At 61.2% G+C, this 115343-nt stretch carries 90 protein-coding genes and 1 tRNA gene (1 of these 91 running past the window's edge); 44 read left to right on the forward strand and 47 right to left on the reverse strand.

Translation table 11 applies throughout. The features are described from left to right. Nucleotides 1-812: 812 nt before the first annotated feature. On the forward strand, nucleotides 813-2417 hold the full coding sequence (locus tag ACOQOT_RS13860; RefSeq protein WP_420559782.1) for a peptidoglycan DD-metalloendopeptidase family protein: 1605 nt from the start codon (nucleotides 813-815) through the stop codon (nucleotides 2415-2417). Nucleotides 2418-2534: 117 nt separating this feature from the next. Here ACOQOT_RS13860 and clpB read toward each other — a convergent pair whose 3' ends face one another. The 8 genes from clpB to ACOQOT_RS13900 form a co-directional block, all read right to left on the reverse strand. Beyond that, nucleotides 2535-5141 carry an ATP-dependent chaperone ClpB gene (gene clpB, locus ACOQOT_RS13865; protein ID WP_420559783.1) on the reverse strand — a complete coding sequence of 869 codons (2607 nt, stop codon included), beginning with the start codon at nucleotides 5139-5141 and terminating at the stop codon, nucleotides 2535-2537. A gap of 229 nt (nucleotides 5142-5370) precedes the next feature. Next, nucleotides 5371-5946 carry a DUF4167 domain-containing protein gene (locus ACOQOT_RS13870; RefSeq protein WP_420559784.1) on the reverse strand — a complete coding sequence of 192 codons (576 nt, stop codon included), beginning with the start codon at nucleotides 5944-5946 and terminating at the stop codon, nucleotides 5371-5373. A 505-nt stretch (nucleotides 5947-6451) separates the two neighbouring features. Then, nucleotides 6452-7330 (reverse strand): peptide chain release factor N(5)-glutamine methyltransferase, encoded by an 879-nt coding sequence (gene prmC / locus ACOQOT_RS13875; RefSeq protein WP_420559785.1) that lies wholly within the window; start codon nucleotides 7328-7330, stop codon nucleotides 6452-6454. Continuing rightward, nucleotides 7327-8394, reverse strand: coding sequence for a peptide chain release factor 1 (gene prfA, locus ACOQOT_RS13880; RefSeq protein WP_420559786.1), 1068 nt, complete (start codon nucleotides 8392-8394; stop codon nucleotides 7327-7329). Before prfA ends, prmC begins: the two co-directional genes overlap by 4 nt. A 45-nt stretch (nucleotides 8395-8439) precedes the next feature. After that, nucleotides 8440-9591 (reverse strand): flavodoxin-dependent (E)-4-hydroxy-3-methylbut-2-enyl-diphosphate synthase, encoded by a 1152-nt coding sequence (gene ispG / locus ACOQOT_RS13885; protein ID WP_420559787.1) that lies wholly within the window; start codon nucleotides 9589-9591, stop codon nucleotides 8440-8442. Nucleotides 9592-9759: 168 nt separating this feature from the next. Beyond that, on the reverse strand, nucleotides 9760-10962 hold the full coding sequence (locus ACOQOT_RS13890) for a helix-turn-helix domain-containing protein (RefSeq protein ID WP_420559788.1): 1203 nt from the start codon (nucleotides 10960-10962) through the stop codon (nucleotides 9760-9762). Nucleotides 10963-11328: 366 nt separating this feature from the next. Beyond that, entirely contained in the window at nucleotides 11329-13596 is a 2268-nt protein-coding gene (gene ptsP / locus ACOQOT_RS13895; RefSeq protein ID WP_420559789.1) for a phosphoenolpyruvate--protein phosphotransferase, read from the reverse strand. A 78-nt stretch (nucleotides 13597-13674) separates the two neighbouring features. After that, nucleotides 13675-14937 (reverse strand): aspartate kinase, encoded by a 1263-nt coding sequence (locus ACOQOT_RS13900; RefSeq protein WP_045446595.1) that lies wholly within the window; start codon nucleotides 14935-14937, stop codon nucleotides 13675-13677. A gap of 210 nt (nucleotides 14938-15147) precedes the next feature. Here ACOQOT_RS13900 and ubiG point away from each other — a divergent pair, with 210 nt between their 5' ends. From ubiG to ACOQOT_RS13925, 5 genes are all read left to right on the forward strand, one after another. Beyond that, nucleotides 15148-15942, forward strand: a complete 795-nt coding sequence (ubiG, locus tag ACOQOT_RS13905) for a bifunctional 2-polyprenyl-6-hydroxyphenol methylase/3-demethylubiquinol 3-O-methyltransferase UbiG (RefSeq protein ID WP_420559790.1) — start codon at nucleotides 15148-15150, stop codon at nucleotides 15940-15942. A gap of 49 nt (nucleotides 15943-15991) precedes the next feature. Then, a complete protein-coding gene (locus ACOQOT_RS13910; protein ID WP_420559791.1) occupies nucleotides 15992-16645 on the forward strand; it encodes a TetR family transcriptional regulator in 654 nt (217 codons plus the stop codon). Nucleotides 16646-16712: 67 nt separating this feature from the next. Continuing rightward, nucleotides 16713-17159 carry a c-type cytochrome gene (locus ACOQOT_RS13915; protein ID WP_420559792.1) on the forward strand — a complete coding sequence of 149 codons (447 nt, stop codon included), beginning with the start codon at nucleotides 16713-16715 and terminating at the stop codon, nucleotides 17157-17159. 44 nt (nucleotides 17160-17203) lie between these two features. Next, the gene (locus ACOQOT_RS13920; protein ID WP_420559793.1) at nucleotides 17204-18586 is read left to right on the forward strand and encodes a D-arabinono-1,4-lactone oxidase; all 1383 of its coding nucleotides are present in this window, start codon (nucleotides 17204-17206) and stop codon (nucleotides 18584-18586) included. 3 nt (nucleotides 18587-18589) lie between these two features. Then, complete coding sequence (locus ACOQOT_RS13925; protein ID WP_420559794.1) at nucleotides 18590-19903, forward strand: DSD1 family PLP-dependent enzyme; 1314 nt, start codon at nucleotides 18590-18592, stop codon at nucleotides 19901-19903. Between the two features lie 13 nt (nucleotides 19904-19916). Here the strand turns inward: ACOQOT_RS13925 and ACOQOT_RS13930 are convergent, their stop codons facing one another. Genes ACOQOT_RS13930 through ACOQOT_RS13945 form a run of 4 tightly spaced genes read right to left on the reverse strand, consistent with a single transcriptional unit; the run spans nucleotide 19917 to nucleotide 22316 of the window. After that, the gene (locus ACOQOT_RS13930; protein WP_420559795.1) at nucleotides 19917-20357 is read right to left on the reverse strand and encodes a DUF1178 family protein; all 441 of its coding nucleotides are present in this window, start codon (nucleotides 20355-20357) and stop codon (nucleotides 19917-19919) included. A 2-nt stretch (nucleotides 20358-20359) separates the two neighbouring features. After that, complete coding sequence (locus ACOQOT_RS13935; RefSeq protein ID WP_420559796.1) at nucleotides 20360-21217, reverse strand: carbon-nitrogen hydrolase family protein; 858 nt, start codon at nucleotides 21215-21217, stop codon at nucleotides 20360-20362. A 23-nt stretch (nucleotides 21218-21240) separates the two neighbouring features. After that, nucleotides 21241-21498: a glutaredoxin 3 gene (gene grxC / locus ACOQOT_RS13940; protein ID WP_121882269.1), complete on the reverse strand. Its 258-nt coding sequence runs from the start codon at nucleotides 21496-21498 to the stop codon at nucleotides 21241-21243. A 35-nt stretch (nucleotides 21499-21533) separates the two neighbouring features. Next, nucleotides 21534-22316: a ComF family protein gene (locus tag ACOQOT_RS13945; RefSeq protein WP_420559797.1), complete on the reverse strand. Its 783-nt coding sequence runs from the start codon at nucleotides 22314-22316 to the stop codon at nucleotides 21534-21536. Between the two features lie 114 nt (nucleotides 22317-22430). Here ACOQOT_RS13945 and ACOQOT_RS13950 point away from each other — a divergent pair, with 114 nt between their 5' ends. Then, entirely contained in the window at nucleotides 22431-23357 is a 927-nt protein-coding gene (locus tag ACOQOT_RS13950) for a methyltransferase domain-containing protein (protein WP_420559798.1), read from the forward strand. A 7-nt stretch (nucleotides 23358-23364) separates the two neighbouring features. On the opposite strand, the gene ACOQOT_RS13955 is transcribed toward ACOQOT_RS13950, so the two are convergent. From ACOQOT_RS13955 to ACOQOT_RS13970, 4 genes are all read right to left on the reverse strand, one after another. After that, nucleotides 23365-23547 carry a Flp family type IVb pilin gene (locus tag ACOQOT_RS13955; RefSeq protein ID WP_420559799.1) on the reverse strand — a complete coding sequence of 61 codons (183 nt, stop codon included), beginning with the start codon at nucleotides 23545-23547 and terminating at the stop codon, nucleotides 23365-23367. Between the two features lie 44 nt (nucleotides 23548-23591). Further along, nucleotides 23592-23999: an 8-oxo-dGTP diphosphatase MutT gene (gene mutT / locus ACOQOT_RS13960; RefSeq protein WP_121882127.1), complete on the reverse strand. Its 408-nt coding sequence runs from the start codon at nucleotides 23997-23999 to the stop codon at nucleotides 23592-23594. 14 nt (nucleotides 24000-24013) lie between these two features. After that, complete coding sequence (gene argJ / locus ACOQOT_RS13965) at nucleotides 24014-25231, reverse strand: bifunctional glutamate N-acetyltransferase/amino-acid acetyltransferase ArgJ (protein ID WP_420561955.1); 1218 nt, start codon at nucleotides 25229-25231, stop codon at nucleotides 24014-24016. A 296-nt stretch (nucleotides 25232-25527) separates the two neighbouring features. Beyond that, nucleotides 25528-26355, reverse strand: coding sequence for a peptidylprolyl isomerase (locus tag ACOQOT_RS13970; protein WP_420559800.1), 828 nt, complete (start codon nucleotides 26353-26355; stop codon nucleotides 25528-25530). A gap of 318 nt (nucleotides 26356-26673) precedes the next feature. Here ACOQOT_RS13970 and secA point away from each other — a divergent pair, with 318 nt between their 5' ends. Next, complete coding sequence (gene secA / locus ACOQOT_RS13975) at nucleotides 26674-29394, forward strand: preprotein translocase subunit SecA (protein WP_420559801.1); 2721 nt, start codon at nucleotides 26674-26676, stop codon at nucleotides 29392-29394. An 11-nt stretch (nucleotides 29395-29405) separates the two neighbouring features. Here secA and ACOQOT_RS13980 read toward each other — a convergent pair whose 3' ends face one another. Further along, complete coding sequence (locus ACOQOT_RS13980; RefSeq protein ID WP_420559802.1) at nucleotides 29406-30059, reverse strand: glutathione S-transferase family protein; 654 nt, start codon at nucleotides 30057-30059, stop codon at nucleotides 29406-29408. After that, nucleotides 30056-31411, reverse strand: coding sequence for a spinster family MFS transporter (locus ACOQOT_RS13985; protein WP_420559803.1), 1356 nt, complete (start codon nucleotides 31409-31411; stop codon nucleotides 30056-30058). Before ACOQOT_RS13985 ends, ACOQOT_RS13980 begins: the two co-directional genes overlap by 4 nt. A gap of 192 nt (nucleotides 31412-31603) precedes the next feature. Between ACOQOT_RS13985 and ACOQOT_RS13990 the strand changes: the two genes are divergently transcribed. From ACOQOT_RS13990 to ACOQOT_RS14000, 3 genes are read left to right on the forward strand one after another with little or no spacing between them, the layout of a single operon-like run. Next, the gene (locus tag ACOQOT_RS13990; protein WP_420559804.1) at nucleotides 31604-32788 is read left to right on the forward strand and encodes an epoxide hydrolase family protein; all 1185 of its coding nucleotides are present in this window, start codon (nucleotides 31604-31606) and stop codon (nucleotides 32786-32788) included. 45 nt (nucleotides 32789-32833) lie between these two features. Beyond that, on the forward strand, nucleotides 32834-34027 hold the full coding sequence (locus tag ACOQOT_RS13995; protein ID WP_420559805.1) for an epoxide hydrolase family protein: 1194 nt from the start codon (nucleotides 32834-32836) through the stop codon (nucleotides 34025-34027). 12 nt (nucleotides 34028-34039) lie between these two features. Further along, nucleotides 34040-35827, forward strand: coding sequence for an SLC13 family permease (locus ACOQOT_RS14000; RefSeq protein WP_420559806.1), 1788 nt, complete (start codon nucleotides 34040-34042; stop codon nucleotides 35825-35827). Between the two features lie 37 nt (nucleotides 35828-35864). On the opposite strand, the gene ACOQOT_RS14005 is transcribed toward ACOQOT_RS14000, so the two are convergent. Further along, nucleotides 35865-36824 (reverse strand): acetyl-CoA carboxylase carboxyltransferase subunit alpha, encoded by a 960-nt coding sequence (locus ACOQOT_RS14005; protein ID WP_420559807.1) that lies wholly within the window; start codon nucleotides 36822-36824, stop codon nucleotides 35865-35867. A gap of 251 nt (nucleotides 36825-37075) precedes the next feature. Between ACOQOT_RS14005 and ACOQOT_RS14010 the strand changes: the two genes are divergently transcribed. Next, nucleotides 37076-37504 carry a hypothetical protein gene (locus ACOQOT_RS14010; protein WP_420559808.1) on the forward strand — a complete coding sequence of 143 codons (429 nt, stop codon included), beginning with the start codon at nucleotides 37076-37078 and terminating at the stop codon, nucleotides 37502-37504. Between the two features lie 4 nt (nucleotides 37505-37508). Further along, nucleotides 37509-38492 (forward strand): sigma-70 family RNA polymerase sigma factor, encoded by a 984-nt coding sequence (locus ACOQOT_RS14015; protein WP_420559809.1) that lies wholly within the window; start codon nucleotides 37509-37511, stop codon nucleotides 38490-38492. 9 nt (nucleotides 38493-38501) lie between these two features. Here the strand turns inward: ACOQOT_RS14015 and ACOQOT_RS14020 are convergent, their stop codons facing one another. From ACOQOT_RS14020 to ACOQOT_RS14030, 3 genes are read right to left on the reverse strand one after another with little or no spacing between them, the layout of a single operon-like run. Next, nucleotides 38502-39452 carry a site-specific tyrosine recombinase XerD gene (locus ACOQOT_RS14020; protein ID WP_420561956.1) on the reverse strand — a complete coding sequence of 317 codons (951 nt, stop codon included), beginning with the start codon at nucleotides 39450-39452 and terminating at the stop codon, nucleotides 38502-38504. A gap of 45 nt (nucleotides 39453-39497) precedes the next feature. After that, entirely contained in the window at nucleotides 39498-41408 is a 1911-nt protein-coding gene (locus tag ACOQOT_RS14025; RefSeq protein ID WP_420559810.1) for a hypothetical protein, read from the reverse strand. Continuing rightward, complete coding sequence (locus tag ACOQOT_RS14030) at nucleotides 41389-41532, reverse strand: hypothetical protein (RefSeq protein ID WP_420559811.1); 144 nt, start codon at nucleotides 41530-41532, stop codon at nucleotides 41389-41391. Before ACOQOT_RS14030 ends, ACOQOT_RS14025 begins: the two co-directional genes overlap by 20 nt. Before the next feature lie 391 nt (nucleotides 41533-41923). Between ACOQOT_RS14030 and ACOQOT_RS14035 the strand changes: the two genes are divergently transcribed. Genes ACOQOT_RS14035 through ACOQOT_RS14045 form a run of 3 tightly spaced genes read left to right on the forward strand, consistent with a single transcriptional unit; the run spans nucleotide 41924 to nucleotide 44960 of the window. Next, nucleotides 41924-42550, forward strand: a complete 627-nt coding sequence (locus tag ACOQOT_RS14035) for a shikimate kinase (protein WP_420559812.1) — start codon at nucleotides 41924-41926, stop codon at nucleotides 42548-42550. Then, nucleotides 42547-43680, forward strand: coding sequence for a 3-dehydroquinate synthase (gene aroB, locus ACOQOT_RS14040; RefSeq protein ID WP_420559813.1), 1134 nt, complete (start codon nucleotides 42547-42549; stop codon nucleotides 43678-43680). Before ACOQOT_RS14035 ends, aroB begins: the two co-directional genes overlap by 4 nt. Beyond that, the gene (locus ACOQOT_RS14045) at nucleotides 43680-44960 is read left to right on the forward strand and encodes an HlyC/CorC family transporter (RefSeq protein ID WP_420561957.1); all 1281 of its coding nucleotides are present in this window, start codon (nucleotides 43680-43682) and stop codon (nucleotides 44958-44960) included. The genes aroB and ACOQOT_RS14045 overlap by 1 nt, the downstream gene beginning before the upstream one ends. Nucleotides 44961-44981: 21 nt before the next feature. Here ACOQOT_RS14045 and ACOQOT_RS14050 read toward each other — a convergent pair whose 3' ends face one another. Next, nucleotides 44982-45260 carry a BolA family protein gene (locus ACOQOT_RS14050; RefSeq protein ID WP_420559814.1) on the reverse strand — a complete coding sequence of 93 codons (279 nt, stop codon included), beginning with the start codon at nucleotides 45258-45260 and terminating at the stop codon, nucleotides 44982-44984. 221 nt (nucleotides 45261-45481) lie between these two features. Here ACOQOT_RS14050 and ACOQOT_RS14055 point away from each other — a divergent pair, with 221 nt between their 5' ends. The 3 genes from ACOQOT_RS14055 to cobT all read left to right on the forward strand — a co-directional run bounded on the left by ACOQOT_RS14055 (nucleotide 45482) and on the right by cobT (nucleotide 49197). Beyond that, nucleotides 45482-46084, forward strand: coding sequence for a J domain-containing protein (locus tag ACOQOT_RS14055; RefSeq protein WP_420559815.1), 603 nt, complete (start codon nucleotides 45482-45484; stop codon nucleotides 46082-46084). A 138-nt stretch (nucleotides 46085-46222) separates the two neighbouring features. After that, the gene (gene cobS / locus ACOQOT_RS14060) at nucleotides 46223-47224 is read left to right on the forward strand and encodes a cobaltochelatase subunit CobS (RefSeq protein ID WP_420559816.1); all 1002 of its coding nucleotides are present in this window, start codon (nucleotides 46223-46225) and stop codon (nucleotides 47222-47224) included. Between the two features lie 35 nt (nucleotides 47225-47259). After that, nucleotides 47260-49197: a cobaltochelatase subunit CobT gene (gene cobT, locus ACOQOT_RS14065; RefSeq protein WP_420559817.1), complete on the forward strand. Its 1938-nt coding sequence runs from the start codon at nucleotides 47260-47262 to the stop codon at nucleotides 49195-49197. Nucleotides 49198-49203: 6 nt separating this feature from the next. On the opposite strand, the gene ACOQOT_RS14070 is transcribed toward cobT, so the two are convergent. Beyond that, nucleotides 49204-49827, reverse strand: coding sequence for a helix-turn-helix transcriptional regulator (locus ACOQOT_RS14070; protein WP_420559818.1), 624 nt, complete (start codon nucleotides 49825-49827; stop codon nucleotides 49204-49206). Nucleotides 49828-49962: 135 nt separating this feature from the next. On the opposite strand from ACOQOT_RS14070, the gene ACOQOT_RS14075 reads away from it, so the two are divergent. Continuing rightward, complete coding sequence (locus tag ACOQOT_RS14075; protein ID WP_420559819.1) at nucleotides 49963-51171, forward strand: MFS transporter; 1209 nt, start codon at nucleotides 49963-49965, stop codon at nucleotides 51169-51171. 127 nt (nucleotides 51172-51298) lie between these two features. Then, nucleotides 51299-52345 carry an esterase-like activity of phytase family protein gene (locus ACOQOT_RS14080; protein WP_420559820.1) on the forward strand — a complete coding sequence of 349 codons (1047 nt, stop codon included), beginning with the start codon at nucleotides 51299-51301 and terminating at the stop codon, nucleotides 52343-52345. Nucleotides 52346-52351: 6 nt separating this feature from the next. On the opposite strand, the gene ACOQOT_RS14085 is transcribed toward ACOQOT_RS14080, so the two are convergent. The 11 genes from ACOQOT_RS14085 to ACOQOT_RS14135 all read right to left on the reverse strand — a co-directional run bounded on the left by ACOQOT_RS14085 (nucleotide 52352) and on the right by ACOQOT_RS14135 (nucleotide 74247). Then, on the reverse strand, nucleotides 52352-52906 hold the full coding sequence (locus ACOQOT_RS14085; RefSeq protein ID WP_420559821.1) for a GNAT family N-acetyltransferase: 555 nt from the start codon (nucleotides 52904-52906) through the stop codon (nucleotides 52352-52354). Between the two features lie 10 nt (nucleotides 52907-52916). Beyond that, on the reverse strand, nucleotides 52917-53489 hold the full coding sequence (locus tag ACOQOT_RS14090; RefSeq protein WP_420559822.1) for a helix-turn-helix domain-containing protein: 573 nt from the start codon (nucleotides 53487-53489) through the stop codon (nucleotides 52917-52919). 60 nt (nucleotides 53490-53549) lie between these two features. Continuing rightward, on the reverse strand, nucleotides 53550-54665 hold the full coding sequence (locus ACOQOT_RS14095) for an ABC transporter permease (protein WP_420559823.1): 1116 nt from the start codon (nucleotides 54663-54665) through the stop codon (nucleotides 53550-53552). Nucleotide 54666: 1 nt separating this feature from the next. Then, a complete protein-coding gene (rbbA, locus tag ACOQOT_RS14100) occupies nucleotides 54667-57402 on the reverse strand; it encodes a ribosome-associated ATPase/putative transporter RbbA (RefSeq protein ID WP_420559824.1) in 2736 nt (911 codons plus the stop codon). Nucleotides 57403-57415: 13 nt separating this feature from the next. Next, nucleotides 57416-58414, reverse strand: coding sequence for an HlyD family secretion protein (locus ACOQOT_RS14105; protein ID WP_420559825.1), 999 nt, complete (start codon nucleotides 58412-58414; stop codon nucleotides 57416-57418). Nucleotides 58415-58441: 27 nt separating this feature from the next. Beyond that, complete coding sequence (gene arcC, locus ACOQOT_RS14110; RefSeq protein WP_420559826.1) at nucleotides 58442-59344, reverse strand: carbamate kinase; 903 nt, start codon at nucleotides 59342-59344, stop codon at nucleotides 58442-58444. After that, a complete protein-coding gene (aguA, locus tag ACOQOT_RS14115) occupies nucleotides 59341-60441 on the reverse strand; it encodes an agmatine deiminase (protein WP_420559827.1) in 1101 nt (366 codons plus the stop codon). Before aguA ends, arcC begins: the two co-directional genes overlap by 4 nt. A 20-nt stretch (nucleotides 60442-60461) precedes the next feature. After that, entirely contained in the window at nucleotides 60462-61874 is a 1413-nt protein-coding gene (locus tag ACOQOT_RS14120) for an APC family permease (protein ID WP_420559828.1), read from the reverse strand. A gap of 60 nt (nucleotides 61875-61934) precedes the next feature. Then, nucleotides 61935-62945: a putrescine carbamoyltransferase gene (gene ptcA, locus ACOQOT_RS14125; RefSeq protein WP_420559829.1), complete on the reverse strand. Its 1011-nt coding sequence runs from the start codon at nucleotides 62943-62945 to the stop codon at nucleotides 61935-61937. A 206-nt stretch (nucleotides 62946-63151) separates the two neighbouring features. Further along, complete coding sequence (locus ACOQOT_RS14130; RefSeq protein ID WP_420559830.1) at nucleotides 63152-64960, reverse strand: ShlB/FhaC/HecB family hemolysin secretion/activation protein; 1809 nt, start codon at nucleotides 64958-64960, stop codon at nucleotides 63152-63154. A 5-nt stretch (nucleotides 64961-64965) separates the two neighbouring features. Beyond that, nucleotides 64966-74247 (reverse strand): beta strand repeat-containing protein, encoded by a 9282-nt coding sequence (locus ACOQOT_RS14135; RefSeq protein ID WP_420559831.1) that lies wholly within the window; start codon nucleotides 74245-74247, stop codon nucleotides 64966-64968. A gap of 283 nt (nucleotides 74248-74530) precedes the next feature. Between ACOQOT_RS14135 and ACOQOT_RS14140 the strand changes: the two genes are divergently transcribed. Continuing rightward, nucleotides 74531-75469, forward strand: a complete 939-nt coding sequence (locus ACOQOT_RS14140; protein WP_420559832.1) for a LysR family transcriptional regulator — start codon at nucleotides 74531-74533, stop codon at nucleotides 75467-75469. A gap of 122 nt (nucleotides 75470-75591) precedes the next feature. On the opposite strand, the gene ACOQOT_RS14145 is transcribed toward ACOQOT_RS14140, so the two are convergent. The 3 genes from ACOQOT_RS14145 to meaB all read right to left on the reverse strand — a co-directional run bounded on the left by ACOQOT_RS14145 (nucleotide 75592) and on the right by meaB (nucleotide 77968). Then, nucleotides 75592-76275 carry a hypothetical protein gene (locus ACOQOT_RS14145; protein WP_420559833.1) on the reverse strand — a complete coding sequence of 228 codons (684 nt, stop codon included), beginning with the start codon at nucleotides 76273-76275 and terminating at the stop codon, nucleotides 75592-75594. Nucleotides 76276-76391: 116 nt separating this feature from the next. Next, on the reverse strand, nucleotides 76392-76688 hold the full coding sequence (gene rpmB, locus ACOQOT_RS14150; RefSeq protein ID WP_420559834.1) for a 50S ribosomal protein L28: 297 nt from the start codon (nucleotides 76686-76688) through the stop codon (nucleotides 76392-76394). A gap of 263 nt (nucleotides 76689-76951) precedes the next feature. Next, nucleotides 76952-77968, reverse strand: a complete 1017-nt coding sequence (gene meaB, locus ACOQOT_RS14155; RefSeq protein ID WP_420561958.1) for a methylmalonyl Co-A mutase-associated GTPase MeaB — start codon at nucleotides 77966-77968, stop codon at nucleotides 76952-76954. A gap of 327 nt (nucleotides 77969-78295) precedes the next feature. On the opposite strand from meaB, the gene ACOQOT_RS14160 reads away from it, so the two are divergent. After that, nucleotides 78296-79228, forward strand: coding sequence for a DUF3108 domain-containing protein (locus ACOQOT_RS14160; RefSeq protein ID WP_420559835.1), 933 nt, complete (start codon nucleotides 78296-78298; stop codon nucleotides 79226-79228). A 17-nt stretch (nucleotides 79229-79245) separates the two neighbouring features. Here the strand turns inward: ACOQOT_RS14160 and scpA are convergent, their stop codons facing one another. Further along, complete coding sequence (gene scpA, locus ACOQOT_RS14165; RefSeq protein ID WP_420559836.1) at nucleotides 79246-81402, reverse strand: methylmalonyl-CoA mutase; 2157 nt, start codon at nucleotides 81400-81402, stop codon at nucleotides 79246-79248. 374 nt (nucleotides 81403-81776) lie between these two features. Between scpA and ACOQOT_RS14170 the strand changes: the two genes are divergently transcribed. Next, nucleotides 81777-84146: an ATP-binding protein gene (locus ACOQOT_RS14170; RefSeq protein ID WP_420559837.1), complete on the forward strand. Its 2370-nt coding sequence runs from the start codon at nucleotides 81777-81779 to the stop codon at nucleotides 84144-84146. A 56-nt stretch (nucleotides 84147-84202) separates the two neighbouring features. Here ACOQOT_RS14170 and ACOQOT_RS14175 read toward each other — a convergent pair whose 3' ends face one another. After that, nucleotides 84203-85498: an acyl-CoA dehydrogenase family protein gene (locus tag ACOQOT_RS14175; RefSeq protein WP_420559838.1), complete on the reverse strand. Its 1296-nt coding sequence runs from the start codon at nucleotides 85496-85498 to the stop codon at nucleotides 84203-84205. Between the two features lie 397 nt (nucleotides 85499-85895). Here ACOQOT_RS14175 and ACOQOT_RS14180 point away from each other — a divergent pair, with 397 nt between their 5' ends. The 4 genes from ACOQOT_RS14180 (at nucleotide 85896) to fdxA (ending at nucleotide 90332) form a co-directional block, all read left to right on the forward strand. Then, on the forward strand, nucleotides 85896-88973 hold the full coding sequence (locus ACOQOT_RS14180) for a helicase-related protein (RefSeq protein WP_420559839.1): 3078 nt from the start codon (nucleotides 85896-85898) through the stop codon (nucleotides 88971-88973). Continuing rightward, nucleotides 88970-89371 carry an RNA-binding S4 domain-containing protein gene (locus tag ACOQOT_RS14185; RefSeq protein ID WP_420559840.1) on the forward strand — a complete coding sequence of 134 codons (402 nt, stop codon included), beginning with the start codon at nucleotides 88970-88972 and terminating at the stop codon, nucleotides 89369-89371. The genes ACOQOT_RS14180 and ACOQOT_RS14185 overlap by 4 nt, the downstream gene beginning before the upstream one ends. A gap of 95 nt (nucleotides 89372-89466) precedes the next feature. Beyond that, nucleotides 89467-89928: a TerB family tellurite resistance protein gene (locus ACOQOT_RS14190; protein ID WP_420559841.1), complete on the forward strand. Its 462-nt coding sequence runs from the start codon at nucleotides 89467-89469 to the stop codon at nucleotides 89926-89928. Between the two features lie 65 nt (nucleotides 89929-89993). Next, the gene (gene fdxA, locus ACOQOT_RS14195; RefSeq protein WP_420559842.1) at nucleotides 89994-90332 is read left to right on the forward strand and encodes a ferredoxin FdxA; all 339 of its coding nucleotides are present in this window, start codon (nucleotides 89994-89996) and stop codon (nucleotides 90330-90332) included. Between the two features lie 327 nt (nucleotides 90333-90659). On the opposite strand, the gene ACOQOT_RS14200 is transcribed toward fdxA, so the two are convergent. Beyond that, on the reverse strand, nucleotides 90660-91499 hold the full coding sequence (locus ACOQOT_RS14200) for a hypothetical protein (RefSeq protein ID WP_420559843.1): 840 nt from the start codon (nucleotides 91497-91499) through the stop codon (nucleotides 90660-90662). On the opposite strand from ACOQOT_RS14200, the gene ACOQOT_RS14205 reads away from it, so the two are divergent. Then, nucleotides 91471-91989: a CarD family transcriptional regulator gene (locus ACOQOT_RS14205; RefSeq protein ID WP_420559844.1), complete on the forward strand. Its 519-nt coding sequence runs from the start codon at nucleotides 91471-91473 to the stop codon at nucleotides 91987-91989. The two genes, ACOQOT_RS14200 and ACOQOT_RS14205, sit on opposite strands and share 29 nt — an antisense overlap. A gap of 224 nt (nucleotides 91990-92213) precedes the next feature. Then, nucleotides 92214-93110, forward strand: coding sequence for an RNA polymerase factor sigma-32 (locus ACOQOT_RS14210; RefSeq protein ID WP_420559845.1), 897 nt, complete (start codon nucleotides 92214-92216; stop codon nucleotides 93108-93110). Between the two features lie 58 nt (nucleotides 93111-93168). Here the strand turns inward: ACOQOT_RS14210 and ACOQOT_RS14215 are convergent, their stop codons facing one another. After that, the gene (locus ACOQOT_RS14215) at nucleotides 93169-94641 is read right to left on the reverse strand and encodes a M48 family metalloprotease (protein WP_420559846.1); all 1473 of its coding nucleotides are present in this window, start codon (nucleotides 94639-94641) and stop codon (nucleotides 93169-93171) included. A gap of 508 nt (nucleotides 94642-95149) precedes the next feature. Here ACOQOT_RS14215 and ACOQOT_RS14220 point away from each other — a divergent pair. Then, nucleotides 95150-95881, forward strand: a complete 732-nt coding sequence (locus ACOQOT_RS14220) for a DUF6969 family protein (RefSeq protein ID WP_420559847.1) — start codon at nucleotides 95150-95152, stop codon at nucleotides 95879-95881. 6 nt (nucleotides 95882-95887) lie between these two features. On the opposite strand, the gene ACOQOT_RS14225 is transcribed toward ACOQOT_RS14220, so the two are convergent. Together ACOQOT_RS14225 and ACOQOT_RS14230 are read right to left on the reverse strand one after the other, a co-directional pair. Beyond that, a complete protein-coding gene (locus ACOQOT_RS14225) occupies nucleotides 95888-96667 on the reverse strand; it encodes a thermonuclease family protein (protein WP_420559848.1) in 780 nt (259 codons plus the stop codon). Between the two features lie 186 nt (nucleotides 96668-96853). Beyond that, nucleotides 96854-97639 carry a helix-turn-helix domain-containing protein gene (locus tag ACOQOT_RS14230; protein WP_420559849.1) on the reverse strand — a complete coding sequence of 262 codons (786 nt, stop codon included), beginning with the start codon at nucleotides 97637-97639 and terminating at the stop codon, nucleotides 96854-96856. Between the two features lie 409 nt (nucleotides 97640-98048). Between ACOQOT_RS14230 and ACOQOT_RS14235 the strand changes: the two genes are divergently transcribed. Then, nucleotides 98049-99440, forward strand: a complete 1392-nt coding sequence (locus tag ACOQOT_RS14235; RefSeq protein ID WP_420559850.1) for a methyl-accepting chemotaxis protein — start codon at nucleotides 98049-98051, stop codon at nucleotides 99438-99440. Between the two features lie 80 nt (nucleotides 99441-99520). Here ACOQOT_RS14235 and ACOQOT_RS14240 read toward each other — a convergent pair. Then, nucleotides 99521-99597 (reverse strand) — tRNA-Arg (locus tag ACOQOT_RS14240). Between the two features lie 98 nt (nucleotides 99598-99695). Beyond that, nucleotides 99696-100718 (reverse strand): GGDEF domain-containing protein, encoded by a 1023-nt coding sequence (locus tag ACOQOT_RS14245; RefSeq protein WP_420559851.1) that lies wholly within the window; start codon nucleotides 100716-100718, stop codon nucleotides 99696-99698. 222 nt (nucleotides 100719-100940) lie between these two features. On the opposite strand from ACOQOT_RS14245, the gene ACOQOT_RS14250 reads away from it, so the two are divergent. From ACOQOT_RS14250 to ACOQOT_RS14275, 6 genes are all read left to right on the forward strand, one after another. Further along, the gene (locus ACOQOT_RS14250) at nucleotides 100941-101888 is read left to right on the forward strand and encodes a hypothetical protein (protein WP_420559852.1); all 948 of its coding nucleotides are present in this window, start codon (nucleotides 100941-100943) and stop codon (nucleotides 101886-101888) included. A gap of 181 nt (nucleotides 101889-102069) precedes the next feature. After that, nucleotides 102070-103254: a GNAT family N-acetyltransferase gene (locus ACOQOT_RS14255; RefSeq protein WP_420559853.1), complete on the forward strand. Its 1185-nt coding sequence runs from the start codon at nucleotides 102070-102072 to the stop codon at nucleotides 103252-103254. 102 nt (nucleotides 103255-103356) lie between these two features. Next, entirely contained in the window at nucleotides 103357-105444 is a 2088-nt protein-coding gene (locus ACOQOT_RS14260; protein WP_420559854.1) for a TonB-dependent receptor, read from the forward strand. Between the two features lie 136 nt (nucleotides 105445-105580). Then, nucleotides 105581-106840, forward strand: coding sequence for an O-antigen ligase family protein (locus tag ACOQOT_RS14265; RefSeq protein ID WP_420559855.1), 1260 nt, complete (start codon nucleotides 105581-105583; stop codon nucleotides 106838-106840). Continuing rightward, on the forward strand, nucleotides 106837-107868 hold the full coding sequence (locus tag ACOQOT_RS14270) for a glycosyltransferase (protein WP_420559856.1): 1032 nt from the start codon (nucleotides 106837-106839) through the stop codon (nucleotides 107866-107868). The genes ACOQOT_RS14265 and ACOQOT_RS14270 overlap by 4 nt, the downstream gene beginning before the upstream one ends. A gap of 11 nt (nucleotides 107869-107879) precedes the next feature. Continuing rightward, nucleotides 107880-108827 carry a glycosyltransferase family 9 protein gene (locus tag ACOQOT_RS14275; protein ID WP_420559857.1) on the forward strand — a complete coding sequence of 316 codons (948 nt, stop codon included), beginning with the start codon at nucleotides 107880-107882 and terminating at the stop codon, nucleotides 108825-108827. A 179-nt stretch (nucleotides 108828-109006) separates the two neighbouring features. Here ACOQOT_RS14275 and ACOQOT_RS14280 read toward each other — a convergent pair whose 3' ends face one another. Next, the gene (locus ACOQOT_RS14280; RefSeq protein ID WP_420559858.1) at nucleotides 109007-109420 is read right to left on the reverse strand and encodes a DUF6165 family protein; all 414 of its coding nucleotides are present in this window, start codon (nucleotides 109418-109420) and stop codon (nucleotides 109007-109009) included. A gap of 95 nt (nucleotides 109421-109515) precedes the next feature. Between ACOQOT_RS14280 and ACOQOT_RS14285 the strand changes: the two genes are divergently transcribed. The 6 genes from ACOQOT_RS14285 to ACOQOT_RS14310 all read left to right on the forward strand — a co-directional run. Beyond that, nucleotides 109516-109896: a PilZ domain-containing protein gene (locus tag ACOQOT_RS14285; protein ID WP_420559859.1), complete on the forward strand. Its 381-nt coding sequence runs from the start codon at nucleotides 109516-109518 to the stop codon at nucleotides 109894-109896. 126 nt (nucleotides 109897-110022) lie between these two features. Beyond that, nucleotides 110023-110841: an enoyl-CoA hydratase/isomerase family protein gene (locus tag ACOQOT_RS14290; protein ID WP_420559860.1), complete on the forward strand. Its 819-nt coding sequence runs from the start codon at nucleotides 110023-110025 to the stop codon at nucleotides 110839-110841. 176 nt (nucleotides 110842-111017) lie between these two features. Next, nucleotides 111018-112874: an acyl-CoA dehydrogenase C-terminal domain-containing protein gene (locus tag ACOQOT_RS14295; RefSeq protein WP_420559861.1), complete on the forward strand. Its 1857-nt coding sequence runs from the start codon at nucleotides 111018-111020 to the stop codon at nucleotides 112872-112874. A 148-nt stretch (nucleotides 112875-113022) separates the two neighbouring features. Next, nucleotides 113023-113991, forward strand: coding sequence for an agmatinase (gene speB, locus ACOQOT_RS14300; protein ID WP_420559862.1), 969 nt, complete (start codon nucleotides 113023-113025; stop codon nucleotides 113989-113991). 18 nt (nucleotides 113992-114009) lie between these two features. Next, the gene (locus tag ACOQOT_RS14305) at nucleotides 114010-114462 is read left to right on the forward strand and encodes a GNAT family N-acetyltransferase (RefSeq protein WP_420559863.1); all 453 of its coding nucleotides are present in this window, start codon (nucleotides 114010-114012) and stop codon (nucleotides 114460-114462) included. A gap of 135 nt (nucleotides 114463-114597) precedes the next feature. Continuing rightward, nucleotides 114598-115343, forward strand: partial view of an SDR family oxidoreductase gene (locus ACOQOT_RS14310; protein ID WP_420559864.1) — the 5' portion only. It continues 22 nt past the right edge of the window; the window shows 746 of its 768 coding nt (coding positions 1-746); it begins with the start codon at nucleotides 114598-114600; its stop codon lies off the right edge, out of view.

A 115343-nucleotide genomic window follows, 5' to 3' on the forward strand; every position in this document is an offset into this window, starting at 1 on the left:
CGAAGCGTTGGATCTTCGATTTGGCCACAAAAACCGCTAAAACGCAAGACCTTGCGGAGTAGCTGTCTTTCCACCGGGAAGTGGAGCGCCGAAGCGCCGTGGCCCGGTGAGCGCGGTTTATATGGGGACTCTCCGGGGGTGTCAAACCCCTTTTTGAAGGATTTCTGAATTTTTTTGGCGGGACAAGTTAACCCATTGAAATCTAAGAAAATATTCTTCGAAATCAGGTCGAAAAACTTCGGCCCGCCCGCCAGCCATCCCCGCGAAAACCAATTAAACCGGCTCCGAAATTGACTCAGTTTTCCGCCCGTGGCGGCACCTGCGGAGTAATTTTGGAGAAAATGCCTGCCGATTCACGGTTTATTGGACCTTTTATGACAAGCTCGGCTTACGCATTTGGAAAAAGCTCCGTATTTGGAAGGCTTTAGGGGACGGTCTTCCTGCGCAGTCGAACAAAAAGAGCTAACTTGCGGAAAACCGGGGGAAATATTGGCCTGAATAATGCGTGGCCAATTGACACTTGTTCCATAGCGGGTCATCGTTCTGATCACCGTTATGGGGATAGCGGAACCGGTCGCTGTTTGCCTCGCGCGGACTTATTGCGTGAAGCAGCCTATTTCTTAGGCAAAGCAGTCAGGCCACCTGGGGAATTGGGGGTATCTTTGTTCGATTCGGGGACCCGCGTGGACGATTCATCGAGAAACGGCAATGCCGCGTATTGGCGGGCGGCAGAAGACACCGTCTGGCCGCAACACACACCTAAATGGCAGCGCTCCCTTAAAGAGCGCCTTCATACCTTCAAAGAACGTCTTATGGCATCGGCCGGTTATCTGGCCGTGCCCGGCACGGCCTCTGCCGGCGAGCGCAGCCGCTATCTGAAGGCCGCCGCCGGCATGGCAGGCCTCTCGCTGGCCCTGCTCGGCATCGGGCTCGGCGCGCTGATCGCCCCTTACGCGACGAGCGAGCCGGCCATTCTCGCCGCCGATGCAACACCGAAGCTGCTGGTCGAGGATCTGCGCCCGCAGGAAGAAGGCAGCAACCAGGTTGCCGCCTCTTCCGGCAACGCATCCTCCGTTGCGCCCCTCACGCTGAAGCTCGATGCGCCGGCACAAACCGCGCAGGCACAGCCCGAGGCGGCAAGCGGCACAGAGACAAGCGAAACGCAGACGGCAAGTACTCAGATCACGGACGAACTTCTCGGCGCCGATATGGCACCCGGCATGGCGGAGCCTGCAACGCCCGTAACGCCGGAACGCATTACCCGCACCGTTGCAGTCGGCCGCGGCGACACACTGATGGGCGTGCTCGTCGGCAAAGGCGCCGTGCGCGAGGACGCGCATATGGCGATCGCCGCCATGCGCTCTCATTACGATCCGCGCAAACTGCGCGCCGGTCAGGAACTGGAGCTGACCTTCGAGGAATGGCCGCGCGAGGCGGACACAACCGCGAATGCTGATGAAGAAGCGCCCTCGAACACGCTGCTTTCCATGGCGATCAAGACGGATGTGGACCGCCAGGTTGCCGTACACCGCATGGCGGACGGCACTTATAAGGGCGAAGAAATCGTCACGGAGCTGAAGACCGGTTTCGTGCAGGCCAAAGCCACGATCGATTCAAGCCTCTTCCTTGCCGCCAATGATGCGGGCATCCCCCCCGCCATCACGGTCGAATTGATCCGTATGTATTCCTACGACATCGACTTCCAGCGCGAGATCCGCGTCGGCGACAGTTTCGAAGTGTTCTTCGCCCGCGACTATGACGAGAACGGCGTGGCGGTTCGGGAAGGCCAGGTTCTTTATGCCGCCATGACCGTCGGCGGCAAGAAGCGCCAGCTTTGGCGTTTCGATCCGGGCGACGGCAACTGGGACTATTTCGACCAGAACGGCCAGAGCATGAAGAAGTTCCTGATGAAGACGCCGATCGACGGCGCCCGCATCTCCTCGAATTTCGGCCGCCGCAAACACCCGATCCTGGGCTATACGAAACTTCATTCGGGTACGGACTTTGCCGCCCCGACGGGCACCCCCATCTATGCCGCCGGTGACGGCACGGTTGAGATGGCCCGCCGCTATGGCGGCTACGGCAACTATGTGCGCATCCGTCATGCCAATGGCTACAAGACAGCCTATGCCCATATGAACGGCTATGCCCGCGGCATCAAGGAAGGCCGCCGCGTGAAACAGGGCCAGGTGATCGGCTATGTCGGCACCACGGGCCGCTCCACGGGCCCGCACCTTCACTATGAAGTTATGGTCAACGGCAAGAAAACCAATCCGCTGAAAATCCGTGTGCCGACCGGGCGCAAACTGGCGAAAGCGGAATTGAAGAAGTTCGCCGCCGCCCAGCAGGACATCAATTTGAAGATGGCCGCAGCGCCGGAGCTGACGAAAGTCGCCAAAGCCGACATTGCCGAATAAAGCGAATAAGCAGACATGAAAAAGGCCGGAGATTTCTCCGGCCTTTTTGTTTTTAAGAGCGAACCAAAGAAAAGGCCGGGCGCGAGCCCGGCCTTCTTAAGCACGTGTTTGGAAAGCTTATTCCGCCGCCACCCGCTCGGCAGCCTTTTCATTGAAGAGTAAGCCGCCCTCGCCCAGCGTCACCTTGACGGTCTCTCCGTCCTTGATGTCGCCTTGCAGCAGAAGCTCGGCCAGCGGGTCCTGCACATTGCGCTGAATGACCCGCTTCAAGGGCCGGGCGCCATAGACAGGGTCATAGCCCTTCTCGGCCAGCCAATGGCGGGCGTCGCTGTCGAGCTCCAATGTGATGTGACGGTCCGCCAGAAGCTCCAGCAGCCGGACAAGCTGAATATCGACAATGCCGTCCATCTGGCCGCGGTTCAGCCTATGGAAGAGCAGGATCTCGTCGAGCCGGTTCAGGAATTCGGGCCGGAAGCGCGCGCGCACCACATCCATCACCTGCTCGCGCACCGCTTCGCTTTCCTCACCTTCCTTCTGGCTGGCCAGGAATTCGGCTCCAAGGTTCGACGTCATGATGATGATGACATTCTTGAAGTCGACCGTGCGCCCCTGCCCGTCCGTCAGGCGCCCGTCATCGAGCACCTGCAGGAGCACGTTAAAGACATCCGGATGGGCTTTTTCGATCTCATCGAACAGCACGACCTGATAGGGCCGGCGGCGCACCGCTTCGGTCAGCGCCCCGCCTTCTTCATAGCCGACATAGCCGGGCGGCGCGCCGATGAGCCGGGCGACCGAATGCTTTTCCATATATTCGGACATGTCGAGCCGGCAGATCGCCTGATCGTCGTCGAAAAGGAACCCGGCAAGCGCCTTCGTCAGTTCCGTCTTGCCGACGCCCGTCGGCCCGAGGAAGAGGAAGGAGCCGATCGGCCGGTTGGGGTCCTGCAGGCCCGCGCGCGCGCGGCGCACGGCACGGGAGACGGCGGCAACCGCTTCTTCCTGCCCGATGACCCTGGCGCGCAATGTCGCTTCCATGTGAAGCAGCTTTTCGCGCTCGCCTTCCAGCATCTTATCGACGGGAATGCCCGTCCAGCGGGAGACGACCTGCGCCACGTCTTCATCCGTGACGGCCTCATCTACCAGCGTGTCGCGTTCTTCTTCGGCCTGCTCCAGCGCCTGCAATTGTTTTTCAAGCGCCGGGATGATGCCGTAGGAAAGCTCACTTGCCCGCTCCAGATTGCCCTTGCGCTGGGCCTGCACGAGTTCGTTGCGCGCACCGTCGAGCTCTTCCTTCAGCTTCTGAGCATTGCCGAGACGCTGCTTCTCCGACTGCCAGGCAGCGGTGAGCGATGCCGATTTCGATTCAAGCTCGGCAAGCTCCTGCTCGATGCGCTCAAGACGCTCTTTCGAGGCGCTGTCGGTTTCTTTCTTCAGCGCTTCACGTTCGATCTTGAGCTGAATGATCCGCCGGTCGAGCTCATCAAGCTCTTCGGGTTTGGAATCGACCTGCATGCGCAGCCGGCTCGCCGCTTCGTCCACAAGGTCGATGGCCTTGTCCGGCAAAAAGCGGTCGGTGATGTAACGGTCCGACAAAGTCGCCGCCGAAACGATGGCGCTGTCGGTGATTCGCACCCCGTGATGAAGCTCGTACTTCTCTTTCAGCCCGCGCAGGATCGAAATCGTATCCTGCACCGTCGGCTCGGCAACGAAGACCGGCTGGAAGCGGCGGGCCAGCGCCGCATCCTTTTCCACATATTTGCGGTACTCGTTGAGCGTCGTCGCGCCCACGCAGTGAAGCTCGCCGCGCGCCAGAGCCGGCTTGAGCAGGTTCGAAGCATCCATCGCCCCGTCCGTCTTGCCCGCGCCGACAAGCGTGTGCATTTCGTCGATGAAGAGAATGATCTGCCCGTCCGCCGAGCTGACTTCGGAAAGCACGGCCTTCAGCCGCTCTTCGAACTCGCCCCGGTACTTCGCCCCGGCAATGAGCGAACCCATGTCGAGCGAAAGGAGCGATTTGTTGCGCAGGCTTTCCGGCACATCGCCATTGACGATGCGCAGCGCCAGCCCTTCCACGATCGCCGTCTTACCGACGCCGGGCTCACCGATGAGCACCGGGTTGTTTTTCGTGCGCCGCGAGAGCACCTGGATCGAGCGACGGATTTCTTCATCGCGTCCGATCACCGGGTCGAGCTTGCCGTTGCGCGCTTCTTCGGTCAGATCGCGCGCATATTTCTTCAAGGCGTCATAGCCTTCTTCCGCCGAGGCACTGTCGGCGGTGCGCCCTTTGCGGATTTCATTGATTGCGGCATTGAGATTTTGCGGATTGGCCCCGGCAGCGGACAGCGCCTTTTGTGCGCCCGTCCCCGGTTCAATGGCCAGCGCCAGAAGCAGCCGCTCGACGGTGACGAAACTGTCGCCCGCCTTTTTCATGAGCTGTTCGGCCTGCTCGAAAACCTTTGCCGTTTCGGGCGCGAGATATAGCTGACCGGCGCCGCCTCCTTCGACTTTGGGAAGGGCACCCAAGGCAGCTTCCACAGCGGCGAGCGCCGCGGCAGGGTCGCCGCCTGCATTGCGGATGAGACCGGCCGCCAGGCCTTCTTCATCATCCAGAATGACTTTGAGCAAATGTTCCGGCGTCAGGCGCTGGTGTCCCTCCCGCAGCGCCAAGCCTTGCGCGGATTGAATGAACCCGCGCGCACGATCCGTGTATTTTTCCAGATCCATGTCGGTCCTCTTATCAGCACATCAAGGTTACCCGATAAAATCAGCATAGCCCGAGATGTCTATTGTGGCTTTGATCTGCCGCATGCCGCAGCTTTCCCTAAAGCCTAGACAAACAGCAGAAGATGACGCGGCCCTTAAAGGCGCCGCGCCTCATCTATATGGGTGTGCCCCATCTGCCACACAAGAAGAGTGGATATGAAAATCCGGCGGAAAAGCGGTTTTGCCGCTCTTATTGGGCAGCTTCCGCAGGCGCGCTGTCGGAGCCGGAAGCTCCTTCGTCCCCGCCTTCCGAGCCGCTCTCGCTGCGCGGGGCGCGGCGGCGGCGCGTGGTGCGGCGTTTGGGCTGAGCGTCTTGATCGCCGTCCTCTGCCGCGTCGCTGGAAGCGGAGGCGGTTTCGCCAGCCTCTTCCCCGTTGCCGTCGGAGGCGGCACGGTCTTCACCGCGCGGTCCTTGCCGGTTCTGATTGCGGCCCCGGTTCTGACCTTGGTTGCGGCCCCGGCTCTGGTTTTGGCCCTGATTCTGGCCGTCACCCTGCGAAGCGGTTTCCCCCGCCTCGTCATATTCACCCTCTTCGCCATTATCCTGGCCGTCGCTCCGGCGGGCATCGCCGTTCTGGCGCGCCTCATCGCCCGGCGCGCCCTGATGCTGGAGAATCAGGCGGTAGTAATGCTCTGCATGCTGAAGATAGTTCTCCGCACCCACCCGGTCGCCGGATGCCTGGGCATCGCGGGCGAGTGCCTGATACTTCTCGCAAATATGTTGAACGGTGCCACGGATTTTGACGTCAGGCCCATTGCTGTCCATGGTCCGGCCAAGCGGATTTTGCGGACGGCGGCCACGGCCGCGGGCTCTTTTGGGGTTTTGACCCTGCCTCATTGTTTTTCGACTCTCGTAACAGTCCAAAAAAATGGATTTATCAACCGGCTATAATGCCCATTCGATAATGTGATCGGCATCATGCGCCGCTGAAGCGGAAAGAAATGATTTCTCATCCGCCGTGAAATTTGCCCACACGCTCATTACACAATTCCGCCAGTAGAATCTGCAAGGCGCGAACTGCTTAGGCAATGATGCGTAGAAGTTTGGCCACGGCGCTCAACCACAGCGCCTGTTCCCATTCTGCTTTGATTGCCTGAAATCAACTGCGTTTGAAACCAAGCTTTGCCGCCCGTCGAATAGCTTTCTTCACACCATCAGGAGAGAAGAGTTCATGGGCGGGACGGCAACTCAAAGCGCCAACCCTCACTCGCAACCTAGCCGCTGGGCCCCGTCTTTCCAAGTCTTTTTTACGCGGCTTTTTATGCCCGTTTTATACTTTGCAGACCGCCAAAACGCGCGGCTTTCCGCCAAGATCGCAGGCCGTTTCGATCACCCTCAAGCCTGCTTCGCGGGCCAGAGCAAAAAGCGCGTCTTCCTGGCCTGCGCCAAACTCGAAAACGCCGATACCACCATCGCCGGCGAGCCCATCGAACTGAGCAAACAGAATGCGGTAGGGATCGAGCCCGTCCAAGCCGCCATCGAGCGCGGCGCGCGGATCATGCGCGCGCACTTCACGCTGCAGCCTTTCGATATCCGCACCCGGAATATAAGGCGGATTGCTTACCATGAGGTGAAAGCCGCCGCGCAGCGCAGCGCCCCAATCGGCGCAGGTAAAGGCCGCTCGGCCTCCAAGCCCAAGCGCTGCCGCATTTTGCCGGGCCATGCGCAGCGCTTTTTCCGAACGGTCGGTGCCGAGCCCCCAGGCGTTTTCAAGCTCATGGAGCAGCGCCAGAAGCAGGCAGCCGGAACCCGTGCCGAGATCGAGCAAGCGGGGGCTCTCCCCCTTTGGTACATTAAAATGGCGGAGCGCCGTTTCCACCAATGTTTCACTGTCAGGGCGCGGGTCGAGCGTTGCCTCATTGAGACCGAATGAAAGCCCCCAGAACTCCCGCCGCCCCAGGATGCGCGAGACGGGTTCCCCCGCCAGCCGCCGCTGAAGATACGCCTCTACGGTCTCCTGCTCTTCAGCACTCAGCTTTTCTTCCGGTGCGGAGATCAAGGCAATATCTTCCACGCTAAGCGCGGCACATAGAAGAAGGCGCGCATCCAGCGCCGGATTCTCGATGCCGCCTCGGGCAAGCTCCGCCGCCATCTGCCGGCGCATGTCCTCCCGGCTCGGCAAACCTCCGGCGAGCGGCGCCTCACTCACGCGACATCACCCATGGCAGCAAGCTGGGCGGCCTGATCTTCGGCAATCAGTGCCGAGATAAGCTCCTCCAGCGCCTCGCCTTCCAGCACCTTGTCGAGCTTGTGCAAAGTCAGATTGATACGGTGGTCGGTCACGCGCCCTTGCGGGAAATTATAGGTGCGGATGCGCTCCGAGCGGTCGCCCGAGCCCACCTGGCCTTTGCGCGTTGCCGCGCGCTCTTCCGCCTGGCGCTCGCGCTCGGCTTCAAAAAGCCTCGCCCGCAGCACCTGCATGGCGCGGGCGCGGTTCTTGTGCTGGGATTTTTCATCCTGCTGCGTCACTACAATACCCGTCGGAATATGCGTAATACGCACCGCGCTGTCTGTCGTATTGACGTGCTGGCCGCCCGCCCCGCTCGAGCGGTAAACGTCGATGCGCAGATCCTTGTCCTCGATCTTGATATCGACTTCTTCAGGCTGCGGCAAAACCGCAACCGTTGCAGCGGAGGTGTGAATGCGCCCGCCCGATTCCGTTGCCGGCACGCGCTGCACCCGGTGCACCCCGCTTTCAAACTTCAGCCGCGCAAAAACCCCCTCGCCCGATACGGCGAGAATGATTTCCTTATAGCCGCCAACTTCGCCTTCCGAGACGGAGATCAGCTCGATCTTCCAGCCGCGCGCGGCAGCATAGCGCTCATACATGCGGAAAAGATCGCCTGCAAAAAGCGCGGCCTCATCGCCGCCCGTCCCGGCGCGGATTTCGACGATGGCGTTGCAATTATCGGCAGCATCCTTCGGCAGCAGCATCAACTCGACGCCGCGCTCAAGTTCGGGCAAGCGCTCTTCAAGCTCCTCGGCTTCCTCGCGCGCCATCTCCGCCATTTCAGGATCGGCCTGCATCTCGCGCGCTTCCTTAAGCGCCGCCACGGCATCGCGGTATTCCATGACCGCCGCCGCAATGGGCTGAAGCTCGGAAAACTCCTTGGAGAGTTTGACGAAGCGCTCCGGCGCCAGGTCGGAATTCATTTCCGATTGAATGGCATCGAAACGGTCGAGAACGCGCTGCAGTTTTTCCTGGGGTATCATGGGTCCGGTCTTACAAAGGAGAAGGAAAGGGCGAAGGCCCCCGCACTAATCGCCCGCTGCCGCATGGGGCAGCTCTTTCTTTGCAGCTTCTTCTTCGGCGCGCGCCTTATCGATTTCGGCGGCCTTTTCCTCAACCAACGAGACAAGATGATCGATCATCTTGTCATTGGCCATTTTATGATCCGGCAAGCCGGCAAGATAGACCATGCCCGAGCCCGCGCCGCCGCCGGTAAAGCCGATATCGGTATGCGTCGCCTCGCCCGGTCCGTTCACCACGCAGCCGATGACGGAAAGCGTCATGGGCGTTGAAATATGCGCAAGCCTGTCTTCCAGCACTTTCACCGTCTCGATGACGTTGAAGCCCTGGCGCGCGCAGGACGGGCAGGAAATAATATTGACGCCCCGGTGCCGGAGGCCGAGCGATTTCAGAATATCGAAACCGACACGGATCTCTTCCACCGGATCGGCGGAAAGGGAGACGCGGATCGTATCGCCAATGCCCGCCCAAAGCAGCGAGCCGAGACCGATGGAGGACTTCACCGTCCCGCTCATCAGCCCGCCCGCTTCCGTGATCCCAAGATGCAAGGGGCAGTCCACCGCCTCGGCCAGCGCCTGATAGGCGGCAACGGTCAGGAAAATATCCGACGCTTTGACGGAAATCTTGTACTCGCGGAAATCGTTCTCCTCGAGCACGCGTACATGATCGAGCGCACTTTCCACCATCGCTTCCGGGCACGGCTCGCCGTATTTTTCCAGAAGATGTTTCTCGAGCGAGCCCGCATTCACGCCGATGCGGATCGAGCAGCCATGATCCTTTGCCGCTTGCACCACCTCGCGCACGCGTTCGGGCGAGCCGATATTGCCCGGATTGATGCGCAGGCATGCAGCCCCCGCCTCCGCCGCTTCGATGGCGCGCTTATAATGGAAGTGAATATCCGCCACGATGGGCACGGAGACTTCCGCAGTGATTTCCTTCAGCGCGCGCGCGGAAGGCTCATCCGGGCAGGACACGCGCACGATATCGGCGCCCGCTTCTTCCAGCTGGTGGATCTGCGCCACCGTCGCCGCCACATCATGGGTCAGCGTGTTGGTCATGGACTGCACCGAAATCGGCGCGTCGCCGCCCACCGGCACATTGCCGACAAAAATCTGACGGCTTTTGCGCCGCTCGATATCGCGCCAAGGACGAATGCTCATGAACCAACTGCCTTTCGCAGGCTTGACCGGGCGGGCCGCGAAGGCCAGCGCCGTCTTTTAGAACCGTTTCGCGTTCTATAGCAAAATGGACGCGCCCTTGCAGCTATCAAGGCCGCGGGGCGGTGTGCCGGGCGGATTAAAGGCGCAAAAGCCGCATAAAAGGCCAGATCAGCGCAGATCGCCCGGATTGAGCGACTTGCCGGTCAGAACCAGACCTGCAGGACCTGCATAGCCGACCGACTGATCGTCCACCAGAATTTCAAAGGCGCCCGCGTCCCGGGCGACAAGAATAAGCCCTTCGATATTGGGCGTGCGGTAGACATCGCCGGATTTCAGCGTCTGATTGATCAGCACATTGCCAGCCGGATCTTCCACCCGCATCCAGGCATCTTTTAGGGCACGGATGATGACCCGGCCGGCAGCCGCGCCTTCCGCGCCGTAAATGGCCCCGCCATCGAGCGGAGTGGCCGTCGCCTCGCCCCCTTCAGGCGTTTCATAATCTTCCGGGCGGCCTGCGCGCGTGTCGAGCGTCTGGGCGGGGCTCGGCCCCGTCTCGCTGCCGGGCGCGGGGGTAAGCGCGGCGATCTGCTCTTCGCCCGCCGCTTCATCTGCCGCGCCTTCTTCAAGCGCGGAAGCGGCAAGCTCGGGAGCCGAATTTTCAAGCGGCGCGGTTTCGAGCGGCGCGGCCTCATCCAGCGGCGTCTGTCGCTGCAGCGCCGGGCTCCGGCTCATCGGCGCCGCGGTTGCCCGGTCGCCTGCGAAGGAGCGGATTTCGGTATCGCCTTCCGCCGGTGCGGACGCCCCGGCATCGCGTTCCCCGCTTTGCGAAGGCAGCGGCGGCACGCGCTCGCTCACCATCTTGTCGGCGGAAATCGACAGATACCAGCCGCCATAGATTGCGCCTGCGAGAAGGAAGAAAAGAATGATCAGCGAGCCGCGCGGCAGCCGCGCTTCCTCGATGACCTCAGGAAAGGAGAAGGCGTCATTGCCGGCCTGCGCGCCTGCAGCGCCCGGACGCTCACCCGTTTCATCCGGCGGCGCGGTTTCCTGCTTATAGGCATCGGCCATGGCCGCGCCGTCGAGCCCAAGATGGGCGGCATAAGAACGAATAAAGCCAAGCGCATAGGGCCGGCCGGGTAATGCGGAATGGCGACCGTCTTCCAGCGCTTCAAGATAGGCGCGGCGGATGCGCAGGCTTTCGGAAATCTGCGCCAGATCCTCGCCGCGCTTCAGCCGTGCCGCGCGCAGCTTGTCGCCCACACGCTCGGCCGCGGGGCTGCCCGTCTCAGGTACATCGTCACGAATGTCGCGCAGTTGCAACCGGCGGCGGCCGGCTTCCTGCTCAGCGTCTGAACCTTCTTGATCCACCATTAGTCCCGCTCGCGGAATCTCTCGTTTCGCCAAAACCCCAATGGGCCCTGCAGACCGTTCCCCCGTGCCTGTCAGACCCCAGCATCTTCCCTGTCTGCCAGCCGCCCGCAGCTTAAACGCCGCAGACCCGCTCCCCAATAAGAGCTGGCCACATGCGAACCAATATGCGAATCGCAGGCGCAGGCCCCGACTGGCCAACCTTTCAGGATCGTAACGCTGTTTGGTTAACTAAATCACAAAGACAGAGGCGGGCGCAATGGCCGATCTATCTGAAATCAAAGGCAAAATGCGCTAATGCGGAGCGCCGATGCCGCATAACCCTTCCAGCGGTGCCCTGTGGATACCTTTCCAAGGCTCCCGCCAAACCTAGAGCTGGATGTCGTTTTCTTCCGCAAAACGCAAAAGCTCGGCCCGGACAGTGGCGTCGGGACGCGCATAAAGGGCCTCCATGAAGCTGGAGAGCGTGCGGGTATCGAGCGAGCGGACCATCATTTTTACCGGCCCGACGGCCGCCGGCGACATGGAGATCCGGCGGAACCCGAGCCCGATCAGCGCCATGGCTTCCAGGGGCTTGCCCGCCACCTCTCCGCACAGCGTCAGCGGCACCTCATGCTTTTCACACGCCAGCACCACATGGCGCAGAAAGTTAAGCGCGGCAGGCGAGAGCAAATCATAGCGCTGGGCGACGCGCGCATTGCCCCGGTCGCTTGCAAAAAAGAACTGCAACAAATCGTTCGAGCCGACGGACACGAAATCCACCAGCGGCAGAAGCGTGTCGAACTGCCAGGCAAGCGAGGGCACTTCCAGCATCGTGCCGACCATGAGACTTGTCGGGCGCGGCTTGTCGAACTTTTCAAGCCGGCGTATCTCTTTATCGACAAGCTGGCGGGCGCGCACGAATTCGGAAACTTCCGTCACCATCGGGAACATGAGCCGGAGCTCGCGGCCAGCCGCCGCAGCCAAAAGCGCGCGCAGCTGATGGCGCAACAGCGCCGGGCGGTCGAGCGCGATGCGGATCGCGCGCCAGCCAAGCGCCGGGTTTTCTTCGTTCGCCACCTTCATGTAAGGCAGCACCTTGTCGCCGCCGATATCGAGCGTGCGGAAAACGACAGGCTTGTCGCCCGCCGCATCGAGCACCGCCTGATAAAGCTCCTGCTGGTCTTTCTGGCTCGGCAGCGTCGAGGCAATCATGAATTGCAACTCGGTTCTGAAAAGGCCGATCCCGTCCGCTCCGGATTCTTCCATATGCGGCAGATCGACAAGCAGGCCCGCATTCACATTGAGATCGACCCGCACACCGTCCAGCGTCCGGGGCTCTTCATGGCGGATGGCTTTATATTGTTCCTGGCGCCTCGCGCGGAAGCGCGCCTTTTCCGAATAAGCTTCGACGACTTCCTGGGAGGGGCGGATATAAAGCTCGCCCGTATCCCCATCGACGATAATGGCATCGCCGTCTTCGATATGATCGAGCACACCGTCCGCGCGCCCCACCGCCGAAAGCCCGAGCGCGCGCGCCACAATAGCGACATGGGCATTCGCCGCGCCTTCTTCGAGCACCAGCCCGCGCAGTTTCGACTTATCGTAATCGAGAAGTTCCGCCGGGCCCATATTGCGCGCAATGACGATCGCATCATCCGGCAGCAGGGCGCTAACGGAGGAAAGCCCGACACCGGTCAAAACCCGCAAGAGCCGGTTGGCAAGATCATCGAGATCATGCAGCCGGTCGCGCAGATAAGGATCGGTCTGGCGCAGCATGCGCGCACGCGTGTCGTTCTGCACGCGCTCCACCGCCGCTTCCGCCGTGAGGCCGGTACGCACCACATCGACCATGCGTTTCAGCCAGCCGCGGTCATTGGCGAACATGCGGTAGGCTTGCAGCACTTCGCGATGCTCGCCCGCATGGGAAAGGTCGGAAGTGGAAAGCATCCGGTCGATGGAAGAGCGCAGCTCATAGACGGCGCTTTCAAGCCGGGCGATTTCCTGATCCACATCTTCTGCAATGAGATGGGTGACGTGAACGCGTGGCTCATGCAGTACGGCATGGCCAAGCGCAATGCCTTCGGAAAGCGAGGTGCCGGCAAGATAATGCGGCTGACCGGGCTGGCTGGCGGCAACTTCGGAGAACTCGTCCGCATCGAGAAGATCCGCCGCGCCGATGAGCTCGGCAAGCACCATGGCAACGGTTTCCAGCGCCTCGACTTCTTCTTCCGAATAATGGCGCATCGTGCGGTTCTGCACGACGAGCACGCCGATCACCCGCCCGCCGCGCAGGATGGGCACACCCATCAGGGACTTGTAGATTTCTTCGCCCGTTTCCGGCCGGTAGGCGAAGGCGGGATGGGCCTGGGCATCCGTCAGATTGAGCGGGCGGGCATGCTGGGCAATGTCGCCGACAAGACCTTCGCCCACCCGCAGCCGCGTCTGGTGCACGGCGGAAGGGTTCAGACCTTGCGTGGCAAACAGTTCAAGCAGATTGCCTTTGCGCAGGAGGTAAAGCGAGCACACCTCTGTGACCATGTTCTGCGCGATCAGAACCACGGTCTTGTCGAGGCGTTTTTGCGGGCTGCCCGGTTCGGCCATCGCCTCCCGGAGCCGCCGCAGCAAAACGCGCGGATTGCCGACATCGCGCCGCATCAGCCCGTCACCTTTTCGGCTCAAATGAGAACGTTGACACCCGGTTTCCGCACAAAGCCGTTATGGGCCCGGTACCGCTCACGCGGCATCGAGCTCATAGGCCGAATGCAGGGCACGCAGCGCAAGTTCGGTATATTCAGCGTCGATCAGAACGGAAACCTTGATTTCCGACGTGGAGATCACATGGATGTTGATGCCCTTATCGGCAAGCGTCTGAAACATCTTTTGCGCAACACCGGCATGCGAGCGCATGCCCACACCGATGATCGACAGTTTCACCACATCCGTATCGCTTTTCAGCTCCTCGAAACCGATATCGGCCTGCGCTTTGCGCAATACGTCTTCGGCGCGGGCCAGATCGCTCGCCGGCACCGTAAAGGTCACATCCGTGCGCTTGTCTTCTTCGGATACGTCCTGAACGATCATGTCCACATTGATCGAGGCATCGGCGAGCGGCCCGAAAATTTTCGCGGCGACGCCGGGCTGATCCTGGACTTTCTGGACCGTGATTTTCGCTTCGTCTTTCGTATAGGCAATACCGCTGACGACTTCCTGTTCCACAATCTCATCCTCACCGCAAACTAGGGTACCTGGGCCGTTGTAATTCGCCCCCTCGCCGCCGCCTTGCGGCGCGTCGGGCGCATCGAAACTGGAACGCACCTGCAGGCGCACACCGTGCACCATGGCAAGTTCCACCGACCGCGTTTGAAGAACCTTGGCGCCGAGCGACGCCATTTCCAGCATTTCTTCGTAACTGATCTTATCAAGGCGCCGGGCCTTCGCAACGATGCGCGGGTCGGTCGTATAAACCCCGTCCACATCCGTATAGATATCGCAGCGCTCCGCCTTGATGGCAGCTGCAATGGCGACTGCACTCGTATCCGAGCCGCCCCGGCCCAGCGTCGTGATTCGGTTGTCCGGGCCGATGCCCTGGAACCCGGCAATCACGGCAACCTGTCCCTGCTCCAGACGCTCGATCAGGTTCGTGCCGTCGATCTCGGTAATCCGGGCGGTCGAGTGCGCGCCGTTCGTGCGGATCGGCACTTGCCAGCCGAGCCAAGAGCGGGCGGCCACGCCCATTTCCTGCAGCGCGATAGACAAAAGCCCCACCGTCACCTGCTCGCCCGAGGCGACAACAGTGTCATATTCGCGCGCGTCATGCAGACGCGCCGCTTCGTTCACCCAACCGACCAGTTCGTTGGTCTTGCCCGACATGGCGGAAACCACCACCGCAACCTGGTTGCCGGCATCCACCTCACGTTTTACGTGGGCAGCCACATTCTTGATACGCTCCACATCGGCTACCGATGTGCCGCCGAATTTCATGACCAAACGGGCCATCATTTCTCCTCTTTGACACGGGGCGTCTGGACCGCAGCCGTTCTTGGCTCCTATACAAGGACTGGATGAAGTTGATGAAACATCCGAAACTTTACGGCCCCGCACCGGCGGGCTCATACATACTGGCTTGCCCGGCAAGTCGCAACCGCCCCTGAAAAGGCGCCGCGGACCCGGCCAAAAGCCCCAATGCCCGACCAGAAAGCCCCAAAGATGACCCCGACACCCGAAAACCCTGCTCTTTCTCAGGATAAATCCCCCAAGGGCCCGCAAGGGGTGACGGTGGATGAGGGAGAAATCGCCCGTTTCAGCGCCATGGCCGCCGAATGGTGGGATCCGCGGGGGAAATTCCGCCCGCTCCATAAATTCAATCCCGTCCGCCTCGGCTTTATCCGCGAGCAGGTCTGCGCCCGTTTCGGGCTCGATGAAAGCGCCCGTCAGCCTCTCAAGGGCCTGCGCCTGCTCGATATCGGCTGCGGCGGCGGGCTTTTGAGCGAGCCCATGACACGGCTCGGGGCCGATGTCGTCGGCGCGGATGCGGGCGAGGCGAACATCAAAACCGCCAGCGTCCACGCCGCCGAGCAGGGCCTTGCCATCGATTACCGCGCCACCACCGCCGAGGCGCTGGCGGAAGCGGGCGAAAAATTCGATGTTATTTTGAACATGGAAGTCATCGAACATGTAGCCGATGTCGATGCGTTTCTTGCCGCTTGCGCCGCCATGCTCAAGCCGGAGGGCATGATGATCTGCGCCACACTCAACCGCACGTTGAAAGCCCTTGGCCTTGCCGTTATCGGCGCGGAATATGTGCTCGGCTGGCTGCCGAGAGGCACTCACGATTGGCGCAAATTCATCACCCCGCAGGAGTTTGAGAGGCATTTGCAGCGCCAGAATCTAAAGGTGAACCACTGGGCCGGGGTGTCGTATAATCCCTTGCAGGACAGATGGTCTCTTAGCGGCGACCGGGATGTAAACTATATGCTTGTCGCTGTGCCCGCACGGTCGTAGCCGAAACGGGCGGACCGGAAATCTCCGGCGATTGGGGAGGATGACCGGTATGGAAAACAGCGTAAACCTCGAACCGAAAATCCAGCCGCGCCAAAAGCGCGCGAAGGCCACCTATGAGCGCCTGCTGGATGTTGCCGCCCGGCTTCTCGAAGAAGAAGGCGTCGAGCGCATTTCAACCAACATGATCGCCGAACGCGCCGGCGTCACGGTGCCCGCCCTTTACCGGTATTTCCCGAACAAATATGCCGTGCTGCGCGCTTTGGGCGACCGGCTGATGGAGCGCCAGAACGAGGTGGCCATGACGTGGCTTTCCGAGCAGGGCGAGCCGGACCCGGTCGGCCTGTTCGAAAGTGCGGAAGACTTCATGCTGCGCACCATCACCGTTACGGTGGAACAGCCGGGGGGCCTTGCCGTCATGCGCGCCCTGCGCGCCGTTCCCACGCTGCAGGACGTGCGCCTTGCCTCTCACCGGCAGGTCACGGATTTGATCGTAGAATATCTGGCGACGATCACGCCGATGGAATCGCGCGAGAAAGCCTGGAAACAGGCCCGTTTTTCTGTCGAGATGGGCTATGCCGCCGTGGAAATGGCGCTGGAGGAAGACCGCATCTCCCGCGAGGACATCGTCAAGGAAGCCGCCCGGCAGCTGCGGGCCTATTGGGCACCCTGGCTGGAAAATTTCCGCAAAAATAGCGATAACTAATTTTCCATTGATCGGCGTCGGCGTTTCCGCCATTCTTTTCGGAACAGCACATCAAGGGGGAATGATCGTGCCCAGTTCTGTAAAAAGCCCGGCAGGCAAAGCCTCAGGCAGCCTTGCCCGCAAATATCCATTCCTGGCTGCCGCCATCGGCACGGCGCTTTTCTTGGGCCTTGCCGCCTGCTCGCCCGATGGCCCGCAGGACAGCCGGACGGCGGAGGAAATTGCCGAGGATGCCCGCACACGGCTGCCGGAGGATCCCGTTCTTGCCGAAAAATATGCCCGCTCCTGCATGACCTGCCACGGCGACCCGATGAACGGCGCGCCGCTCTCGGGCGATGTGAAAGCCTGGGCTAAGCGGCTTGAATGGCGCGGCAAAGAAGGCCTTCTGCAAAGCACGCTAAACGGCTTCGGTGCCATGCCGCCGCTCGGCCTTTGTCCCGATTGCTCGGTGGAAGATTTCAAAAAGCTCATCGCTTTTCTTGCCAATCAGCCCCAGCCGGACGCGGGGTCCTGACGCCCCTTCTTCAACAAAGCACGACACTAGCCAGGAGCCGGACCATGGACCTTACCCGCCGCAAAATCTTGACCCTCGGGGCCAGTGCTGCCGTGAGCACTGCCGCCCTCTCCGCCGGCCGGCCGCTGAAAGCGCTGGCGCAGTCCGCAGAGCGCATCAAATGGCAGAACTGGTCGGGCGGGCAAAGCTGCCTGCCCGAAGCCCGCCTTGCGCCGGGCACAACCGGCGAGCTCGCCGCGATCTTGAAAGAAGCCCCGCGTCCCATCCGCCCGGTCGGCGCCGGCCATTCCTTCACCGCGCTGGTGCCGACGGACGGCACAGTGCTTTCCCTCGATAGGCTTTCCGGCGTCCTCGATGCGGATGCGGAAAACATGACCGCCACATTCGGCGCGGGCACAAGGCTCGGCAATATCGGCAAGGCGCTGGAGGAAAAAGGCCAGGCGCTGATCAACATGCCCGATATCAATAAGCAAACGTTGGCCGGGTCCGTTGCCACCTCCACCCACGGCACGGGCGCGGAGTTCGGATCGCTGTCGAGCTATATCACGCAGCTTGAGCTCGTTACGCCGGGCGGCGAGGTGCTGACCTGCTCACCGTCGCAGAATTCGGAAGTGTTCGAGGCGGCCCGCGTCTCGCTCGGCGCGCTCGGCGTTCTCACCAAAATCACGCTGCAAAACCGCACGCCTTACAAATTGACGCGGCGCATCTGGTCCCTGCCCTTCGATCAGATGATGGAAGAGGCCGAAAGCCTGGCCGCGCAGCACCGCAATTTCGAGTTCTATTACATTCCCTATTCAGGCATGTGCCTTGCCATCACCCATGACGAAACGGATGAAGACATCCGCCCGCGCGTCAGTACCGATGACGACGATGCCGTGATGACCTTGAAAGCCCTGCAGGAATGGCTGGGCTGGGCGCCCTCGCTACGTGAATATCTCATCCGCTCCGAACTCGAAGAGCTGCCGGAAGAAGTCTATGTGGACACATCCTGGCGCATCTATCCGAGCGAACGCGGCGTGCGCTTTAACGAGATGGAATATCATCTGCCCCGCGAAAAGGCGCTCGATGCATTGAAAGAAGTGCGCCGCACGATCGAGGAAAACAATATCGAAGTCTTCTTCCCCATCGAGTTCCGCTTCGTGAAGGGCGATGATCTTTGGCTTTCGCCCTTTACGGGCCGTGACAGCTGCTCCATCGCCGTTCACCGCTATCATGAAGAAGAATACGAACCTTACTTCCAGGCGATGGAACCGATTTTCCGCGCTCATGAAGGCCGGCCTCATTGGGGCAAGCTTCACACGCTGGGAGCGGACGACTTTGCCGCGCTTTATCCGCGCTGGAACGATTTCCTGAAAGTGCGCCACGCGCTCGACCCGGAAGGCATCTTCCTCAACGATCATTTACGCCACGTTTTCGGAGAAGCCTGAGCCATGGCCGATTTCAAGAAACAGCTTGCCTCCATCGACCGCCGCCTTCTCATCGGCGGCGGCGCGGCGCTGGGGCTGACCACCGGTTTCTTCGGCCTGCGTCCTTCGAAGAACGGCGCCGAGGCGGGCCCCTATTTCAATGCCATGACGGGCGCGCTCAAACGCGAAAAGCTGGAACGTCCCACCCTTGTCATCGACCGCGCCGCCCTCGACCGGAACATCGACCGGCTCCGCGCCGATCTCGGACCCGGCATGGGCTACAGGATCGTTGCGAAATCGCTGCCCGCACTCGGCCTCGTCAAACGCATCATGGAACGGGCGGGCACGGACCGGCTCATGGTCTTCCATCAGCCCTTCCTCAATTATGTCGCCGCCAATGTGCCGCAGGCAGGTGTGCTCCTCGGCAAGCCGATGCCGGTGGAAGCGGCCGCGCGCTTTTACGATCATGCCGCCCCCGGCCCCTTCGACCCGGCCCGGCAGGTAGAATGGCTGATCGACACGCCCCAGCGCCTGGCGCAATACGCAGACCTTGCCAAGGCGCGCGGCCTTGCCATGCGCCTCAATATCGAGATCGATGTCGGCCTTCATAGAGGCGGCGTGCGGGACAAAGCCACGCTCAAAACCATGCTGGAGGCGATCGATGCCGCGCCCGGGCTCAGCTTCTCCGGCTTCATGGGTTACGACCCGCATCTGGCCAGCATCCCCGGCCTTCTCGGCTGGCAGGAGAGCGCCATCGAAAGCTCGAAAGCCGTCTACCAGGGGTTCGTGGAGACCGCCCGCGCGCATTACGGCGAGGCGTGGAACAGAGACGCGCTGACGCTGAACACAGCAGGCAGCCCGACTTACCGCTTTCACACGGAAAGCCAAATCGCCAATGAAGTGGCGGTGGGCTCGGCCCTCGTCAAAGCGACCGATTTCGACATTCCGACGCTGGAAGGCCATGAACCGGCGGCCTTCATCTCAACCCCGGTTCTCAAAACTTCCGAGCGCACGGAAATTCCGGGCCTCGAATTTCTTTCCGGCCTCACCTCGGCCTGGGACCGCAACAGCGCCCAAACCGCCTTCATCTATGGCGGTAAATGGCTCGCCAAACCCGTCGCGCCGGAAGGGTTGCAGCTCAATGCCTTGTTCGGACGCTCCACCAACCAGGAAATGCTGAACCATTCGGACCGCATTTCCTTGAAGCCGGGCGATCATGTCACCTTCCGCCCGACACAGAGCGAATTCGTTTTCCTGCAATTTGGGGATATCGCGGTTTACGATCCGGAAGAAGAGCGCATCGTGGAAAGCTGGCCGGTCTTCCAGCAGGGCGCATGAGGCGCGCGGAACGCTAGTTCGTCTTGCGCTTTTCGAGCCCCGGCAGCGGCGCCACCTCCACGCCTTCCTCGATCAGCTCGCGCGCTTCATCGAGCGTGGTCTCACCGTAAATGTCGCGGCGCGGCGTTTCCTCATAGTGCATGCGGCGGGCTTCTTCGGCGAACTTGTCACCGACATAATCGTAATTCGTTTCCACATGGCGGCGCAGCTCGCTCATTATGAGCGTGACTTTTTCGGCGATCTCGGCGCCCGCGCGCGTCTTGCCGGGCGTCTCAGGCTTCGTGTTCCCCTTACGCGGAATGGACGGCGCCATCAGGCCTTTGCGCACTTTGGCACTTGCGCATTGCGGGCAAATCACATCACCCGCCGCCGCTTGTTCATCGAAATCCGATGAAGAGCGGAACCAGCCGTCGAATTCATGTTCCTTGTCGCAGATCAGCCGGTAGCGGATCATGCCTATGCCTCTCCTGAAGCCTTAAAAGCGCCGGAAGGTGCCAAAACTGCCCTATCGTGGTCAAGCGCGGGAATGCGCGCCCGCGCCTCGTCAACCTTGGCCGGATCGATCTCTGCCAAAATGAATGTAGGGTCCTGCGCCGCTTCGGCCAGTATCTCGCCCCAGGGCGAGATGATGAGGCTGTGGCCATAGGTCTGGCGCCCGTTTTCATGGGTGCCTCCTTGCGCCGGCGCCAGCACGAAGCAACCCGTCTCGATGGCGCGGGCGCGAAGGAGCACATGCCAATGCGCCTCGCCCGTCTTCTGCGTAAAGGCGGAGGGTACGGTGAGGAAAGAGGCCCCGGCTTTTGCAAGCTGGCGGTAAAGATAAGGAAAGCGCAGATCGTAGCAGACGCTGAGCCCGAGCCGGCCCCAGGGCAGGTCCGCTGCCACCGCCTCCGCGCCCGGGCGGTAATTCTTCGATTCCCGGTAGCTTTCCCCGCCCGGCAGATCGACATCGAACATATGGATTTTGTCGTAGCGGGCTTTGAGACTGCCATCCGGCCCGATCAGAAGCGAGCGGTTGACGACTTTATCGGGCGCAACACGCAGGGCGAGCGAACCTATCAGCAGCCAGACGGAAAGCTCCTCCGCAAGTTGCCGGAAAGCTAAAAGCGCAGGGTCTTTGGCTTCTTCCACACAAGCGGCGAAAAGCACATCCGCCTTCAATTCCATGAGCGAGGTGGTTTCAGGCGTCGCAATGAACTGCGCACCCGCGCCATGGGCCGCGCGGATGAGCGCGCTCGCCGCCTCGATATTCTCCTGGACATTGCGCCCCGTGCGCAATTGCACGCAGGCCGCTTTAAAAGGCGCCGCGGTCATCCCCTTACCGCTCCTTCTGGAAATCAGGCCGCGAGCAGCGGGTCGAGCTTGCCGGAGGCTTCCAGCGCATAAAGCTCGTCGCAGCCGCCGACATGCGTGTCACCGACGAAAATCTGCGGCACCGTATGCGCGCCGCCCGCCTTTTGCATCATCTGGCGGCGCAGATCGGCATCCATGCCCACATCGATCTCACGGAACGTAACGCCTTTCTTGTCGAGCAGCGCTTTGGCCCGGTAGCAATAGGGGCACATCATGGTGGTGTAGATGGTGACGTTGGCCAAAATAATCCTCAACTCTTCAACAATGGTGAGGTTTATCATATAGGGGGCGCTTCCTCTCCCGCAACTCGCGCTATCGTGAGCACGCTGACCATTGCCGCGCCTTCCTTAAGGAGCACCCGGATGCAGGCCTCCACCGTCGCCCCGGTGGTCAGCACATCATCGACAAGCAGCACATGCTTGCCTACGATCTTGGCGCCCTTACCAGCTTTCAGCGAAAAAGCCCCGGCGACATTGCGCCGCCGTGCCCCTGCGCTGAGGCCCACCTGCGCCTTTGTCGGGCGGTGGCGCAGGAGGATTTCAGGATCGGCGGGCTTGCCGGAAAGCCGGCCAAGAGCCCGGGAAAGCTCGGCCGCCTGATTGAAGCGCCGCCATAAAAGCCGGCGGGCATGAAGCGGCACCGGGCAAATCAGATCGGTCTCGGCAAGCAGCTCGCCGCCCGCCTGCGCCATCAGCCGGGCAAAGGTCGGGGCAAGCTCCAGCCTATCGCCATATTTCAGCCGGCTGATGAGCCGGGCGGCGGCATCATTGTAAAGCAGCGCTGCGCGCGCCTGCGCAAAAGCGGGAGGCCGGGCAAGCGCCGCCGCCGAAACCGCGCCCTCCCCCGGATCATAGGCAAAAGGCGCGCCGGTAATCCGGCAAAAAGGCTCGCCGATGAAATCGAAGGCGCTCCAGCAGGGCGCGCAAAACGCATAATGCCGGTCGAGCCCCGCCCCGCAGGAAAGGCAGCGCGGCGGCAGAAGAAAATCCCCGGCCCGGCGCATGAGCGCGCGCAGAACCTGCCCGTCGCTCTTTGCCGCCTCCCCCGCCTCTGCCTGCATCTGCCCCTCCCGCCTCACCTGAAACGCCCGGCAATATCCTGCGCCCCTTCATCTTGCCAACAGACGATGCCGTGTCATAGTGCGCGCCTACCGCGCCGAGCGAGATGAGGGCTCATGCAACTTTTCGACCGCACGCTATTGCGCCGCCGCCGGGACCGCGCGGCCCCGGGTTTTAGCGCGCATGATTTTCTTATCCGCCATGCCAGCGAGGACATGGCCGAACGGCTCATGGCCGTGAACCGCAACTTTCCACTGGCGCTCGATCTCGGCGCCCATCAAGGCGCACTTTCCCATGCGCCGCTGCCTGAGGATAAGATCGGCGTTATTGTCGAAACCGACCTTTCTTCCGCCATGCTTGCCGGGCCTGCGCAAAAGGTACGGCAAAAGACACAGCCCTTGCGCCTGGCCGCGGATGAAGAGGCCTTGCCCTTTGCCGAGGAAAGCGCCGATCTCGTCACCTCGCTTCTCTCGCTGCATCTCGTCAACGATCTGCCGGGCACGCTCATTCAGATCCGCCGTATTCTAAAACCGGACGGGCTTTTCATCGGCGCGCTTTTCGGCGGGGAAACCTTGTCGGAACTGCGCGAGGCGATGAGCCTTGCCGAAATCGAATGCGAGGGCGGGCTCTCCCCGCGCATCGCCCCTTTCACGGAAATCCGCGATCTCGGCGGGCTGATGCAGCGCGCAGGTTTTGCGCTGCCCGTCACGGACGCCGATAAACTCACCGTGCGCTATGCGACGCCGATGCACCTTTTGAACGAGCTGCGCGGCATGGGCGAAACGAACATGCTGAGCGAGCGGCGCAAGACGCCGCTGCGCCGCGCCACGCTCATGCGCATGATGGAAATCTATCAGGAAAAGTTTTCAGACCCGGACGGGCGCATCCGCGCCACTTTCGAAATTCATTACGTCACGGGCTGGGCGCCCCATGAAAGCCAGCAAAAGCCGCTGCGCCCCGGCAGCGCGAAAACGCGCCTCGCCGACGCGCTCGGCGTCAGCGAAAGGCCTGCCGGCGAAAAGCCGGGGCCCAAGCAAGAATGAGAAAAAGTTAGAACTCGAAAGAGCCGAGCTTGGCGGCAATGTCCTGGAAGATGGCAACCACCGCATCGCCCACCAGCGAGGTGGCGCCGAACATGGCAAGGCCGATACCGGCAACGATCAGGGAATATTCCAGCGCCGTCGCCCCGCTTTCATCGCCGAAAAAACGGGAGGCAAAGGACCGGCCATCCAAAATTTGGTGGATGTCACCGCTTACTCGTACCGTCCGGTCGATCATCACAACAAATCCCTCAACGTTGCCACAAGCGGCTCGTCGGCGGGCGGCATCGGATAGCTCTCCATCCGGTTCGGCGCGACCCATTTCAAGGTCTGCCCTTCCAGAGGCTGGGCAATCCCCTCCCACTTCCGGCAGATATAGAGTGGCATCAGAAGGTGAAATTTTTCATAAGAGTGACTGGCGAAGGTCAGTGGCGCGAGACAGGAAGCGCTAACGTCGATCCCCAGCTCCTCCTTCAGCTCGCGGATAAGCGAAACCTCAGGCGTTTCGCCGCTTTCCACCTTGCCGCCGGGAAACTCCCAAAGCCCCGCCATGGATTTGCCTTCCGGGCGCTGTGCCAAAAGGACACGCCCGTCCCCATCGGCAAGCGCGCAGGCGGCCACGAGTATGATCGGCTTATCGCTCATCGCCCGCCCCGCGCCTAGCTGCGGTAATCGGCATTGATGGCGATATATTCATGGGTGAGATCGCAGGTCCACACCGTCGCAGAAGCGGTGCCGACGCCGACATCCACTTCAATGTCGATCTCCCGCCCCTTCATATGTTTGGCGACCGGCGCTTCGTCATAGCCCGGTACGGCAACGCCGTTCTTCGCGATGTCGATACCGCCCATACGCACGGCAAGCTTGTCCCTATCCGCTGCCTCGCCCGCCTTGCCGACAGCCATGACGACACGGCCCCAATTCGCGTCTTCGCCCGCGATTGCGGTTTTGACGAGCGGGGAATTGGCGATGGAAAGGGCAATGCGCCGCGCCGCCTGGTGGCTTGCCGCGCCATTGACCGTGACGGAGATGAACTTCGTCGCCCCCTCCCCGTCGCGCACCACCTGATGAGCAAGCTCCTGCATGAGATCGTGCAAGGCCGTGCGGAATTCACGCAGACGCGGATCGCCCGCCCGCGTGATCGGCGGCCATGCCTGGCCGGTTTCCCTTTCCGCCTCGCGCATCGCCTCGCCCGTTGCGAAAAGCAGCACGCTGTCGGAGGTCGAGGTATCGCTATCCACGGTGATAGCGTTGAAACTGTCGCGCGTGCCCAGCATCAGCAAAGTCTGCAGGATGGGGGCGGGAATCGCGGCATCGGTAAAGATGAAAACCAGCATGGTTGCAAGGTCCGGCGCCACCATGCCCGAGCCTTTTGCAATGCCGTTGATGCGCACGGGCACCCCGCCGATCATCACCTGGCGCGTTGTATATTTGGGAAAGGTATCCGTGGTCATGATGGCCCCGGCAGCCGCTTCCCAATTGTCCCGGTGCAGCACCTTCATGGCTTTGCCGATACCGTTCTCGATCGGTTCGGGCGGCAGGAACTGGCCGATGACCCCCGTCGAGGCGATAAACACATCCTTCTGCCGGCAGCCGACTTCCTGAGCGGCCTTTGCCGCCGTCGCGCGTACCGTCGCCATCCCGGCCTTGCCGGTAAAGACGTTGGAATTGCCCGCATTGACGACGAGCGCGCGGGCCACGCCGTTTTCGATATTGGCGCGGCACCAATCGACCGGCGCGCCCGGCATTTTGGAATTCGTGAAGACCCCGGCAACACTCGTGCCTTCCGGGAAAACCGCGACAAGCATGTCGTCACGGTTCTTATATTTGATGCCGGCCTGCACGGCGGCAAATTCCACCCCGGCCACTTCCGGCATTTTGGGATAGCTCTTCGGCGCAAGCGGGGACACTTTCGCGGCAGTTTTGCGCTTACCGGCGACTTTCGTGCGGCTGGCGGCTTTGGCCACCGGTTTCTTGGCAGCGACTTTTTTACGCGCGGCGCGTTTCGGCTTTACGGCCGTTTTCTTCTTGGCGATGAGCTGCCGTTTCTTCTTCGGCTTCGCCACTTTGCTCTTGGCGCGCACGCTTGCCGGTTTTCTTTTCTTACCGCCCGCTTTCGTCATCGCTCATCCCGTCTTTGCCGCTATCTGCATCTGCCTCTGTGCGCCTGCCTTTATTGCGGCGCGATCACCGGACGCGAAGAACCGCCATCCGCCCCGACAATCTCGATTGTCGCATCATTGCGCAACTTTTCTATGAGGGCTTTCCCCTCTTCCTGAAGAAACTGCGCCGTCAGCTCGTCCTTTACCTCTTCAAAGCTGGGCTTGGGCTGCGGCCGGCGGTCTTCCAGCTTAATGACATGCCAGCCGAACTGGGTTTCCACCGGCTCGGAGATCTCGCCCGGCTTCAGCTTGAAAGCAGCTTCCGCAAAAGGCTCGACCATGTCGGTTTTAACGAAATAGCCGAGATCGCCGCCATTCTCGCCGGTGGGGCCTGTGGATTTTTCCGCCGCCACCTCTTCGAAGGCTTTCCCGCCTTCAATCTCGGCGATCACCTCGCGCGCCTCCGCCTCGCTTGCCACGAGAATATGCCGGGCGCGCACTTCATCTTCAGGTTCCCGGGCGGCGATTTCCTGCTGGTAGTAGTCTTTCAGCGCCTCGTCCGTCGCTTTGCCGGAAATGAGCTGCGTCCAGTAAACGTCGCGCAGCGCCTTTTCCTTGTAATAGTCGACGCGGCGCTTCACCGAGGGATCGTCCCCCAAGCCCTTTTCCTCGGCCTCCTGGGAGAGGATTTTCCGGTCGATCAGCATGCTCAGAAGATATTGAAAGCGCACATTCTGCGGCAGCTGGTCGAGCACCCCGCCCAGCTCCTCTTCGGCAAGGGCGAGATCGGAAAACATGATCGCCTCGCCATTAACCTTGGCAACGGCCTGATCAGCGCTTTCCCCGGCCGGGGCGGGCTCCTGAGCGAAAGCCGGCGCGATGAGGGGGGCTTGGACCATGCCTGCCGTAATCCCCGCTGCCAGTGCCGATGCTAGTAAGAGCCGCATGCCGATCCTTCCCGGCGGAAAACCGCCAAAGCCGATAAACTGTTTGATACACCCTGTTACCAGCCTTTCAGGCCTCTGAGAAATGAATCTGCTGTAATTTTAGAGATTTAGCCCCCGAAAGCGCCCCTCTGCGGCAGGGGGTGACATTGACAGGTTAAGCCCCCAGCCCTTACATGCTTGCCTACGTATTTCTGCCGCAAAGCGCCTCTAGAAAGGCTCTCCGGCACGCGAGGGGCGGCCCCGCCCCCGACAGAATGAGGTTAATACCCAATGGCAAGCTTGGGCGCCCTGGCTCGGCGGTTTTTCGGCACGTCGAATGACCGCAAACTGAAGGCTTACACACGCAACGTTGAGGCTATCAACGCCCTGGAGCCCGCCACCGAGGCGCTTTCCGACCTTGCCCTGCAGGAAAAGACCAACGAATTCCGCGACCGGCTGGCAGGCGGGGAAAGCCTCGATGCGCTTTTACCGGAAGCCTTTGCCGTGGTGCGCGAGGCGGCCCGGCGCACCCTCGGCCAGCGGCACTATGATGTGCAGCTCATCGGCGGCATGGTTCTTCATGAAGGCAAGATTTCCGAAATGAAGACGGGGGAAGGCAAGACGCTTGTCTCCACCCTTGCCGCCTATCTCAACGCTCTGCCCGGCAAAGGCGTCCATGTCGTGACGGTGAACGATTATCTGGCCAAGCGCGATGCGGGCTGGATGGGCCAGGTCTATGAATTCCTCGGCATGAATGTCGGCGTCATCCTGCACGGGATAAGCGATGAAGAGCGCCGCGCCGCCTATGCCGCCGACATCACTTACGGCACCAATAACGAGCTCGGCTTCGATTATCTGCGCGACAACATGAAGTACCAGCTGAACGCCATGGTACAGCGCGGGCATCATTTCGCCGTGGTCGACGAAGTGGACTCCATTCTGGTCGATGAAGCGCGCACACCGCTCATCATCTCCGGTCCCGTGGAAGACAAATCCGAGCTTTATACCAGCGTCGACAAGCTGATCCCCGATCTGCCGGAAGAAGCCTTCGAGCTTGATGAAAAGGCCCGCACCGTCAGCCTGACGGAAGAAGGCAACGAGATCGTCGAGACGATGCTGGCCGAGCGCGAACTTTTGAACGAAGGCGGGCTTTACGATGTGGAGAACATCTCCCTCGTTCACCACGTCAACAATGCCCTGAAAGCACACAAGCTCTTCCAGAAGGACAAGGACTATATCGTCAAGGGCGGCAAGGTCGTCATCATCGACGAGTTCACCGGCCGCATGATGGAAGGCCGGCGCTATTCGGACGGGCTGCACCAAGCGCTGGAAGCCAAGGAAGAAGTCCCGATCCAGCCGGAAAACCAGACGCTCGCCTCCGTCACTTTTCAGAATTACTTCCGCCTCTATGAAAAGCTTTCCGGCATGACCGGCACGGCGCTGACGGAAGCGGAAGAATTCATGGATATTTACGGGCTCGACGTGGTGGAAATCCCGACCAACCTGCCCATCTCCCGTAAAGACGAGGACGACGAGGTTTACCGCACCGCGCGCGAGAAATACGAAGCCATCGTCGAAGAGATCGCCGATTGCATGGAGCGCGGCCAGCCCGTTCTCGTCGGCACCACCTCGATCGAGAAATCCGAGCTTCTTTCCGACTTCCTGAAGAAAAAGCGCATCAAGCATAATGTGCTGAACGCCCGCTACCACGAGCAGGAAGCCCATATCATCGCTCAGGCAGGCGTGCCCGGCGCCGTCACCATCGCCACGAACATGGCCGGCCGCGGCACCGACATTCAGCTCGGCGGCAATATCGACATGCGCCTGGAAGAAGAGGCGGCAGGCCTTGAAGGCGATGCGCTGGAAACGAAAAAGGCCGAGCTTCTCAAGGACATCGAGGCAAAGAAGCAAATCGCGCTCGAAGCTGGCGGGCTTTACGTCATCGGCACGGAGCGCCATGAAAGCCGCCGCATCGACAACCAGTTGCGCGGGCGCTCGGGCCGCCAGGGCGATCCCGGCCGCTCGAAATTCTATCTCTCCCTCGAAGACGATCTGATGCGCATCTTCGGCACCGACCGCATGGACGGGATGCTGCAGAAGCTCGGCCTGCAGGAAGGCGAGGCGATCGTCCATCCCTGGATCAACAAGGCGCTGGAAAAGGCGCAGGCCAAGGTCGAGGCACGCAACTTCGACATCCGTAAGAACCTTCTGAAGTTCGACAATGTGATGAACGATCAGCGCAAGGTGATCTTCGAGCAGCGCATCGAGCTGATGCGCATGGACGACGTCTCCGAGACCATTGCCGACATGCGCCATGAAGTGATCGAAGACATGGTAAGCACCCATATCCCCGAAAAGGCCTATGCCGAGCAGTGGGATGTGGACGGGCTTCTGGAGGAAACGAAAAAAATCCTCAGCCTCGATCTGCCGATCAAGGATTGGGCCGCAGAAGAAGGCATTGCGGATGAAGAAATCCGTGAGCGCATCACCCGCGCCGCCGATGCCCATATGGCGCAGAAAGTGACGCAGGTCGGCCCGGAAATCATCCGCCAGGTGGAAAAAGCGGTGCTCCTGCAGCTCATCGACGGGCGCTGGCGCGAGCACTTACAAATGCTCGATCACCTGCGCCAGGCCGTGGGTCTGCGCGGCTACGCACAGCGCGACCCGCTCAACGAATATAAGACGGAAGCCTTCGAGCTTTTCGAAGCGCTGCTTATTCGTCTGCGCCGGGATGTGACCGAGCAGCTCATGAACGTGCAATTCGTTTCCGAGGCCGATGCGCCGAAGCTGGAAGAACAGGCGCTGCCGGAAATGCATGCCCACCATGTCGACCCGCTCACCGGGCGCGATGAAATGGAAGAGGCAGGTGACACCGCAACGCTGACACGTCCCCGCGCGGATGTGCCCATGAACCCGGACGATCCTTCGACCTGGGGCAAGATTTCGCGCAACGCGCCCTGCCCCTGCGGCTCGGGCAAGAAATACAAACATTGCCACGGGGCCGTCGCCTAAAGGCGAAACGCTCAGTCGCCGGGCTTGGCGGCAAAAGGATAGGCTTCAAGAGAAAACGCGGTAGCGGCAAGGCTATCGCGTTTTTTCATGCGCGCCCACCAGGCGGCAAGGTCGCCCCGCTCTTCCATCAAGGCAAGGCCCTGACGGGTTTGCATCAGATAGTCCATCATCGGTGCGAAGTGACAATCGGCAAGGCTGAATGCCGCTCCGCCAAGCCAGTCGCCGTTCCCGTAATGGCCGGCAAAAGCGCCGAGTGACTTTGCAAGCCGGGCTTCCATGCGCTCGCTCAGCATGTCGTCCGGCCAGCCGCCCGCAATCGGCGCGAAGACCTGCTGCGTCACAAGCTCGCGAATATCGGGCCAGATGTAATTGTCGAGCATGGCGATGGCGGCACGCACATGGGCGCGGCTTGCGGCATCTTCCGGCAGGAGCGCCGGGCCGCCCGCGGCCTCTTCAAGATAAAGGCAGATAGGACCCGTCTCGAAGAAGCGCTGGCCGTTATGGGTGAGCACCGGCACTTTCGCGAAAGGATGGGCGCTCTTGCCCATCCCTTCGGAGATGAAGTCGATCTCCTCGAACGCATAGGCGAGCGCCTTTTCCTCCAGCACCAGCCGCACGATCCGCGTATAGGCGCTGTAGGCGGCCCCTTGCAGCGTCAGGCTCATGCGCCCGCCTGCTGCTCTGCTTTCAGCCGCCGGCCCGCCGCCCAATAATGATAGGCCGCCCAGATGTTGAGCATCGCCGTGCCGAAAAGCGCCCAGCGCAGCGAATCCACGCCGAAGCCGTAATCGGCCCGCAAGACGTCGGAGATGATGCCGACAACCTGCGGCCCGAAGCCGAGGCCGATAAGGTTCAGGATGAAGAGCATGACGGCCGAGGCAAGCGCGCGCTGGCGCAGCGGCGTCAGCGTCTGGATCATCGCGAAGGACGGGCCGAGATAGAAGGCGCCGAGCAGCGAGATCGGCACATAAAGCACCCAGAGGATGGAAATATCGACGCCGCCGATGCTGAACGCCGGGAAATTATCGATGAGATAGAAAACCGCGATGAAGGGCACGGCAGCGAGCTTGGCAACGGCCACGACCCAGGTGTTCCAGCGCACGTCCTTCTTGGAAAGATGGTCGGTCAGCTTGCCGCCGATCAGCGCGCCGAGCCCGCCGACAATGCCGACAAGCGGGGCAAGCCAGGTGCCTACTTCCGCAGGCGACATGCCATGCGTGCGGATCAGAAAGGCCGGGCCCCAGGCGATACCGCCATAACCGACAAACGAGGTAAGCGTCACGCCGATCACCACATGGCGTGCGGCAATCTTGCTCCAGAGATGATGGAAACCCGCCTTGATCATGCCGGTGAAGAGCGCCAGCGTCATCGGCGGATGGGCTTCCTGTTCGCCCGCCCCTTCCGAATGGCCGCGCGGCGGCTCGACCAGCGTATAGCGCACGAGCAGCGCGATAAGGACGCCGGGCAGACCGACCACGAAGAACGCCATGCGCCAGCCGTAAAGCTCCGTCACCCAGCCGCCGACGAAAAGCCCGATCATCACGCCGAGATAAACGCCGAGCGAGTAGATCGCCATGGCGCCCGCCCGCTCGGTGGGGCCGTAAAGATCGGCGATCATGGAATGGGACGGCGGGCTTGAGCCTGCCTCGCCGATCCCCACCCCGATACGGGCAAGGGCAAGCGTCCAGAAATTATTGGCAAGGCCGCACATGGCCGTCATCGCCGACCAGATGGCGATGGCGCCGGCAATGATGTTGCGCCGGTTGCTGCGGTCCGCCCATATGGCGATGGGAATGCCGAGCGTTGCATAGAAAAGCGCAAAGGCGATGCCGCTCAGAAAACCGATTTGCGTATCGGAAAGCAGGAGATCGGCCTTAAGCGGCTCGACCAGAATGCCGACAATATTCCGGTCCACATGGCTCGATGTATAGCCGAGCACCAAAATGCCGAGCGCATAAGACCGGTATCCCGGCGTGATTTTATCGGCCGGTGACACCGGCGCCGCTTCTTGAGCCATCTCCTACCCCGCCTCGATTTTTCAAATTCTTGTTGCGGGCAATCTATCTGCTTGTTGCCGCGGCGACAATCGGCCATTCGCGTTTTGCCGGGCCGGGCGGCGCTGAAAACCGCCCTCTGGCTTTGTTTGCACCGCGCTCTGCGGCTGTCATAATGCGCGCCAACAAACAATAAGGTCAGCAGGAGAGCGCTCATGACATCCCCCGTTCCCTTTAAGGTCGACATTCCCCAAAGCATCATCGACGGCATTCTGGCCAAGGTCCGTCAATATGAATGGCATGAAATGCCAATTATCGACGATGGCGGCGACCGCTGGGCCTATGGCACGGACATGGCCTATATGAAGGAGCTCTGCGAATACTGGACGCATCACTATGACTGGCGCGCCTTCGAGACGAAGCTCAACGCCTTCCCTCAGTTCAAAACCGAAATCGACGGGCAGGAAATCCACTTCCTGCATGTCAAAGGCTCGGGCGCCAATCCGCAGCCGGTTCTTCTCACCCATGGCTGGCCGGGCTCGGTGCTGGAATTCTATGACGTTATCGAGCCCTTGGCGCATCCGGAAAAATTCGGCGGCAATGCCGAAGACGGGCTGACGCTCATCGTGCCGTCTCTTCCCGGCTACGGCTTTTCCGGCAAACCGAAAAAACCCGTCGGACCGAAATTCACCGCCGCGCTTTGGGACCGGCTCATGCGTGAGGTTTTGGGTTATGACACCTATATCGCCCAAGGCGGCGACTGGGGCTCGGTCGTCACCGGCTGGCTCGGCTATGAGCATGGAATAAACAAAGGCGGCGGCTGCAAGGCCATTCACCTCAACATGTACGGCGTGCGCCCGCCCGCTCTTCCTGAAACGGAGGAAGAAAAGAAATGGGCCGAAGGCGCCGCCTTCATGTTCGAAATGGAAGGGGCTTATTTGCGCCTGCAAATGACGAAACCCCAATCGCTTTCCTACGCGATGATGGACAGCCCCGTGGGGGCTGCCGCCTGGATCGTGGAAAAATTCGCAACCTGGGGCGACACGCGCGGGCCGGACGGCACGGTGCATATCGAGCATGCTTTTTCGAAAGACACGCTGCTGACCAACATCATGATCTATCTCGTCACCCGCACCTTCAACACCGCGACCTGGTATTACCGCGGCATGTTCGAGGAAGGCGGCACGAACATGGCGCCGGGCACCTCTGTCACCGTGCCCACCGGCATTGCCAATTATCCGGGGGAACTCTTCACCTTCCCGCCCCGTTCGATGGTGGAGAAAGGCTATAATGTCGTTCACTGGTCCACGTTCGACAAAGGCGGTCACTTCGCGGCGCTGGAACAGGGCGAGGCTTTCGTCAAGGATCTGCGCGATTTCATCGGCAAACTTACCGGCTGACCCCGCACCAAAACCTCTGCGCGACCGATTATGGAAAGAAGCCCCATGACCCATCCCGTCATTCCCGCCGACCCCTTCACCATTCACGTCTCGGACGGCGAAATCGCGGATCTGAAAACACGGCTCGCCCAGACCCGTCTGCCGAACGAGCCGGACGGAAACGAAAATTGGGATTACGGCACCAATCTCAGCTACATGGAGCGGCTGCTCACTTATTGGCGCGACGATTTCGATTGGCGCAAGCAGGAAGCCTGGCTCAACACGTTCAAGCAGTACCGCGCGACAATCACGGATGAGGACGGGGCCGATCACGAAATCCATTTCATCTATGAGCGCTCCTCGCAGCCGAATGCCATTCCGCTGATCATGACCCATGGCTGGCCCTCGAGCTTCCGCGAGTTTCTGGATGTCGTGGACCGGCTTGCCCATCCGCAAACCTATGGTGCGGACGGCCCGGCCTTCGATGTGATCGTGCCCTCGCTCGTCGGTTACGGCTTTTCCTCAAAGCCGGCGCAGCCCATCGGCCCCGCCGCCATTGCCGAGCTTTGGCACAAACTCATGACCGACGTGCTCGGCTACGACAAATACGCCGCCCAGGCCGGTGACTGGGGCAGCTTCGTCACCTCGCGCCTTGCTCTCCAGCATGCCGACAGCCTGCTTGCCATTCATCTGACCATGCTGCCGCTGCGCCCGGATGTGAAAGACAAGCCCGTGACGGAGGAAGAAGCGGCCTGGATCAAGGAAATGCAAGCCTGGTGGCGCCAGGAGGAGGGCTACCGCTCCATCCAGTCCACCAAACCCATGGCGCTTGCCTTCGGCCTCCACGATTCGCCCGCAGGCCTTGCCGGCTGGCTGGCGGATAAATATTACCGCCTCGGCGACACCGAAAAATCCCACCCCTGGGAGGGCATGGAAGCGCGCTTTCCCATGGACACGATCCTGACCCAGTTCTCCATCTACTGGTTCACGGGCACCATCAATTCCGCCAACACGCTCTATAAGGCGGGGCCTGCGGAAAACTCCAACCGCCTGAAGCGGGGCGAAAAGGTCACCGTGCCCACCGCCTATAGCGAATATCCCATGGACACGCTCCCCCTTACCCCGCAAAGCTGGGCGGAACGCGGCTATAATCTGAAGCGCTTTAAAATCATGGAGCGCGGCGGCCATTTCGCCGCCATGGAAGAGCCGGAGCTTTTTGCAGACGACGTGCGCGCCGCCTTCAAAGAATTACTCGGATAGATCGGGCAACATATGACACTTGAGCAGATGATCGCGCTGGGACTTCTCATTCTGGCGCTGACGCTCTTCATTTGGGGCAAGCTGCGCCACGACATCGTGGCGCTCATTGTCATGATCGGCACGGGCCTGAGCGGCCTCGTGCCGGCGGATGCGCTGGTGGAAGGTTTCGGTCATCCCGCCGTCATTACCGTTGCCGCCGTGCTTGTCGTCAGCCGGGCCCTCAAGAACGCCGGCACGGTCGACATCATCGCCCGCTATATCGGCCCCTTCACAAAAACCTCATTCAGCCAAATGGCGGTGCTGACGGGGGTCTGCGCGCTGGCTTCCGCTTTCATGAACAATGTCGGGGCGCTCGCCGTTCTCCTGCCCGTCGCGCTTGCCAGCGCCGAGGAACGCGGCCGCCCGCCCGCGCTTCTTTTGATGCCGCTTGCCTTCGGTTCGATCTTAGGCGGCATGATGACGCTGATCGGCACGCCGCCCAACATCATCATTTCTTCTTTCCGCGCCAATGCGGTGGGCGCGCCTTACACCATGTTCGATTTTTCCTATGTCGGCGCTCCCGTCGCATTGGTGGGCCTTTTCTTCATCACGCTGATCGGCTGGCGGCTCATCCCGAAGGAGCGCAAGGGCGGGGTTTCGGGCGATGCGCTTTTTCATATCAACGATTATGTCGTGGAAGCGCGCGTGCGCGAGAAGAGCAAACTCATCGGCAAGCGCATGGTGCATCTGGAACAGATGACAGGCGAGGAAATCGCCGCCACCGGCAAGGTGGGCCCGGACGGGCAGATCGAAACACCCGATCCCTGGCGCACCATCAATCACAACGACATTCTCATCCTGCGCGCCGACCCGAAGGATCTGGAACCCTGGATCGATGAATTGGGCCTTGAGCTCATCACCGACCGCTCGAAAACCGCCATGCAAAGCGAAAAGGAACGGGGCGAGGCACTGCATTTGAGCGAGGCGATCGTTTCTCCCGATTCCATGCTGCTCGGGCGCAGTGCTGCTTCCATCGAGCGCCGCTCCGGCTACCAGCTCTCGCTGCTGGCACTTGCCCGCAAAAGCGAGCCAGTACGCCGGCGTCTTCACAATGTGCGCTTTCAGGCAGGCGACGTTTTGCTTCTGCAGCAGCGCGGCGAACAGCAACTGGAACTCATTCAGGAAATGGGCCTCTTGCCGCTGCCCGAACGCGGGCTCAGCCTCGGCCAGCCGCGCAAGGCGCTGACCGCCGTGCTGATTTTCGCCGGCTGCATCGCCCTTTCCATGCTCGGCATCCTGCCCATCGCCGTCGCCTTCATCACCGCCATCGTCGCCTATCTGCTGCTCGATATTCTCAATCTGCGCGAGCTTTATTCCTATATCGACTGGCCAGTCATCGTGCTTCTGGGCGGCATGATCCCGCTCGGCACGGCGCTCGAAGCCTCTGGCACCACCGCGCTCATTGCCGGCAGCCTGCTTGAGCTAACGGGCAATCTGCCCGCCTGGTGCATCATCGCGCTTTTGATGGTGGTGACGATGTTCCTCTCCGACCTGATGAACAACGCGGCCACCGCCCTCATCATGGCACCGCTTGCCATCGCCATCGCGGGCGGCATGGGAGTCAACCCCGATCCGCTCTTGATGAGTGTCGCCATCGGCGCAAGCTGCGCCTTCCTCACGCCCATCGGCCACCAGTCCAACACGCTGGTCATGGCGCCGGGGGGATATAGGTTCGGGGATTATTGGCGGCTCGGCCTGCCGCTTGAAGTTTTGATTGTGGCCGTCGCCGTGCCGCTGCTCATGGTCTTCTGGCCGCTTTAAGTCTTCTGGCCGCTCTAGGCGGCCACGCGGGCTGCTCTTAGGAGAGCCCGTGCTTGCCCATGGCCATGAATTTCTCGCGCCGCTGGCGGCGGAGCGCATCGGCATCGAGCCCGTCGAGGCCGCGCAATTCTTCTTCGATGGCATCGCCCGTCTCGCGAATCATCTGCGCCCGCTCCCGGTGCGCGCCGCCCACAGGCTCGGGCAGGATGCGGTCGATGATGCCAAGCTCTTCAAGGCTCTGCGCCGTCACTTTCATGGCGGTCGCCGCCTCTTTGGCCTTGTCCGAGGAGCGCCAGAGAATGGAGCTGCAGCCTTCCGGCGAAATCACTGCATAAATCGAATGTTCGAGCATCAGCACCCGGTTGCCCGCGGCAATCGCAATCGCCCCGCCCGACATGCCCTCGCCGATCACCACCGAAATCATCGGCACGGAAAGGCCGAGGCAGCGGTCCATGGAGCGGGCAATGGCTTCGGCAACACCGCGCTCTTCCGAGCCGATGCCCGGATAAGCGCCTGCCGTATCCACCAGCGTGATCACCGGCATATCGAAACGCTCGGCCATATCCAGAAGGCGGATGCCCTTGCGATAACCTTCCGGGCGCGCCATGCCGAAATTGTGGCGCATGCGCGTTTCCATGTCCGAGCCTTTTTCATGGCCCATGACGACCACGGAACGGCCGCGGAACCGGCCAAGCCCGCCGATGATCGCCGCGTCCTCGGCAAACAGGCGGTCGCCGGCCAGCGGCGTGAAGTCCTGAATGAGGCCTTTGACGTAATCGACGAAATGCGGACGGTTGGGGTGGCGGGCGACCTGCGTCTTCTGCCAGGGATCGAGACGGCTATACGTGTCTTTCAGCAGCTGCGCGGCTTTGGTTTCGAGCTTGGCCACTTCATCGGAAATACTGACCGACGGGTCTTCCTGAGCCAGGGTTTTCAGCTCTTGAACCTTGCCTTCCAGTTCAGCAATCGGCTTTTCAAACTCAAGATAACTCAGCATCGCTCCCCGCTCGCGCCATCCCGTTCCAACTGTGACAAGAGAGCCACAAATTTGCGGCACACTGGCCCGGCTTCCCCCCCTTGTCAACTGCGTTGACGTGCCGGAGAGCCCCTGCCCGTCGCCGGATTGGTCCTGCCAAAAGGCGAGCGAATAGAAGACGTTAGGGAAGGCTGTCACAAAGGAGGCGGATACCCCGTCACCCATAGAGCCGGCACCGCCCGCGGGCCATGACCAATCTGGGGAGATGAAGAATGCAAGAGACCGCAATAAGAGTGCGCAGCGCGCTCATGAAACGGGGGCTGATCGCGCTTTTCGCGCTTACTCTCTCAGCAAACGGGGTCTATATGCTCGCCGCCCCGCTTGCCTGGTACGGCGATATTGCCGGCGTGCCGAATACCGGCCCCTTCAACCCTCATTTTGTGCGCGATATCGGCGTCGCCTATCTCACCCAGGGCCTGCTCCTCTTCTGGGCGGCGCGCCGCCTTGCGCTCGCAACGCCTTTTCTCATCGCCGTCGCCATTTTCCTCGGCCTGCATGCCCTCTTGCATCTGTGGGATGTGGCCGCAGAGCGCCTGCCGATGGATCATCTGATCATCGACCTGCCCGGCGTCTTCCTGCCGGTCTTTGTCGCCCTCGGCCTTGCCTATTGGTGCAGAGGCGAGCGCGCGGGAGTAAGCTGAGCAAATGAGCCCGGAAGAGACATTCGAAAGCCTGCGCCCCCACGCGATGCGCGTCGCCTACCGCCTGCTCGGCACGCTGGCGGAGGCCGAAGACGTGGTGCAGGAAGCCTGGCTGCGCTGGTCGCGTGTGCAGGCAAGCGAAATCCGCTCGCCCAAAGCCTGGCTCACCACCACCGTCACGCGCCTTGCCATCGACCATCTGCGCGCGCAAAAGGCCCGCCGGGAAACCTATCCAGGCCCCTGGCTGCCCACCCCGCTCATCGAATTCGATCTCGACCATCTGCCCGATGAAAAGACACCTTCACCGGAAGACAGAATCGCCCTTGCCGATGATGTCTCCCTGGCGCTGATGATGGTGTTGGAGCAGCTCGGGCCGGAAGAACGCGCCGCCTTCATCCTGCGCGAAGCCTTCGACACAGATTACGGCGAGATTGCCCGCATCCTCGGCAAGTCGGAAGCTGCCTGCCGCCAGATCGTCAGCCGGGCCCATAAACATATCCGCGCCGGCAAACCGCGTTTCGAGCAGACGAAGGATCAGCACAGCTTCCTGCACAGCGCCTTTCTGCAAGCCCTGCAATCGGGCGACGTGGAAGCCTTCGGAAAGCTCTGCGCGAAAGACGCGGTGCTGCTTTCGGATGGCGGCGGCAAGGTGCAGGCCGCGCTCAACCCGCTATACGGGCGCGACCGCGTCACCCGCTTCATCCTCGGGCTCTCGCGCAAATGGGTGCGCTGGGTGGAAAGCGGCCGACTGCCCGGCCAGACACTGGAATTTTATAGCGCCCGGATCAACGGCCTGCCCGGCTTCGTCACTTTTACCGGCGAAGAAATCTATATGAGCGTCGCCCTCGATACGGATGATGAAGGCCGCATCTCCCATGTCTATATGATGCGCAATCCCGACAAGCTGAAACATGTGCACCGCCCGCCCGGCCCGCCGACCCTCAGCTTCGATTTGCGCGCAGGAACCACGCCCGGCGGCACTCCTTAGAAACGCGCTTCAGAAGTTTTTGGCAAGCGGGTGATGGGTTTCCACCAGCGTGCGCAGCCGTTCTTCCAAAACATGGGTGTAAATCTGCGTCGTGGAAATATCCGCATGGCCGAGCAGTTTCTGCAGGGAACGCAGATCCGCCCCGTTTGCCAGCAAGTGGCTGGCGAACGCATGGCGCAGCACATGCGGGGAGACCTGGCGCGCATCGATGCCCGCCTCGCGCGCCACGTCCTTCAGGATTTGCGCAAAGCGGTGCCGCGTCAAATGCGGCTCCTTGCCGCGCGAGGGAAAGAGCCAGGGATTGCCCTCGCCCGCTTTCTTCGCCCGCAGCGGCAGATAAAGATAAACAGCATCGCGCGCCGCCTCCGTCAGCGGCACCGTGCGCTCCTTGTTGCCTTTGCCTTTGACGAGGATAAGCCGCGTCTCCCCCGTCACCGCCCGCACCGGCAGGCTCACAAGTTCGCTGACGCGCAGGCCCGTTGCATAAAGGAGTTCAAGCAGGCAGACCGTGCGCGCAGCCTTATAGGCAAGGCGCAGCTCCGCCTCCGCCGCACCGCTGGCGCTTTTGCCAGCTGACATCCGTGCAGCTTCCAAAAGCCGGTCCACTTCCTCCACGCTCAATGTGCGCGGCAAGCTGCGCGGGCGCTTCGGCCCTTCGATCGCCGCGCTCGGATCATCGGCGCGCAGCCCTTCAGCAAAGAGAAATTGATGAAGCTGGCGGAGCGAGGAAAGCCGCCGCGCCGCCGTTGTCTCCGCCAGCCCCTCACTGGCGATGAGGCCCAGATATTTGCGGATATCGGCAGCGGCCGCATCTTCTAGCGAGCGCCGGCGCGTGCGCAAAAAAGCAGTGTAATCCCGCAAGTCCCGGAAATACGCATCAAGGGTGTTTTTCGAAGCGCCGCGCTCGGCCTGCATCATCTCGAAAAACATCTCGACGAGACGGGCATCCGCCCCGCCGATGGTTTTTCCCTCCGATGCCTTTTGCCGCCCCATCCGATTTTCCTTCTAGGCAGGCGGCACACGCCCCGCCTCGCTTGCCGCCAGCAGCGCATCGAGTGCCAAACGGAACGCTTCTTCGCGCAGCCCGACTTTCAGCAGCGCCGACACCATATTGGCAAGCGCCTGGGGATGAAGATTGCCAAGCCCCGTCTTGCCCGGCAGCGCCAGCGTGAGCAGCACCGCCTCCCCGCGCCGCCCGGCAGCGCTCGCCTCTTCCAGCGCGCGCAGCAATTGCGGGCCGGGCATCAGCCCGTCCGGCAGCTCGCCGCTATCGAGCAGCGCCGCCCAAAGATCGGGGCTGAGCTGATAGCCGAGCGCATCGAGCAGCAGAGCCTCGCGGGCGGCAACTGCCCGCACGCGCCCGCCCTCGCCGATACGCAGTTTGAGCTCGGTGCTCGCCGCCGCAAGATCGGGCTCGACGCCGCGCTTGCCGGTCAAAAACCGCACCATACCTTTCAGCTCATCAAGCTGCGGCGTGCGGTGGCCTGCCTCGCTGAGCGCTGCAAGCCACATGGACGCGCGCACCCGCTCCTCATTAACAATAAGCGCGCGCACGAAATGCCCGCCAAGCACCGGATCGCCCCCGCGCGGGGGAATGGAGGCGATGATGGGACCAAGCACGCGGGCAAGCATCCGGAAATCTTCGGAAGTTTCCGCCGCCGCAAGCCCGCCGCTGACAAGCACCGCCTTATCGCCCGGCACGCTTTCATCGGACAGGGTTTTGTAAAGCGCGGCGCGGGCCTGCCAGGCCTCGTCCGGTTTTTTGGGAAGCTTGGCACCGGCATAAAGCGCGGCCAGTTCATGCGGGGCGGCAAGATAAGCGGCGACGGCTTTTTCACCTGCCTGAATGCGCAGGCCCATATCAAGACCGTCCCGGCGCATCATGTCCGCCAGCAAGGAAGGCTCAGCCAGAGAGACGGCATCGGCAGGCAGCGCCCGCCCCGCCCCCAGATAAAGCGCGTAACGAAGCGGGTTCAGCCGCTCGGGCGCCGGCGCATCGAGCTTCAGGCCGTCCGTCTTTTGCGCGAGCAGCGAATAAAAAAGCGCGTCTTCCATACCCTGCTCACGGGCAAGATCGGCGGTGAGATTGGCGGCAATGACCTCGCCGGCCTCTGCCTGGCAAAGCGCCGTCAGTTTCAAGCTGAAAGCGGCAAGCGGATCGCCCAGCGGATCGCTGCCCACCGGAAGAAGGTCGAGCGAGCGGCAGGCTTCTTTGACATCGCCCGCAGCAAGAAAGGCTTCCGCGCGCAGCTTCGCCGAGCCCGCATCCGCCTTAACCCGCTCGCGCCCGGCAAAGAGCCGGCGCACCGCTTCGCTTTCACCGGCGGCCATCAGCCGTTCAAGGCGCAAATAAAGGATGGATTGGCCCGCCGTTGCACCCTGAGGCGGCGCCGCGCTCGATAGCAAGAGCCGGTATTGGAGATCATGCAACGAGGGCTGGAAGAGCGGTGCAGGCAGCTCCGGCAACAGCCGCTCAACCTCGCGCCGGCTCGTGCCCTGCCACATGCGCGCGCCGAGCCCGCCCTGATCTTCCGTCAAAAGCCCGATGCTCGCCTCGCCCACATCGCCGAGGACACCGACCTCGATGCCCGATTCGAGTGCGCCGGGGCGCGGGGAAATCTGACGCGGCGGGAGGCTCGGCGCTTTCGGCGCCGCGCCGCCCGGATAAAGCGAAAGGGGCGCTGCGGCACCGGCATCGCTCTCACCGGGGGCCTCGCTTCCTTCCGGCACCTCCGGCAGGTTTTGCGGGATAAGCTGCACGGGGCCGCGCGGGGCCTCCTGTTGCGCCTCCTGGGCGCGGGCCAGCGGGGGCACCATCAGCGCAAAAATCGCCGATACGCAGACGAGCGCCGCAGTTTTCCTCTGCCAGGCGCCTTTAACGGCCTTTGCAGAGGCGTTATTTCGGGAAGGCGTCATTCTCAATGACTTTCTGAACGGGCTGGACCTGCGGCGGATCGGACTGCGCAAGAAACACCACGCCCGCAAACAAAGCACCCGCCGCTATGGCTATCACCACCAACATGCGCACAACGCCCGCCATTCATTATCCCCTTCAACGCGTCTTCATGAAGGCCGGGATGCGTTTGCATCCTGCCTCGGCCGGAGCTTGTGCCGGATTTACCCATCCTGCCTGCCAGCTGCGGCGAAATTTTGGCAACCGCCCGGCGTCTCTCCGGGAAAGGCGCCGATACCAAGCTGAAAGCCTCTCAAAAGAGCCGTTACGAGGCCAGTGGACCCGTCCGGCTAATCTTGTAGGATGCCCCTTCGGCCCGGCCAACCGGAACTCCGGCCCTTCTATCCGGCTTTACCCCATTCTGCCAGATATGATGCCGGGTGAGGATAGGCAGGGCCAAAGCCCAATTCAACTTTAAGGCGGCAGCGCGCAAGGGTTGCCGCCCCGTTAAAGAAGAAAAGCAGGAAAAAAGAAAAAGATGACGCGCAGCGGCAAACCGGCGGAAGCGGCACCGAAAAGCGAAACGGCCATGGCCGCGCCTGGCGACCCGGATGCCGGGGCCTTGCGCAGCTTGATCGGTGCGCGCTCGCTGGTACTGGTCGGCCTGATGGGCGCAGGCAAGACCACCGTGGGCAAGAGGCTCGCCCACCGGCTCGGCCTTTCTTTTGTGGATGCCGATGCCGCCATCGAGGAAGCGGCGGGGGAAAGCGTCAGCGAAATCTTCGAAAATCACGGCGAGCAATATTTCCGCGAAGGCGAACGGCGCGTCATTGCCCGCCTGCTCGATGAAGGCCCTTATGTGCTGGCAACCGGCGGCGGCGCCTTTATGGACGAAGGCACGCGCGAGAACGTCGCCGCCAAAGGCATCTCCGTCTGGCTGCATGCGGATCTCAGCGTTTTGGTGGAGCGGGTCTCCCGGCGCGGCGGACGCCCGCTTTTGCGCAAGAAAGACCCGGCAAAGGTCATGAAGGACTTGATGGATGCGCGCTATCCCATATATGCGCAAGCTGACATCCGCGTGGAAAGCGGCGAAAGCAGCCATGACGCTGTCGTCGATGCGATCTTGCACGCATTGAAAGATTATCTTGAAGGGCAGAACCGATGAGTAAGGGTCAATCTGCGGCCCCTGAAAAAGTAACCGTGGCGCTGGGCGAGCGGGCCTATGACATTTTTGTCGGCCCCGAGCTGATTGCCCGCGCCGCCGAGTATCTGGAACCGGTTCTGCGCCGCCCGCGCACCGCCATCATCACCGATGAAACCGTAGCCGGCCTTCATCTGCCCGCCCTCACGGAAAGCCTCGATGCAGCCGGCATCCGCCATGCGCATCTGGCGCTGAAACCGGGCGAACAGACGAAATGTTTCGCCGAGCTGGAGCGCGTCACCACCTTCCTTCTGGAACAAGGCATCGAGCGATCCGACATGGTGATTGCCCTTGGCGGCGGCGTTATCGGCGATCTGACGGGTTTTGCCGCCTCTGTGCTGCGCCGGGGTACCGATTTCGTGCAGATCCCGACGACGCTTCTCTCTCAAGTCGACAGCTCCGTCGGCGGCAAGACCGGCATCAACACGCCCCATGGCAAGAACCTGATCGGCGCCTTCCATCAGCCCCGCCTCGTGCTCGCCGATACCGGCGCGCTCGCCACCTTGAGCGAGCGGGAGTTCCTGGCAGGTTATGCCGAGGTGGTGAAATACGGGCTCATCAACGACCGGAATTTCTTCGATTGGCTGGAAGCCAATCTGGACGCCATAAAACAAGGCGATGCCGCCGCCCGCACCCATGCCATCGTCAAAAGCTGCAAGGCGAAAGCCGCGGTCGTTGCCGAAGACGAACGTGAAGGCGGCGTGCGCGCCCTTCTCAATCTCGGCCACACGTTCGGCCATGCCCTGGAAGCGGCAACCTCTTATGACGCGCGCCGCCTCGTCCATGGCGAGGGTGTTGCCATCGGCATGGTCATGGCCTTCGAATTTTCCGCCATGCTGGGCCTGTGCCCCGGCCAGGACGCCGTGCGCGTCAAAGCCCATCTGAAACGCGCGGGCCTTCCCACCGCGCTTAGCGACATTCCCGGCACCCTGCCCGGCGCGGACGCGCTGGTCGGCCTTATGGCGCAGGATAAAAAAGTCGTGGACGGCAAGCTTACCTTCATTCTGGCCCGCGGCATCGGCGAGAGCTTCATCACCCGCGATATCGACACGCGCGATCTACAGCGCTTCCTGAGCGAGCGGGAGGCCGCTTGATGGAATATCTGGGGCTCTTCTGGACGGTTATCGTCGTCTTCGTGCTGCTCGGCCTTTCGGGCTTTTTCTCCGGCTCCGAAACCGCGCTGACCGCCGCCTCGCGCGCGCGCATCCACCGCATGGCCGAAGACGGGGACAAGCGCGCCAAACTCGTCAACCGGCTGATCGGTGATCCCGAACGGCTCATCGGCGCCATTCTGCTCGGCAATAATCTCGTCAATATTCTGGCCTCCGCGCTCGCAACAACCGTGCTGCTGACGGTGTTCGGCGAAGCCGGCGTCGTCTACGCAACGCTGATCATGACGGCGCTCATCGTCATTTTCTCCGAAGTGCTGCCCAAGACCTATGCCATCACCAATGCCGACCGCATGGCACTCACCGTCGCGCCCGTGCTGCGCTGGGTGGTGCTGGTCTTCGCGCCCATCACGAGGGGCGTGCAATTCATCGTCCGCCGCACCTTGTCGATCTTCAACATCAATACGGACGAGACGATGCATGTGCTCTCCGCCCATGATGAGCTGCGCGGCGCGATCGACCTGCATCACCGCGAAGGGGCGGTGGTCAAACGCGACCGGGACATGCTGGGCGGCATTCTCGATCTTGCCGATCTTGAAGTCGGCGAGATCATGGTGCACCGGAAGAACATCGTCATGATCGATGCCAATCTGCCGGTGGAGGAAATCGTTGCCGAAGTGCTGGCAAGCCCCCATACGCGCGTGCCGCTCTGGCAGGACGAGCCGGAGAATATTATCGGCGTCATTCATGCCAAGGACCTTGCCCGCGCGCTTTCCCACGCGAGGGGCGATGTCTCACAAATCTCCATCACCCAGCTTGCAAGCGAGCCCTGGTTCGTGCCGGACACGACAAGCGTCCAGGCACAGCTCAATGCCTTTCTGCGCCGCAAGAACCACTTCGCCCTCGTCGTCGATGAATATGGCGCGCTGATGGGCCTCGTAACGCTGGAAGACATTCTGGAGGAAATCGTCGGGGAAATTTCCGACGAGCACGATGTCGACCGGCTCGATATCCGCCCGAAGCCCGATGGCACCGTTGTGGTCAACGGCTCGGTGACGCTGCGCGATCTCAACCGCGCCATGGATTGGTCGCTGCCAGACGACGAGGCAACGACCATTGCCGGGCTGGTCATCCATGAAGCCCAGACGATCCCCGAAGTGGGGCAGATCTTTTCGTTTCACGGCTTCCGCTTCGAAATCGTGCGCCGCCAGCGCAATCAGGTCACGGCTCTGCGGATCACGCCGCTGCCGCCCTCCGATTCTTAAAAAGCGGCTGAGAGCGGCTCCCTATCCTTGCGCCGCCTCTGCCGGTGTCTGCGCCTTCACGGCCAGCGCGTGCACGGGATTATCCATGAGCGCGGCCACGGCCTTGTTCACCATCCGGTGACGCTCGATCCGGGACTTGCCATCGAAGGCCGGGGAAACGATAAAGACATTGAAATGCGTTTCCCCTTCCGGCCGGGCCCCGGCATGGCCCTTGTGTTTGGCGGATTGGTCCGAAATTTCCAGAACCTCTGGCGCAAGCGCCGTTTCCAGCAAATTCCGCATTGTCTCTGCCACGCCCATCCCGGTTCTCCTTTAAATGACACTTGGCTAACGATCCCGCGCAAATAACGCCCAGGTTTACTGACGTCTAACGCGTTTTGTGCTTTTCTATCGGGCTCGGCAGGCGGGCGGCAAGCCTCCCCGCGCCAGAGCCCCTAAAACCGGGCGAAAGCCTAAAACCCGTGCAACCTTATGGACACGAGACCCTGACCGCCGTGAAGCTGAACTCGAAATATTTCGATATGATCCGCATCGCCCCGCGCAAGGCCAAAAATGCCGAGCCGGAGGTGCACCAGTGCCAGCATCCCGGCTGCACGGCGCCGGGCCCTCACCGGGCCCCGAAAGGCCGCCTGCCCGACGAAAAACCGCCCGTCGAGGACTTCTATTATTGGTTCTGTACCGATCACATTCGCGAGTACAACCGGGCGTTCAACTATTTCGAGGGCATGTCCGAGGCCGAGCAGACCATTTACCGGGAGCAAATGGCCACCGGCTACCGGCCGACCTGGAAAATGGGGGTTAACTCCTGGTCAGGCCAGGCAGCCAAGGGGGACGCGACGTTTTTCGACGATCCGCTGGGCCTCTTCAAATTCCGCAATACCGGCCCCGGCGAGCAGGCCCAGGAGGAAACCGCCCGCCGCCGCCCGCCCCGCAATGCGGAGCGCAAGGCATTGGAAGCATTGGGCCTTGACGAGACCGCGGCCTTGAACGACATCAAGGCAAGGTATAAGGAACTGGTCAAAAGGTTTCACCCCGACGCCAACGGGGGCGACAGGGCTGCTGAAGACCAGTTACGCAAGGTCATCCAAGCGTATGACTATCTTAAAAAAAGCGGCTTCTGCTAATCTTCCCTGCGTTTTGCATATTTGCAGGGAAAATAATGGGGCGGAAGGGCAGTAAACTCCCGGATCAAGGGTGCCCGGCAACGCGGCCTCGCCGCCGTATCCGCCTGAGTTTGATGTAACGGACGTAGTGGACGGACCATGAGCGAATCTATTGAAATCACGGGATCAATCTCCAAAGAGATGCCTGAAAAGAAAATCAGCGTCCGCGACACGTTCGGTATCGATATCGACATGCAGGTGCCGGCTTTTGCGGAAGCGAACGAATATGTCCCGGATTTCGATCCCGACTATCTGTTCGACCGCGACACGACGCTGGCGCTTCTGGCCGGTTTCGCCTTCAACCGCCGCGTCATGGTTCAGGGCTATCACGGCACGGGCAAGTCCACCCATATCGAGCAGGTGGCCGCCCGCCTCAACTGGCCCTGCATCCGCATCAACCTCGATAGCCACATTTCCCGTATCGACCTGATCGGCAAGGACGCCATCGTCCTGAAAGACGGCAAACAGATCACCGAATTCCGTGAAGGCATTCTGCCCTGGGCGCTGCAGCACCCGGTGGCGCTGGTCTTCGACGAATATGACGCCGGACGCCCGGATGTGATGTTCGTCATTCAGCGTATTCTGGAGCTGCAGGGCAAGTTGACCCTGCTCGACCAGAACAAGGTGATCCGCCCGCACGGCGCCTTCCGCCTCTTCTCCACGGCCAACACGATCGGCCTCGGGGACACGAGCGGGCTCTATCACGGCACGCAGCAGATCAACCAGGGCCAGATGGACCGCTGGAACATCGTCACCACACTCAACTATCTGCCCCATGATGCCGAAGTGAACATCATTCTCGCCAAGGCCAAGAGCTACAACGAAACCCAGGAAGGCAAAGACAAGGTCTCTGCCATGGTGCGTGTGGCGGACCTGACGCGTTCGGCTTTCATCAATGGTGACATTTCCACCGTCATGAGCCCGCGCACGGTGCTGACCTGGGCGGAGAATGCCGAGATTTTCGGCGATATCGGCTTCGCCTTCCGCGTCACCTTCCTCAACAAATGCGATGAGCTGGAACGGGCGACCGTTGCCGAGTTCTATCAGCGCTGTTTCGGGGAAGACCTGCCGGATTCGGCCAGCCAGGTCATGGTGGCCTGAACCAGAAGTGAAGGCGGTTCGGAAGCGGAATAGCCATGCCCGAAGAAAAAAGCCCGGTCGAACCGTTTAAGCGCGCGCTGGTTTCGACCATGCGCACCATCGCGGAAACGGAAGAGCTGACGGTCACCTTCGGGACCGAACCCCCCGGCCTGCGCGGATTGCGCGCCCGCCTGCCCCTGCCGAGCCGCGAGCTCAATGCAGGAGAAGTCGCCGAACTGCGCGGCTTTTCCGATGCTTATGCGCTCCACCTTGCCCATCATGACGACAAGATCGGCAATGCCTATGAACCGCAAGGCGGCAATGCGCGCGCGATCTACGACGCTATGGAACAGGCCCGCTGCGAGGCGATCGGCGCCAATCAGATGTCGGGCATGGCCTCCAATCTGACCGCGGCGCTCGAAAAACGCATCAAGACCCGCGGCTACGACAAAATTACCAATAAAGACGAAGCCCCGCTGGCCGAGGCCGTGGCGCTGATGGTGCGCGAAAAGCTGACCGGCGCCGCCGTGCCGGAAGGCGCGCGCGCCCTGGTCGATTTCTGGCGCGAGTGGGTCGATGAAAAAGCCGGCAAAGACATGGCCCGCCTTGCCGAGGCCGCCGAGGATCAGCGTGCCTTTGCCCGCGTTACCCGCGATATTCTGACCGATCTCGACATGGCCGATGAGCTGGGCGAAAGCCCGGACCAGTCGGATGAAAGCGAAGAAGGCCAGGAAGAGGGCGAGGAACAGCAATCCGATCAGTCCCAGGCCGGCGAGGCCGAACAGCCCGAAGGCATGAGCGCGGAGGAGATGGAAATCTCCGAAGGCGAAGGCGAGGAAGGCGAAGGGGAAATGGTCGAGATCGACGCGGACGATGTGCCGGTCGATGGCGAGGAATCGGACGAGACCGCCGAAGGCAACCAGCCCTGGCGCCCCGACAATGCGCCCTCTCAGACCCGCGAGCCCGATTACAAGATTTTCACCGCGCAATATGACGAAGTAATCGCCGCCGAAGATCTGTGCGACCAGGAAGAACTGGCGCGGCTGCGTCAATATCTCGATCAGCAATTGCAGCAATTGCACGGCGTCGTCTCGCGCCTTGCCAACCGCCTGCAGCGCCGCTTGATGGCGAAGCAGAACCGGACCTGGGAATTCGATCTTGAGGAAGGCATTCTGGATGCCGCGCGCCTGACCCGCGTCGTCATCGATCCCATGCATTCGCTTTCCTACAAGATGGAACACGACATGAATTTCCGGGACACGGTGGTCACCCTGCTCCTGGACAATTCCGGCTCCATGCGCGGGCGGCCCATCACGGTGGCTGCGCTCTGCGCCGACATTCTGGCCCGCACGCTGGAGCGCTGCGGCGTGAAGGTGGAGATCCTCGGTTTTACGACCCGCGCCTGGAAAGGCGGCCAGTCGCGCGAGCGCTGGCTCTCGGAAGGCAAGCCCTCCAATCCGGGCCGCCTCAACGACCTGCGCCATATCGTCTATAAATCCGCCGACAGCCCCTGGCGCCGGGCCCGGCGCAATCTCGGTCTGATGATGCGCGAGGGTCTTCTGAAAGAGAATATCGACGGCGAGGCGCTGATCTGGGCGCATAACCGCCTCCTCGCCCGGCCCGAACAGCGCCGCATCATGATGGTCATCTCGGACGGCGCGCCGGTGGACGATTCCACGCTATCGGTGAACGCGGGCAATTATCTCGAGCGCCATCTGCGCCGGGTGATCGAGGAAATCGAAAGCCATTCGCCGGTCGAGCTTCTGGCCATCGGCATCGGCCATGACGTGACGCGCTATTACCGCCGCGCCGTTACCATTGTGGATGCCGAACAGCTTGGCGGCGCGATGACCGACAAACTGGCCGAGCTTTTCGATGAAGAAGCCGGCGCTGCCCAGCGCAGCGCCGGCCGCAGCAGCGTGCTCAATCCGAAAGCTGCCCAGAAAGCAACGATGGGCGGCGGGGCAAAAACCAGCGCCGGCGCCCGCCGCTAGAAGCCTTTAGTCCGGCATAATCCGGTAGGCACAGCGCCGCCCGCCTTCCAAGAGATAATCGGTGCGGGCAACGGTAACGCCCTCGCCCAGCACTTCTTCGAAAAGATGCAATTCGGCCCGGCAAAAGCCCTGGCAGAAAGAGGCGGCGGCGCAAATCGGGCAATGGTCTTCGATCAGAAGAAAGCTGCCGTCGGGCGCTTTCTCGGCCCGCGCCATATACCCTTCCTCGGCCCGAAGCACGGCGAGTTTTTCCACCCGCGCCTCAAGCGTTGCGCATGTAGCAAGCGCCGCGCCGTAACTCTCCTTGGCGCTCCGCTCGCGCTTGTCGATGAGCCGGCCAAGCCCTTCTTCCCCGTAAAGCTCGCGCACCGAAGAAAGCAGATCCAGCGTCAAGTCCGAATGGCGGTCGGGAAAGCGGCCATGGCCTTTATCGGTGAGCTGCCAGGCCTGTTTCGGCCGGCCCACCCCCTCGCGCCGTTCGAAGGAGGCAACGAGCCCCTCCTCTTCCAGCTTCTTTAAATGCTGGCGCGCGCCCATGCCCGTCATGCCGAGCGCCGCGCCAAGGGTCTGCGCGTTCTGCGGGCCCCGCGTTTTGAGCAGATAAAGAAGATCGTCGGCACGCACGCTCATGAGGGTGTCTTCTCCAATTTGGAAAGCTCATCCGGAGATTTTATTCATTTGAAATTAGTAGCTTGGATAAATCAGGTTGACAATCATTTTTTATAAACATATTACTTTATAAAATAATGAAGGACGGATCGCGTCATGCCCCTTTCCCCTGAAAATGAACCGGTTCCCGTCCTTGCCGAGGTCCTTTCCCCGCGCCAGCGCTTCTTCAGTCTGGCCGCCGTGATTTGGGCCATGGCCATGGTGACTTTCATCATCGGCCTGACCTTTCCCTTTCTCGCCCTGCTCCTAGAACGCCAGGGCGTCAGTACGGCCATGATCGGCTACTCCACCGCCGTGCAGGGCATGGCGATCCTCTTCATCGCGCCTTTCGCGCCCCGCCTTATCGCCTTCATGGGGCCGAACTGGAGCATGGCGATCGGCATGGGCGGCTCGGCCTTCATTCTCGCTCTCTTGCCGCTCTGGCCGGATGTCTGGGTCTGGTTTCCGCTACGCTTTGCCCTTGGCGCCGTCTCGAGCCTCCTGTGGATCGCCAGCGAAGCCTGGATCAATTCCGTGGCGCAGGAGGAAACCCGCGGCCGCGTCGTCTCCATCTATTCCATTGCAGGGGCCGCCGGCTTCACGATGGGCCCCGCCATGCTCACGCTTATCGGCACGGAAACGAACCTGCCCTTCCTCATCGCGGTAACGGCGCTTGCCCTTCCCTGCCTGCCGCTGCTGCTCGCCCCGACAGCCGGGATCGCCTTCGAGAAAACACAGAAAGGCGGCTGGGGCCGCGTTCTGGCGCTGGCGCCTGCCCCCATTCTCATCACCTTCATTTTCGCCGGTTCCGAAGAAGCGCTACACACGTTCTTTGCGATTTTCACCATGGAGCTGGGGGAAGGCGAGACGCTGGCACTGCGCCTCATCGCAGCGCTCGGCTTCGGCGGCATCGTGCTCGGCTATCCCATCGGCTGGCTCGCCGATCACGTCAACCGCCTGAACCTCCTTATTCTCCTGACGCTGACTATCTTTGCAGCCATTCTTGCCGTGCCGCAGATCTTCAACATCTACCCGCTGAATTACATCTACTTCCTCCTGCTCGGCGGGATCATGGGCGGCACCTATACGGTCGGCATGACCTTGCTCGGTGAGCGCTTCGAAGGCGCGGACCTCGTCACCGCCAGCACCATGACCACGACCTTCTGGGGCGTCGGCGCCGTGGCAGGGCCCAGCCTAGCGGGCCAAAGCATGGGGGTGATCGGCCCGAACGGGCTCATCTTCGCCATTTGCTTCGTCATTCTTCTTTATCTGCCCTTTCCGTTCTGGGAACGGTGGCGCCTTTTGCGCCGCAGCGCCCGGACATGACGGGACGGGCACGCTGCACCCCCTGCCGCAGCACTCCCGTCCCGTCATAAAGGCCCTTCATAAAACCGAGCTTGTTCATTTGCTCTGCATGCCTATTATGCCCGTCTCACCATTCAGGGAGGATGAGATGGGGGAGCGCGTGCCGGAAAAGGCCGGGCGGCAGTTTTGGCGTGCCGGGTTTTTCTTCGTCGGTCTGGGCCTTGCCGCGGCCTTCTATGGCGGCTTCACGCTTTTCGCGGGCAACATGCCTGAGGAAGAAGCCGCTGCGCTATCCGTCACGGCCTCGCCGGTGCTTTGGAACCCGGATGATTGGGAAGAAAAACAGACCGGCAAGTTGCGCTTCATTGCCGGGCTCGAACTTTCATCGGACAACCCGGACTTCGGCGGTCTTTCCGGCCTCTGGATTTCCCCCGATGGGGCGGCGCTCCTGGCCGTCACCGATCAGGGCAACTGGCTGAGCGCGCGGCCCGTTCATACCGGTATTGCCCTTTCGGCGCTGGAGGCGGCGCGTCTTGCCCCCTTACGCGGGCCGGACGGACAGGCACTGGAGGGAAAAGCCATGCAGGACGCCGAAGGCCTTGCCCTTGGCGGCACCCTTGCCTGTGTGAGCTTTGAACGCGTACACCGCATTTCCTGTTACACGCACGAGGAGGGGGCGATCGGGCCTTATGCGGCGAACATAGACATCGGCACGCTGAAAGAGACCTTGCCCTTAAACGGCGGGCTTGAGGCATTGGCCATCCTGCCAGGCAAGGAAACGCCGCCTGCCCTTCTCGCCATCGGTGAGAAAGCGGGTGATGACGGTACTATGCCCGCCGCCTTTCTTTCCGCTGCAGGTGTAAAAACCACCGCCATCGGGGAAAAAGAACCCTTCTCCATCACCGATGCCGCCTTCACCGCAAAAGGCGACCTCATTCTTCTGGAACGCCGTTACAGCCCGCTTTCCGGCGTCGGCTTGCGCCTGCGCCGGATAAAGGCGGGCGCTCTCAACGAAGAAGGACCGCTCGCAGGCGAAGAACTCCTCAATGTCGGCCAGTCCTACACGATCGATAACATGGAAGGCCTCGCCATCCGCGAGACGGCGGAAGGGCGCCTCTTTCTCTATCTCATCTCCGACGACAATTTCAGCGCCGCCCAGCACACCCTGCTCTTGCAGTTCGAGCTGATCGAGTGAGGCGCACTACGAGGCGGGCAGCAACGGTGCGAGCTTCTTGAACATGAACGTCGTCGCATCGAGCCGGGGCGTGGCGGCATCGCGGCAATAGCCGGGGATGCGGCCAGCGGTTTCATAGCCGAGCGAAGCATAGAGCGGTTCGGCCTTATCGCCGCTGCGCGTGTCGAGCGTTAGGAGTGTGCGGCCTTGCGCCAGTGCTGCGTCTTCGAGCGCCAGCATGAGGGCACGCGCCGTGCCGCGCCGGCGCCCATCCGGGTGCACCATCAGCTTGTTGACATCCGCCCTGTGGCGCTGATTGGGAAGCGTGGCGCAGCCGAGCTGAACGCTGCCGCCGATACGCCCTTCTGCCAGAGCCACCCACAAAAACCGCGTGCCTTCATAAAGACCGGGCAGGACATGGCGGCGCCAGAAGTCTTCGGCTTCTTCTTGAGAGAAAGGCAGCACGAAACCGATGCTTGCACCATCCAGAACGCAGGCATGAAGCAGCGCACCAAGTTCCGGCACGGCTCTTTCAGCCTCTGCGGCAGAAAGGCGGGTGATGGAAAGTGCCGGCTGCTGCATCCCGCGCTCCCTAAACGAGAAAGAGAATATAGCGAGCACCCTCGCCTGCCGGTGTTTCAAAAGAGCTCGCCCCGAAAAGCCGGTAGCGCAAGCTGTCGCCGGGAGAAAGCGTATGGACCGTCTCATCCAACCTCACGGTGAGCTTGCCCTCACGCATCAGCAAATGATGTTCGAGGCCGGGGCGCGGCGGCGCGCTGTAGGCGATGTGCGCACCGGGCGCCAGAACGCACTCCACCGCCTCCCCCGACAGTGCCTCGGCAGGCGGTGACAGCGAGCGGCGGGTGAAGCCGATCTCGGCATCTTTCCAAACAGGCTGGTCGGCCGGGCGCAGCAGCGGCGTATACCCAGCTTCCGCCATCATCATCAGCCGTGACATGGGCAGACCGTATACCGCGCAAAGCTTGCCGAGCACCGCGGCGCTGGCGCTTACCTCGGCTTTTTCCAGCCGGGATAAAGTGGCGCGGCTCACCTCGCTGCGCTTTGCGAGCTCATCGAGTGACCAGCCGCGCGCAGCGCGCAGCTCCTTCAACCGTGCGGCAATGCGGCTGTCGATTGTCTCAGGCCTGTCTGCGTTTTCTCTCATATAAGAGAATATCTCTCATATACAAGAAACTGTCAATCCCGGATCAGAGCGTGCGCCCCCTCAAACCACCGCCTTGCGGAAGCGCACGACACTAACCGAGAAGAAAGCAAGGCCCAGCGCGGTAATAGCGGCGAATTCCGGCCAGACGATATCGAAACCTGCCCCGCGAAAGAGGATTGCCTGCGAAATGCTGACGAAATGGCGCGAGGCCAAAAGAAGCGTCATAGGCTGAAGCCAGTCAGGTTGGCTTTCGATGGGGGAGAAGCTGCCGGAAAGCATGTTCATCGGCAGGATGATCAGAATGATCAAAAGGCCGAGCTGCGGCATGGAGCGCGTGAAGGTACCGAGAAACACCCCGAAGGACGCCGCGAAGAAGATATAAAGCGCAGTGCCTGCAAGAAAGAGCGGCATGGAGCCGGAAAACGGCACCCCCAGCACACCCCTGACCAGCAGGAAAAGCGACAAGGTTGCCGCCACGAAAATGACAAGCCCGTTCGCCCAGATTTTCGCCGAGAGAATTTCAAGCGGTGTGAGCGGCATGACGAGAAGATGCTCGACGGTGCCATGCTCGCGCTCGCGGATAAGCGCCGAACCTGTCAGGATGATTGCAAGCATCGTCAGCATATCGATGATACCGGCGATAGCGGCAAACCATTCCGATGTAAGGTTTGGGTTAAAGGCATAGCGCGTTTCAAGCCGCACCGGCAGGACGCTTTCGGCCGGCGGCTGCTTGAGAAAGCGGCGTATCTCATCCCTAATGATATTTTGAATATAGGCCGCGCCGATCTGCGCCTGCATGACGGCGGTCGCATCGATGTTCACCTGCACGGCAGGCCGCCGCCCGGCGATGATATCGGCCTCGAAATTCGGCGGAATATCGATGACGAACATGTAGCGCCCGCTATCCATATGCTCGTCGATCTCGGCAACCGCGATCGGCTGCGGCTCCTTGAAATAAGGCGGAAAGAACGCCTCGCCGATACGCTCGGAAAGGATGGACCTGTCCTCGTCCGCAATGGCAATGGCCGCATTGTGGACATCCGCCGATATGCCCGTCGCCATGGAGTAAATGGCAAAACTAAAGGCATAGATCACGAAGAAGAACAGCACCTTGTCATGGAAGAGCGAGCGCAATTCCTTGAGACCGAGCCGGTAGATGTTTTGCAGACGCTCCATCTCACCGCCCCTGTTTTTTGAGGAAAAAGAGGCTGAGCGCGGTGAGCACCGGCACGAAGAGACTAAGAAGCGCGGTGTGAGGGAGAAGCTGCCCGAAATCGAGCGCCTTGGTAAAAGCGCCCACACTCACCTTGACGAAATAGCTCGCCGGCCAGAGATCGCCGATCACCCGCCCCGCCCCCTCGAGCGTTGCCACCGGCTGCAGCATGCCGGAAAAATGCAGCGTGGGGGTCATGGTCAATACGCCCACCGCTACAAGCGCAGCGATCTGCGTGCGGGTAAATGAGGAAACAAGAAAGCCGATGCCCGTCGTCGCGGTTACGTAAACGAGGGCGCTGAGCGCGAGCCCCGCAAAACTGCCTTTCATGGGAATGGCGAAGATGAAAACCGCCATTAAAAAGAGAATGACGAAATTGATCATCGAAATGGCGATGTAAACCACTTGTTTGCCGGCCAGAAACTCCATGCGCGTTACCGGCGTCACATAGAAATTCGTGATCGTGCCGAGCTCCTTTTCCCGCACCACGCTCAGCGCCATGAGAATGGCGGGAATGAAAAGCAGAAGAAACGGCACCATGGCAGGCACCATGGCGTAGACGCTGCGGAAATCCTGATTGTAGCGGTAGCGCATCTCGATATCGGCCGACCCGAAGCGCAACTCCTGCCCATAGACCCGCCGGGACATGTCGGCGAGATAGGTTAGATGCAGCCCTTGCACATAGCCGCCGATCGTCTCCCCGCGAAACGGCATGGCTCCGTCTACCCAGACCGATACCTCCGTCTGATGACCCCGCCGCAAGTCCTTTCCAAAGCCAGGCGGGATTTCGATTACCAGCGCAATGTCGTTGCTCTTCAGGCGTACGTCGAGCTCCGCATGGCTTGCAAGCGGCGCCTGCTCGAGGAAGTAGCGTGAGCCGCCATAGCCTTCCAGATAGGTGCGGCTTTCCGGCGTGCGGTCATTGTCCAGTACCGCATAGCGCAAATCCTCCACATCCGTGGAAATACCGTAAGCCAGCACCACCATCAAAATAGCCGTGCCGAGAAAAGCCACGGTCAGGCGGATCGGATCACGCCAAAGTTCCATCGCTTCCCTGTAGGCATAGGCGGTGAACCGCCGCCGGCTCCGCGTGAAGGCGCTCTCGCGGCACCCGGCTTGCCTTTCCTCTCCGGCAGAGACGTCATGCTGCAGCTGGCCGTCCCCTTCGCTCAAACTGGGGCGTACTTCTTTCAGATAACCGATAAAGGCATCCTCGAGACTTTCCGCCCCCTGCCGTTTCATAAGAGCCGCCGGTGTTTCAACGGCAAGCACGCGGCCTGCATCCATGAAGGAAAGCCGGTCGCAGCGCTCCGCCTCATTCATGAAATGAGTGGAGATAAAAATCGTCACGCCTTCATTGCGCGATAGATCGACCAGGATTTCCCAGAACCTGTTCCGGGCAACAGGATCGACCCCGGAAGTCGGCTCATCGAGAATAAGGATTTCAGGCGCATGCACGACGGCCACCGCGAGAGAAAGACGCTGGCGCACGCCGAGCGGCAATTTCTCCGCCATTTCCTCTGCATAATTTTCAAGATCGAAGCGCTGAATGAGCTCGGCAATGCGCGCTTCCATCCGCTCCCGCGGCAGATGAAAAAGCCGGGCATGAAGATCGAGGTTCTGGCGCACTGTCAGCTCCGTATAGAGCGAGAAGGACTGCGACATGAACCCCACGCGCTTTCGGTTCTCCAGATTGCGGCCGTCCACCGCCTCCCCGAAAAGCCGGGCGCTGCCTTCGCTCGGCGGCAGAAGGCCCGTCAGCATTTTCATCGTGGTCGTCTTGCCGCAGCCATTCGGGCCTACGAACCCGAAAATCTCTCCCCGCTCGATGCGGAAATCGGCATGATCCACCGCCGTGAAATCGCCAAACCGCCGGGTGAGCCCGCGCGCCTCGATGGCGATCTCTCCTTCCCCTTCCGGACGGGGCGGTACATTAAGCGCCTCATGCCCGCGCCGCACCGCTTCGGGCAGCAGCGCAACGAAAGCCTGCTCAAGATCTTCCGCGCCCGTCTGCGTCTTGATCTCATCGGGCGTGCCTTCGGCCAGCATCTTGCCGTCATTCATGGCAAAGAGCCGGTCGAAATCTTCGGCTTCTTCCATATAGGCCGTTGCGACAAGCACGCTCATTTCCGGGCGCTGGCGGCGGATCCGCGCGATAAGATCCCAGAACTGAAGCCGGGAAAGCGGATCGACGCCCGTCGTCGGTTCATCAAGGATCAGAAGATCGGGATCGTGGATAAGCGCGCAGCAAAGGCCGAGTTTCTGCTTCATGCCGCCCGAAAGCTTGCCTGCCGGACGGTCCGGAAAGGGATCGAGCCCCGTGGCTTTGAGAAGATCTTCGATGCGCCGCGTCCGCTCTGCCCTTGGCAGCCCGAAGAGCCGGCCGAAGAAATCCAGGTTCTCGAAGACGGAGAGGCTGGCATAAAGATTCTTGCCGAGCCCCTGCGGCATATAGGCGATCCGGGGCATGACCTTGCGCCGGTGCCGGCCCCGCGCCATGTCCCCGCCGAGCACCTGCACGGAGCCGGCTTGAATCTTGACCGCGCCTGCAACGAGGCCGAGCAGGGTCGATTTACCGACCCCGTCCGGGCCGATCACGCCTGCCATGCAACCCGAGGGCAGTTCGAGCGTGATGCCGTCAAGCGCCGCCGTGCCGTTATAGGCATGATGGACACCGGAAAGCCGCACGACGCTGCTCATGCTTTGCCCCGCGCTATTCGGGCAGGCGGACGGCAAGATCGTCCGGCCAGGCCATGGTGCCGTCGAGTTTTACATAAGCAACGCCGGGCAGACCCGTTTTCACCTGCGTCATATATTGATTAAGCAGCTCGCGCGGTATCCGCACCTTGACGCGGAACATCAGTTTCTCGCGCTCGGAGCGCGTTTCGACTTCCTTCGGCGTAAACTGCGCCTGAGCAGAAACGAAAGAAACATGCGCGGGCACCACATAATCAGGGGCCGCATCGAGAATGATGCGCGCTTCCCCGCCGATCGCCACACGCCCCGCCTCTGTTGTGGGCAGAAAGATGGTCATATAGACATCCGTCACATCGAGCAGCGTCAGCACCTTGCCGCCGCCTGCCAGCACTTCCCCGGGCTCCGCCAGCCGGTAAAGCACCCGGCCCGGCGTGGGCGCAGTAAGCGCGGTTTCCTTCAATTGCGCGTTCAGCCTGTCGAGATTGGCCATGGCGGACAGCACGGCTTCCTGCGCATTTCCGAGCCCGGCTTTGCCTTGATCGAGTGCGGCTTTTGCGGCATCGCGCGCGGTGCGGCGCTGGTCGACCCGCTCTTGGGAAACATGGCCCTTGCCGAACAGAATAAGCGCGCGCTCGAGTTCCTTCTCAGCAAGACTCAGCTCGCTTTCCAATCTGGCGATCTGCGCTTCTGCTTCGCTGCGCACCTGCTTCAAGCGCCGGATTTCCGCCTCCGCTTGCCGGATTTGCGCTTGCAGCTCCTCGGTATCCATGCGCGCCAGAAGCTGCCCGGCCTCCACCATGTCGCCTTCATCGACGAATATCTCGGAGACGCGGCCGGCATATTTCGTGGCGATATCGGTCTCATCGGCCTCGATACGCCCATTGCCCCAGGCAATGCCTTCAGGAACGGTGTTCCGGCTTTCAAGCCACCAGTAAATGCCGCCCGCCACGGCAAGCGCGGCGATAACAAGCGCCGCGATGAGCCATTTGTTCAACCCGTTCGTCAACCTACTCAACCTTCCCGTCTTAAATGCCAGTCCGCCTCACGGCAGAATTTGCGTGCCTGCCGTGCCATCCGCTACCGATGCGGCTTCTTTCAGACTGCCGATCGCGGCAGGCCGTCCCGTCTCTTCCACGAACCGGCACACCGCATCGACCTTAGGCCCCATCGAGCCTTTGGCAAAGGGCATCGCCCGCAATTGGGCAGGATTAGCCTCCGCGATCTTGCGCGCACTTGCCATCCCCCAGCCCTCATAGACGGCATCGACATCGGTCAGGATGATCAGCCGGTCCGCCTCAAGTTTTGTGGCAAGCAGGGAAGCAGCAAGGTCTTTGTCGATCACCGCTTCCACTCCGCGGGTTTGCCCTTTCGCCCCCACAATCACGGGCACGCCGCCCCCGCCCGCGCAAATCACCAGCGCGCCTTCCTGTGCCAGCAAACGGATGGTCTGAAACTCCAGAATGTCCATAGGCTGCGGCGAAGGCACCACCCGGCGGAAATAATCGCCGTCCGCTGCCACCTGCCAGCCCCGCTCCTTTGCAAGCGCCTGGGCCTCGGCTTCGCTATAAACGGGGCCGATCGGTTTACTCGGCGCGCCGAAGGCAGGGTCTGCGGGATCGACCTGCGTCTGCGTGATCAGCGCCGCAACCTGCCGCTCCGGCATCACATTGCGCATTTCCTGTGCAATCACATAGCCGATCATGCCTTGAGATTCCGCTCCCAGCACATCGAGCGGAAAGGGCGGTGCTTCTTTAAAAGCTTCCCCTTCAAGCGCCAGCAAGCCCACCTGCGGCCCGTTACCATGCACAAGCACCATCTCATTGCCATCGGCAAGCTGCGCAAGGGCACCTGCGGCCCGCGCCATGTTGCGCCGCTGCGTCTCAGCGCTCAAAACCTCGCCCCGCTCCAGAAGCGCGTTCCCGCCTATGGCCACGACCACTCTCATGTGCGGCGCGCCGGTTGCTGCTGGGTGATGCAGTGAATGTTGCCGCCGCCCAGAAGGATTTCCCGCGCAGGCACCGGGATGATCCGCCTACCCGGGAATAGCGCGGCGAGCGCCTCCGCCGCCGGTCCGTCCTGCGGATCATCGAAAGAAGGCATCACCACCACGCCGTTGCCGATATAAAAATTGATATAGGACGCGGCCATGCGGTTGCCTGGCTGGCGGGGCAAGGTGCCCTCGATAGCATCGACACCGGAAGCCTCTTCCTCGCTAATGACCACCGGGGCAGGTTGATGGATCTTGTGAATGTCGAGCCTGCGGCCTTTCGCATCCCGCGCGGCGGACAGCCGCTTGAATGCATCGCGGCTGATTTCATATTGCGGATCGGACGTGTCATCGGTCCAGGTCAGGGCAACACAGCCCGGCTTGACGAAGCAGCATAAATTATCGACATGCCCGCTCGTCTCATCATTGAAAACACCGTCGCCGAGCCAGATAAACGTGTCGACATTCAGATAGTCGGAAAGGATCTTTTCGATATCTTCCCTTGAAAGACCAGGATTGCGGTTGGGGTTGAGCAGGCATTGCTCGGTCGTCAGCAACGTGCCCTCCCCGTCCACATGGATCGATCCGCCTTCCAGCGTGAGGGTTGCCCGGTACCGGTCCACGCGCTCGATCTCGGCGATCTTTTGCGGCACGATATCGTCCTGATCCCAGGGGAAATAGAGCCCGCCCCTGATGCCGCCCCAAGCGTTGAACTTCCAGTTGATGAGCCGCACGTCGCCCTTGCCATTGATCAGGAATGTCGGCCCGCAATCGCGCATCCAGGAATCATTATAGGTCATCTCCACGACGCGGATATGCGGCGGCAGCATGGAACGGGCATTCTGGAACTGACCGGGAGAAACCCCCATCGTCACCGGCTCGCCCTCGGCAATGGCGCTTGCCACGGCGGCAAAGGCATGCTGCGCCGGTTTCGCGCCGAGCCGCCAATTATCCGGTCGCTCCGGCCAGAGCATCCAGCAGCCCTCATGCGGCTCAAACTCGCCCGGCATGCGGAACCCGTCCGCCCGCGGGGTGCTTTCCAGTCTCCTGGTCATGAGCTTTTCTCTCTGCGCTGTCAGGTGCGCCGCGTACCCGCCTTTGAGCGGGAGATGAGCCATTCCCCGACAAGGAAAGTGACGACCACGCCTCCGACGATGGAGCCGGCATAGGTCATATCGAACTCGCCCGGCACATAGACGAAGAAGACGATCGCCTGCACGATGAAGGAAAGGCAGAGCAGTGTCAGTACCCAGGCCCCGGCTGTCCCGCCCGGCACCCGGTAGGGGCGCGGCCTGTCGGCATCGATCTTCCGCAGCCGCAAGAAGGCGGCGAACATGAAGAGATAGCAGAGCAGGAAGACGACGGAGGAGAACGCAAAGAGCGTCCAGAAGAGATCTTCCGCATCCGCCGCCATGAAGCCGTAAACCACGATGACAACCGTCGTCACCACGCCCGTGATGATCGCCGCATTTGCCGGCGTCTTATGCACGGGATGAAGCTTGGCAAAGGCCGGGTTGAGATCGCCGGCATGAGCTGCTTCCGCCGCCGAGCGGTTGGCACCCATTGTCCAGGTGACCATATTGGCAAGGAACGTATAGAGCGCCATGACACCGAGCAGCATCACGGCCGCGCCGCCGAGCCCTTCGGTGCCCAGAAGCTGATAGAGCGTGTCGATAATGCCTTCGATGAGACTGACTTCTTCCAGCGGCAGGGCAATGAGAATGCCGACCGTGCCGAGAAGGTAGAAAGCCGCGATCAAAAGCCCCGAAACGACGATGGCCCGGGGCACGTCTTTTGCCGGGTCGGTCATTTCCTCACTCGCCCCGGACATCAGCTCGAAGCCCATGAAGTTGTAGACAATGACCGGCAGGAAGGCGAGCGAGGCGCCCCAGCTCGGGCTCAGCGTTTCCAGAGTGATCGGATTGGCGACACCGTGATTGAAGGCGTAGAAGAAGCCGCCGAAGCCGATCACGCCCATGATCACCGCTTTGAAAATGGCGCCTACATTCGGCACCCATTTACCGACATCCAGCGTGATCATATTGACATAGACCGTCAGCCAGGTCAGGCCGATGGCAATGGCGATCTGCGGCCAAAGGCCGAGATCGGGGATGAAAAGCTGCGAGAAAATGCCCGCGAAGATCAGATAGACCGAGGGCTGCCAGAGCGCCACATTGATCCACCAGAGCCAGGCGGTCCGCCCGCCCCAGCGCCCGCCAAAAGCGCGCTGCACCCAGGCATAGATGCCGCCCTGATCCGGATAGGTGCTCCCGAGCTCCGCCGTGATCAGGCCATAGGGAATGAAAAAGAAGATCAGGGTAAATATCCACCAGAAGATCGACTGCACGCCGATCGAGGCCGATGCGGCAAGCTGGTCGATCACCAGGATCGCGCAGACCGTGAAGAGGGTCATATCGAGCCCCTTCAGAACACGCTTGAAGCCTTTCTTTGAGCCCGCCGGCGCGGCGGCCACATTTTCCTGTGACATGATTGCCTCCTTTATGGCCATGACGGCCGTTCAGCGGCGATACGCCTCGCGCTTGGAGCTCTAAGAGCCCGACGCCAGAAACGCCTCGATTTCGCCCTTGTGATGCGCAACGAGCTCGGGCGAGGGATGCTTCAGACGGGGATAAACCAGCCAGACGAGAATGCCTTTCTCGGTATGCAGCCGGTTTTCCGCCTGATCGAAAATGATGGATTGCGGCCCGTCCAGCACCTCATCGGTGGCTTCCACCCCGCGCGAGGCGGGCAGGCAATGCATCACCTTGGCAGAGGGCGGCGCCTTGGCGAGCAGCGCGCTATTGACCTGATAGGCCGGCATGAAGGCCGCGCGCCGGTCCGGAATTTCGTCCTCCTGACCGACCCACCACCAAAGGTCCGTATAAATGAAATCCGCCTTGGCGACGGCGGCCACCGGATCGTCCGTCACGGTGAGCGTGCCGCCCGAGGTCTCGCAGTTTTTCCGGGCGATCGCCTGCCAGTCTTCCGGCGCTTGATAGGCTTTGGGCGCGGCATGGGTGAAATGCATGCCCATCCGCGTGCAAATCCACATCAAAGAGGAGCAGACATTGGTGGCATCGCCCACAAACGTGACATGCAGGTCTTCGAGCTTCTTACCCTTGGGCGCATGCTCCATCATCGTGAAGACATCGCAAAGAACCTGTGTGGGGTGATTGTAATCCGTCAGCCCGTTGATGACGGGCACCGTCGCATCCTTTGCCAGCGCCACCACCGTTTCATGCTTCAACGTGCGCGCCTCGATCACATCGACCATGCGCGAGATGACGCGCGCCGTGTCGCTGAGCGATTCCCGCGCGCCAAGATGAATCTCGCCGGGCTTGAGATAAAGCGCATGCCCGCCAAGCTTCGTCATCGCTACTTCGAAGGAAATGCGGGTGCGTGTCGAGGGTTCCTCGAAAAGCATGCCGAGAGACGCGCCTTGCAGCAGCTTCGGGCACGCCCCTTCCTTGTCGGCAATTTTGAGAAGCCGCACGAGTTCGATGATCTCAAGCAGCGTTTCTTTCGGAAAATCCTGCGTTGCGATGAAATGTTTCACCATAATCCGTCTCCGGCCTGACTTGCGTTACCCACCCCGATCACAGCAGGGAACACCTGCGCGGCCGGGCATGCATTGATGCAGGTCAGTTCACGCCGGCAGGCCCTGCGCCTTTCCTGTCGCAGGGTTTCGTGACATTCCGGTTATGCCCTGAATGGGGCGGCGTTTCACCGTCAACGGATTGGGAGAATTGTCCTCTTGAGGGCGTGTCAGTAGCTCAGCGTCACCGACACCGTGCCGAGCTGGCCCTTTTCCGCCGCGCCCGGCAGCTCGCGCAATTGCCAGCCATAATCGAAACGCACGGAAAGATAGCGGTCCAGCACATAGCGCGCGCCGACCCCGGCGCTCTCCAGAGTGGCGGTTTGCGGCGTGCCGGGCTGGGCATCCCGGTCCCGCAGATAGCCATAATCCCAGAAGGCGACAAGCTGGCCGCGGTCGCTGAGACCATCCGCCAGATTGCCGAGCACGGGAAAGGCGGGAGAGCGCAGTTCGCTGGAAAGAAGCGCGCCGGTTGCCCGGTTGACGGCGCGTTCTTCATAGCCGCGCACACTGTCCACACCGCCGCCGCCAAGCTGCTCGCTGGCGATAAGGTTGCCGTCCGCCCATTGGCCTTTGGCGCGCAGCACCCAGCTTGCATCATAGGGAAGCTGCGTGACCCGCGTCAGCTCCAGCGTGTCGTAAAGATATTCGGAATCGGCGAAAGCCGCGCCCGACGCGGCAAAAGCCTGATCGGTATTGTGGCTGTTCAAATTGCCGGGGCTATAGACGAACGAATTGGTGAGCGCCGTCTGGCCATATTCATCCGCCGCGCTTGCCTCATAGGTCAGAAGGAACTGATCGACATTCGTCGTATTGGCGAAAACCTGGGTGCCGCCGAAGGCGAGGTTGTTATTGGTCGATTTATGATCGAAGCCGAGACTGACGCTGTGGCTTGCAAAGGAAAGGGAAGGCAGCGGACGGCGGTAGCGCGCGCTGAGCTGATAGGAACGCCCTTCCTGCCCGAAGAAGGGACCGAGATTGGGCACCTGCTTCACATGCGAGCCGAAAATCTGCAGCGTATCGAACCAGGGAAGCGGCGCGGTATAAGTGAACGCATGGGCGATGAAACGCGGATCGTCCGACTGGCCCGCCGGGCGCTCACGCTCATGCAGAACATCGCCGCTCGTGGTGATCTGATAGGACAGCTGATGGCCGAGCCAGAAGGCATTACCCCAGTTGAACCCCGTGCTCCAGCGGTCCCTGTCCGTCACCGGCGTACCGGTATTGTCGTAGCTTGCATAAACGCGTAGCGGAAAGCGGTCTTTGGCTTTCAGCTCGATATCCGTCGCGCCGGGGCTCGCGCCCGGTTTCAGCACCGCATTTACCTGGCGGAATGGGTTGGCGTTGAGATGATTGATGCCGCGCTTCAGCTTTTCCGTCTCGATGGGCGAGCCGGGCTGAAGGCCGAGCCCCTCCCGGTAAAGCCCTTCGGCGAACCATTCATTGCCGCGCACCTCGACCGCGCCGAGCCTGAATTCCGTCACCAGCACTTGCACGCTGCCTTCGGTCACATCCTGCGGAGGAAAGGACACATCGACGAAAGGCCGGCCCGCTGCGCGGTATGCCTCGATCACCGCGCGGGAAATGGCATTGAGGTCCCCTTCATGCAGCGGCCTGCCGAGGAAAGGCTGCAGCGCCGCTGCGGCGCGTTCCACATCGCCTGCCTCCAGGCCCTTGCCGGAAATACCGGAAACCTGCGTTCCTTCTTCTGCAATCATTGCAGGATCGGCGACAAGCGCGATGCCTTTCAGTTCCGGCAAAAGAAGCGTGCCGGTGCCGGGCTTGGCCGAAGGCAGAGCCGGGGCCGGCGTCTCGATCTCCCCGCCCCCTTCCATGGCAGGCGGTTCCTGGGGCGCGATCCGCTCGAAATCTTCCTGCGCGGAAACCGGCGTGACCAAAGCAAAGCCGAAACCCGCCGCAAGAACGGCGGGTCCGGTGAGGCGGCCGATAAGACCGCGCCGCTTATCCCCCAACATCATCCCCCTCATTGTACGGCCGTTGATGCAAGGCCGTTTTGCGGCAAGGGCCGCAGATCCTGCACACTGATCGTCGTTGTCGTGGTCAGACGGCCCGGAGCACCGCTGAGGAAGTTCCAATCATCTTCCTCCTCGTCCCCGCTCCCAGTACCGATGGAGGCCGTGGTCAGCGCATCCGGGCCCGGCACATTGCTGCCGCCCGTATTAACGAAAAGCGGCAACGACCAGAAACCGCCCGAGCTTTCACCCGACCCCACCGGCTGGTCTTCCGGCCGCCAGGTGGCGTTCAGCGTCGTCGGCTCGACCGAAACGATGTTTGCCTCAGGCGGCAACACCGGCATCTGCGTCACGGTGAGCTGCCCATCCACATAGGAGATGAGGTAGTTGGAAAGCCCGGAGCCCGTGGCATTGCTTGCCTGGATGAGATAGGTGCCGGGTGTAGCGCCCTCGCCCGTACCGGGGCTTGAAAGCGCAACGCCGCTGATGCTGTCTCCCGCCACAAGACCGTTCACGAAATAGGAGGAGAGGAGGAGTGTATCGCCTTCCTGTTTCTCCGCATCCGCCGCGGTAATGGTCAGGGCTTTCGGCGTGATGGTGAAATCGGCACCGGTAAAGCTGACCGTGTAGTTGCCGCCGGCAGAAAGCGTGCCCTGGCCGATGGAGTAAGGACCGCCCGCCACCGTCTCACCCGCCGCGCGGGAAAGCGCGCCGGTAAAGATGGAAGCATCGTCCCCATTGGTAAGCCCCGTCACGCTAAAGGTCAGCGTGGGGTCGGCTTGCCCGTATATTTTGGAGAGCGCATCTGCGCTCACCGTCAGGCTCGCCGGGGTAATCGTCAGACCGGCGCCCGTGAAATCGATCACGTAGTTGCCGCCCGCCGATAGCGTGCCCTGGCCGATGGAGTAAGGGCTGCCCGCCACATCTTCACCCGCGGCCCGCGAAAGAGCGCCGCTAAAGAGCGCGGATGTATCGCCGCCGACAAAGCCTGAGAACCCGTAAGTGAAAGCCGGGTCCGCCTGACCATAGACCTTGGTGACCCCGTTCGCGCTCACCGAGAGCGTGGCAGGGGTGATCGAAGCGCTGGAGGATGCCGTGGGCGAAAGCGTGTAGTTCGAGGCGTCGGCACCGGAAAGCGAAAGCCCCGTCACGTTTACGGGCTTACCTGTCCCCGCATTCGCATTCGTAAAGGCAAAACTGCCCGTCCCCGCCGCGCTCACGGCATCGCCGCCGACGATCCCGGTCAGACCGAGAACCGTGCCCGTTGCCGCCGTCGTGCCGTCATAGACTTTGTCATTGGCGGACACATTTACAGTCAGAGCTTTCGGCGTAATGGTGAAGTCCGCGCCGGTGAAGCTGATCGCATAATTGCTGCCAGCAGAAAGCGTGCCTTGGCCGATGGCGTAAGGACCGCCTGCCACCGTTTCACCTGCCGCGCGGGCAAGCGTGCCGCTGAAGAGCGCGGACGTATCGCCGCTCACAAAGCCGGAAAAGCCATAAGTGAGCGTGGGATCGCTTGCCCCATAAACCTTCGAGCGGGCATTGGCCGTCACGTTCAGCGTGGCGGGCGTGACCGTGAAATCGGCGCCCGTAAAGCTGATCGTATAATTGCTGCCGGCAGAAAGCGTGCCCTGACCAATGGCGTAAGGACCACCCGCCACCGTTTCACCGGCTGCCCGCGCAAGGGCGCCGCTAAAGACGGAAGCCGTATCGCCGTTCACGAGACCCGTTTGGGTGAAGGTAAGCGACGGGTCCGCCGCGCCGTAGATTTTCGAGAGCGCATTGGCCGTCACATTGAGCGCCGCGGGTGTGATGGTGAAATTCGCGCCCGTAAAGTCGATGATGTAATTGCCGCCCGCCGAAAGCGTGCCTTGGCCGATGGCATAAGGACCGCCAGCAACGGTCTCACCGCCAGCCCGTGCAAGGGCGCCGGTAAAGAGCGCGGACGTGTCGCCGCCCACAAAACCGGAGAAGCCATAAGTGAGCGTAGGATCGCTTGCCCCATAGACCTTCGAGCGGACATCGGCCGTCACCGACAAGGTGGCAGGCGTAATGGCCGCGCTCGAGGAGCTATTGGGCGAAAGCGTGTAGTTCGAGGCATCGGCGCCGGAAAGCGCAAGGCCCGTCACATTCACCGATTTGCCGCTCCCCACATTTGCATTGGTAAAGGCAAACGTACCCGAGCCTGCCGCCGTCACGTCATCTCCGCCGACAATACCCGTCAGCGCGCCGATCGTGCCGGTGGCCGACACCGTGCCGTCATAGGTTTTGTCATTGGCCGAAACGGCGACAGTGAGTGTTTTCGGCGTAATAGTGAAATCCGCGCCGGTGAAGCTGATCGTATAGTTGCTGCCCGCGCCAATCGTGCCTTGCGTAATGGCGTAAGGCCCGCCCGCCACGGTTTCCCCCGCCGCGCGCGTAAGGGCACCGGTAATGACGGAAGCATCGTCCCCGTTCACAAGGCCCGAATGGGTAAAGGTCAATCCTGGGTCCGCTGCGCCATAGATTTTCGAGAGTGCATTGGCGGTGACGTTGAGGCTTGCGGGCGTGATGGAGAAATTCGCGCCCGTGAAGTTGATCGTATAGTTGCTGCCTGCCCCAAGTGTGCCCTGGCTGATCGCGTAGGGGCCGCCCGCAACCGTTTCTCCTGCAGCGCGGGTGAGCGCGCCGCTGAAAATAGAGGCCGTATCGCCGTTCACCAGACCCGAATGGTTGTAAGTGAGCGTGGGATCGGCCGCGCCATAGGTTTTGGAAAGCGCATTCGCCGTCACCGAAAGCGTGGCCGGGGTGACGGTCAGCCCGTTTACCAGCGGCACATAGGTAATCGAATAATTCGACGCGCTGCCCGAACCGAAAACGGCATTGGAAGCAAAGATGTCATAGCTGCCGGCATTCGCGCCCGCCGCTGTGCCCGCGCTGGTGAGCGTGACGCTGGAAATGCTGTCGCCGAACTGAAGGCCCGTGGCGGTGAAATCGGCAAGCGAGATCGTCTGGCCATACACCTTGCTTGCGGCATCGGGGGTAATGTTCAGCGTTACCGATGCCGGATCGATGGTCAGCGTGCCGGTATGGGTGATGTCGTAACCGAACTGACCCGAGTAATGCCCTTTGATGGCATAGGTCCCGGCATTCACCACACTGGAAAGATTATCCCCCAGCGTGCCCTGCACCGCGCCCGGCGCACCGGAATAGGTTGCCGTATAGCCGCCGCTATAAGCAGAACCGTCATAGGTCTTGGAGACGTTATTCGCGGCGACTGTGAAACTGTCGAGGAAACCGCGCAGCAGCGGCGCAGTGTAGCCGTCATAAATGCGCCAGATGGCGCCGGTGCCGCCTTCATCGTCAATATCCCAGCCTGCGCCGGAGAACGTGGAAAGATCCTGGAGTTGCGCCGTGGTGAGGCCGGCAATGCCGGATGCATCGCCTGCACCCGTGCCTTTCGCATTTGCAACGCCGGAGGTTTGAGCATTCCAGAACGAGTTTGAGATGGTGCCGTTCCTGAAATCCCCGACAAAGCCGCCCAGATAGGGCGTCGGATCGGCACCGATGATCGAGGCCGTGCCTGTTGCATAGGTGTTGGCGATCGCAGCAAAACTTTGCGTGAGCCCAATGAACCCGCCGACATAAGACGCCCCTTCGACATTGCCGGTCGCATAGGAGTTCGAAATCGGGGTTGCGGTGTTCAGGCCGACAAGACCGCCCGCAATGATGCCATTGGTAGAGACATTGCCCGTGGCAAAGGACTGCTGAATGCTGCCGCCGCTGGTTTCACCGACAAGGCCGCCGACATTCTGCCCGTCCGGACTGACCCGCGTTCCTTGCGAGGACACATCCCCCGTCGCATAGGAAAGCGTGATTGTACGGGTGTTGGTTCCCACCAGGCCGCCGACGCCGCGCGCATTATCAAGGCCCGTCACCCTACCCGTCGCGCCGGAAGCGGTGATCGTCCCGTCGTTCCACCCGGCAAGACCGCCAATGGCAACGTCATGCCCCGTCACATCCATGGACGAGACGACATTCGTTATGGTGCCCCTGTTAACGCCCACAAGACTTGCGGTATAGACGTCCCCGGTCACCGAGCCGCCGGAAAGGATCAGATTGCTGACCGCGCCGCCCGTGCCGATTTCCCCGAAAAGCGCGCTCTTGTCGGCGCCCCTTCCATCGATGACGAGACCTGAGATCGTGTGGCCCGCGCCGTCGAGTTCGCCCGTGAAAGCGGTGTTCCGGCCAATGGGGCTGAAGCCCGCGCCGCCATTCCAGCTGGCGGCGGCGGAGGCGTCGATATCATTCGCGAGCACGTGATGCTTGGTGAGCATGGACAACATGCCCGCGGAGCCGATGCCCTGGAGGCCGTAAATGTCGGCGATCTGGTAGGGCGTGGCGGACAGGCCATTGCCGCCCAAGGCCCGGATAAAGGTGCCGCCCGTGATGCGGAAATCATCTGCCGCAAAAGAAGGGAGCGTGCCGGTCTGGCTCCAGATACCGCCCTGCAATTCGAAGCGGCCGAGATCGACGGTGGGCGGCGTGTAGAGGCCGATGCTGCCGTTTGCATCGAGCACAAGGTCCCCGATACCATTGCCGATGTCGCCGACCATGACAACGAGATTGCCGCCACTGTGCAAGGTCAGGCGGTGGCTGTTATCGAGCCATTCGATATCCGAGCTTTGCAGCGACGCGCTGCTTGCGCCGCTCAAGGTCACATCACCCGCCGTGCCGATCGTCACGCCATTCACGCCCGTCACATACAATGAGCCGCCGGCATCGAGCAGCACGTTCCCGGCGGACCCTGCCGTCAGGCTCGGCCCATAAAGCCTGAGACTGCCCGTGGTGGACATATTGCCGTCGAGGATGAAGTTGCCGGGGCCCGTGTAGAATTCCAGCGCGCCGGTAACGTCCAAATTCGACGCTGTGGGCGTGATGAAATCGAGATCCGTGTCGCTATAACTGCCAAGCGCGGTGCCCATATCACCGAGCGCGCTGCTCAGGGAGCCGCTATTCGTGCGCACAGAGAAAGTGTCATCCTTGACCGTCAGCCCGTAATAGGTGCCGGAAAGAACATTGGAAAAGGAGGCTCCATCTTGCGGCAGATCGTCGAGGAAACCGATCACCCCGGACGGGTCGATCTGGCTTGCATCATAGACCTGATAGAACGCGCCGTTCGCCCCCGTGCTCAGTTGATCGAGCAGCGCGCCATTGTTGAGAATGCTGACGGCCCCGCCGGCAAGCGCCGCGCCGCCAATCGTCGCCGTGCCTTTGACCGCGACGGGCGCGGAGGCAAAACGCCATTTGAAATAAGGATAAAGGCCAGCCCCGCCGCCCCAGACCGTGCTGCTGAAGCCGGAGGGCAAAGAGGACTGCATCTGCGATGTCGACCGCCCCATCCCCTCGCCCGACGTTGTCCCCGCCGTATCCTGGTCATAATAGCCGTTGGTAATGGTGCCGATATTATAGCGAGTAAGCCCTCCTGGATTTCCCGTGACACGCCCCCGCGCATAGACATTCGTCAGGGTGCCGCGGTTCCCCCCGGCAAAGCCGCCAGCGAAGTTTGGCGCATGCACATGGCCCGTCGCATAGGCATCGGTAATGACACCGCCGATCTCATTGACGCCCACCAGCCCCCCCGCGCTCGAGCCGGTTGAACTGACATCACCGGCAGCGAAAGACTCCGTGATCGTCCCGCTGTTGTGGCCCACGAGCCCGCCGATAAAATTACTGTTCCCGGTTACCGAAGCCGAGGCATAGCTCCGGTGCACAAGCCCGCCTGTATCGACAAAACCTGCAAGCGAACCAGTGTCCCCGTTGCCCGTAATAGCGCCGCCGACCAGGCCGATATTGCTCACGCTGCCGCTAAGGTTGCGGAAAAGACCTGCGCCGTTAAGCCCCGGACGGTTGATCTGAAGACCCGAAATGACATGATCCGCGCCGTTGAGCGTGCCCGAAAAAGCGGTGCCTCTGCCGATAGGGTTGAACCCTTCGCCGGCATTCCAGCCCGCCGTGCCCGACGCATCGATGTCGTTCGCAAGCACAAAGTGACTGGCGAGCATGCCCGCGGAGGCAAGGCCCTGAAGCCCGTAAACATCGCTGATCTGATAGGGCGTTCCCGAAGTGCCGTCCCCGCCCGCTGCGCGGATGAAGGTGCCGCCCGTGATGCGGAAATCATCCGCCGCAAAAGAAGGAAGCGTGCCCGTCTGCTCCCAGGTGCCGCCCTGAAGCTCGAAACGGCTGACATCGACCGCGACGGGCGAAGAGATATCGGCAACACCGCCCACATCCAGCGTGAAGTGTCCCTGGCCATTCCCAAGCGCGCCGGAATAAAGCACGAACGTCGTGTCCCCGCCCGAACGCACGGTCAGATTGCTATCGCCAAGCCAGGTAATGTCTTCACCGAAAATATTCACCGCACCCCCGGTGCTAGCGAACACCACATCGCCGCCGTTTCCGATGGTGATACCGTTCGTGCCGTTCAAAAACAAAAAGCTGCCCGCTTGGAGCGTCACATCGCCCGCCGTCCCGGCAATCAGCCCGCCGGCCTGCAGATCCAGGTAGGTGCTCGCCGTGATATTGCCATCCAGCGTGAAGTCGCCGCTCACCCCTGGCAACAGCGTGAGACCGCCCGTCACATCAAGATTGTTACCGGCAACGGAGATGAAATCGAGATCGCTATCGCTATAGCCCCCGAGCGCAGTATTGAAGCCGGCAAGGAGACCGCTGAGAGAAGATTGCGGCGCGCTTGCATAGAAGCGGTCATTTTCAACATAAACCAAATAGGACTGACCAAAGAGCCCGCCTGCATAGGCAGCGCCCGTATCGGCCACATCATCCAAGAAGCCGATGACACCTGTGGAGCCGATCTCACTTGGATCATAGAGCTTGTAGAAACGGCCATCCGCACCGGTGATCTGCAGTTTGCCCAGCAGCGCGCCGTTGCTCAGTATGCTGACAGTTCCCGTCTGCGGCAAACCATTGATCGTTGCCGTACCCTGAACGGCAACAGGGGCGGACGACCAGCGCCATTTGAAATAGGGGTATAGACGGTCGCCGCTGCCCCAAACCGTGCTGCTGAAGCCGGATGGCAAGGCAGACTGCAGCTGCGACGTTGTCCGGTAAGTGCCGGCGCCGCTATTCGTGCCGGTGGTCGGGCCATCATAATAGCCGTTGGTCACGGTGCCGGAGTTACTGCCCGTCAACCCTCCCTCGGCGGCGCCAACGCGCGCCGTCACATGCCCTGTCGCATAGACATTGTTCAGAGTACCCAAGTTCGTCCCGGCAATGCCGCCGACATAAAGGTTCCCCTCAACGATGCCTGACGCATAGGAATCCTGAATCAGCCCGGCAGTAGAATTTTGACCGACAAGGCCGCCCGCACTGGTGTTAGAGGTCGCGATCAGCACGTTGCCGGAGGCGAAGGATTCGGTGATGGCGCCGTGATTGGTCCCCGCCAGGCCGCCCGCAAAGGCGCCATTGGTCGTTATATCGGCCGTCGAATAGGAGCGATGGATGAGGCCGGTGCCCTGTATCTCACCGGCAATACCGCCTGCGTAAGCCAGGCCCTCAATGCTGCCGCCGACAATACCGGTATTACGCACCGTGCCCGCGAGATAAGAAAAGAGGCCGACATAGTTCGTGCTTGGGCGGTTGATATAGAGATCGGAAATGGTGTGACCGAAACCGTCCAGGGTCCCCGAGAAAACACTGCCGCCCGGGGCATACCCCGCGCCGGCATTCCAGCCGGATGTGGCAGAGGCATCGATATCCACCGCCAGCGCGTAATTGCCGGAAAGGTTGCTCTGTATATTCTGCAGATCGGTCACGTCATGGATAAGCGTATAGGCCGTGCCGTTGAGCAAGAGACTGGCGCCCGCGCCGGAAAGCGTGAGGGAGCCTGCATTGACGATATGCTCGCCGCCGAAGATGAGCTCAACACCGGAGGTGTTGCCGCTCGCCGTCACATCGGCATTGAACTCGATATTGCGCACCGCATCGAGCGTCAGCGTGGTGTTGGCGCTCCAGGTGATGTCGTCATTGATGAAGATGTCGCCATTACCCGAACTGCCGCCATTGTCGCTGTCGAGCGTCACATTGGTGCCGGAGAGGTTCGCGGAAACGGTGGCGCCCGTAACGTCGCCGCCGGATGCGGCAACGGTCAGATCGTTCGGGTCAATAAGCCAGGTGCCGGTCTCGCCGTCTTCGGCCAGCGTGACAACGCGCGCCGTGTCTGCAATATCGATTTCCTTGCCGGAGGTCTCGACGAAACCGCCAGCCGCGCCCTTACCGCCTTTTGCCTCTGCCGTGCCGGAGAAGGACATGTGCCGGTCCGCGATGAGAACGGCCTCGCCGCCATTTTTGCCTTCCGTCTCGGCGGAAACGTCTACATGACCTGAAAGCGCGATGTCCTTGGCCTCGACATCGATTGAACCGCCCGAGCCATCCGCATTTTTCGCTTCGATGGTGCCGGAGATTTCCGCCGTGCCGGAGGCGGTCAGAAGCACGCGCCCATTGCGTACCGTGCTGCCCGTTGCGCGGATAACGCCGTCGGTATTGCCTGCAAGCGCGTAGACATTGCCGTTCGCCGCGGCAAGCTGCACTTCGGCGGCCGTTACCGCCCCTTCATTCGTCACATTACCTTCCGGCCCCGCGCCCTGAATGAAAACGCGCTGGCCCGTGCCTTCAGTCTGCAAAAGCACGTCGCCTGCCGCTGCAAGCGAGGCCTCGCCCGCCGCCTCGATACTGCCGGTATTGGTGACGGCGCGGCCGATCAGCACCACATCGCCTTTCTGCGAGACGATGCGGCCTGCATTCACCACATCGCCCTCAGAGGCGCCGGCAAAGCGCATGGCATCGCCATCCATGAAATCTTCATTGGCAATGTCGCGGGTGGAGGCAACGAAAGACCCGCCGGTTACGACTTCCCCGCCAGGACCCACAACGATACCGTTCGGGTTGATGAGGAAGGCCGAGCCCGTTGCCGTCAAAAGCCCGTCGAGGCGTGAGAGGTCCGTGCCGGTTACGCGGTTTAGCGTCGCCCCGGCGCCATTGTCGATCGAGACGCTGTTACCTGCGCCAATGGAAAAGCCCTGCCACTCGATAATCCCGGCCATCGAGCTTTGCGTGATCGTGGCACTGACGCCGTTTGCCTGGATCGTGCCCGCGCCGGCAACGAACTGGCCGCCTGTGGGAAGCGCATCTGCCGCAAGCGCCGGAACGCCGTAGCCGCTCGCGAGGATCGTTGCCCCAAGCAAGGCCCGGCGCGTTGCCCAGCGGCCTTTTTTGATAACCGGCATCTTGGAAGCCATGACGATCCCCTCTCGCATACACAAACTCTCTTGAGAGGAAGAAACAGAAAAAACCGTCAAGAATCCAGAGTTTTATTTATATTTTGGTAATTATATACATTAAATCATCAGGTGATTACGAAGCTATTCAGACGGTGTTCTTGTATTTACTTCATGAATACATTTATTCATGAAATGAATGAATACGCATCTGGGGCTGCGCTTCGCACGAACCTGTGTTAATGAACATGCCCGTTTCAGTGAGGATCGCGCTCACCCGGCAGCGCTGGATGCAGGAAGGCCGATGAATATTCGCCAGCTCGATCTCAACCTGCTCCTTGTCTTCGATGCGGTGTACCGGGAGCGCTCCATCAGCGCGGCAGCCCGCAAGCTCGATCTTTCCCAGCCTGCCGTCTCCAACGCGCTGCGCCGGCTGCGCAAATTCACCGGCGACACGCTCTTCTTCCGCTCCGGCAATGAGATGATGCCGACGCGCACGGCCAACGCGCTGGCCATTCCCGTTTCCCACGCGCTTTCGACGGTGGAGGAAAGCCTTTCTTCCCTGCGCGCCTTCGATCCGCGCACCTCGACCCGCGTTTTCCGCCTCGGCATCAATGATTTCATGCGCGTTACGCTGGTGCCCGCGCTTTCCAATCTCCTGGAACAGGAAGCGCCGAATGTGCGTCTGGAATTTAATAGGGAAACGCCGAGCCCGCCCGTGCTGCTTGAAGCACTGCGGCGCGGCGAGACGGACCTCTCCTTCATGCCGCTTGCCACCGTGGCGGGCGAGAAGGACATCGTTTTCAGCCTGGTCAATACCGATACGCTGACGATGATTGCCCGCGTCGGCCATCCGATTCTCGAGGACGGGCCGCCCGTCTCCGTAGAAGCCTTGTCCAAAGCCCGCCATGTCACGACCAGCAATGCTCCGGCCTTGCGGGCGATGGCCGAGGCGGCTTTCGCCGAAAATGGCGTCGAGCGCGACATTGCCTGCGTGCTGCCGGACACCGTGACGATCCCGGCTATCGTTGAGATGACCGATTATCTGGGCGTTGTCGGCAAAAGCTTTCTCCAGCGCCACCAGCGCGACCATGCGATTGCCGAACTGAAACTTCCCTTTACCTTTCCGGAGATCAAGGCAGGGCTCGTCTGGGCCAAAAGCGCCGAAGAAGATCAGGGCCTGAAATGGCTGCGCGAGAAAGCGGAAGGCATTCTGCATAGCGCCGTAAGGGTGGGAGAATAGAAACCTGCCCCTCTCCTTCGTCATGCTCGGGCTTGACCCGAGCATCCACTCAGCATTGCCCCAACCGCGACTTCAGAATGGGCCCTCGGGTCAAGCCCTAGGGTGACGAGGCAGGACGGTCCTCACGCCCCGCCATAGCCCGGCAGCGGGCGGATGAGGCGGCGGAAGAGCTGATAGATGAAGAGCCCGAGAAAGGCCCAGCCCACATGGATGGCCAGAATGACGGCGGTGCGGTTGGCAACCGGCGCATCCGACTGCATCAGAAGCTGCACATAGAAGAGCCCGGCATAGAGCACACCGCCCCAGAGAATCGCGTAGAAGGGCGCCCGCCACCAGGGAATGCCGCGCAGCCGGTCGAACAAATAAACGCAGAGGATCTGCCCGGCGAAAAGCGCCCCGGCAAACGTCGCCATGACGGGCAGCGTCGCAAGCTCCCCTTGCACGGCCTGCAGCCCGTAAGTGGCTGTCGCCCAGATAAAGAGCCCCGTCACGATGAGCCAGGAGACGAGCACCGCGCTCATCGTCACCCCCGGCCCATAGCGCCGGTTCGTAAGGCAGAGCACCAGAAAGACGCCCGGCAGCACCAGATGGCCGTAATTCAGCCAGTAACCCGGATTGAGATACCATTGCTCCGGCGGGAACATATCGAAAGTGGTGACATAGCGGTCGCGCCCGCCGTAGCTGAGCGCCAGCACGCCGATCATCCCGGCCACCGGCAAGAGCAACGTGGCGCATACGCCGAAGGCCCGCGAGATAAGTCCCGGCCCGGCGCTTTTCCGGCGCGCTTCGATGGATTGATCGCTCATCCTCTTTCCCCCAATCGCCTCACTCTAGCGGCTTCGGGCGCGGGGGCGAAGAGGGCAGACACGAAAAAGGCGGCCCCTTTGCGGGACCGCCTCGAAAAACCGTATTAACGGTTAATTCAGGCTGCGGCCTGGGCCTGCGCTTTCTTCTGTACGGCGCGCTTCAGCTTGAGGGCGCGCGAGGAAAGCTGGCCGTCATGGGATTTGAGCAGGAACACATCAAGCCCGCCCACATGTTCGACCGAGCGCAGCGCATGGGCGCTGACACGCAGGCGGAACTGGCTGCCCAGGACTTCGCTCTGCAGCGTCACATTGCACAGGTTCGGCATGAAACGGCGGCGGGTCTTGCGATGGGCGTGGCTGACATTGTTGCCAGACATCACTGCTTTACCGGTCAATTCGCAACGGCGGGCCATTGCACGTTCCTCGTCTGCTCAGGCACTCTGGACTGCTCCCGAAAGCCGGGAAAGGGCCCGATCAAGGCCGCAAATCGCAAAGGCGGGTTATTCAAATAAAAGGAGCGCGCGATGGCGCCGCTCCTGAGGGCCGCACATATATCCGCCGCATCCGGACCCGTCAAGCCTATAGGGCCGGGAATGGGCCGGATTCCCGCCAAAAGAGCGTGAAATCGCCCTTTACGCCGGGGCCTGCCGCCGGGGCCCGCCACTGGGCCGCCCCGCTAATCGCGCAGAAGCAGGGCCAAAAGGCTGCGGGCCGCCGCCGTGGGCGTGGTTTTGCCGCCCGCCACCTCCCCTTCCAGGGCTTTCAGACGGCTTTTCGTGCCCTCATGGGTGCGCAGCTTCTCCATCATCCCTTCACGCAGCTCATTCCACATCCAGGCAAGGGCCTGGTCCGCCCGCTGCGCCTCGAGTGTACCCGTCTCTTTCATGATCTCTTCATAGCGCCGGACGGTTTCCCAGATATCGGCAAGCCCTTCGCCCTTCAGCGCCGAGGCAAGGCGTACCTCCGGCAGCCAGTGCTGGCTTTTCGGCCGCATCAGATGAAGCGCCGTCTTATATTCGATGGCCGCGCGCTTGGCGGCGGGCAGAAGATCGCCGTCCGCTTTGTTGACGACCACGAGATCGGCCAGCTCCATGATGCCGCGCTTGATGCCCTGAAGCTCGTCTCCGCCGCCGGGCGAGAGCAGCAGCACGAACATATCCACCATGTCGGCGACCGCCGTTTCCGACTGGCCAACACCCACCGTCTCGATCAGCACCACATCAAAGCCTGCCGCCTCCGTCAGCAGCATCGCCTCGCGCGTGCGCCGCGCCACACCGCCCAGCGTGCCGCCGGAAGGAGAAGGCCGGATAAAGGCATTGGGATCGCGCGCCAGCTCTTCCATCCGCGTCTTGTCGCCGAGGATCGAGCCGCCGGTGCGCGCGGAGGACGGATCGATGGCGAGCACCGCGATTTTCAGCCCCTGGCCCGTCAGATAAGAACCAAAGGCTTCGGTAAAGGTGGATTTGCCGACGCCGGGGGCCCCCGAAAGGCCGATCCGCACCGCTTTGCCCGTCTCAGGCAGAAGCGCGGCCAGAAGCGCCTGAGCCTGTTCCTGATGGTCGGCGCGGGTCGATTCGATCAGCGTAATGCCGCGCGCCAGTGCCGTGCGGTTGCCGGTACGGATCGCCGCCGCCATTTCCTCGATATTGACCGGACCGCGGCCGCCGCGGCTCTTTTCTGCGGTTTTTTCCATGCCTGTTGCATAGCGGGGAAAGGCGCTGGCGTCCATATCGAGCTTCTCCCGTCCACCCGTTCAGCAACCGTTCACCCGCAAAAATCCAAGGTGCCCCTCAGGGAACGCGGCGGCATTTCACCAAAAGCCTGGACCCCCAATTTCGTGGCTCGAACGCTGCCGTGTTCCCCTCATCCCCAATTTGTTTGCAGATTTCGGCGCAAGAGCCCCCGGCGATCTTGCCGAATGCGCCGCCGCGCTCCATCATAATGAGAACGTCGCCCGGAAAGACGAGACGTAAAACACAGTCTTCCGCGGACAGTCCGGGGCTGAATGCAGGATTGCCGAATGCCCGAAGAAACGAAAAGCGTTAAAAGACCTAGCCGCCTTGCCGCCGCCCTTGGCGCGGCAGCGCTGCTTGCCTTGCCCGCCGGGCAAAGCCTTGGCGAGAGCACGCCCGCCCCGACGCTCACCCGCACCATCACGCTCACGCCGCAAACCTCCGCCGTCACCGCGGTCGATCTCAGCTATCAGTTTTACGGCGGCGGCTTTCACGTGCTCTCGCTCGACACGCAAGCGGTGATCACGCCGCAAAACTACGAAATCGCTTCGCAAGTTCAGACCGAAGGCATCGCCGATACGTTTTTCAACGGCCATATGGAAAGCCAGGCGCGCGGCGTCATGACCCCGCAGGGCCCGCAGCTTCTCTCTTACAGCCAGGACTATGAAGGCACGTTCGGCGAGCGCTCGGTCTATATGTCCCGCACAAACAGCGGCGGCTATGACGTCACCGCCGTGCCCGAGGACGGGGTGCATGCGCAAGGCGGGCTTTCCGACCGGGTACTTCAGAAAACCGTCGACCCGCTTTCCGCCAGCATCTTCACCGCACTCAACAAAGGCGGCGCGCCCTGCCGTCAGGTGATCCCGGTTTTCGACGGGCGGCGCGTCTTCAACTTGCGTTTCGAGCCGGACGGCGAGGACATTCTGGAGCCCACCGTGGAAGAGGCTTATGCAGGCCCGGCCCTGCGCTGCAAGATTTCCTATGAGGCCGTCGCCGGCTACAGCCAGAAGTGGAAAGTGGCCGAGGCGAAAGACCCGCTGAAACCCTTCACGGTCTGGATCGCCAGGTTTCCCTTTGAAGGCAAAGAAAAAGGCGCAGGGGAAGAGCTTTACGTCCCCGTGCGCCTTTTGATCGAAACCCGCTACATCAACGCTACCGCGCATCTAAGCCGTGTCGTGATCGACGGGATGGAGCGCGTCGCCGCGCAGCACACGCCTTAAACTTTCCCTTAATAAGCTTACGCCAGCGCGCGGCGCCGCTCGCCGATGAGCCGTAGTACATCCTGTGCACAATCGATAATGTTGCTGCCCGGCCCGAAGATCGCCGCAACGCCGGACTGCATCAGGAAATCGTAATCCTGACGCGGTACCACGCCGCCCACGGTGACGAGGATATCTTCCGCGCCCTCTTTTTTCAGTGCTTCGATAAGCTGAGGCACCAGCGTCTTGTGGCCGGCAGCAAGGCTCGAAATCCCCACCACATGCACGTCGTTTTCCACCGCATCGCGGGCCGCTTCTTCCGGCGTCTGGAAAAGCGGGCCGACATCGACGTCGAAGCCGAGATCAGCAAAAGCGGTCGCCACGACTTTCGCGCCGCGGTCATGCCCATCCTGGCCCATCTTCACCACCAGCATGCGCGGGCGGCGGCCTTCGGTTTCGGCAAAGGCTTCGATATCGGCGGAAAGTTTCTTGAACTGCTCGTCGCCTTCATAGGCTTGGCTGTAAACACCGGACACGGATTTCACCTCCGCTTTGTGACGGCCGAACACTTTTTCCATGGCATCGGAAATCTCACCGACGGTCGCCCGCGCCCGCGCCGCATCGACGGCCAGTGCCAGCATGTTGCCATTGCCTTCCGCGCCTTTGGTGATCGCTTCAAGCGCAGCATTCACCTTCGCCTCGTCGCGGCTGGCGCGCAGCTTTTTCAAGTGGTCGACCTGGGATTTCAGCACCTTGGCATTGTCGATATCGAGGATTTCGATCGGCTCTTCCTTGTCGGTCTTGTATTTGTTGACGCCGACCACGACTTCCTCGCCCCGGTCGATCCGGGCCTGCTTGCGGGCAGCCGCTTCCTCGATCTTCAGCTTCGGCATGCCGGATTCGACCGCCTTCGTCATGCCGCCCAGCTCTTCGACTTCCTGAATGAGCTTCCAGGCTTCGCTCGCCAGCGAATGGGTTAGCGTTTCCACATAGTAAGAACCGCCCAGCGGATCGATCACATTGGTGATGCCACTTTCTTCCTGAATGACGAGCTGCGTGTTACGCGCGATACGGGCGGAGAAATCCGTCGGCAGCGCAATGGCTTCATCGAGCGCATTGGTATGAAGGCTCTGCGTGCCGCCAAGCACCGCGGCGAGCGCTTCCAGCGTCGTGCGGATGACGTTGTTGTAAGGGTCTTTTTCCGTCAGCGAAACGCCGGAGGTCTGGCAATGCGTGCGCAGCATCAGGGACTTTTGATCCTTGGCGCCGAACTCGCTCATGATCCGGTGCCAGAGAAGACGCGCGGCGCGCAGCTTTGCCACTTCCATGAAGAAATTCATGCCGATGGCAAAGAAGAAGGAAAGGCGCGGCGCGAAAGCATCCACATCGAGGCCGCCTTCGCGCGCCGCGCGCACATATTCCATGCCGTCCGCCAGCGTGAAGGCCAGTTCCTGCACCTGCGTCGCGCCCGCTTCCTGCATGTGATAGCCGGAAATCGAGATCGTGTTGAAGCGCGGCATATTCTTCGAACAATAGGCGATGATGTCGGAGATGATGCGCATGGAAGGGGCGGGCGGATAGATATAGGTGTTGCGCACCATGAACTCTTTCAGAATGTCGTTCTGAATGGTGCCCGAGAGCTTGTCCGGCGACACGCCCTGCTCTTCCGCCGCCACGATGTAATTCGCCATGATCGGAATGACCGCGCCGTTCATCGTCATGGAGACGGACATCTCATCGAGCGGAATGCCGTCGAAAAGAACCTTCATGTCTTCCACGGAATCGATCGCCACCCCGGCCTTGCCGACATCGCCGACGACGCGCGGATGGTCACTGTCATAGCCGCGGTGCGTGGCCAGGTCGAAAGCGACCGACAGGCCCTTCTGCCCGGCGGCAAGGTTGCGCCGGTAAAAGGCGTTGGATTCTTCTGCCGTCGAAAAGCCCGCATATTGCCGGATGGTCCAGGGACGGCCCGCATACATCGTCGCCTGCGGCCCGCGCGTGAAAGGGGCAAAGCCCGGCAGGCTGTTGACGTCATAGCCTTCCCCGGCAATCCGCTCCAGATCCTCGGCGGTATAAAGCGCCTTGACGTCGATCCCTTCGGGCGTGTTCCAGACGAGATCGTCCACGCTGCGCGATTTGAGCTGCTTATTCGCCTGCGCTTCCCAATCCTTGACGGTTTTCTTATCGGCCATGACGCGGCTTCCCTGTTCTGTCGCTGGTCCCGGCGGGCTCTTTTACCCATGCCCGCCGCTATTTGGCGCGGAGTATCTGCAAACAAAAAGGGCCGGTCAACGCATCACGCCCGCCTGCCGCCCCGCCCCATCCCCTGCCGTAGGGGCTTACGGGAAAAATCGGGGCGCGCGGCCGCTGAAAGCCGCGATCCGGCCTCGGCAGCGGCACCGGGAAGTTTAACACTTTCTGAAAATCGGCGCCGCTTTGGCTCATTTTCGCACAAAACCCGGGCGCGAAATACCGTCTCCCCTTGCCGAATTCTTCCGGATTTAGAGGAAACTTTACGTATCGGGCCCATAAAAGAACGAGCAAGCATGGGGTTGAGAGGTCAGGGTTGTCTGAAGGGACAGATCCATTGCACGTCCAGGACGGACCAGAGGAGGGACGAGCGTCACCGCTCGAGGTTCCGGCCGACACCTATCGGCGTATCCGTTTCGGCCAGATCAAACGTCTGGTGAACGGCCACGTGGCCGTGCTGCCCGCGCTCCCGCTGCTCTCCGTCTTTTTCGCCTTTTTCCTTGAAAGCATCTATCCCGCCTTCGTCCCCGCGCTATGGGTCGGCGCCATGTGCCTGCATGCCGCCCTCGTCTGGGGACTGCGCCGGATGATGCAAAAGGATATGGCAGCCGTCGCCGCAGATCCCGACAAATGGGCGCGCCTTTACGGCTGGACCTGCCTTTTCGGTTCTTTTGCCTGGAGCGCGATCGTGCCGGTCTTCTGGAATACGGCCATTCCCGACCAGTCGCTCTATGTATTGCTCGTCCTGATCTGCACGTCCTTCTTCACCGTCACCACCATGACAATGATCCCGCGCGTCTTTGTCATGAGCAACCTGCCCTATCTCATCACGATGGTAGCGGGCCTTGCCGTCTTGCCGGTGGTCATCAATCCGGTGATTTTCCCGATCAATATCGTCGTGCTCGGCGTGAATTTTTTCGTCGCCCTGCGCGCCGCCAAACGGGACTTCGACAACAACCTTATCCACATCGCCAATGAAGAATTGATCGGCGATCTGGAGCGCGCCCGGGATATTTCGGAAGACGCGCTGGCCAGCGCGAAGCGGGCGAATGCCGATCTATCGAGCCAGGAAGAGCTTTTCCGCGCGCTCGTGGAAAACGCCAAGGAAGGCATCATTCTGACCGATCAGGCGGGCAATATCCGCTACATGTCGCCTTCCATCAAACATCTGGGCTATGACCCGACAACGTTTCTGGGCGTGCCGCTTTCCGATCTCATTCCCCCGGACACCCGCCGCAAGGCCATCGAGCATTTTTCGCTGCAAAGCGATGCGCCCTATCCGCCGCTGATGCTGACCGATCAGATTCTGACGCCGACAGGCCGGCGCGTCTGGATCGAAGCGCGGATCACCGATATGCGCCATGACCCGAATGTCGGCGGCTTCATCGCCAACGTCCGGGATGTGACGGAGCGCAAACACATTGACGACGAGTTGAGCGAACACTTGGAAATCCTGAACGCACTTGCCCAGGACGCCCCGCTCGACACGATCCTGCGCCGCCTCACTTACGACATCGAGAAAACCAATCCGGCGCTGCGCGCGCTTCTGGTCTTGATCGAAGACGGCAAGCCGCAAAACGTCGTCGCCCCGTCCCTGCCGCGCACCATCCGCGACAAGCTGGAAAGCGGCGAAATTTCCCATGACGCGCTCTTGCTGAAGCGGGACATGCGCCTCGGCCAGGGCGCCATCGTGCCGGACATTGCCGCGGGCAAGGTCGATGGGCATCTGGCCGAATGCCTGAAACAGATCGGCCTGCGCTCCTTCTGGTCGCAGCCCATCATCTCGCGCAAGGGACGCCTCCTCGGCCTCCTTGCCGTTTTCCATATCCAGCCGCACACGCCGAGCACCAAGGAACTGAGCAAAGCGGACGGCGCGGCCCATCTTGCCGGCCTTGCCATCGAGCGGCGCCAGAGCGAGGGGGAGCTGCGCGAGGCGATGGAGCGCGCCGAGCTTGCCAACCGCGCCAAGTCCCGTTTCCTTGCCACCATGAGCCATGAGCTCAGAACCCCCCTCAATGCGATTATCGGTTTTTCCGAAATCATGCATACCCAGCTTTTCGGCCCGCTGGGCGACCGGCATTATTCCGATTACGCGAAAGATATTCTGACGAGCGGCAGGCATCTTCTCAGCGTCATCGACGACATTCTCGATATTTCAAAAATCGAGGCCGGGCGCTACGAACTTGAAGCACGCGAAATTGCCATCAATGAAGCGGTCGAATGGTCGGTGCTGCTTACCCAGCCCAAGGCGAATGAAAAGCACATCACCATCATGATGGAACTTGCGCCGAACCTGCCGCTGATCCTCGCGGACCTGCGCGCCATCCGGCAGATCCTGTTGAACCTGCTTTCCAATGCCGTCAAATTCACCCCCGAACACGGCATCATCACCATTGCCGCAGAGCGGGCGGCAAATGGCGGACTTAACTTCTCCGTCACCGATACCGGTCTCGGCATTCCCGCCGACAAGATCGAGCATGTGATGCAGCCCTTCGGCCAGGCCACCAACAACACGACCGAATACCAGTCGGGCACCGGTCTTGGCCTGCCCATCTGTAAATCGCTCATCGAAATGCATGATGGCCGCTTCACGCTGGAAAGCGAGGAAGGCAAAGGCACGCGCGTCACGCTTTGGCTGCCGCCGGAAAGATTGTGCCTGGAAGGTGTAGCCGTCACCGCTTCCTGACCCCCAAAAGAAAAGGCGCCCTGAGGCGCCTTTTGCACATTTGGTGAAGCCTTGGCCTATTCGGCAGCAGCTTTCTTCGCCGCCGGCTTGTCGATAAAGCCGAAAAGGTGCCCGCCCACTTTGCGGATCTGAATTTCCTCCGAGCCTTCCGTGATCCGGTAGCGCCGGTGGTGGCGGTAAATATGCTCGAAGGGCTTGTGGCGCGAATAACCGATGGCGCCATGCACCTGGATCGCCAGATCCGCTGCCTGACAGACAAGACGGTTCGCCCGGTAATTGCACATCGAGACTTTATCGGAGAGATAGCGCGCCACATCCGGTTTCGACATGCGGTCCATCTGCCAGGCCGTCTTGTAAACCAGATTGCGGATCATCTCGCATTCCGTATGCGCCTCGACCAGCGGGAACTGGATCGCCTGGTTGGAGGCGAGCGGCTTACCGAAAGGCGCGCGGTCCTTGGCATATTGCACGCTTTCACTGATGCAATATTGCGCGGCGCCGACGCCGGATGCTGCCTGGCGGATGCGGTTTTCATGCACGAAATGCTGCGCCAGCGCGAGCCCGCTTTCCGGCTCGCCGAGGATCGCCGTGTCCGGCACCCAGACATCCTTGAAGGAAACACGCGGATGGTCGGTCGGCATGTTGAAGGTCCAAAGATATTCCTCGACCTTCACGCTGGGCGCATCCGTCGGTACGATGAAACAGGTAATGCCGCGCGCCGAGCCGTCCTTGCCGGAGGTGCGGGCGAAAAGCAGATCATGGGTGGCGACATGCATGCCCGTGTTCCACATCTTCTCGCCATTTATCAGCCAGCCATCGACCCCATCGCGCTTTTCCGGCACCGCACGCGTTTCCATCCAGGTCGCATCCGAGCCGTGATTGGGCTCGGTGAGGCCGAAGGCCATGCGCACCTTGCCGGCGATCGAGCCTTCGATCATTTCCTTCTTCTGCGCTTCGGTGCCGAAATCGCGCAGCATCAGCACGGTCGGGAAATTGCCGACGATCGAGCTTTCATTCTGCAGATCGTTATGAAGCCCGAGCCCTTTTGCCGCCAGATGCTCGCGGATCACCGCCATGCCGAGATTGGTGCCGTTCTGGCCGCCATATTCTTCCGGCAGCGCATAGCGCAAATGCCCGGCGGCATCCGCCCGGCGGCGCATCTCGGACAGAAGCTCTTCCCAATCGTGGCGCGGCAGCCCGCCATTGTCCCAATCGGTGCGCGCATGTTCGCGCCGGTGATCGAAGAAACGGATATTGTCGTCCTGCTCCTCGAGCGGCTTGATTTCCTTTTCGATGAAATCGTCGAGGATCAGAAGATAATCGCGCAGATCTTGCGGGATATCGAAATCCATAAGGTCCCTCCCTAAAGCGTCATTTGCGTTGTTGCTTGGTGCTGTTTTTTCAATGACTGATGGGAGAACTATATCCTGTGTGCCGCGCGCGAAAAGCGCTGTCGCGCCAAGTCGCGCCCTGACGTCGCGTCACTGCCAAAAGACCTTCCCGTCAAACGTTAAGAAGTACGCCCGGCGCCGCAGCGGCGTTAACGCTTTCTATGTGCAAGTCACTGCCTCACCACAATATTTAGCCGTGAACGGAACACGAAAACGAACATGTCAGTGATTCGGACGTGCTTTGTTTCCCTATTGATCCATTTCTTAACCGAGCCAATTTTAACCTTTTATCCGCAGCGGTAGCGGGCTTGTTTTGACCCTTGCCACATGGCCGCTTTGCCCCGATTGTGCCCCTGTAATGACCCGACCTTCCCCACATCATCTTGTGTATGCCGACAGCCGCCTCGGCGCCGTTCTGGGGCCGACCAATACCGGCAAAACACATCTGGCGATCGAGCGCATGCTCGGCCATAGGACCGGCATGATCGGCCTGCCGCTCCGGCTTCTGGCACGCGAGGTCTATGAGCGGGTCTGCCGCAAAATCGGCGCGCCGTCCGTCGCGCTACTCACGGGCGAGGAAAAGATCGTGCCCGCCCGCGCGCGCTACTGGGTCTGCACGGTCGAGGCGATGCCCGTCAGCCAGCCCGTGGATTTCCTGGCCGTCGATGAAGTGCAGCTAGCCGCCGACGCTGAGCGCGGCCATGTCTTTACCGACCGGATATTGCGCGCCCGGGGCATTGAGGAGACGCTGTTTTTAGGCTCTGAAACCGCCCGGCCTCTCATTTCCAAATTGCTGCCCGGCGCCCATATCGAAACCCGCCCGCGCTTTTCCGAGCTCACTTTTTTGGGCCCGCGCAAACTGACCCGCCTGCCGCGCCGCTCCGCCGTCGTCGCCTTCTCCGCCGAGCAGGTCTATGCGATTGCCGAGCTCATCCGCCGCCACAGAGGCGGGGCCGCCGTCGTCATGGGCGCGCTTTCCCCCAGAACCCGCAATGCGCAGGTCGAGCTTTACCAGAACGGGGATGTGGATTTTCTCGTGGCAACGGATGCCATCGGCATGGGGCTCAACATGGATATCGACCATGTGGCCTTTGCCCAGACTGAGAAATTCGACGGGCGCCAGCACCGGCCTTTGCGCGTCAGCGAACTTGCCCAGATCGCCGGGCGCGCGGGACGCTATGCCAATGACGGCACCTTCGGCACGACGGGGGATGCCGCGCCTCTCGACAGCGAGACCGCCGAGCGCATCGAGGAACATTATTTCGAGCCCGACCGGCAGTTTCAGTGGCGCAATACCGATCTCGACTTTTCCTCCATCGACCGGCTGATAACGAGCCTTGAGGCGCCGCCGCGCCGCGAGGGGCTGGTGCGCGCACAAATGGCCTCCGATCTCGAGGCGCTCGGCCTGATGGCCCGCGACGGGCAAATCCGGGACAAAGCAGGCAGTAAAGAGGCGCTCAAACTTCTCTGGGAAGTCGCGCAAGTGCCCGACTTCCGCAAAATCATGGCCTCCGATCACGCCGCACTTTTGTCACGGCTTTACTTTTTCCTCATGGAAGACGGTATCATTCTGGAGGATTGGCTTGCCAAACAGGTTTCGCTGACGGACAAAACAGACGGCGATATCGATACGCTCTCGACACGCATTGCGCATATGCGGACTTGGGCCTTCGTCGCCAACCGGAACGGGTGGCTGAAAGACCCGGACCATTGGCAAAAGCGCACCCGCGCGATAGAGGATAAGCTTTCCGATGCGCTTCATGAGCGTCTGACACAACGCTTTATCGACCGGCGAACAAGTGTGCTCATGAAACGTTTGCGTCAAAACGAGGAACTGATGGCGTCTATTACTGCTGACGGAGAAGTGCTGGTAGAGGGCGAATATGTCGGCCGGCTGCAAGGGTTCGTATTCGTGGCCGATCCGCGCGCCGAAGGCGTGCACGACAAAATCCTGCGCGCCGCCTCGCTGAAAGCGCTTGCGAGCGAAATAGAAAGCCGCGCCGCGCGCCTTGCCGCTGCCGAAGACGGCGCCATTTCGCTAAGCGAGCATGGCCGTCTTCTCTGGGAAGGCCAGTCCGTTGCCAAATTGCACAAAGGCGAGGGCGCGCTGCGCCCGAAAGTCGAACTCATCGCTTCGGATCAATTGACGGGCCCGGCCCGCGAGCAGGTGCAGGCGCGGCTTGAAAAATGGCTGACTGCCCATATCGCCCAGATTCTCGAGCCGCTCGTCAAACTGAACGCAGCCGAAGACATTGCAGGCCTCGCCCGCGGCATCGCTTTCCAGCTTTACGAAAATCTCGGCCATCTGCGCCGCGAGACGGTGGCGAATGAGCTGAAAGAACTCGACCAGCCCGCCCGCAGCCAGCTGCGCAAATACGGCGTGCGTTTCGGCGCTTATTCCGTCTTCATGCCAGCCCTTTTGAAGCCTGCGCCCGCGCGGCTTTTGCTGACGCTCTGGAGCCTGCAGCGCGACACGGAGGCAGCCGATCCTTTTGCCGATCTGCCCAATCCGCCGGCACCCGGCCTCACTTCCGCGCCCGCCGAACAGAGCGCGCCGCAAGGTTTCTATGAAGCGCTGGGCTTCCGCGTTTGCGGCACGCGCGCCGTGCGCCTCGATATGCTCGAGCGCCTGGCCGACCTCATCCGCCCGGTCATTGCCGAGCGGCGCTATAAAGGCGGCTTCCGCGTCACCCCCGACATGATGTCGCTTGTCGGCTGTTCGGGCGAAGAATTCGCCGGGCTTCTGCGCGGGCTCGGCTACCGCATGCAGCTTGAAAAAGTCCCCCAATCGGTGATCGAGGCGGAGAAACAGCCGCCGGCGCCCGAACCCAAGCCTGCCGCAGAGGCCGCGCCCTCAATATCGCAGGAAGAGGCAGGCCCCGCCGCCTCCGAAATCGCCTTGCCGGGGAAAGTTGCCGCAGAAGCCGCACTCGCCGAAGAGCCTGCCGCCGATGGCGTCACAGAAACGGCGGCGCTTACCGAGACCACGGCGGACGATACGCCCACCGCGGCGCCTGAAACACCGGCTCCCGCATCCCAGAACGAAAATCTGGAAGGCGGCGAGGCGGCACCCGTAGCGCCTGAAACACCCGCCGCGGAAGCCGCACCTGCTGAGGCCGGTGCCGAAACCGGCGATGAGCTCGTCGAAGCGGAAATCTGGCGTCCGCAGCGTAAACACAACCCGCGCGCGCGCCGGCCCGATCATCGCGGCCAGCCGAAGAACGCGGCAAAAGATGGCGGCAAAGGGGCCGAAGACGGCGGCAGGAAACCCAAAGGCAAGTTCCAGGGCAAACGCAAAGGCCCGCCCCATAAAGGCGGCAAGCCGAAATCCGGCCCGCAGCGCTTTTCAGCCAGCCCCGCGCGCAAAGACAAGATCGACCCCGATTCTCCTTTCGCCGCGCTGGCCGTGCTGAAAGAAAAATCCGGCAAGGAATGACGGCCCCGCCGGAAGACCCGGCTGCAGAGACGGCCGCAACACAACGTCTCGACCGCTGGCTCTGGTTTGCCCGTTTCGTTAAAAGCCGCACCCTCGCCGCCAAACTCGTGGCGAGCGGCAAGGTCCGCGTCAACCGGGAGCGGGCACAAAAAGCCAGCCGCCTTGTGCGCGCGGGAGACGTGCTTACGTTCCCTCTAGGGCCTCATATTCGCGTGATCAAAATTCTTGCCCCCGGTACGAGACGGGGGCCGGCGAGCGAAGCTCAGCGGCTTTACGAAGACCTTTCCCCGCCCGCCCCCGCAGCCCCGAAGCCGGAAGCGGGCGAAAGAGACAAGGGCGCCGGCCGGCCCACCAAAGCCGAGAGGCGCCAGATCGACCGGCTGAAATCCACGGAGTGAGGCGGGACAAGGCGGGAATCACTAATTCCCATAAAATATTTGTAGTTGTTATTAATATCCTATTCGGATATGGAAAATAAAAATCGAGGACCGCGATGCTGAACCGGATCAAGGCGCTCTTTGCCGAGACGCCAGACAAAGGTGACGAAAAGAGCTTCGATGAAGGGCTCGTGGCCGCAGCGGCACTTTTGGTGCGCGCGGCCCTGATGGATGAAGATTTCGGCGCCGCCGAGCGCGACGTCATCTCCGCGGCGCTCAGCCAGTCCTTCGGCCTGAGCGAGGAAGAAGCCGCCTTGCTTCTTGCCGAAGCGGAAGCGGAAAACGTGGAAGCGACGGATCTTTTCCGCTGGACCTCGAAACTGCGCGAGGATTTCGACCACGAGCGCCGGGTCCAGCTCATCGAACAGCTTTGGGAAGTCGTCTATGCCGATGGCCGGCTCGACGACTTCGAGGCCAACCTGTTGCGGCGCGTTGCCGGGCTGATATACGTTCCGGACCGCGAATCCGGCGCTGCAAGGCAAAGGGCGCGACAGAAATTGGGATTGGACAGCAACTAGCTTGCAGTCAGTAAAAGCCCTGGCGCACCAGAACGAAGCCAGAGGCCGAAAGACCGGAGAGCACGATGACCTATGTGGTGACCGAAAACTGCATCAAGTGCAAATACATGGACTGCGTGGAAGTTTGCCCCGTGGATTGTTTCTACGAAGGCGAGAACATGCTGGTCATTCACCCTGACGAATGTATCGACTGCGGCGTTTGCGAGCCTGAATGCCCGGCCGAAGCCATCAAGGCCGATACCGAGACGGGCCTGGAAAAATGGCTGGAGCTCAACACCGATTACGCCAATAAGTGGCCCAACATCACCATGAAGCGCGATGCGCCGGAAGATGCGGCCGAACATGACGGCGAGGAAGGCAAGCTGGAGAAATATTTCTCCCCCGAGCCCGGCGAAGGCGATTGAGCCACCCCAATACATGACCCGGAAAGGCGCCTGACCTCAGGCGCCTTTTTCTTTGGGTTAAGGAAAAACTCGACAAAACCGCCCTATCCTTCTGTTTTCAGGAGGCTTTTGGGAGCGCGCGCTTCCTTTTTAGGAAAATATGTGGTATGCAGAGCAACAAATAGGCTCGTGCGAATCGACGACAGCGCCGGAAAACGGCGCTTTTGCTTTGAGCGATGGCCGTGCCTGACACCCGTTCCTGCCGCTTTGGCGCCCAGGAACCTCGAAATTGCGTGTATCAGAAACTTTGCACACGGCAAACGAGCAAACTGAACGCGGGAGATGGGCTCACCGCACTGGAACCTGACAGGCTTGCCTCATAATTGAACCGGCCAGTCCATCGCGCGGGACCCGCGGGGCAAAACGGAACAAAGACGGCATACCCTGAACGGCTGGCCCTGAACGGCTGGATTTTTTCGTGAACTGGAAGCAGGCGCCCCCAGAAGGGGAAGCCCGGCGAGAATGGAACGAAGCTATGGCGACAAAAGCAAAAAAATCCCCGAAAGCCGCCGCCAAAAAGACGGCGGCGAAAAAGAAGCCGGCAGCCAAAAGCGCTGCCGCCAAAACCAGCGCGAAAAAAACCGCGGCCAAAAAAGCCCCCGTAAAAAAAGCAACAACCTCTAAGACCGGAACAAAAACCAACGTGAAAGCCGCACCGAAGAAGACCGCCGCCAAGAAAACCGCTGTAAAGAAAGCGGCGGCGAAGAAACCGGCCGCAAAAAAAGCCGCCGTGAAGAAGACCGCTGCCAAGAAAGCAGCCGCTTCCACCGCCAAGACCAGTGCCAAGAAAACCGGCGCCAGCAAGCCGGCCGCTAAAACCGCCGCCAAGAAGCCGGCAGTAAAGGCTGCGGCTAAAAGCGCCGTGAAGACTGCGCCGAAGAAAAAAGCGGCCGCAAAACCGGCGGAAACCAAGAAAACCGCGGCTAAGGCAGAAAAACCGGCAGCAAAGGCGGCAAGCCCGGCCAAAAAGGCCAAAACCGCCCCGCAGACGGAAGCAAAAGCGGCCAAGCCCGCCGCCAAGGCGCCTGTGAAAGCGGAAGAGCCGAAGGCCGAGGCCCCGAAAGCGGCGCCCAAGCCGAAGCCCGCGCCGAAAAAAGTGGTGATCAACTTCAAGCCGAACGAATCCATCGTCTATCCGGCGCATGGGGTGGGCCGAATCCTGGAAATCGAGGAGCAGGAAGTGGCCGGCCACAAGCTGGAGCTTTTTGTCATCACCTTCGAGCAGGACAAGATGACGCTGCGCGTGCCCACCAACAAAGTGGACTCGGTCGGCATGCGCAAACTCTCCGACAAGCCCGTCGTCGAGGAAGCGCTGACCACCTTGAAAGGCCGCGCCCGCGTGAAGCGCACCATGTGGAGCCGCCGCGCCCAGGAATATGAGCAGAAGATCAATTCGGGCGATCTGATCTCCATCGCCGAAGTGGTGCGCGATCTGTTCCGCTCCGAGCGCCAGCCCGAACAGTCCTATTCCGAACGCCAGCTTTACGAAGCCGCGCTCGACCGCATGGCCCGCGAAATCGCCGCCGTCGAAGAGACGAGCGCCGAAGCTGCCAGCGCGAAGATCGAGGACATTCTGCAAACGGCCGCCGCCAAGGCGAAACCGACCGAAGCGGCCTGACCCTTTTTTGCATTCCGCTCAAAAAGCCCGGCTTCAGCCGGGCTTTTTATTTGCCTGTTTCGGCCTACACACCCTTCTCCCCTTCGTCACACTTCCAAAAACCCTAGCGATAACAAGGGCATAAACGCCTTGTGACTTTGGAACTAATCCAAACTGTGATGGAGTGCGTATGAGGAGATGACAACGGCGGAGAGCGCCCCGCCCCGAAAACCGGGAGAGCGAGAATGGCGGCAACAGAAGTTGGACAATCTCAAACGGCCCAGCGCCGCTTTGCCAAAAACGCGCTGAGCAAACCTCTTTTGACCCTCGAACGCGAGCAGGAACTGGCACGGGCCTGGGCCGACAACCAGGACACCCGCGCCCTGCATGAGCTGACCCAGGCGCATATGCGCCTCGTCATCGCCATGGCGTACCGCTTCCGCCATTACGGCCTGCCCGTGGGCGATCTCATCCAGGAAGGCAATGTCGGGCTGATGCACGCCGCCCAGCGTTTCGACGCGGATAGGGGCGTGCGTTTTTCCACTTATGCAGGCTGGTGGATCCGTTCCCAGATCCAGGATTACATCCTGCGCAACTGGTCGATCGTGCGCACGGGCACGACCTCGGCGCATAAATCCCTCTTCTTCAACCTGCGCCGCCTGCGCGCCAAAATCGCCAACGGCACGAAGGACGCGCTCACCCATACCGACCACCAATTGATCGGGCAGATGCTGCATGTTTCGCCCGAGGACGTGGCCTACATGGAAGGACGCCTCTCAGGTTCGGACCGCTCTCTCAATGCCCCGGCCGGCGGTGCAGGCGAGGAAGATGCGCCGCAATGGCAGGACCTGCTTGTGGGCGACGACGAAAGCCCGGACGATCAGGCGATCTCCGCGCGCGATACCGAACTTCTGCGCCAGCATATCGCCCGCGCACTGCAAGAGCTGAGCGAGCGGGAACAGAAAATCGTCGAGACAAGGCAATTGCGCGAAGAACCGCTGACACTTGAAATGCTGGGCAAGCAGCTCGGCATCTCGAAAGAACGCGTGCGTCAGATCGAGCAGCAGGCACTCAAAAAAATGAAAGAGGCCCTCGTCGCCTCGCTCGGCCAGAACGCCGAGGCCGCGCTTCACGGCTATTGAGGTTCCGCAAACCCATCGCCTCCCTCTCCCGCAGCTGCCCTCTTGCGGGAAAGCCGCCTCACTCGGCGATGAGTTTGACCGTGCTGGACGGTTTGGGCTCACCCCCCTCGCCCAGGCCGTTCAGCACCCGGAACCTTTCAAGCGCATAAGCTTCAACTTTCATGCGCGCGGCAAGCAAGGCTGCGCTTTGGCCCGGCTGAACCTTTACCGTGCGGATCCGCAGCGGCTTGATACGGGCCGCTTCCGCTTTGGAGAGGAGCCGGAAACTTTTCACCATCCCGTCGATCGAGGCGTCATGCGCGCCGCCTGCCTGCGGCGCCGTACCGGCCAGGAAACGGTAGACGCGCCCCTCCCGCCCCTCGATCGCAACGATGCGCGTGCGCATATTCTGCAGCCGTGTCCAGGCTTCGGCGGCGGCAAGCCCGCCCACCTCAAAACGCCTCAAACCCGAAAGCCGCAATTGCCGCGCCCAGTCATTGGCAAGGTAATCGGCAATATCCAGGCGCGGCGCTTTTTCCCCGGTATCGAATTTGACCACACTCTTATCCGGCCCGAAGGCCCAGACGGCGGCAGGCGTGTTTTGCAGATGAAAATCCGCCGGTGCCTTAAAGCGAAAGCCGAGACCGGAATGTAAAAACTCCCTGCCTCTGATCACGCCTTCTTCGGGCCTGTCCCCGTAAAGCAGCCCGTCAACGGCGCGCAAATGCGCAGCTGCATTCATCTCCCCGGCGCCGTGCGGCACGCCCGTTTCCGCGGCAAGGCGCGCGGCTTCCCGCACGCGCGCTTCATTTGCTGGATGCGTCGCCAGCCAGTCGACCTGTGCGGCATTCGCATCCCGGTTGGCGAGTTTTGCAGCAAGCGCCGTTTCATCGGCGAGCTGTTTCAAAAAACTTGCCTGCGCATAAGGATCGTACCCGGCCCGCGCCAGATAGCGCACGCCGAGACTGTCCGCTTCAAACTCCTGCTCGCGCGAATAGCTGGCAAGCAGCCCCTGACTGCCTAGATTGAAAAGCTGATTGACCGCCGAGCTTCCCACCACCGCGCCGAGCAGCGTACCGAAAATCTGCGAGCCGACGGCGGCGGTTTGACGCTGGGCGCTGTGGCGGGCGGCGACATGGCCAATCTCGTGAGCAAGCACCCCGGCAAGCTCCGCCTCGCTATTGGCAAGCGCCAGCAGCCCGCGCGTCACATAGACATAGCCGCCCGGCAGCGCGAAGGCATTGACGACCGGGCTGTCGAGCACGCTCACCGTATAAGGAATATCGGGAAGATCGGAGGCCCGCGCCACGCGCAGCGCGACCTTGGCGACATAGGCGCCGACTTCTGCGTCCTCATAAACGCCGCCATAGGCTTTGAGGATTTGGGGATGCGCCTCAGCCCCGATCCGCGCTTCTTCCTGCGGCGACATGAAAGGCGTGAAGTCTTCCTCGCCCGTTGCCGGATTGGTCGTGCAGGCGGCAAGCCCGGCAAACGCCGCGCCTATAAAAGCGGGAACAAGAACCTTCCAAAGAGCGGCGCCTGCGGACCGCATTACTCTTTCCTTTTGCGCCATACGCGCCATCCCCCTAACACCGCCGCTGCCTGCTTTTTATGCAGACAGTACATGGACCGTCTGAATGCAGACTGAACACACGCATATGTGATTTTAGTTATATTGATACACAAATCCTCCTCTCACTAGAGTACTCACGTTAATCCACGATGAGAGGTGGGAAATGGACTCCCAGAAGAAAAGCTTTAAGAAAACCGCTCTCGTGCTCGGCACGGCCATGGCCATGACGAGCGCGGTAGCCGCAGGCCCCGCATTCGCAGCTTGCTCGCCCTGCAATCCTTGCAAGGCCGCATCCTGCAGCGCATGCAATCCCTGCAACCCGTGCAAAGCAGGCGGCTGCAGCCCCTGCAATCCGTGCAACCCCTGCAATCCTTGCGGCGCACACTAAGCACGTGATTTGAAAAACCCGGCGCAACAGGGCCTTTCGGGGCTGTGTTGCGCCGGGTTTGTCGTTTATAGAGGGGTGGTCAACCTCAGGAATTTTGCCGTGCGTGAACAGGACCCTTACCGCCCCGACCTTTCGCTGATCGCTCCCGAGCTGCGCCGCCGCATGGAAGCGGCCGCCGAAGAAGTGGTCGAGATCGCCAACGATCTGGCCGCCAATAACCGCAACGTGGTCAGCGCGCTTTTCGATGCCGAAGCCCCCTTCTACGAATGGCAGCATTATCCGAAGGGCGACGTCTTCGACCCTGTGACCCATGCCCAGTTCTACTACCACTCCCATAACGGGGAATGGGAAGAACACGGACATTTCCACACTTTTATGCGCGCGGGCGGCATGCCGGAAAACGTCCAGCCCGTTTCCCATGAAGGCGAGGACAAACAGGACTGGCCGGAAGGCAAGGACGCGCTCAGCCATCTGATCGGCTTTTCCATCGACCATCACGGCCTGCCCGCCCGGCTCTTCACCACCAACCGCTGGGTGACGGGAGAAACCTTTTATCCGGCCGAAGATGTCATCGCGATGCTCGACCGGTTCGACATGAATGTCGCCGGACCTTTCGAACAAACGGGCCGCTGGCTCTCGGCCATGTGTCTGCTCTTTCGCCCGCAAGTCGAGGCGCTTTTGCGCGAGCGCGACGAAACCATGGCAGCGCGCGCCAAAATATATGCCCCCACCGGCAAGGATATTTACGAGGACCGCGGGCTGGAGGTGACCTCGGCCTGCGAGATTTCGATCATGGACCAGCTGCAATGGCTGGGACTGCTCGAAGACTGACCGCCCTCATTCACCGGGCTCATCTTCCTCGGTTTGCGGCAAAGCAGGCGGCGCGCCCGGCAACACCAGAACCTCGATCTGCTCGGGGTGGGTGAGCACGATTTCCGGCCCGTTCCTGTCCCTCAGCCAGCCACGCACCCGGATCACGCCGCCTTTCAGCGCCGCCAGCATATCGGGCACGGGCTTGCCCGGCCCGAAACGGCGCAGATCGCGCTTGGTGATCGTGACGGTGAAATCCCGCCGCCAATCATGGGCAAAATTCATATAGAGTTTCGATTTGACGTAAGAGACGTCGATGACCTCCCCCTCGATCAGCTGAAAGGAGCCCGTGAGCCCCTCCAGCTTTTTCAAATCGTCCGCGCTGCGCACCGCATAAAAGGGATGCGCCCAGATGCCGCGCAGCGCCCGGCGCGCTTCGCCCTCCACTTCCAAGAGTTCGAGCGTACAGCCGTAATTGTCGGCAAAACTATAAACCCGGGCCCAGCCTTGCTCGACCAGCGCCCGCTGCACCCAGATTTTCTCCTCGCCGACGAAAAGATGCGCCAGCACCCGCCCATGCCGGTCGACCGAGCGCCCATCCACGCTTAGCGCTACTTCTTTGCCGAGCATCAGTTCCACTGCCGCCGCCCGCGCTTCTTCGGCCAAAGGCCAGGGCATGAAGCCCTTTCGCCCCAAAGGCAGTTTAGGCGCCTGAATGCCGACGAAGCGGATCTCACGCCCATCGGCAAGGCGCGCCGTATCGCCATCGATCACTTCCTCGACCACCCCGCCCGGCAATTCACGCATGGCGCAGGGCTCCGCCCGCGCAGCCCCTGCCCAAAGGAAGGTTCCCAGAGTAAGAAAAACCACAACGGGTGACAGGAAGGAAGGCATGAACCGCCAAAGCTCGAAAGGTCACAGAAATACCGGCTGGCCGGGCATACCGGCATTGGAAGTGGAACTTGCACGGGAAGACAGCCGGAGGGCCGCCCCTCAGGCGCCGGCCCCATCCGGTATCTCCCCGCCCTCATCATCCCGCAAGCCGGCCCGGTGAGCAATGATTGCCGCTTCCGTGCGGTTGCGCACATTCAGCCCGGCCAATATGGCGTTCACATGCAATTTGACCGTGGCAAGGGCGATGCCCAGCCGCTCGGCGATTTCCTGATTGGAGCGCCCTGCCGCCAGATGATGCAGCACCTCATGCTGGCGCGGGGTGAGGCTTGCCAGCGCGCTGCCCCCCGCCTGCGCGGCAAAACCGGGCGGCGCCTCGCCGAAGCCCTCGTCCTCTCCGGCCCGCAGTTCTCCCTCAGGATCGGCACCATAATCAGGCAGATGCGCCCCGCCTTTGGCAAAGGCCCGAAGGCCCCGCTCCAGCTCGCGGATATCCCCATGTTTGGGCAGAAAGACGCTTACCCCGAGCGCCATGAATTCGGGGATCAGAAAGAAATCGTCCCGGTCGAGAAAAAGCGCAAAGGCAAGCGTCGGCTGCGCCCGCAAAAGCGAGCCGAGCAAAAAGGCAGGCTCGGTGCTGGCGCGTGCGGGCACATCGAACAGCGCCCCGCCTACCGGCGCGCCCCGGGCCAGCACCCCGCGCGCCTCGCCCAGCGAGCCGGCTTCCACGATATGAGCCGGCGCCAGCACCCGCTGCGCCAGCCCGCCAAGCGCTTGGCGCAGCAGCGGCTGCTTGGAGATCACCAGCAGCCCGCTTGAGGAGACGATATGCTCCCCGGCATCTTCCGCGCGCGCGCCTTGCGCCTCTCCGGCAATCGGCCCTTGCAACAATCCGCTCCATTTAAAAAACAGCGCTCCTGAAGGAGCGCCGGCCCGGCGCGCCGCCGCCTTCCAGCGGGCGCGGGCGGGCCGTTAAAATAGAAGCTGCACTATGTCTTTAAGATCTAAGAAAATCCCTTCCAATAAGGGTGCAATTCTTTCTTAAATTTAGAGAATTACTTTTAGGAAATGCCGGAAATCTGCCATTTCCAGCAAGAACGACAGCCCGGCCCGCAATAAATGGCCTGCATTAAAGATTAAAGGGAAGATTACAGGCCAAGATCACAAGCAAGCGAACGGGGCTGATCTTACCGTTTTGATAAGATTTTTCTGAGTTACTGGACGGATAAGGCAAAGAGCGCGCCTGGGGAGGGGATCCGGCGCGCGCATAAGCCATTGTAAGGGTGGGGAAGTATTTATGTCCGTAAATCCGGCAACCAAAGATTCGTCTCTTTTCGGCTCCATCGCCGGCCTCGGCCGCGGCAAGGGGCAAGGCACAGCCAAAGCCGGCAAGATCTCGCTCGCCGATGCCGTGCAGATGCTCGCGGCGCAGGAATTCGTGGAATTCCCGGAGGGCGCCGAGGAAGGCAAGGCCGGCCCCGTCTGGCAGGCCATGGCCGCCATCGCTCATGAACTGTCGAACGGACGGCGCCTGCAGCAGATGGTGGACCAGATCCCCGTTTCCGTCGCCACCGTCGATCCCAAAACATTGACCGTCAGCTACGTCAATGAAACGGGCACCGAAACGCTGCGCATGGTCGAAAACGCCTTGCCGGTGAAAGCCGACAAAATTGCCGGGCAAAGCATCGATATCTTTTTCAAGAACCGCCAGGAAGAGGGCAAGCGCGCCGCCGATCCGGCAAACCTGCCTTTCAGCACCGTTGTTGAACTGGGCGAGGAGCGCTTCGATCTGACGCTGAGCCCGCTTACCAACCGCGAGGGCAAATACCGCGCGGCGATGATGAGCTGGCGCGTCGTGACGGACGAATTGCGCATGGCTGAGCAGGTGAAAGCCGTGGTCGGCTCCGTCAGTTCCGCCACCTCGGATGTGGAAAACAGCGTGCGCTCCATGACCGAACTTGCGCACACCGCGGCGGAGAAGACCGCGCTTGTCGTCGATGCTTCGGGCCGCGCCTCTTCCAACGTGCAGACCGTGGCCGGCGCCGCCGAAGAGCTTTCCGCCTCCGTGCGCGAAATCGGCCAGCAGGTCATGAAGAGTTCCGACATCGCCTCGCGCGCCGTTGATCAGGCCCGCTCGACCAATGCGACCGTGCAGAGCCTGACGGAAGCGGCGAACCGCATCGGCGAAGTGGTCAACCTCATCACCGATATCGCAAGCCAGACCAATCTTCTAGCGCTCAACGCCACGATCGAAGCGGCGCGCGCCGGGGAAGCGGGCAAAGGCTTTGCCGTCGTTGCCTCCGAAGTGAAGGCGCTTGCCAATCAGACGTCGAATGCAACGGAAGAGATTTCCAGCCAGATCGCGGCCATTCAGTCCGTTACGGCGGATTCGGTGACGGCCATCGCCTCCATTCAGGAAACGATCGACGAGATCAGCACCATCGCAACGGCGATTGCCAGCTCGGTCGAAGAACAGGATGCCGCCACATCCGAAATCGCCCGCAATGTGACGGAAGCCGCCGAAGGCACGAGCCATGTGACGGAGAATGTCGGCGGTGTGGAAGACACTGTCCGCCAGACGAGCGAAGCGGCAAGCCAGATGTCGGGCTCCGTCGCCAGTCTTGCAGAACAGGCAGGGGGCCTGCGCGAACAGATGGACCAGTTCCTGACAAAAATCATGAAGCACTAAGCAGCGCGGGCTGCCCAATGAGAGACACGAAAAGCGCGGGGCGACCCCCGCGCTTTTTCTTTCACGCCCCGCAGAGAAAATGGTGATCCCGGCAGGATTCGAACCTGCGACCCTCAGATTAGGAATCTGATGCTCTATCCTACTGAGCTACGGGACCCCATTCTCCGGCCCGCGGGCGGGCGAAGACAGCTATAGCAGAGAGAAAATCGGGAAGGTAGCCCTCAAAGCCCCGTGGAACGGGGTGCTCATTGAGGATCAGGCGACCTTGTGCTGCTTTTCGCAGATCACAATCTTGTCGCGCCCGGAGCCTTTGGCTTCATAAAGCGCCTGGTCGGCGCGTTTATACATGGCGGCAAGATTGTCGCTGGGTTTTAGGCCGGTCAGACCCATGCTGACGCGGTAGGTCAGCACTTCATCGGGCAGCACGACCTGCTGCTGGCGGATCCGCGCCATCAGCCGGTTCAACACCAAAAGCGCGCCGTCTAGATCGACGCCCGGCATCACGATGGCGAATTCTTCCCCGCCCAGGCGGTAGAAACGGTCCTCGCCGCGGATGCCGGTCATGCAGAGATCCGCCATGGCTTTCAGCACCAGATCGCCGGCCACATGACCATAGCGGTCGTTGATCGCCTTGAAATGGTCGATATCGATGACCGCCATATGCAGCGGACTGTCCATCAGCACAGCCCGGCCGATCGTCTCCGGCACTTCCTTGTCATAGCCGCGCCGGTTGAGCGCGCCGGTCAGCGCATCGCGCACGCTGAGCGCTTCGAAGGCCTTGGCCTGGGCCTCTTTCTCCTTCAGCGCGATTTCCGTCATCACGGCATGCGCCAGATCCTTAAGCAGCAGCCTGTCGGCGTGCGAGAATTCGCGCGGCGTTGTGTCGATCACGCAAAGCGTACCGAGCACGAAGCCATCTTCGGTGATGAGCGGCGCGCCGGCATAAAAGCGGATATTGGGATTGCCGGTAACAAGCGGGTTGTCGATGAAGCGATCATCGGTATGGGAATCTTCCACGACGAAAACGTCTTCTCCCATAATCGCATGGGCGCAAAAGGCATGCTCGCGCTTGCCCTCCATGTCGCAAATGCCGACACGAGATTTCCACCATTGCCGGTCCCTGTCGATGATCGAGACAAGCGCGATCGGCATCTGAAAAACCGCCGAGGCCAGACGCGTGATCCGGTCGAAATTTTCATCCTGAATATTATCGAAAATATCATAGCGCTCGACGGCGCTCTGACGCTCGATCTCATTCTTCGGCAAAGGACAAGACATGGTTTCGAACCACTCCACTCAACCTATGGTCTAGTGTCGGCTATAGAACTTGAGAAAATGTATAAGCGGTCACTTAGATTTGAGGTCCATGCTTAACGGGCGGTTAAGAATTTACCCCTGTTACAGCGCATCCTCCTGGCACGGAACGTGCTCCTTCCCCGGAAAAGACAAAAGGCTTTTCTCAAAATGGGCCACAGGCCCGGGATAGAAGGATGGTGTGAAATGGCTTGGATCACCGACACGGAACAGAAAAACGGCGCCAAATTCGGCACGGACTTGGTTAACATCCCCCACCGCATGGGCGAGAGCGGCCTCTTCACCGATGAGGCGCTGGCCGAACTGATCGATTCTTATCCGCGCGAATATTACATGCTCACCACCATGACGCCCCAGGGCGAGCGCCAGGTCTGGCGCAATGGCGATAAGGGCGATCTGAGCGGGGCGGAAGTGCTGCAGGCCATCAAGGACGGCCAGCTTTGGCTGTGCCTGCGCCGTTTCGACATCGTGGCGCCCATGTATCACCAGATGGTGCAGGACGCCTTCGCCGAGCTCGAAGCCTCCAATCCGGGCCTCAAAACCTTCAAACATGAATCGAGCCTGCTCATTTCCTCTCCCGGCGCGCGGGTTTTTTACCATATGGACATTCCCATGATCGCGCTCTGGCATCTGCGCGGGCGCAAGCGCGTCTGGGTCTATGATGCCGATAACAAGACCCATCTGCCCGACACGTCCGTCGAAGGCATCGTGCTGCGGGAGACGGAGGAAGAAATCGCCTATGACCCGGAATGGGACAAGGAGGCCGTCGCCATCGATCTCGAACCGGGACAAGTCGTCTCCTGGCCGCTCAACGCGCCGCACCGGGTGGACAATCTCGACGGGCTGAACGTGTCGATCACGACCGAATTCTTCACCCCCGCCGCGCGGCGCAAATACGGCGTTTACTATGCCAACGGTTTTGCCCGCCGGCATCTGGGCTACACGCCGAAATCCGCCGCCTATAATGGCCCCATGGCCTATGCCAAAAGCGCGGCCGCGCTCGCCATCAAGAAGCTGGGCCTCGCCAAGGCCAGCGAACGGGCGATGATGTGTTCCTTCAAGCTGGAAAAATCCCGCTTCGGCCAGATCGTCGATCTTGCCCCGCAAGAGCGTTGGAACATCCAGCAAGCCTGACCGGATGAAAGGCCCGCAGGATAACCTGCGGGCCCTCTCCTTCCTTCCAGCCGCTTGCCCGGTTTTCTTTGCAAAACCGAAAGGAAAAGCTGCCAGCTTGCTTGAGGTCAGGACCGCAATTCAGGGGACACGAAGGATGCGCGCGCTCCCATTCGACACAGGCGTAAAAAGCAATGGCACTGTGGCACGGCCCGCAGTGCCGCAAAGCGCGCGCGCCGCCACCTCTGCCCGTCTGACGCTTTTCACATCGCTTGAAGAGGCTGAGCCTTTCTGGACGGCCTTCGAGAAAGAGGCCGCCCTCCACGTCTTTCAGACCTATGCCTGGGTGAAGACCTTTCAGGAGACGGTGGGCAAGGCCGAAAACCTGCGCCCGCTCATCGTTGCCGTAGAGACAAGCCGCGGCGCACCGCTCATGCTCTTACCCTTCGCGCTTGAAGAGAAAGGCGCGCTCACAAAGCTCATCTGGCTGGGGGGCGATACTGCCGATTATCAGGCTCCGCTTCTTGCACCCGATTGGCGCGCAGCGCTTGCGCCCCAAACCTTCAGCGCGCTTTGGAAAGAGATCCGCGCCGCCTTGCCCGCGCATGATCTTATCGACCTCGGCAAACAGCCGGCGCACATCCAAGGCACGGACAATCCCTTCATGGAGATCGGCCCCGATCTTCATCCCGCCGGCACGCATATGACGAGGCTCGGGCAAGACTGGGAGAACTATTACAAATCCAAACGCTCTTCGAGCACCCGCAAACGCGACCGCAACCGGCGCAACAATCTAAAACGCCTTGGCGAGCTTTCCTACGAGATGCCCCAGAGCGCAGCCGAAATCGACACCTCGCTCGATGCGCTCTTCGAACAGAAGAACGCCTTCTTCGCCGATTGCGGCATTACGAGCTTTCTGAAAAAACCGGGCTATACGGATTTTTACCGGCAGATGGCAAAGGCCCATGCGCAGAGCGGGCTCATCGATGTCAGTCACTTACGCGTCGGCGAAGAGATCGCCGCAACAAACTGGGGCGCCCGGTTCCGCGGTCATTATTATTATGTGCTGGGCGGCTTCACCACGTCGCCGAGCGGCAAATATTCACCGGGCAGTCTCTTTCTTCTCGATCTTCTGGAAAAGGAAACGAAAGCGGGCAACATCCACACATTCGACTTTTCCATCGGCGATGAGGCTTACAAAGACGATTGGTGCGAGCTGCATTTCCCGCTCTACGATTATAAAGCAGCATCGAGCCTGAAAGGCCTTCTGGCGCTTGCGCCCCTGCGCCTTGCCGCCCGCATCAAGCGCTTCTTGAAGCAATCCCCCCGCGCCTGGGCTCTCGCCCAAAACGTCCGCAAGAAGCTCGGGCAGCTGCGCCGGGGCTAAAGCCTCCCTTTTTTGTGCCGTTTGCCCTCTCTCAAAGAAGCCTTTTCATACCGTGCCTTGAATGTTATGTAATAACATAACATTCATAGAGAGGGGACTGTCATGCCACTGCTCATCCGTTTGGCGTGCAAAAACGCACGCCGTTCCACCCTGCTTGCCAGCGCCAGCCTGCTGGCACTTAGCGCGCAGGCCATTGCCGCACCGGCTTTCGCCCAGGACACGGCAGAAGCTTCTGCCGAACCCCCGGCCCGGATTGCCGCCAGCGACATCGTCGTAACCGCAAGCCCCCTTGCCAAAGCGCCGGAGGACCTCGCCACGCCGGTGGAACGGCTCAGCCGGGACGACATTCTCAGCGGCAACAACGCCTCGCTTGGCGAGCTTTTGCAGCATGAGCCCGGCATTTCCGCCTCCTCCTTTGCGCGGGGCGCGAGCCGCCCGGTGATCCGCGGGCTCGATAATTTCCGGGTACGCATTCAGGAAAACGGGCTGGGCCTTAACGGTGCCTCCGCCCTTTCCGAAGACCACGGCGTGCCCATCGACCCGCTCTCAGCCGAGCGCATCGAAGTAATCCGCGGGCCCGCCGTGCTGCGCTATGGCAGCGAAGCGATTGGCGGCGCCGTCAATATTCTCAATAACCGCATCCCCAAAGCCCTGCCGGAAAAAACCGTGACGGGCGAAGCCTCGGGCCGCCTTTCCTCCGTCGATGACGGCCATCAGGAATCGCTGCTGCTGGATGGCGGCGCCGGCAACATTGCCGTCCATGCCGACGCCTTCAACCGCAACACCCAGGATTACGACACCCCGCAGGGCGAGCAGCGTTTTACCGAAACGGAATCGAACGGCCAGGCCGTCGGTGCTTCCTACATTGCCGATTGGGGCTATTTCGGCGCCTCGGTTTCCAAATTCGACAGCGAATACGGCATCCCGGCACCGGAAAATCCGGCAAGCCCCATCACCATCGAGATGGAGCAGATCAAATACGCCGCCGAAAGCGAGATCGACAATCTGACCGGTTGGGGCGAGACACTGCGCCTTTCCGGCAGCTATTCCGATTACACCCATGACGAGGTGTCCGGCGGCGCCATCGGCTCGCGCTTCGACAATGAAGAAACCGAACTGCGCGCCGAATTGCTGCATCCCAAAGTCGGCCCCTTCGAGGGAGCGATCGGGCTGCAATGGTATGACCGCGATCTTTCGGCGGCCGGTGAAGGGGGCGAGCTCATTGCGCCGAGCAATACCCGCCGCACCGCGTTCTTCATCTTCGAGGAAACGCCGCTTACCTCGAACCTTACGCTCGAGCTGGGCGGGCGCATCGAGGAAACGGAAGTGGACGGTACCGCGCTCGACACCGCGACGGACACCGAGTTTGCCGCTTCCCGCGACTTCACGACGCTGAGCGGCTCGGCCGGGCTTGTCGCAAAACTCGATGGCGGGTTTGTCCTGGGCGGCACGGTGCAGGCTGTGGAGCGGGCGCCCGACGCGCTGGAGCTCTTCTCCAAAGGCCCGCATGAGGCAACCGAAACTTTCGAGATCGGCGATCCCAATCTGGGTGAGGAACGGGCCTATTCGGCAGAAATCTCTCTGCGGAAAACGGACGGCCCCTTCCGCTTCGAAACCGCCGCCTATTACACCGATTATGACGACTTCATCTTCAAGCGTCTGACGGGAGAAACCTGCGACGATGATTTTGCAAGCTGCACCCCGCTCGGCGCGGGCAGCGAGCTCGATCAAGTTCTCTTTTCTCAGGAAGATGCGCGCTTCACCGGCCTGGAGCTGAGCGCGGAATGGGACGCCTTCACCCTTGGTCACGGCATTCTGGGCTTTGACGGTCAGGCCGATTACGTGCGTGCGAAGCTCGACACGGGCGGTAACGTACCCCGCATTCCGCCCATGCGCTATGGCGCGGGGGTCTATTACAAGACCGATGCCATCTTCACGCGCCTCGGTTTCCTGCGCGCCGAAGAACAGGACGATCTGGGCGCCGGGGAAACGGAAACGGCGGGCTATACGCTTCTCAATGCCGATGCCCGTTACAATCTCGACCTGCCGGACAGCGCGCTTCAGCTGAACCTTGCCCTCGAAGGGCGCAACCTTCTCGACGATGACGTGCGCAACCACGTCTCCTTCAAGAAGAACGATGTGCTGCAACCCGGCCGCGACGTGCGCCTGGTGGCGACACTGAAATTCTAAGCCTCCCCGGGGGCTTCCCAGCCCTCCCGGGCCCGGAGCCGGGGGCAGCCTGAGCAACGCTTAGGCCGCCTCCGGCTCTAGTTTATCCGGCAGATGGTGATATGGTGGCGCGCCGATAATCATCCCCGGGGACAGAATGACCGCGCCGACCCAAAAGCAAAGCTCCGAGGCAGCCGCCTCCTTTCCCGAATTTCTGAAAATCGACCCGGCCGGCGCAGGCTTTGCGCTTCTGGCATTTCTCTGCCCGTGGCTCGCCTTTCTTTCCCCGCGCGGCACCGGCGCTCTCATTCCGGTCATGGCCATTCTCATTCTAGGCGCGCATTTCTGGAAAAGCCGTGAGCTTGCCTCCCTGCGCTCCGCAAGCTGGCTCTTCGTCATTGCCGCCCTTGTCCTCACCGGCGCAAGCAGCCTCTGGGCGCCCAATCCCGATTTTGCGCTTGAGCGGCTTTCCAAGCTGGCGCTTTTCATTCCCCTCGGCGGCGCCCTAGTGCTGATCGCCTCCCCGGATAAAACGCGCCGCCCCTGGATCGCCAAGGCGCTGACCGCCGGCACACTCGTTGCCCTTCTTCTGCTTGCTTTTCATGTGGCAACACGCGGCGGGCTTTATGCCCTCCTTAACCCAGACGAGATTGCCGCAATCAAACTCAACGCTTCCAACAAACCGGCCACCGTCATGTTGCTTTTGACAGGCGCAGTTTTTCTTGCCTGGCGCGGCCTTGATCAGACACGCACCGCCTGGCTCTATATCGGCGTACTGTTCGTCATCTTCGCGCTGTCGCCCAGCCAGTCGACGGCGGCGGGCGTTCTCGTCTGGCTTGTGGCTTACGGCATTGCCGTAGCACTCCCCCGTTTTGCGCTAAACCTCACCAGCTTTGGGGGCGCGCTTGTTATTCTGGCCATGCCGTTTCTTTTCGTTGGGTTGTCCATACTCGATGCCAATAGAAGCCTCGATTGGGATGCCGCGTCCGTCGGCGCGCGGCTCGATATCTGGTATGCGGTGAGCCACAAAATCCTCGGCTCGCCCATCTACGGCTGCGGCGTGGAAGCGGCGCGTTTCATTACCGACTGGTCGACGGACATGGCTTACCTGACCCGCGCGAAATTCCACCACCCCCATAACGGAATTTTGCAGATATGGCTGGAATTCGGGCTGATCGGCGCGGGCCTTGCCGCAGCCGCCTGGGCGCTGCTGACGAGAAAGATCACCCGCTTTGAGGCCCGCCATCGCCCCGCCATGATCGCAAGCTTCGCCGCCTTCTTCTTCGTTCTTTGCATCACCTATGGGCTCTGGCAGAGCTGGTGGGTCTGCATCATGGCCGGCGCCGTGGCGCTGACGCGGCTCGTGGCGGATGACGAGACCGGCTCACAGCCTGCACAAAAGGGAGAGGCGGAATGAGTGTCCGCTCCTTACAGCTCATGGCCGGCTCGCCGGCCGGCGGGGCCGAGACTTTTTATGTCACGCTGGGCGTCGCGCTTAAAAAGGCAGGCTTCGATGTGCATTTCGGTCTGCGCGCGCATGAAGACCGCGAAGCGGCGCTGAAGGCTGCCGGCGCGCCGCTTCAGACCTTCCCCTTCGGCAGATGGGATATCGGCACCGCCCTTGGCCTGCGCCGCTATATCCGGGAGATCGAACCCGATGTCGTCATGACCTGGATGAACCGTGCTGCCGAGCGCTGCCCGAACGGCGATTTCGTCAAGCTCGCCCGCTTCGGCGGTTATTACGACATGAAATATTACAAGCACCACGATCATGTCATCGGCATCGTGCCGGGCATCGTCAAATATCTGAAAGATTGCGGCTGGCCGGAAGACAGGGTGCATTACGTACCGAACTTCTCCCGCGTGGAAGACATGGCCCCGGCGGACCGCGCCGCACTCGACACACCTGAAGATGCCCCGCTTCTCGTCGCCCTCGGCCGCCTGCATCAGGCCAAAGGGCTCGATGTACTTTTGCATGCCATGACGGACGTTCCCGGCGCTTACCTTTGGATTGCCGGCGACGGGCCGCTCGAGGGCGAGCTTAAAGCGCAATGCACCAGCCTAGGTCTCGATGGACGGGTGCGTTTTCTCGGCTGGCGCAACGACCGCACGGCGCTCCTCAATGCCGCGGATATGTGCGTCTTTCCTTCCCGCTATGAGCCGAACGGCACCGTGACCGTGGAAGCCTGGGCTCACCGCAAACCGCTCGTCGCCGCGGCAAGCTCAGGCCCTGCCGAAATGATCAACCACGGCAAGGACGGGATGCTCGTGCCCATCGATGATGCCAAAGGCTTGGCGCAGGCGATCAATCAGGTGCTCACCGACAAGACACTTGCCGCTGAAATGGTCGGCAACGGCTATGAACGCTTCGAGGCGCAATTCACTGAAAAGGCCGTGGTGGAAACCTACCGGCACCTTTACGAGCATCTCGTACGCACACGCTAAGCGGTAAGACCATGCAGCGCCCCGACGCAAAAAATATCCTGATCATCAAGCATGGCGCCTTTGGCGACATCATTCAGGTGGAAGGCGCGGTGCATGACGTGCGGCTGAATTATCCGGATGCCCGTATCACGGTCATGACCTCGCCGCCCTTTCACAAGATTTTCGCGCGCTGCCCCTGGATCGACGATATTTTTCTCGATGCCCGCCCGCCCCGCTGGCGCCTCGATAAAATGTGGACGCTGCACCGCCGGCTGCGCGCGCAGCCTTTCGATTTTATCGTCGATTTTCAGAACAATGAGCGCACCGCCTTCTACTTCAACCATCTCTTCCCGCCTGTTGCCTGGTCGGGGAAGGTGAAAGGCGCAAGCCACCGCCGCCACACACAGGACCCGAAGCAAATTCAGGGGCTCCCCCGTTTTGCCACGCAATTGCGCGATGCGGGTCTTGAGGTGCGCCATGCCGCCGCGCCCGATGTCTCCTGGATGGCCGAAGATGTAAGCGCCATACTGGCTGAGGCAGGGGTGCGGCCCGGCTACATCGTCCTCATTCCCGGCTGCTCGGCCAAGCACCCGCAAAAACGCTGGCCCTATTATGCCGAACTTGCCGGAAAACTGCAGTCAGCAGGCTATCAGACCGTCACCGTGCCGGGACCGGACGAGCTGGAGCTTTGCCGGGCGCTCCCCTCGATCATGCTGACGGGTGAGAATTATCTCGACTGGTTCAAACTTGCAGGTGTCCTGAAGGGCGCCGCCTTCGTCATCGGCAATGATACCGGCCCCTCACACCTTGCGGCCCATATCGGCGCGCGCGGCTTCGGGCTTTTCGGTTCGCATCTCGATGCCGAACGCACCGGCATCATCACCGAGCGTTTCGGCGCGCTGCAGGTGGAAAAGCTTGAGGATCTTTCGGCGGAGGAAGTTTTCGCGCAGGTGATGCAGAAACTGGAGCAGGCGGGATGATTTCCAGCACAGCGTAACCACAAGAACAGCTGTCACCCCGGGCCTGACCCGGGGTCCATCGACCTCTCGGAATGGGGAACCGCCCATATGGACCCCGGCATAAAGCCGGGGTGACAATTGTGCCTGAAGGATAATCGGAATATGGGAGCGCCTTCAGCGCCGCGCGTAAAGCAGCGCCCTTACTCGAATTCCGTATAGGACTTTTCTTCGACGATGGAAGCACCCGTCAGAAGGTTGATGTCCTTCTTCACCGCGGCGCGTTTGTCGTTCGTCTTGTAAACCGCGCGGGCAAGCTCGACGAACGTGTCGCCGAAATCCTTGCGCGCTTCGCACTCGCGAATGTCGTCCTCGATCACCCAAAGCGCTTCGTTGATTTTTTTCAGCTCGGCCTCGAGCTTGCGCAGCTCTTCCGTATCATCGAGATTTTCGGAGCGGGCTTTGGAAAGGACGTCAAGCTCGTGGCGCACATTCTTCAGCTTGGCCTCATCGCTCATCCGTTCGGACTTGATGCGCAGGATCGTGATTTTATCGATCAGCTCGCCTGCCCCGACCTCGATGAAAATGGGTTTGGCCTCTGAACTGCCTTGCGCCATGGTAACTCCCCTTCCCGAACAGCAACTGTTAGTATGCCCGCCGGTTATAACGGACACTGACGGGCTTTTCAGCCCTAAAAGGACATTGCATCCCGATGCTGTCATTTCCCGCCAGATGGTTTGCCCGCACGAAGCAGAAGGCCGAGCGTTCCGTGGCGATCGTGGAGAACCGGCGCTACCGGCGCACTTCCTTTCCCTGGCTCGAAGTGCAAATTCGCGGTTTCACGGCGACCGCCAAAGATTGGTCAGCGGGCGGTGTGGCGCTGGAAGCCGAGGGGCTCGACCTGCGGGTCGGCACTATCGTCAAAGGAGAAGCCGGCTGGGCCGCCGGATCGAAACGCACGCCCTTTTATGCCGATCTCGTGCGGCGCATGCCGGACGGGCGGCTCGCCTTCCGCTGGCTCAATCTCGATCCTGCATTCCTGCGCGAACTCGATGAGACAGCCCATGCGGGCGAGCCTGCGGAGCGGCCCTGAGTAACGAACAATGAGGCCGCCGCGGCGACGCTGCGTCAAGGCGGGGAAGCACCCGCAAAGCCTGACAGAAAGAAACGCCCCGCCTAAACTTCCCTCAACACCAACATTCAAAAAGAGGGAAACGTCATGGCGAGCTACAACACTCTGAAAATCGAAAAAGAAGGCGGCGTCGATTGGGTCACCTTCAACCGCCCGGATCAGCTGAATGCGCTCGACACGCAAATGGTCGACGATCTTCTGGATTATTTCGGCTCGCTTTACATGAACCATGAGGTGCGCGTGGTGGTGCTGAAAGGGGCGGGCCGCGCCTATTGCGCCGGGCTCGACCTCAAAGAGCGCCCGAACCGTGCCGATAGCGGGGTGGAAAGCGCCTCGGCCTCCCCCCAATCGGGCCTTGTCAGCCAGCGCCGGATTTCCGAAATCGTCATGCGCATGCGCCGCTGCCCGCAGGCCATCGTCTCGCTCATTCATGGGCCGGCCTGTGGCGGCGGCTTTGCCATGGCGCTTGCCTCCGACATCCGCATTGCAGGGGAAAGCGCGAAAATGAATGCCGCCTTCATCCGTATCGGCCTTTCGGCCTGTGATATCGGGGTGAGCTATTTCCTGCCCCGCCTCGTTGGTGTTTCCGTTGCCTCGGAACTGATGATGACGGGCCGCTTCATCCATGCCCAGCGCGCGCTGGCAACGGGCCTTGTCAGCGAGATCGTGCCCGATGACAAGCTGGTGGAAGCCGCGCGCCCTTATATCGAGGAAATGCTCACCACATCCCCGCTCGGCCTGCGCCTTACCAAGGAATGCCTCAATATGAGCGTCGATGCCGGCTCGCTCGAGGCGGCCATTGCAATGGAAGACCGCAACCAGATCCTTTGCGCCCAGACCCGCGATTTCAAGGAAGGGGTCGGCGCCTTTCTGGAAAAACGTGCGCCCGCCTATACCAATAGCTGAGCGGCGGGGGTAGAGTGGGCGCCCATTAACGCAGGGGCCGAGAGGCCTATATCCGGGAAAGTGCGCCTGGATCGGCCCGATTTGACCCGGCCCCGGCGGTTTTGGGGCTCGACTCGCGGGCCGTTTTCGGTACACTCCGCGCGTTTTACTGACAACTTTGAAAATAGAGGGTTGCCATGCCGACTTATAAGGCACCGGTTGAGGATTTCAAATTCCTGTTCCACGAATTTCTTCAGATCGACAAACGCACCGATCTGCCGGGGTTTGAAGACCTGACCCCCGATATGACGACGGCCATTCTGGAAGGCGGCGCAAAATTCTGCGAAGAAGTGCTGCAGCCGCTCAATCAGGTCGGCGACGAGGAAGGCTGCGTGCTGGAAAACGGCGTGGTCCGCACCCCGAAAGGTTTCAAGGAAGCCTTCCAGCAATATTGCGAAGCCGGTTGGAACCGCCTCGGCGCGCCGGAAGAGTTCGGCGGCGCCGCGCTTCCCTCCGTCATCACCTTTGCCTTTTCGGAAATCGGCTCCTCCGCCAACCAGGCTTTCACCATGTATCCAGGCCTGACGAACGCGGCTTATTCCGCACTTGCCGCCACGGGCGAGCCCTGGATGAAAGAGCATATCGTGCCGAAAATGGTGTCGGGCGAATGGTGCGGCACCATGTGCCTGACCGAGCCTCATTGCGGCACCGACCTGAAGCTTATGAAGACGAAAGCCGAGCTGCAGGAAGACGGCACCTATAAAATGAACGGCACGAAGATCTTCATCTCCGGCGGCGATCATGACATGACCGACAACATCATCCATATGGTCATCGCCAAGATCCCGGATGAAGACGGCAAGCTGCAGAACGACCTTTCCACCGTGAACTTCTTCATGGTGCCGAAATTCATCGTCGATCCGGAAACCGGCGAAATGACGAAGCGCAATGGCGTGACCGTCGGCTCCATCGAAAAGAAAATGGGCATCAAGGGCTCGGCCACCTGCGTAATGAATTTCGACGATGCCGTGGCCTATAAGCTGGGCGGCGCGCCGCAGAAGAAATCCGCTGACGGCGGCGAGAAGAAAAAGTCGAAATCGGCCGGTATGGCCGGCATGTTCGGGATGATGAACGGCGCGCGCATGGGCGTCGGCATTCAGGGCATCGCCGTGGGCGAGGTTGCCGTGCAGAATGGTGCAGCTTATGCACTCGAACGCACAGCGGGCCGCGCGCTTACCGGCGCCAAGAACCCGGATGCAAGCGCCGACCCGATCATCGTCTTCCCGGATGTGCGCCGCCTGCTTCTTTCCTCGCGTTCCTTCGTGGAAGGCGCCCGCGCGCTGGCCATGTGGGTCTCCATGCTCTTCACCGTGCAGCAGCACAGCCCGGATGAAAAAGAGCGCGAAGAAGCCGCCGATCTTTCCCAGCTTCTGACCCCGGTCATCAAAGCCTATTTCACCGACAAGGGCTTTGAAGCGGCGAATAACTCCATGCAGGTTTTCGGCGGGCACGGCTATGTGCGCGACCACGGCATGGAACAGTTCGTGCGCGATGCCCGCATCAACCAGGTCTATGAAGGGGCGAACGGCATTCAAGCCCTGGACCTCGTGGCCCGGAAGATGAGCATGAAGGGCGGCCGCGCGCTGATGACCTATTTCGGCAAGATCGAAGCCTTCATCAAGGAAAACGAAGGCAACGAGAAGATGAAGCCCTTCATCGAACCGCTGAAAACCGGCTATGAGCGCATGACCAAAGGCGCCACCTGGCTCATGGAAAACGCCCCGAAGAATTACGACAATGCCGGTTCTGCTTCTTATGAAATGCTGAACATTTTCGGCGTCGTGACGCTGGGCTGGATGTGGGCGCAGATGGCCAAGCTCGCGCAGGAAAAACTCGAAGCGGGCGACGGCAATGCCGATTTCTACAAGCGCAAGCTCGTGCTCGCCAAATACTGGCTGGAACGGGAAGTGCCGAACACGGCTGCTTATCTCGAACGCCTGCAGATGGGCGCCGACACGCTGATGGAACTGGACGAAGACGCTTTCGTCGCCTAAGTCCGCTTCCATTGCGAAGATCAAACCCCGGCCTTGGTGCCGGGGTTTTTTCTTGAGCATATGCCATTTGACGCGGCCGCCCGGAAGACGGATAGAATGAGGCAGATAAAAGGAAGCGGGACCTCCCGTTTCGCATAGGAGCTTTGGAATGAGCGATTACGATGCCTCGCAAGTCGGCCAGGAAAAAGGTGACGCCGCCTTCATGCGCGAGCGTCCCTATGGCGCCTCCTATGAGCCGACTTATTCAGGCGCGCTTTCCTTCCTGCGCACCCGCTATACCCGCGATCTCACGGGCGCCGACATTGCCGTGACGGGCATTCCCTTCGATCTTGCAACGACGGGCCGCTCCGGCGCGCGCTTCGGCCCGCGCGGTATCCGCGCCGCCTCCACCAATCTGGCCTGGGACTGGCCGCAAGGCTGGGACTTCAACCCGCTGGACAAGCTTGCCGTTATCGATGCGGGCGACTGCGTCTTCGATCCGGGCCGCCCGGAAAGCTGGCTGGAAAAGATGGAAGAACATGCCCGCGCCATTCTGGCCGAGGACACCGCGATGCTGACCCTGGGCGGGGACCATTTCATCACCTATCCCCTGATCCGCGCCCATGCGGCGAAATACGGGCCCCTGTCGCTCATCCATTTCGATGCCCATTCCGACACCTGGGAGGACGAGGAAGGGCGGATCGACCATGGCACCATGTTCTATCATGCCAAGGAACAAGGCCTCATCGTACCCGAACGCTCCATCCAGCTCGGCCTGCGCACCCATAATTCAAAGACCCATGGCTTCAACATGATCCGCGCGCCCGAGTTCTGCCGTATGGAGCCGGATGCCATCGCCAAGGCGGTGAAAGAAAAAGTGGGCGATCACCCCGCTTACCTCACCTTCGATATCGACTGTCTCGACCCCGTCTATGCGCCGGGCACCGGCACGCCTTGCGCGGGCGGGCCGACGACCCGGCAGGTGCTTGACGTGCTGCGCGCTCTCGAAGGCGTGAACATCATCGGCATGGACGTGGTGGAAGTTGCCCCCATTTACGATGTGAGTGAAATCACTTCGCTGGCAGCCGCCACCATCGCTTACCAGATGCTGGCGCTCTATGCAGCGAAACACAAATAACCAGCAACAGAGCCCCCCATGCCGCTGACATTCGACCCCCTCCGCCCTTCGGACCGCGCAGTTCTGGAAGAGCTGGTGCGCGCCTATTATATCGATGACGGTCATGCGTATGACGAGGCGCTGCATGGGCGGGCGCTGGACGAGCTTTGCGCGGGAAACGAGTTCGCGCTCGGCTGGATCATGCGCGAGGATGGAGAAACGGCGGGCTATGTCGTCATCACGCTCGGCTTTTCCATTCTTTATGGCGGCTTCGATGCCTTTATCGACGAGATCTATGTGACGCCGCAGCGGCGCGGCAAAGGCTTCGGCACCCAGGCGCTTCATTTCGCGGAAGAAGAGTGCCTGCGCCGGGGTCTCAGGCGCATGTATCTGGAAGTGACCCATCACAATCCCCGCGCCCGCGCGCTTTACGAGCGCCTTGGCTACGAGGATCACGAAAGCTACCTTCTCTCTAAAACGCCCGCTCCTTAAGCCGGCTCAAATCCGCAAAGGTGTGGGCCGAATTTGCGGGCGATTCCGCCCTTCCTGCCCCCTTTTCCCCATGCTAGGGTCCGCCCCATCAAAACTGAAATGACGCCTGCGGCGTCAAGGACTTAAGGGGAAGGCATGAAGAATCTCTTCGATATCAAAGGCAAGGTCGCGGTCGTTACCGGCGGCTCGCGCGGGATCGGCGAAATGATCGCCACGGGCTTCGTGGAAAACGGCGCCAAGGTCTATATCACCGCGCGCAAGGCCGAGGCTTGTAACGCCACCGCCGAGCGCCTGTCGGAAAAAGGCACCTGCATCTCGCTGCCTTATGATCTCGGCACGATGGAAGGCGTGGAAGGCTTTGCCAAGGAAATCGCCGCGCGCGAGGAAAAGCTGGACATCCTCGTCAACAATGCCGGCGCCGCCTGGGGTGAGCCGCTCGACCAGTATCCGGAAAAGGGCTGGGACAAGGTTTTCGACATCAACCTCAAAGGCCCCTTCTTCCTCATCCAGAAACTGCTGCCGCTCTTGCGCAAGGCCGCAACCTATGAAAACCCGGCCCGTGTCATCAACACCGCCTCGGTCAACGGCATTGTGCCGCCGATCTTGGAAACCTATGCCTATTCTTCTTCGAAAGCTGGCATGATCATGCTGACCCGGCACCTTGCCGGCCGGCTGGCGCGCGAAAACATTCTCGTCAATGCCATCGCGCCCGGCCCCTTCCCCTCCAACATGATGGCGGCAACACTGGCGGAGATGGGCGAGGAAATCAAAAAGTCGAACCCGCGCGGGCGCATCGGCGAGCCGGAAGATATTGCAGGTGTTGCGATCTTCCTCGCCTCGCGCGCTTCCGCCTACACAACGGGCGCCTGCATCCCTTGCGA

The organism is Tepidicaulis sp., from assembly GCF_965222285.1.
In the GTDB taxonomy this organism is placed as follows: Bacteria; Pseudomonadota; Alphaproteobacteria; order Parvibaculales; family Parvibaculaceae; genus Tepidicaulis.

What these genes read in the sequence shown, in the direction of transcription:
- ACOQOT_RS14070 (WP_420559818.1), bottom strand. Translation starts at nt 49,827, where the DNA reads ATGAGCGTGCGTGCCGACGATCTTCTTTATCTGCTCAAAACGCGGGGC.
- secA (WP_420559801.1), top strand. Translation starts at nt 26,674, where the DNA reads ATGGCAAGCTTGGGCGCCCTGGCTCGGCGGTTTTTCGGCACGTCGAAT.
- ACOQOT_RS14275 (WP_420559857.1), top strand. Translation starts at nt 107,880, where the DNA reads ATGCAGCGCCCCGACGCAAAAAATATCCTGATCATCAAGCATGGCGCC.
- ACOQOT_RS14225 (WP_420559848.1), bottom strand. Translation starts at nt 96,667, where the DNA reads ATGCGTGAATTGCCGGGCGGGGTGGTCGAGGAAGTGATCGATGGCGAT.
- ACOQOT_RS14075 (WP_420559819.1), top strand. Translation starts at nt 49,963, where the DNA reads ATGCCCCTTTCCCCTGAAAATGAACCGGTTCCCGTCCTTGCCGAGGTC.
- ACOQOT_RS14050 (WP_420559814.1), bottom strand. Translation starts at nt 45,260, where the DNA reads ATGGGCGTGGCAGAGACAATGCGGAATTTGCTGGAAACGGCGCTTGCG.
- ACOQOT_RS14140 (WP_420559832.1), top strand. Translation starts at nt 74,531, where the DNA reads ATGAATATTCGCCAGCTCGATCTCAACCTGCTCCTTGTCTTCGATGCG.
- prfA (WP_420559786.1), bottom strand. Translation starts at nt 8,394, where the DNA reads ATGATACCCCAGGAAAAACTGCAGCGCGTTCTCGACCGTTTCGATGCC.
- ACOQOT_RS13990 (WP_420559804.1), top strand. Translation starts at nt 31,604, where the DNA reads ATGACATCCCCCGTTCCCTTTAAGGTCGACATTCCCCAAAGCATCATC.
- ACOQOT_RS13910 (WP_420559791.1), top strand. Translation starts at nt 15,992, where the DNA reads ATGGAAAACAGCGTAAACCTCGAACCGAAAATCCAGCCGCGCCAAAAG.
- ACOQOT_RS14210 (WP_420559845.1), top strand. Translation starts at nt 92,214, where the DNA reads ATGGCGGCAACAGAAGTTGGACAATCTCAAACGGCCCAGCGCCGCTTT.
- ACOQOT_RS13980 (WP_420559802.1), bottom strand. Translation starts at nt 30,059, where the DNA reads ATGAGCCTGACGCTGCAAGGGGCCGCCTACAGCGCCTATACGCGGATC.
- aguA (WP_420559827.1), bottom strand. Translation starts at nt 60,441, where the DNA reads ATGACCAGGAGACTGGAAAGCACCCCGCGGGCGGACGGGTTCCGCATG.
- clpB (WP_420559783.1), bottom strand. Translation starts at nt 5,141, where the DNA reads ATGGATCTGGAAAAATACACGGATCGTGCGCGCGGGTTCATTCAATCC.
- scpA (WP_420559836.1), bottom strand. Translation starts at nt 81,402, where the DNA reads ATGGCCGATAAGAAAACCGTCAAGGATTGGGAAGCGCAGGCGAATAAG.
- ACOQOT_RS13930 (WP_420559795.1), bottom strand. Translation starts at nt 20,357, where the DNA reads ATGATCCGCTACCGGCTGATCTGCGACAAGGAACATGAATTCGACGGC.
- ACOQOT_RS13995 (WP_420559805.1), top strand. Translation starts at nt 32,834, where the DNA reads ATGACCCATCCCGTCATTCCCGCCGACCCCTTCACCATTCACGTCTCG.
- ACOQOT_RS13860 (WP_420559782.1), top strand. Translation starts at nt 813, where the DNA reads ATGGCATCGGCCGGTTATCTGGCCGTGCCCGGCACGGCCTCTGCCGGC.
- ACOQOT_RS14295 (WP_420559861.1), top strand. Translation starts at nt 111,018, where the DNA reads ATGCCGACTTATAAGGCACCGGTTGAGGATTTCAAATTCCTGTTCCAC.
- ACOQOT_RS13950 (WP_420559798.1), top strand. Translation starts at nt 22,431, where the DNA reads ATGCAACTTTTCGACCGCACGCTATTGCGCCGCCGCCGGGACCGCGCG.
- ACOQOT_RS14290 (WP_420559860.1), top strand. Translation starts at nt 110,023, where the DNA reads ATGGCGAGCTACAACACTCTGAAAATCGAAAAAGAAGGCGGCGTCGAT.
- cobT (WP_420559817.1), top strand. Translation starts at nt 47,260, where the DNA reads ATGCCCGAAGAAAAAAGCCCGGTCGAACCGTTTAAGCGCGCGCTGGTT.
- ACOQOT_RS14280 (WP_420559858.1), bottom strand. Translation starts at nt 109,420, where the DNA reads ATGGCGCAAGGCAGTTCAGAGGCCAAACCCATTTTCATCGAGGTCGGG.
- ACOQOT_RS14185 (WP_420559840.1), top strand. Translation starts at nt 88,970, where the DNA reads ATGACGGCCCCGCCGGAAGACCCGGCTGCAGAGACGGCCGCAACACAA.
- ispG (WP_420559787.1), bottom strand. Translation starts at nt 9,591, where the DNA reads ATGAGCATTCGTCCTTGGCGCGATATCGAGCGGCGCAAAAGCCGTCAG.
- rpmB (WP_420559834.1), bottom strand. Translation starts at nt 76,688, where the DNA reads ATGGCCCGCCGTTGCGAATTGACCGGTAAAGCAGTGATGTCTGGCAAC.
- cobS (WP_420559816.1), top strand. Translation starts at nt 46,223, where the DNA reads ATGAGCGAATCTATTGAAATCACGGGATCAATCTCCAAAGAGATGCCT.
- ACOQOT_RS13935 (WP_420559796.1), bottom strand. Translation starts at nt 21,217, where the DNA reads ATGACCGCGGCGCCTTTTAAAGCGGCCTGCGTGCAATTGCGCACGGGG.
- ACOQOT_RS13925 (WP_420559794.1), top strand. Translation starts at nt 18,590, where the DNA reads ATGGCCGATTTCAAGAAACAGCTTGCCTCCATCGACCGCCGCCTTCTC.
- ACOQOT_RS14025 (WP_420559810.1), bottom strand. Translation starts at nt 41,408, where the DNA reads ATGACGCCTTCCCGAAATAACGCCTCTGCAAAGGCCGTTAAAGGCGCC.
- ubiG (WP_420559790.1), top strand. Translation starts at nt 15,148, where the DNA reads ATGACCCCGACACCCGAAAACCCTGCTCTTTCTCAGGATAAATCCCCC.
- ACOQOT_RS14145 (WP_420559833.1), bottom strand. Translation starts at nt 76,275, where the DNA reads ATGAGCGATCAATCCATCGAAGCGCGCCGGAAAAGCGCCGGGCCGGGA.
- ACOQOT_RS14080 (WP_420559820.1), top strand. Translation starts at nt 51,299, where the DNA reads ATGGGGGAGCGCGTGCCGGAAAAGGCCGGGCGGCAGTTTTGGCGTGCC.
- aroB (WP_420559813.1), top strand. Translation starts at nt 42,547, where the DNA reads ATGAGTAAGGGTCAATCTGCGGCCCCTGAAAAAGTAACCGTGGCGCTG.
- ACOQOT_RS14260 (WP_420559854.1), top strand. Translation starts at nt 103,357, where the DNA reads ATGCCACTGCTCATCCGTTTGGCGTGCAAAAACGCACGCCGTTCCACC.
- ACOQOT_RS13900 (WP_045446595.1), bottom strand. Translation starts at nt 14,937, where the DNA reads ATGGCCCGTTTGGTCATGAAATTCGGCGGCACATCGGTAGCCGATGTG.
- rbbA (WP_420559824.1), bottom strand. Translation starts at nt 57,402, where the DNA reads ATGAGCAGCGTCGTGCGGCTTTCCGGTGTCCATCATGCCTATAACGGC.
- ACOQOT_RS14235 (WP_420559850.1), top strand. Translation starts at nt 98,049, where the DNA reads ATGTCCGTAAATCCGGCAACCAAAGATTCGTCTCTTTTCGGCTCCATC.
- ACOQOT_RS14130 (WP_420559830.1), bottom strand. Translation starts at nt 64,960, where the DNA reads ATGATGTTGGGGGATAAGCGGCGCGGTCTTATCGGCCGCCTCACCGGA.
- ACOQOT_RS13890 (WP_420559788.1), bottom strand. Translation starts at nt 10,962, where the DNA reads ATGGTGGATCAAGAAGGTTCAGACGCTGAGCAGGAAGCCGGCCGCCGC.
- ACOQOT_RS14190 (WP_420559841.1), top strand. Translation starts at nt 89,467, where the DNA reads ATGCTGAACCGGATCAAGGCGCTCTTTGCCGAGACGCCAGACAAAGGT.
- ACOQOT_RS14030 (WP_420559811.1), bottom strand. Translation starts at nt 41,532, where the DNA reads ATGGCGGGCGTTGTGCGCATGTTGGTGGTGATAGCCATAGCGGCGGGT.
- ACOQOT_RS14175 (WP_420559838.1), bottom strand. Translation starts at nt 85,498, where the DNA reads ATGGATTTCGATATCCCGCAAGATCTGCGCGATTATCTTCTGATCCTC.
- ACOQOT_RS14215 (WP_420559846.1), bottom strand. Translation starts at nt 94,641, where the DNA reads ATGCGGTCCGCAGGCGCCGCTCTTTGGAAGGTTCTTGTTCCCGCTTTT.
- ACOQOT_RS14090 (WP_420559822.1), bottom strand. Translation starts at nt 53,489, where the DNA reads ATGAGAGAAAACGCAGACAGGCCTGAGACAATCGACAGCCGCATTGCC.
- ACOQOT_RS14045 (WP_420561957.1), top strand. Translation starts at nt 43,680, where the DNA reads ATGGAATATCTGGGGCTCTTCTGGACGGTTATCGTCGTCTTCGTGCTG.
- ACOQOT_RS14250 (WP_420559852.1), top strand. Translation starts at nt 100,941, where the DNA reads ATGGCTTGGATCACCGACACGGAACAGAAAAACGGCGCCAAATTCGGC.
- ACOQOT_RS14135 (WP_420559831.1), bottom strand. Translation starts at nt 74,247, where the DNA reads ATGGCTTCCAAGATGCCGGTTATCAAAAAAGGCCGCTGGGCAACGCGC.
- ACOQOT_RS14180 (WP_420559839.1), top strand. Translation starts at nt 85,896, where the DNA reads ATGACCCGACCTTCCCCACATCATCTTGTGTATGCCGACAGCCGCCTC.
- ACOQOT_RS14285 (WP_420559859.1), top strand. Translation starts at nt 109,516, where the DNA reads ATGCTGTCATTTCCCGCCAGATGGTTTGCCCGCACGAAGCAGAAGGCC.
- argJ (WP_420561955.1), bottom strand. Translation starts at nt 25,231, where the DNA reads ATGCCGGAAGTGGCCGGGGTGGAATTTGCCGCCGTGCAGGCCGGCATC.
- ACOQOT_RS13985 (WP_420559803.1), bottom strand. Translation starts at nt 31,411, where the DNA reads ATGGCTCAAGAAGCGGCGCCGGTGTCACCGGCCGATAAAATCACGCCG.
- ptcA (WP_420559829.1), bottom strand. Translation starts at nt 62,945, where the DNA reads ATGGTGAAACATTTCATCGCAACGCAGGATTTTCCGAAAGAAACGCTG.
- ACOQOT_RS14010 (WP_420559808.1), top strand. Translation starts at nt 37,076, where the DNA reads ATGCAAGAGACCGCAATAAGAGTGCGCAGCGCGCTCATGAAACGGGGG.
- ptsP (WP_420559789.1), bottom strand. Translation starts at nt 13,596, where the DNA reads ATGCGGCGCGATGTCGGCAATCCGCGCGTTTTGCTGCGGCGGCTCCGG.
- ACOQOT_RS14085 (WP_420559821.1), bottom strand. Translation starts at nt 52,906, where the DNA reads ATGCAGCAGCCGGCACTTTCCATCACCCGCCTTTCTGCCGCAGAGGCT.
- ACOQOT_RS14005 (WP_420559807.1), bottom strand. Translation starts at nt 36,824, where the DNA reads ATGCTGAGTTATCTTGAGTTTGAAAAGCCGATTGCTGAACTGGAAGGC.
- ACOQOT_RS14265 (WP_420559855.1), top strand. Translation starts at nt 105,581, where the DNA reads ATGACCGCGCCGACCCAAAAGCAAAGCTCCGAGGCAGCCGCCTCCTTT.
- speB (WP_420559862.1), top strand. Translation starts at nt 113,023, where the DNA reads ATGAGCGATTACGATGCCTCGCAAGTCGGCCAGGAAAAAGGTGACGCC.
- ACOQOT_RS14035 (WP_420559812.1), top strand. Translation starts at nt 41,924, where the DNA reads ATGACGCGCAGCGGCAAACCGGCGGAAGCGGCACCGAAAAGCGAAACG.
- ACOQOT_RS14245 (WP_420559851.1), bottom strand. Translation starts at nt 100,718, where the DNA reads ATGTCTTGTCCTTTGCCGAAGAATGAGATCGAGCGTCAGAGCGCCGTC.
- ACOQOT_RS14000 (WP_420559806.1), top strand. Translation starts at nt 34,040, where the DNA reads ATGACACTTGAGCAGATGATCGCGCTGGGACTTCTCATTCTGGCGCTG.
- ACOQOT_RS13920 (WP_420559793.1), top strand. Translation starts at nt 17,204, where the DNA reads ATGGACCTTACCCGCCGCAAAATCTTGACCCTCGGGGCCAGTGCTGCC.
- ACOQOT_RS13970 (WP_420559800.1), bottom strand. Translation starts at nt 26,355, where the DNA reads ATGGTCCAAGCCCCCCTCATCGCGCCGGCTTTCGCTCAGGAGCCCGCC.
- ACOQOT_RS14305 (WP_420559863.1), top strand. Translation starts at nt 114,010, where the DNA reads ATGCCGCTGACATTCGACCCCCTCCGCCCTTCGGACCGCGCAGTTCTG.
- ACOQOT_RS13870 (WP_420559784.1), bottom strand. Translation starts at nt 5,946, where the DNA reads ATGGACAGCAATGGGCCTGACGTCAAAATCCGTGGCACCGTTCAACAT.
- ACOQOT_RS14160 (WP_420559835.1), top strand. Translation starts at nt 78,296, where the DNA reads ATGCCCGAAGAAACGAAAAGCGTTAAAAGACCTAGCCGCCTTGCCGCC.
- ACOQOT_RS14200 (WP_420559843.1), bottom strand. Translation starts at nt 91,499, where the DNA reads ATGGATTCGTTCGGCTTGAAGTTGATCACCACTTTTTTCGGCGCGGGC.
- fdxA (WP_420559842.1), top strand. Translation starts at nt 89,994, where the DNA reads ATGACCTATGTGGTGACCGAAAACTGCATCAAGTGCAAATACATGGAC.
- meaB (WP_420561958.1), bottom strand. Translation starts at nt 77,968, where the DNA reads ATGGAAAAAACCGCAGAAAAGAGCCGCGGCGGCCGCGGTCCGGTCAAT.
- mutT (WP_121882127.1), bottom strand. Translation starts at nt 23,999, where the DNA reads ATGAGCGATAAGCCGATCATACTCGTGGCCGCCTGCGCGCTTGCCGAT.
- ACOQOT_RS14270 (WP_420559856.1), top strand. Translation starts at nt 106,837, where the DNA reads ATGAGTGTCCGCTCCTTACAGCTCATGGCCGGCTCGCCGGCCGGCGGG.
- ACOQOT_RS14095 (WP_420559823.1), bottom strand. Translation starts at nt 54,665, where the DNA reads ATGGAGCGTCTGCAAAACATCTACCGGCTCGGTCTCAAGGAATTGCGC.
- ACOQOT_RS14015 (WP_420559809.1), top strand. Translation starts at nt 37,509, where the DNA reads ATGAGCCCGGAAGAGACATTCGAAAGCCTGCGCCCCCACGCGATGCGC.
- ACOQOT_RS14055 (WP_420559815.1), top strand. Translation starts at nt 45,482, where the DNA reads ATGATCCGCATCGCCCCGCGCAAGGCCAAAAATGCCGAGCCGGAGGTG.
- ACOQOT_RS13945 (WP_420559797.1), bottom strand. Translation starts at nt 22,316, where the DNA reads ATGCAGGCAGAGGCGGGGGAGGCGGCAAAGAGCGACGGGCAGGTTCTG.
- ACOQOT_RS14120 (WP_420559828.1), bottom strand. Translation starts at nt 61,874, where the DNA reads ATGTCACAGGAAAATGTGGCCGCCGCGCCGGCGGGCTCAAAGAAAGGC.
- arcC (WP_420559826.1), bottom strand. Translation starts at nt 59,344, where the DNA reads ATGAGAGTGGTCGTGGCCATAGGCGGGAACGCGCTTCTGGAGCGGGGC.